This is a genomic window from Acinetobacter sp. MD2(2019) (assembly GCF_035615615.1).
Classification (GTDB): Bacteria; Pseudomonadota; Gammaproteobacteria; order Pseudomonadales; family Moraxellaceae; genus Acinetobacter.
This window is the reverse complement of the sequence record NZ_VTDU01000010.1, coordinates 1-102,005: the sequence shown is the minus strand read 5'-3', so window position 1 is coordinate 102,005 and position 102,005 is coordinate 1. Positions and strand designations below refer to the sequence as shown.

Sequence of the window (102,005 nt, the reverse complement as noted above, 5' to 3'; positions counted from 1 at the left end):
CATTTGTAGAACGTTGCCGTACTCATACCGTGTTCACGACAAAGATTCGGTACAGGCGTGCCAGATTCAGCTTGTTTTAAAATACTCATGATTAAACTGTCTGAATATTTTGATGTTTTCATAGAAAATCTCCTTGGACAAAGGTTAATCGATTTTCTACTTTTAAACTCGCTTAATTTGCGGGAGCATTACCATTCTAAATTGTCGATTCAATAGATTTAGTGTTGAAATAACTAGAAACAAAGAAATCATGATGTAGTAAAAAATTAAATTCTAAGCCAGTTTCGTACTTCTTCAACTTTTAATATAGGGAATAAATAATGTTTAAGGATTTTGAATTGACTCAAGTGTTGTATGAAAATGTTTATATACAATGTGAAATAGATATCAGTTTAATAGATGAAGAATATGGGGGAGTATATACAGGATATTTAGATGATTTATATATGTATGTTGATGCTAGACTGTTTAAAAAAAGATTATCAAAAGATGCGCACAAGCATATTAAATATTGGTTTTATGGGTCTAATAACCAGATGGAAAACTTAACCAAGTATGCTTGCCGATTACCAATTGCTTGGTTAGTATGGTCAAAATTTCTTTTAGCACATGACTATCTTCCATCAGATTTTCAACCTTTAGCCATGCAAGTTTTAGAATGGTTTGATTTAGATAGATATAATGCAGCTTATAATTTACCTGAGGAAGAATATGAAGTAATAAAGCATGATCTTCCGTTAGTAATTGATCAGTTAAAGAATTACCCAACAGATAAATTTGCCCCGCCAGTTGGTGAAAAATAATTTGCATTATCGTGACGTTGAACCTTCAAAAATTCTCCTTGACTGAGTATGGTCAGGTTCAAAGATGATTTGAAACATCTATTAATTAAGTGTTTGAAATTAATTGGTTTTAGTGTTGCGTGAGTGTTCAAGTGAATGAATGATCTAGAATTCATCCACTTAAAATGTGTATTCTTCAGTATGTCTTATTTCAATATAACGCCAGTTTTATGAAGATGATGATCTAAAATTAGCTCAATCTAAAAACTATAATTCAAACCAATATTTGAAATCAGTTGATTGCGCTGTTGAATAATCGGGCTGGCTTGAATATGGTCTGCTAACCTTAAATAAGTCACGCCTGTAAAAATTCCCCAATCTGCATTAAATTGGTGAATCCAATTCAGATTCAGCTCGGAATCTATCAGCCCACTTGAAGTGTGATAGCTTGAAAAGCCACTGGCCTCACTTTGCTGTGGCGTAACGCCATAATGTGTATTGATATAACGTGCATCCGCAGCGCGTATTGTGCCTTGTAATACCACGGTATTGTGTTTGGTCTGAAGCGGAACCACCGTTAGCGATGCTTGAAGTTGTGAACCTTGGTTGTGTGTGAGTGGTAGTGTCACTTTAACTTCTGGAATCAGCCACGGACGAATTTGCCAACCCACCGCAATTGCAGTATTTAGACTGGTTTTAATCTGCCCCAAACCTTTTAGTCGGTTTGAACCCTCTCTCCAGCTCGAGTTTTTATCATCACGTCCAAGGTCGTAACCTAAACTATGTTCTAAATACAGCCCATTACTGGCTGGTAAATCGTAGCCAATGCCTTTTTGCGTATCGACAAAAAAGGCTTTATAGCGATATTGAATAAGTGGAAGTATTTGATAATAGTCATCTTTACTTCCCGAATAACGCGGTGAATTTTGAACAACCACGCCAACTAGATTGGGAGATTGATCGGCATCTGCATCGCTTTGTTGAGTATCTTGTGCATTTGAGAGTGAGCAGAAAATTATGCTCAGTACAAAACAGTAGATTTGTGGTTGAAATTGCATTAAGTTCCTCTTCACCTGAGTTCAACAGGTTGCTATAGTTTTATCAATTTAAATAACTTTATCTGTTGTGTATCAATAGACATTCAGGAAATATTCAAGAATGTGTCAAGGCAATCAAAGTGAATAAAGAAACAGCATTAATCATTGAAGATGATCAGGATGCGGCCAGTATTCTTGAAGCATATTTAAGACGTGAAAATTTTGATGTATTGATTGCCTACGATGGTAAAAAAGGCCTAGATATGGCTTTGCGGATGAAACCGAGTATCGTCTTGCTCGATGTTATGCTACCGCTGATGAATGGCACAGAAGTTCTCTCAATGCTACGCAGAAAGACCGATATCCCTGTAATTATGCTCACAGCAATGGGTGATGCCAGCGATAAGATTGGCGCACTTCGTTATGGTGCAGACGATTATGTGGTCAAGCCATATCATCCCGGCGAGGTGATGGCACGTGTACAGGCTGTTTTGCGGCGTTTAAAGCCCGTGCGGGATAGTGCTGAAATTTTAAAATATCAAAACCTAAGTGTTGATGGTGTGGCCATGACCGCCATAATTGAAAATGAGATGACACGCCATCTTCTCGATTTAACCCCAACCGAATTTCAGTTACTGACCAGTTTGGTGCGTTCGCCACTCAAAGTATTTACCCGATTTGAACTTTTAGAAGTTTGTTCACCTGAAAGCAATGCACTTGAGCGCGTGGTCGATACACATATTTATAATTTAAGAAAAAAACTGGAAAGCGCAGGCTTGCTTGGCGTGGTGATTAATGTTCGTGGCATTGGTTATCGGTTTGCATCGCCATGAATCATACCAAGCCACACAGTTTATGGCGCTGGTTTAGCCTACGGATTCTTTCGTTGGCAATTGGTAGTATCGTGCTGATTGCACTGTGCATGTGGTTGCGCTATTACCTTTTAAATTGGTGGGTGCTCAGGCAAATGCCAGCGGCAACTCAACAAGAATTTTTATATTTACGTCATCATTCAGGGACAGATTCGCCGCGGTTTCACTATTTGGTCGATACTTGGTTTGGGCCTGCTTTTTCAGATCCTTCTATTAACTCAACCGATTGGACTTTATTGGCAATCTTGGTCATTGTGGTGATTCCTGTCATGGTGATTTTAGGCCTTCGCGCAGCACGACCTTTAGCGCTTCAATTTAGTCATCTTGCACAAGCGGCGCAGTCGGTGAGTGAAGGGCAGTTCTCCGTGGTTGCACCGCAAGAAAAAGCAGCGCCAGAGGAATTACTGCAATTAACACATGATTTTAATACGATGGCGCAGCAGTTGGCGCGCTATGAAAAAGAATTACGCCATTCGCATGTGGCGCTTGCACATGAATTACGTTCACCACTTACCGCAGCAATTGGCCGTTTACAAGGCATGCGCGATGGTGTGTTTCCGCTAGAACCGCAGCAACTAGATTTATTAATGCGGCAGATGCAGCATTTAAATCAGTTGATTGGTGACTTACATTTTTTATCCCTTGTCGATGCCAATCAATTAAGTTTGAATCTACAATCCTGTTGTTTGCATGACATTTTGGCGGAACGCATGAACTGGTTACAACCCGATTGTTTGCAATTGGACTTTGTTATTCACAATGCTATCAATCCTGTACTTTATGTCAGTGCCGATCCCTTCCGGTTGGGTCAACTCATCAGCATTTTGCTAGAAAACAGCTTGCGTTACGCTGCCGAAGGAAAAAAGATGAGCATACAAGCGACCGAAACATTTAACGAAGTGACTTTAGAATTTCGAGATTATGGCGCAGGCGTTTCGGAAGAATTTTTGCTACAAATCTTTCAGCGTTTTACTCGTGCAGAGCATTCCCGTGCGCGCCATTCGGGCGGCAGTGGTTTGGGCTTATCTATTGCCAAAGCCATTGCTGAAGCGCATCAGGGACGTTTAAGCGTGAAAAATCATCCAGAAGGTGGATTATTATTTCGTTTAAGCCTCAATAAAAATAGTGAGAAAAATAGATTTTGAGCAAGGCAATTGACAATATCTTGATAAATTATTGGATATCTCTCGATTTAGCCTTGCTGTAATAACAACATCAGATTTGAGTTGTGATCTATGTTGTTATTTTATTCCTTGGCTTGCCAAAGGCCATTTGATTTTTCCCGATTAACAAAAACACTGCGTCAAATTGGGCTATCGGTGGCGATGGTCTTACATATTAGCGCATGTTCACAACAAAAGCCTGAACCACCACAGCCACGACCAGTACAAACCATCATTGCCAAAGTGAACACCGAAACAGCGCAAACGCAATATATCGGTGAAGTTGTTGCCCATACTGACACCTTGCTGGCTTTTCGTTTGGGTGGTCGGGTACTACAAGTTCATGCTGATATTGGCGATCAGGTTAAAGCAGGTCAGGTTTTGGCCACTTTAGATGATGCAGAAAGCAAAAATCAGCTAGAGAGTCTGCGTGAAAATTGGGCCGATGCTCAAACTGCAACCCAACTCAGCAAAAGCAATTTACAAAGAATGCAGGCACTTGCCAACACTGGTGCAATTTCAGTAGCTGAATTAGATCAAGCGCAAGCCAGTTACCATTCGGCCCAAGCGAAGCAGCAAAGTTTGCTCGCCAATGTGAAAAATGCACAACAAAATTTGGGCTATAACCAACTGCTTGCCCCTGTATCTGGCGTGATTTTAAATCGTAGCGTGAATGTCGGGCAGGATATTGAAGCTGGACAACAAGCCTTTGAGATTGCATCGAATGATACCCGTGATGCGGTTATGCAAGTGGCTGAAAGTCAGCGCTTGAGTTTGCAACAGCTTAAAAATATGCGAGTTCAGCTTATTTCCGATCCAAACATTAGCGCAAAAGCCACCTTGCGTGACATCAGTCCACAAGCCAACCCCGATACACGAACATGGCGTGTACGATTATCTTTAATTGATGTACCTGCGCAAATGGCACTGGGTTCGGCTGTAAGTGTGACTACAGATGACTTTTCGGCGCCGCAAACCATCAAAATTCCTGCCTCTGCACTGACACGCGATGGGGCAAAAGCGGCGGTTTTTGTGGTTAATGCCAATCAGACCCTTATGTTGCGTGCAATACAGATTGATCATTACACCGCAGATGATATTTACGTTCGTCAAGGGCTGAATTCGGGTGATCGTGTTGTAACAGCTGGGGTGAATAAATTGATTTCAGGTGAAAAAGTCGCTTTGCAGGAGGCAAATCAATGAAATCTAACATGCCACTGCGCAGCTTTAATTTATCCGATTGGGCGATTCAGCATCAACAATTCATGATTTTTTTGATGTTGATGATTATGCTTGCCGGCGGATGGGCTTATCAACATTTATCTAGAGATGAAGACCCTTCATTTACCATAAAAACTGCGGTGGTTTCTGCACGTTGGTCGGGTGCCAATAATCAGGACATGGTAAATCTGGTTACCAATCGTTTAGAACAAAAAATTCAAGATTTACCTGATTTGGATGATGTGCAAAGTTATACCCGTTCTGGGCAAACCACTATTTTTGTGAATTTACGTGACGATACGCCGCCGAATCAGGTGCCTTTGCTATGGAATAAGCTTCGCCATCAAATGGATGATGTACGTGTGAATCTACCGCAAGATGTGCAAGGCCCCATGGTGAATGATGAATTCGATGATACTTTTGGCACCATTTATGGTTTTGTGGCCGACCGTGGTTTTTCCAATATTCAGCTGCAAGACAAGCTCGATCAAATCAAACAACGTCTGCAATCTATTCCGAATATGGGCAAAATTAGTGTGCTTGGCGTGCAAGATTCACAAATTGTTCTACGTTTTTCACCGCAGAAAATTGCCAGTTTGGGCTTAGATCTAGAGAATGTGGTGAAAGCCATTCAAGCGCAAAACAGTGTCGTCCCCATTGCTCCATTACGTACCCGTCAAGATCAGATGGAATTACAGGTTTCGGGCGCGTTTAAAAATGAAGATGATTTAAAACACCTGGTTTTACATATTGGCTCGCAATTTATTGCATTGACGGATATCGCCAATATTGCAGTTGAACGTCAATCACCACCGCAACCTGAATTTCATGTCAATGGTCAGCCGGCAATGGGGCTTGCAATCGCTATGGCCAAAGGTGGCAATATTTTAAAGTTTGGTGAAGATGTTAATCAAGCAATGCAACAGATTCAACAGCAATTGCCCGTTGGAATGGATATGGTCAAAGTTGCCGATCAGTCTCAAATTGTGCACAGCGCGGTAGGTGAATTTTTGCAAGTGTTGCTTGAAGCCTTGATGATTGTGATTGCCGTTTCATTTCTTTCTTTAGGTTTACGCCCCGGTTTTGTGGTTGCTGTTGCCATTCCATTGGTTTTGGCATTGACCTTTTTAGGCATGTATTTGACCGGCATTGGCTTACAGCGCATTTCTTTGGGTGCGCTGATTATCGCCTTAGGTTTATTGGTCGATGATGCCATGATTACGGTTGAAACGATGGTGTCCGAGCTTGAAAAAGGACAAACTCTGCGTATTGCCGCAACAACAGCATTTAAAACCACGGCTTTTCCAATGCTGACTGGCACATTAGTGATGATTTGTGGATTTATTCCGGTTGGTTTTGCTGCATCCAGTGCTGGAGAATATTGTTATTCGATGTTCGTGGTTATTTTAATTGCATTACTGAGTTCGTGGCTTGTTGCCATCTTATTTTCACCGCTGTGTGGAACGTGGATGATGCGTAAAGTGCAATTTTCGGCATCATCTCATCAACATAATAATTGGTTTTATAAAAGCTATGCGCACATTTTAGCATCGGCATTGAAGCATAAAATGCGGGCAGTGCTGCTCTCATTGGCGTTGTTAATTTTTGCCTTATTGGGCGTAACGCAACTTAAAGGCGAGTTTTTCCCGACATCAGATCGGTCTGAATTATTGGTGAGTTTAACCTTAGCGCAAAATGCAACCCAGCAAGCCACTAAAGAACAAGTGCAGCGTTTGGAGCATCTTTTACAAGGGCGTACAGAAATTGATCATTATTCAAGTTATATTGGTTCGGGCGCGGTGCGTTTTTATCTGCCAATGGATGTGCTTTTAGACAATGAAAACATTGCACAATTGGTAATTGTTGCGAAGGATTTCGAATCTCGTCAAAAATTACAGCAATGGCTACAAAAAACCATTTCGCAACAATTTCCCCAGTTGATTACGCGTATTTCGCCTTTGGAACTTGGGCCTCCTGTTGGCTGGCCGATTAAATATCGGGTCACTGGTGAAAATATGAATACAGTTAGAGCAATTGCCAGTGAACTTGCAGGGCAATTAAGTCGGCAGCCTGAAAGCCGAGAAGTGAATATGACCTCAGGAGAACCACAACGGCAGATTCATATCAATATTAATCAAATTCAAGCACGTGCCGCAGGGTTAAGTACTGAACAAATCACGTCACAACTGGCAACTATTTTTTCAGGGCAATTGGTTACACAATTACGGCAGGGGACACATTTAATTGACGTGGTGCTTAAAGCAGATGCGCAGTCTGAGCAGCAACCTGAAATTTTAAAACAGCTGAAATTAACCAACGCGACTGGCGAAAAAATTCCTTTACAACAGGTGGCTCAAATTGAATGGGGCATGGATGATCCTATTATTTGGCGCAGACAACGCCTACCATTTATTATGGTGCAAAGCGATATTGCTACGAATTTAAATGCTGAGACTGTGTCGAAAAAATTTGCCAACCAAGTCGAAAAACTGCGTGCGCATTTACCTGCTGGTTATTCCATTGAAGAAAAAGGCAGTGTTGCCGAATCAGAAAAAGGCAATGCTTCAGTATTTGCCATTTTACCCATAACGATAGTTTTGATGTTAATTTTACTGTTTATTCAATTACAGCAATTTTCTAAAGTCATACAGGCCGTTGTTATTACACCATTTGGATTAATTGGTGTGGTGATGGCAATGTTGCCAACCGCAACACCGATGGGTTTTGTGGCCTTGCTAGGCATTATTGCGCTTAGTGGCATGATTATTCGGAATGCCGTAATTTTAATTAGTGAGATCGACCGACATTTACAGCAAGGCGTTGTACTTGAACAAGCCATTAAAATGGCAGCATTGCATCGTTGTCGTCCAATTTTACTTACCGCATGTGCGGCCATATTGGGGATGATTCCAATTTCTAGGCAAGTATTTTGGGGGCCGATGGCTTATGCCATGATTGGCGGGCTGGTTGCGGCCACCATCTTCACATTAACCTTATTACCAGTGTTGATCAGTATAATGAACGATTTCGAGAAAAGATTTAAAAGATATTTGCGCCTAAAACGCTAAAATTCATCTTCTCTAAATTATATCTTTCTATCTTCTTATTATTTATAGATAAAACCCGCATCTTTGTGCGGGTTTTATCTAGGGAATTAAGAAAAAAATCTTTTTTGAATGGCAGGATTACACAGCACAATTGCAAAAATAATAATTAGAATGCCAATAATACTAAAGGTATCTGGTAGTTCATGCCAAAAAATAAAGCCCCAAATTCCGGCAAAAACAATCGCAATATAATTCATTGGGCCAATTTGTCCGGCAGGTGCGAGGCTATATGCATAAGACATAAATAATTGGCTAATATTGGCTAAAATACCGGCGGCAATTAATAAGCACAATTCGCCTTCGGTAAACACGCGCCAATGCCAATACATTGGAATTGCGGAAATAATCGTTCCAAAAATACAAAAATAAAAAACGATTCGTTCGGGTGGTTCGGTGTTGGTCAGTGCGCGAACCGTAACAAAAGCCATTGCAGACAAGAAGCATGCACCTAAACCAATAAAAGATAAGGCATTAAACATCCCTTGATCGGGTTTTGCGACAAACAATACGCCAACTAAACCAATGGCTGCAGCAAAAATCATAGATTTAGTGATGCGCTCTTTTAAGAATAACCAAGCAATTAAGGGAATAAAAATAGGCGAAGAATAACTAAACACCATGGCATTGGAGAGTTTTAAATTGGCAATGGCATAGAAAAAACCATACATTGCCGTCAGCCCGACCAGACTACGCCAAGTATGCATCCACAGTTTATTGGTTTTAACAAAGCTTAAGCCTTGTTTGAGCAGCATTGGAATAAAAATAAACAAACCAACGGCATTACGAAAGAAGACGATGGTTGCATTATCGACAGTATGAGATGCGAAACGGATGCAAACGCCCATAATAGAAAACAAAAAGGCTGAGGTCATTAAACACAACAACGCTTTGGTAACCGAGTTTTCTTGGGTTGGTGCAATACTTTGCATAATAAAAAAGTAAGAATAGGAAGACGACTATAGTCTAACAGCAATTCTCAGATTGAGTGAAAATTAGCTCAAGAAATTAGACGACTGACATGTGATAGATAAAATCAGCCATTTTTTGTGATCGAGATAAATAAAAAGCCACACTCTCTAGTTCATCTAGAAGGTGTGGCAGTTACCCATTCAAACTGATATTTTAGGTCACAGGCGCCGGGTTAAAAACCGCTAATGAGTTGTTAATGCCCCAACGGTCTGACCATGTAAGCTGCTCGCCACTGGCCACACGTAAAATCATTTTAAATAATTCCCAACCAACATCTTCAATGGTTTTTTCACCAATCGCGATATCGCCCGCGCTGATATCAATTAAGTCATACCAACGGTTTGCAATGGTGTTGCGGCTGGCCATTTTAATGACTGGAACAGCGGCCAAGCCATAAGGTGTACCACGTCCAGTGGTAAAGACTTGTACGGTAATGCCTGACGCCATTTGCTGGGTACCACAAATAAAATCGCTTGAAGGGGTCGCTGCAAAAATTAACCCTTTTTTGGTTGGCTTTTGCCCAGGAGAGAGCACCTCAACAATTGCTGAAGTTCCAGATTTAGCAATCGAACCCATGGCTTTTTCTACGATATTATTTAAGCCACCTTTTTTATTGCCCGGTGTCGTGTTGGCACTACGATCCACTTGGCCTGCAGCTAAATAGTCATCATACCATTTCATTTCACGAATTAAGTCTTGCGCGACTTCTTTAGTCGCTGCGCGAGGCGTGAGTAGGTGAATACCATCACGAACCTCAGTCACTTCAGAGAACATCACTGTTCCACCACAACGTACAATTAAGTCTGAAGCAAAACCGACAGATGGATTCGATGTCACGCCAGAAAAGGCATCACTACCACCACATTGCATACCCACCACTAAGTTTGATGCGTCGACTTCTTCGCGTTGACGTTTATTCAGTTTTTCTAAATGTTGTTTAGCCACTTCTAAAATGTGATTCACCATGCTTTCAAAGCCATTATGACGTTCATCTTGAAGTTGAATAATATCTTCGCTTGCTAACGGAATGCGTTTGTTTTCACTGCTAATATTCAGTAAACGCTCGGGTTGCATTTTTTCACAACCCAAACTGACCACCATAATTTCACCACCAAAATTGGGATTCAATGCCAAGTTGTGAATGGTGCGAATTGGGACAATCGCCGCAGGTGCATCAATTGCAACGCCGCATCCATAAAGATGGTTTAGACCAACCACGCCATCTACATTTGGATAGTTTGGTAGTAAATCGCGTTCAATAATTTTCACCACATAATCAACAATGCCTTCAACGCAGTTCACGCTGATGGTAATACCTAACACGTTTTTGGTGCCTACGCTGCCATCTTTGTTCTTATAGCCTTTAAAGGTATAACCGGTTAATGGTTCTAAAGTCGGGGCAGGGCGGGTCGCCATTTCCAGTGAGTCGAGTTCTGGCGCTGTTGGCATTTGGGTAACGGCTTCATTGACCCACGCGCCCACACTTAAGTCGATATTGGCATAACCAATAATTTCACCATAACGAACAATGGCTTCGCCTTGTTTTAGGCTTTTGAGTAGGACTTTATGTCCCTGAGGAACATCGTCGACTAAGGTGATGTTATGGTCTTCAATAAAGGTCGATTTCGCTAAACCACCTTCATTAACAACAATAGCAACATTGTCTTGTGGTTTGATTTGAATGAGAAGCGGCTTTTGCATGATTCGTCCTTGAGCTGCATGGTTCACATTGTTTTTAAGATGACAAAATGAGCCAAATTTTTACTTTTATGATGTATGACATCGTATAACATGAAGTGCGTTTTAGCAATTATTTAATTCGCAATTTCATCGCTATTTTAAATTAAATTTAAGCTTTTTTTAATTGTGGTTTTTTATGTTTTTATGTTGTTTTTAAAGCATTTATTTTAATTTTTAAAATGTGGTTATAACTATGCGTTATCAATCTCGCCTAAAGTCGTACAGGTTATACTAAAGGCAAAAATAAATGAGCAATCTGACTTATTTTTTTTAGATGAATGACTGAAGCGGCCAACAAAAAACATAGCTTTACTTAAAAATGGTGTATCCGCTCAAATGCAAAGGAAAACATGGTGTTGCTGTTTGATCTAGATGCATTTGGGCGACAAAATCATTCGTTGACTCATATTGAAGGCGACATGTGATTCAATCTTACTTGATTTGAATCACACGCAGTCATTAAAAATTTAATTGGCTTTTAAATTAGGCTGTGGGCCATTTTGCGTGCTGGCACTGTGTTTTGCAAAAATCATCACATTACGAAGTGAACCGATTGCATAGCGGTTTTGTAAGCCGTTATCTGCTTCAATTCGGACATCTTGTAATGACACATTGCGAATTGGCGATTCAGGTAAGCCGCTAATTAAACCGGCTTGCACTGCGTTTGTGGCAGTTAAACGGCGAATGCTAATATTACGCATAATTGGCGTTGTTGAGGTCACCGCTTGTTTGGCAATTGGAACAAGGAAGTTTTTATTATATCCGCCAGTCATACTGCTGTATAAAGACGTAAATACAATTGGATAGGTCACTCGATCCATTTTAATATTTTCGGCAGAAATATTTTCTATAATATTACCGCGGTCACGCGCAGATTTAATCCGAATACCATTATCTGTTCCTTGGAAATTAACATTTGAAATTTTCACATTTCGAATGCCATAAACTGTTTCACTACCAATCGATAAGCCATGACCTAAACCAATGCGCGCATGGTCAATATCAATATTTTCACTCATTCCCATTGCACCTAATGCGGTTTTGGTTAATCCCGATTTAATTGCAATATTATCATCGTCCGTTGTAATATCTACATTCGATAATCGAATGTTTTTCGATGAAACAATATCGATGCCATCGGTATTTGGCGCACTTGGTGGATTGTAAACGGAAACATTTTTAATTTTAATGTCGTTACTATTCCGAATAACCACAGTCCACATTGGTGAATTAATAAATTTCACCCCATCTATACTTGAATTTTCTACGTGGTCAAACTCGAATAACCATGGTCTTGGCATGCCGTTAGAAGGTGGCACATTCGGGAACAGTTTTTGAAATTCAGTGTAATTTCCCTGACTCAGTTGCTTTTTTAAACGTAATGCAGTTGCCCAGTCGCTTTGACCTTGTCCGTCAATCGTGCCTTCACCCATAATGCGAATATTGTGTGCATGTGACGCAAATAAAAGTGCTTCGCCAGCTTGTGCAGCATTTTGAATATATGCAGCTTTAAAGGTTTTTTGTTTATTTGCTTTTAAAACACTGTTTTTATCTAGCTTTAACGTGGTGTTGCTGGGTAAGTTGAGTGGGCCGCTGAACCATGTGCCGGCTCTTAATTGAACTACGTTATTTTGACAATGATTCAATGCATTTTGAATAATTTCTGTTGCATCCTGATTGGTCGGTTCAGGGGAACAAATATTTGCAGCATATACGCTGTGACCAATAAAAAATAATGCACTTGGGATGATAAAATTAAATTTCATGTTGAACATTCCTGTCTATGATTTAACTTATTTAAAAGCTAAAAAATATCGATAGATTTATCGATATTTAAGTCCTTAATAACAAATTGCAACCTGATATTTGAAAAATATAATTCAGTTGGCATCCTTGTTTTTTAGCAAAGATAATAAAGATTACCGTATTAAAATTAAGGTTTAATTAATTTAAAACGCAGACTTATTTATTATCATAAGACATCATATAACTGTATTTTTTAGGATTCAATATTCTATTAAAAAATATTTTTATTTTATGTGATCTATTTTTAAGTACAGTCAAATGCTTAAAATTATGATGCAGAAATGATCTTATATTGCAATTTGACTTGCCATGTCAGCTCATCATTCTGCTTTAAGTATTTCAGTCCAGGTTGATTCGGCAAATGATGCGCATTAATAGGATGACTGACTGGCTCTAAACAAAAAAATGGCTGCTTTAACGGGAGATACATAATTAAATACGCAGCATCTTGGCTGGTTAATTCGAGTTCATAGCCTAAATCGGGTTGTTGAATGCGACAGCGACCTTGCCAACCTGAAAAAGCATGATCGACTAAGCGCTCGGGTAGGGTGTGGATCGTGTTAAAGTCTAAATCGCATGGTAAATCTGCTTCATGGGTAGATAAACCTTGTTCATCACGATGCCACATCTGACCAACTTGGCTTTGAAGTTGAGTGTATTCATTGCGATAAAAAAATGGATGCCAGCCATAACCATGTAGGAATGGTCGTTCATCTAAATGTGTGAGATGAAAATTTAGCGTTAAGCAACCATCGTGTAATTGAATTTGTTGTTCGACCCGAAGATGAACAGGGGACTTACTTTCACAGACCAAACGCAGATGATGTTGATCTTGTTCAAGCACTTGCCACGCCTGTTGCCACGTGCTGCCATGCATGGCAAACGCAGAGTCTATGGTATTTGCAGGTAATTCAAACCATCCATTTGGCGTGTTTGTACCACCTTGAGCAATACGATTTGACCATGGAATCAGTGCAAATGCAGCCGATTGCCGCGCAGTTACAGTCGATTGAATGAGGTGTTCAAGCGTTAATGGGCGCAGTAAATCAAATCCATCCTCTACACGTTGCCAACGGGTGATTGCCCCACCAAGTTCGGGGGCAATGGTAAGCTTCGTGTATTGGTCTTGGAGTTGAATGAATGGCGACATTAGCGTTTCACTTGTGCTTCATGGATGCCTTGATAAGGCGTTTGAATGGCAAATACACTGCCATCAAATTCATTTGCATGTTCTGGTTTTAACGAAGTCACGAATAACGTTTTGAGGTCGCGACCACCAAAAATACATTTGCTTGGTTTACTAATCGGCAACTGATACTGCATTAATAATTCACCTTGTGGCGAAAAGCGCAGTACACAGCCTGAATCAATTGCACAAATCCAGTAGCAGCCATCGGTATCTACCGTTGCGCCATCAGGACGTCCTGAGTATTGCTGCATATCGACAAAAATACGCTGATTCGATAACTGCCCATCATCAGTGTCGTAATCAAAAGCCCAAATTTTTTGAATACTTGGATGCGAGTCGGATAAATACATGGTGCGACCATCTGGACTAAACGCCAGACCATTTGGCGTGGCAAGTCCTTCTATACGCGAATGTAATTGCTCGTTTTCAGCACAATACAGTGTCCCCACCAAACTGCCATTATTTTGGATATGCATGGAACCAATCCATGCACGACCTTGGCGATCAACACAACCATCGTTAAAACGTAAATGAGGGTGGGGGTGCTGAATTTGTTGCGTTGTTTCAATGCTCAATTCATCTTGGCGAAAGACTAATTTTGATATTTGATCTTCTTGAAACAGTTTAAAGCTGCCATCGGCATGTTGCATCAGACAACCTGCCATTTGCGGCGTATCCCAATGCTGAACGCCTGTTGTTTCATGCCAGCGATAAACTTTTTTATCGGTAATATCCACCCAATATAAGCGTTGTTCGCTTGCAGACCATGACGGACTTTCGCCCGTCATGTTGACTGCTTTAGCAATAATCTCAAACTGGGCTGACATGGCGAACATCTTCAAATGGGCCAGCTTCGGTAAATCCACCACCTTGATATTGAATGCCGGGGTCGGCAGCCGGTGGATTTTGACTTTCTACAGCTTGCGTATAAGGGTCGGCACTGTGCTGTGGCTGATAACCTAAGTGACTTGCACCAGTATTATCCCACCACGTTTTGGCATTATTCGATGCGCCAAATACCACGGTATGTCCAACATTCGCCACAGTTAAACTTTTAAAGATCAGTTGCTCTAAATCGTCATAATGTAACCATGTCGATAACATGCGTGCGTTGTTTGGTTCAGGGAATGCAGAACCAATACGAATACTCACAGTTTCAATGCCGTAACGATGCCAGTAAAAAGTCGCTAAATCTTCCCCATAAGATTTAGATAAACCGTAGTAACCATCTGGTTTACGTAAGCAATCTGTTTCTAGGGTTTCACCGCGTTGATGAAAACCAATCACATGATTTGAACTGGCAAAAATCACGCGTTTTACACCATGTTGACGTGCCGCTTCATAAATATGGTAAGTACCACAAATATTGGGGCCAAGCACATCTTCAAAAGAATGTTCGGTAGAAACACCACCAAAATGGATGATGGCATCGACACCTTCAACTAAGTCATGTACAGCTTGTTTACTAGAAAGATCACACAAGCGAATCTCTTCATTGGTATCATCTAAATCGACAATTTCGCTAATATCCGATAATCGAATGACTTGGGCATATTTTTGTAGGCGTTGGCGTAGAACTTTGCCTAAACCGCCTGCAGCACCAGTCAATAGAATTCGATGAAAATGAGTTGAAGCATGCATGATACTTTCCTTAATAATGCTAATAATGACGCGTGAATTTATTTGGCTACTTTCAGTTCAGCAAAGCTTTTTACGCTTAACCAAACCAAGATTGCTGCGAAAATATCGAAGCCTGCAAGGATAGCAAACAATGGACCATAACCAATTTGGGTTACAAGTAAACCAAACAGTAAGGTAAAGCCTGCTGCACCTAAATAACCAGACATACCGCCAATGCCTGTTGCTGTTGCCACTTCTTTTTTACCAAAAGAGTCAGAGGTAATGGAATAAAGCGCGCCAGATAAGGTTTGATGTGCAAAACCACCCACACAGAGTAATGCAATGGCTGCATAAGGGCTTGCCACAAGGCTGACACATGCAGGGCCAATCATACATAGTGAACCAAACATCATCACCACTTTACGTGAAGTTTCCATAGACACATTGAAGTGTTTAATTACAAATGGGCTGAGGTAACCACCGAGTACGCAACCTAAGTCTGCTGCTAAGAATGGTAACCAGGCAAACATAGCCACTTCTTTAATATTCATGCCACGTTGGGTCATTAAATATAAAGGAATCCAAGCATTAAAGGTTTGCCAAGCGGGTTCTGTTAAAAAACGAGCCGCTAAGATACTGTAAATATTTCGGTTTTTGAAAATATTTTTCCATGTGTTTTGTTTCGGCGCATCCGTGCTTTCTTCAACGTCTTGGAAACGCTGTTCTTGACCGTCAACAATATATTGATGTTCTTCGGTGCTGAGAGATGGGTGCTTTTGAGGGTGTTTGTAAAAAATAACCCACAAAATTGACCAAATGATCCCAATAAGCCCGACCACAACAAAGGCCATTTTCCAGCCGCCATGGAACATTGCCCAAACCACAATTGGCGGTGCAAGCATTGCCCCAAAACTTGCGCCCACGTTCATCCAACCAATGGCAACTGAACGTTCTTTGGCTGGGAACCATTCTGTGGCAGTTTTTACCCCAGCAGGTAAGCCTGCTGCTTCGGTAATTCCCAGTAAACCACGGAAGAATGCGAAACCTTGCCAAGACGTTGCCAAACTTGGCAACATACACACAATAGACCAAGCAAAAGCAAAAATTGCAAAACCGGCTTTTGTCCCCAAAAAGTCGACAATCCAACCTGCAATCGGTTGCATAAAGGCATAACAAAGCTGCCATGCGGTGACGATATAGGCATATTGTTGTGTGGAAACGTTCAGATCAACCATCATGTCTGCAGCAGATACAGACAGGGTGTTGCGTGCTAAATAGTTGGTGACTAAGCCTAGCGTAACTAAGCCGATCATCCACCAACGGAGTCCTCTTATTTTCATGATATTTTCCTTTATATCATTAGATGTATGATGTCCTATGATTAGGATATACAAATTGTATATTGAACTCAATATGATTTAATAAAAAATATGCTTAGTGGTTTTTTTATAAATAATTGTTTTATATGTTTTTTATTTTGATTGGTTTAATCTTATGTGTGCATATAAGACTATAGTCGAGTATGCTTGAAAAATTAGGAATAAAAGGGTTGCAATCACAAAATAATGAGATATGATGTCTTATAACAAGCACTTTTTCATTGAGGAAAGCAATATCATGGACGCTCTTGAACTAAAAAAAATTGTATCTGACGGTTTACTCTCATTCCCAGTTACCGACTTTGATCAAAATGGCGATTTCAACGCTAAATCGTATCAAAAACGCCTTGAATGGCTTGCTCCTTATGGCGCAAGTGCATTGTTTGCTGCCGGTGGTACAGGTGAATACTTCTCTTTAGTGGGCGAAGAATACTCACAAATTATTAAAACTGCTGTCGATACCTGTAAAGGTACAGTGCCAATTATTGCCGGTGCGGGTGGTCCAACACGTCAAGCAATTGCACATGCACAAGAAGCAGAGCGTTTAGGTGCTCACGGTATTCTATTGATGCCACACTACTTAACTGAAGGTAGTCAAGAGGGTATTATCGAACACGTACGTCAAGTGTGTGACTCTGTAGATTTTGGTGTGATCTTCTACAACCGTAGTGTGTCTAGATTGAATGTTGATTCAATTGCAAAATTAACTGAAATGTGTCCGAACCTGATCGGTTTTAAAGACAGTTCAGGTCAAATTGACATGATGACTGCGGTTACACGCACGTTTGGTGATCGTCTGTCTTACTTGGGTGGGTTACCAACCGCTGAAATTTTTGCTGCACCTTACAAAGCGTTAGGTTGTCCTGTATATTCATCTGCAGTGTTTAACTTTATGCCAAAAACGGCAATGGAGTTTTATAACGCTATTCGCAGTGAAGATCATGCAACGACTGAACGCCTCATCAAAGACTTCTTCTTGCCGTTAATTAAAATCCGTGATCGTAAATCAGGTTATGCTGTAAGTATGATCAAAGCGGGTGCAAAAATTGTAGGTCATGATGCAGGTCCAGTACGTCCGCCATTAAGTGACATGACGCCACAAGATTACCAAGATTTAGCTGAGCTTATTGCGACTTTAGGTCCACAATAAGTCCATCACTCGATAAAGGAAGGCAAAGATGAGCCAGAACAATGGTCAACAGTTTATTAATGGTTCGCGCGTTGCGACCCATGCACCTGCTTTAGAAAGTATTAATGCAACAGATTATCAACCAACAGGTTATCTGTTTAGTCAAGCGACTTTAGAAGAGGTAAACCAAGCAGCTGAAGCGGCACATCAGGCATTTTTAACTTATCAAAATACGACACAGCAGCAACGTGCCGAATTTTTAGAAGAAATTGCAGTGCAAATTGAAGCGCTTGGTCCGAAATTACAAGAAGTTGCTTCTTTAGAAACAGGCTTGCCTTTGCCACGTTTGCAAGGCGAAACTGGCCGCGTGACTGGACAGCTACGTTTGTTTGCTCAACTGCTGCGCCGTGGCGATTTTTATGGTGCGCGTATTGATACTGCATTGCCTGAGCGTAAACCTTTACCGCGTGTAGATTTGCGTCAATATAAAGTGGGTGTTGGTCCTGTAGCGGTGTTCGGTGCAAGTAACTTCCCATTGGCATTTTCTACAGCGGGTGGCGATACTGTTGCGGCGTTAGCTGCAGGTTGTCCTGTCGTGTTTAAAGCACATTCAGGTCATATGGCCACGGCTGAATTGGTTGCAGAAGCGATTGAGCAAGCTATTGTGGTTTGTGGAATGCCAAGCGGTACGTTCAACATGATTTTTGGTAGTCGTGTTGGTGCAGACTTAGTTAAGCATCCTCTGATTCAAGCGGCTGGTTTTACCGGTTCATTAGATGGTGGCATGGCATTATTTAGCCTTGCACAAAACCGCCCACAGCCAATTCCATTCTTTGCTGAAATGTCGAGTGTGAATCCTGTTGTAGTTTTACCAAATGCCTTAAAAGCACGTGGTGAAAAAATTGCACAAGATACTGTGGCATCATTCAACATGGGTTGTGGTCAGTTCTGTACCAAACCGGGTTTAATTTTAGGTGTGAAAAGCCCTGAATTTGACCAGTTTGTTGCTACACTGGTTGAAAGCACAACACAAGCTGCACCACAAGTGATGTTGAACCAAGGAACTTTAAAAAGTTATCAGCAAGGTTTAGCAGCGCTTGAAGCGGAAGCTGGTTTTGAAGTGATTGCTCAAGGTCAAGCGGCAAGCTTGGTGTCTCAAGCACAACCACATTTAATTCAAGCAGATCAAAGCGTATTACTTTCGGGTAATCCAAAATTACAGCATGAAATTTTTGGCCCTGTGTCAATTGTAATTGCGGTAGATGATCAAGCAACCTTGTTGCAAGGTATTGAAGCATTGGCAGGTCAATTGACTGCAACCATTATTATGGATGATGCAGATGCAAATGAGGCGGCACCATTATTGCAACTCTTTACCCGTAAAGCTGGCCGTGTGTTGTTTAACGGCTTCCCAACAGGGGTAGAAGTCAGCGATGCGATGGTACATGGTGGTCCATTCCCTGCAACCAGCGATGCGCGTGGTACTTCAGTTGGAACAGGAGCCATCGAGCGCTTCTTACGTCCAGTCTGCTATCAAAATACACCACAGGCGCTTTTGCCTGAGGCATTAAAAGATGGTAATCCACTGAAAATCAATCGTTTGGTAAATGGCTCTGTGTCACAGGACTAAACCTGCGTATGGTTTAAGATAAGTCCAAATGGGTTTATACGAGTGGATCGGTTTCGTATCGGTCCACTTTTTATTTAGCGAATCTATCCTTGATGTTTATTACGTTATTAGAAGCTGCCATCTATCGTCTTTAATGCTTAAAAAATCTAAGTTTCATGACGTAACTAAAATATTATAGTAAAATAAATTATTCATTTTTCTAACTTTTAATGAGTTTATTCAATGGCGTCACGTATGACAAAATCTAGATCAACAAAAAAGCTCAGTCAGGTGATTGTCGAGCAATTTATTGATAAAATTCAGTCAGGTGCACTTGCCGTTGGTGAGAAAATTCCAACAGAACTTGAATTGATTGAGCAATATGGTGTCAGTCGTTCAGTCATTCGCGAAGCGATTACAGAATTACGCTCTTTAGGTTATGTAGAAACTCGGCACGGTATTGGAACTTTTGTTAAAGAACAACCCGTGGAGCAAAGCTTTTTATTGTCTAACGCCAGTTTAGAAACCATTCACGATATTGTTTCATTATTAGAATTACGTATTAGTCTGGAGTCGGAATCGGTTTTTCTTGCCTGTGAACGTCGCAAGCAAATCCATATCGATAAAATGAAAATTGCCTTAGATGAGTTTGAATCACATATTTCATCTGACGCAAACGATGGCACAGTCAAAGCAGATTACGATTTTCATATTGCGATTGCTGAAGCCTCGAGTAATCAATATTTTGTCGATTTTTTAAAGTATTTAGGCGAAAAAATTATTCCACGTGCGCGGGTCAAATCCATTGAACGTAGTCCCGAAAACCGTGAAGAATATTTGAAGTCGGTGCATCATGACCACGTCAATATTTATAATGCGATTATTGACAAAGATGGCTTGTTGGCACGTCAAATGATGCGTGCGCATTTATCTAAAAGCATTAAAAAATTTAAACAATAATTGATCTTTTATCTTAAAAAAAACAGGAGCATGTGCACCTGTTTTTTTGTTATGTCATTTTAAATGATACATAAAATGAACATGAACGCTTAAATAGTATCTGTCTGCAATCTGGTCTTATTTTATCTTCTTCATCAGAACATTCGATTGCGCATTGAAAACCAAAAAGCCTGTGTTTATGACTTTACATTGCTTATATTATCGGTATTGTATGATGTCTTACTTGAAGATATCGTTTGGATAATAGCGTAATGAATCAAATGAAAGTGACTTGCGTTGAAAAATACGTTTTGTTAGATCAAAAATTTACTTTTGATTTTCCTGTGGAATACACCGAACATCAATATTTGACGCAGCAAGAATTTGAACAGCAAGTTCATGATCAAGATATTATTATTGTGAGCGACTTAATTGTTACCGACGCGGTACTTAAAAATAATCCAAATTTAAAATTGCTGGCATTATGTTCGACAGGTTATAACCATGTCGATTTAGTGTTAATGAAGCAGCACGATGTACGCGTATGCAACATCCGTGGGTATGCGGGCGATGCAGTTGCAGAACATGCCTTTACCTTCATGATTAATTTAATTAAGCAATTCCCTGCACAAGTGGCTGGCGTTGAGCAAAATGCTTGGGCGAAGGGCAGCAGTGGATTTTATTTGGCTGCGCCGATGCGTGAATTGCAAAATAAAACTTTGGTTATTTTAGGCAAAGGAGAAATTGGATTATCTTTGGCGAAAAAAGCACAAGCCTTTGGCATGCAGGTCATTTTTAGCGAACGCCAAGGAGCTCGTTCATGTCGTGAAGGCTATGTGCCTTTTGATGACGCATTGGCGCAAGCTGATATTTTATCGCTACACTGCGAATTAAATGCCGAAACACGCCAGTTTATTAATGCAGATGTACTTGCCAAAATGAAAGCAGGCAGCCTATTAATTAATGTGGGTCGTGGTGGTTTGGTCGATCAAGATGCGGTGATTGCTGCAATTGAGTCTGGGCATTTGGCGGGTTACGGCGCGGATGTTTTAGACCAAGAACCACCACCGGTCGATCATCCATTGGTTGTGTTACAACAAAAACATCCGAATGTGATGCTGACTGGTCATGTAGCGTGGGCAACTGACGAAGCACAGCAACGTTTATTTGATATTTTACAAAACAACGTGAATGCTTTTGTTGCAGGTCAGCCACAAAATGTAGTGGCTTAACCTAAGTTAGGTTGTGCAAGATAGCGCAATTTTCTCTGAACGGTTATGATGCTGAACATTAAAGTTACGGTAAATAGCGGATGAAAATTGTTGCAGATGAAAACCTTGCGTTTACAGACTATTTTTTTGCCGATTTGGCGGAAGTTGAAACAAAATCCGGACGGACACTCACTCAAGCAGATTTAAAACACTGCGATGTGCTGTGTGTTCGTTCGGTCACGCAAGTGAACCAAGCCTTATTAGAACATACACCAGTTGGTTTTGTGGGCAGTGCGACCATCGGCACCGACCATCTCGATTTAAATTATTTACAACAAGAAAAAATTACGTGGGCCAATGCCGCAGGCTGTAATGCACAAGCGGTTGCCGAATATGTCATTGCGGCGTTATTGCATGTTCAACCAGAACTGCTGCATGCCAATTCAAGCTTTACTTTAGGCATTGTTGGGCTAGGCAATGTTGGTCGCAGACTTGCAAAAATGGCACAGCTTTTAGGTTGGCAAGTCATTGGTTATGACCCTTTTGTGCAGCAAGATGCGATTACCCAAGTGTCTTGGTCTGAGCTATGCAAGCAAGCCCATGCCATATCTTTACACGTTCCTTTAACGCACATTGGCGAATACCCAACCTATCATTTATTCAATGCGCAGCGTTTGGCCAGCCTAGCGCCAAGCACCATTTTAATTAATAGTTCGCGTGGTGCAGTGATTGAAGAAGCTGCTTTAATTGCTGATATTTTACAAACGGGGCGTAAAGTGGTGCTAGACGTATTCGAGCATGAACCTCGCATTTCAGAAGAACTGTTAGAGCTAGTGTATTTGGTCACACCGCATATTGCTGGTTACAGTTTAGAAGGTAAGGCGCGTGGGACACAAATGATTTATCAGGCTTTATGTGAATATCTTGCAAAAAGTCCAAGCAAAGATTTTCGTACCCAACTGCCTGTGGGTGAGGATTATTTTTCTCAGTTGCCACTAAAACAAGCGCTCGCAGATCATCTCAGTCAAATTTATGATATTCGCCAAGACGATGCCAATTTACGTGCGTGTTTAAACCATGGCTTTGTGGATCAGCTATCTTTTGATGCTTTGCGCAAGCATTATCCGCTACGCCGTGAGTGGGCCGCGCATGGAGGGCCAACTGCATGATGAGCTATCAACCCAGCTGTGACTTAAATGCATTAAAAGCCCGCGCCAAGTTGTATCAGCAGATTCGGCAATTTTTTGCAAAGCGAGATGTGCTTGAAGTTGAAACGCCAATTTTGTCACAAGCAGGGGTGACCGATGTGCATTTGGCTTCTGTACAGGCGCAGCGCCATCTGCAAGGCAAAAAACAAACCCATTATTTGCAAACTTCACCTGAATTTGCCATGAAACGCTTACTTGCCAGTGGCAGTGGGCCTATTTATCAAATATGTAAAGTTTTTCGTGATGATGAACACGGACGAAAACACAACAGTGAATTTACCATGTTGGAATGGTATCGACCGAATTTTAGCTTGCAAGATTTAATGCATGAAACCGCAGATTTACTGAATCTGACTTTGGCTGAACGCTTTGGCGAGCTGCGGCCTGTAGTGCTGAGCTATAAACATGCCTTTATGGATCGTTTAGATTTAAATCCTTTACAAGCAACGCTCAAACAGCTTAAAGATGCCGCGCATCGCGTGGGGTTAAACTTAGATTTAGGTGATGATCGTTTGGGTTATATAGATTTACTGTTTTCCCATTTTGTAGAGCCGAGTTTAGGCTTTGATGCGCCAGTGTTTTTAACCGATTTTCCGCCCGAAATGGCGTCGCTTGCAAAAACCAAACAAGATGAAGATGGTGAATGGGTTGCCGCACGCTTTGAGGTGTATATTGAAGGTTTAGAACTTGCCAATGCGTACGATGAATTGGTCGATGCTGCGGTGTTACGCAGTCGTTTTGACGCAGACAATGTAGAGCGAGAAAAGCTTGGTTTACATGTTATGCCGTTGGACGAATATTTGCTGGCTGCGTTACCCAATATGCCTGCGTGTTCAGGTATTGCTTTGGGGATTGATCGTTTGTTAATGGTGGCACAACATCAGCTACAGCTTGAAAAAGTGATCACATTCCCTGCATCTATTGCATAACAACATGCGTCATATTGCGGTATGACGCATCATTTTAATTAACAATGTTCATGCCATTGTGCTTGTTGTTTAAGCAGAGCCAAAGCTTCAATGCGTCGTTGAATCAGCATCTCGCCAATATCTGGGCCTTTAATATCGCTGGGTAAATCTTGGGCTTTAATGCTACGCACGCATTCAATGGCTTTATACAAATAATTGGCTTGTGGATAAGGGCGATGCTCTAAGCCTAAACGACCTCGTGCGTCACATTGGCAAGCCTGAATAAAAGCTTCAACGCGTTCAGGTCGGCGCAGGACATCCAATCGTTGCAATAAACGCCATAACGTTCCAGCTTTGAGTTTGAGTGCTTGATGGCACTTTAAGTGTTCTTTACACACCGCTAAGGCCAACTGCTTGGTTTGCGCAGGCACTTTTAAGCGATCTGACAATGCGGTTACAGGCGCAATGCCACGTTCTTCATGCAGAATGTGTCGTGGTAAAACATCGGCAGGGGTGAGTGCTTTGCCTAAGTCGTGCACTAAAACTGCAAAGCGGACATCTAAGCTATAATTTTCTTGGCAAGCTTGACGTAACGACAATAATGTGTGAATGCCACAATCAATTTCAGGATGAAATTCAGGCCGTTGTGGTACGCCAAATAAAGCATCAATTTCAGGGAAAAGTACCTTTAAAGCATCACATTCGCGTAAAACCTTAAAGTAAACATCGGCATTTTTTTCCATTAAGGCGCGTGATGTTTCTTTCCAAATCCGTTCAGGGGTTAAGCTATTCAATTCGCCTGAATGCGCAAGGCTTCGCATCAATTCAAGCGTTTCATCGGCAATGGTAAAGCCATACTCAGAATAGCGCGCTGCAAAACGGGCAACACGTAATACACGTAAAGGATCTTCAATAAAGGCATCCGACACATGGCGTAAAACTTTGTGTTTTAAATCTTGTGTGCCGTGGTAAGGGTCGTAAATTGTGCCGTGTTCATCTTGCGCAATGGCATTAATAGTTAAGTCGCGGCGAATTAAATCTTGTTCGAGTGTAATTTCAGGTGCGGTGTAAAACTCAAAACCATGGTAGCCCACACCTTGTTTACGTTCGGTGCGTGCAAGGGCATATTCTTCTTTGGTTTCAGGATGCAAAAATACGGGAAAATCTTTTCCCACAGGTTGATAGCCTTGAGCCAATAACTGCTCAGGCGTTGCACCAACAACCACATAATCCTTTTCGTGATAGGGGTGTCCTAGCAGTTGATCTCGAACTGCTCCACCGACTAAATAAATACGCATGAAAAAACCTCTATTCTGAAGGCAATCATGCTACAGAATAGAGGTTTACACAAGCCTGTTCAGTGTGCATTTGTGCAATGTTAAGCTTGTTGTTCCTGTTGGATTTCAGCCACAGTTAATGCAGTCATATTCACCAAACGACGGGTCGTTGTGGTTGGTGTTAAAATATGTACAGGTTTTGCCGCGCCTAATAAAATAGGTCCAATGGTCACGTTATTGCCTGAAGTTGACTTTAACAAGTTAAAGGAAATATTTGCAGCGTCTAGGTTTGGCATAATTAATAAGTTTGCTGAACCTTTAAAGCGTGAATTTGGGAATGCAAATTGACGGATACCTTCGTCTAATGCTGCATCACCGTGCATTTCGCCTTCAACCGCAAGTTCAGGTGCTTGTTCTGCAAGCAAGCGATACACTTCACGCATTTTTTGCGCGCTTGGATCGAATTCATTACTACCAAAGCTTGAATGCGACAACAATGCAACACGTGGTTCAATACCGAAACGACGCACTTCTTGAGCTGCTAAAATGGTCATTTCAGCCAATTGTTGCGCCGTTGGATTGGTGTTGACATAGGTGTCGGCAATAAACAAGTTACGATCTTCAAGCATTAAGGCATTTAAAGTAAAGAACGTGTTGCGGCCTTCTTGCAAACCAATCACATTTTTAACAAAGTCTAAATGGATGTCGTAACTTGAATAGGTTCCACACAACATTCCATCGGCTTGACCAAATTTAACCAACATGCTGGCAATTAAGGTTGAGCGACGACGTGCTTCACGCTGCGCATATTCAGGAGTGACCCCTTTGCGCTGCATGATGTTGTAATATTCATCGGCAAATTTTTGATAATCAGGATGATTTTCTTGATCAACAATTTCAATATTTTGACCATTGACTAAGCGCAAGCCAAGTTTTTGAATATTGGCTTCAATAATATGGGTACGACCCACCAAAATTGGGAAGGCCAAACCTTCATCGACCACCACTTGTGCGGCACGTAACACACGAACATCTTCACCTTCTGCATAAGCAATACGTTTTGGCGCACTTTTCGCTTGGGCAAAAATGGGTTTCATCATAAAGGCAGAGTTATAAACAAATTCTGACAATTGTTGATGATACGCAGTAAAGTCGGTAATTGGACGTGTCGCAACGCCTGAATCCATGGCTGCTTTGGCAACTGCAGGGGCAATTTCTAAAATTAAACGCTGATCTAGTGGGCCCGGGATAATATAGTCACGGCCAAACGATGCCGATTTTTCGCCATACGCAGCTGCATCTGCTTCAACATGCGCCATACGCGCAATGGCATGCACACAGGCAATTTTCATTTCTTCATTGATGGTGGTTGCACCGACATCTAATGCGCCACGGAAAATATACGGGAAGCACAGCGCGTTGTTGACTTGGTTTGGATAATCCGAACGACCGGTTGCCATAATTACGTCTGGGCGAACTTCATGGGCGTGTTCAGGTAAAATTTCTGGATCTGGATTGGCAAGTGCAAAAATGATTGGATTTTCAGCCATCACTTTGACCATTTCTTTAGTCAAAATGCCTGCTGCAGAAAGACCCAAGAACATATCCGCCCCTTGCATCACTTCTGCAAGTTGCGTTTCTGGAATATCTTGTACATATTCTTTTTTCGAATCATCTAAGCCTTGACGAGACGTAGTCAGTAAACCACGAGAGTCGGCAACAATGATGTTTTCTTTTTTTGCACCTAATGCGCGAAGCAAGTTTAAGCAAGATAGGGCGGCAGCGCCTGCACCTGACGCAACAATTTTAATATCTTCAATTTTTTTGCCAGTAAGTACTAAGGCATTTAATAATGCTGAACCCACAATGATTGAAGTGCCATGTTGATCGTCATGGAACACAGGAATGTTCATACGTTCACGCAATTTACGTTCAATATAAAAACATTCAGGTGCTTTAATATCTTCTAAGTTAATACCGCCAAATGTTGGCTCTAAAGCGGCAACGATATCGACAATTTTATCTGGGTCATTTTCTGCAATTTCGATGTCAAAAACGTCAACGCCTGCAAACTTTTTAAACAGAACGCCTTTGCCTTCCATGACTGGTTTAGACGCGAGTGGGCCAATATTACCCAAACCTAAAACGGCAGTCCCGTTACTCACCACAGCCACTAAATTACCACGTGCGGTATAACGCGCTGCGGTGGATGGATCGCGAGCAATTTCTAAACACGGTTCTGCAACACCTGGAGAATAGGCAAGCGCTAAGTCGCGTTGGTTACTTAACTGTTTGCTTGGTGTGACACTAATTTTACCTGGGCGTGGAAATTCATGATAATCCAATGCTTGTTGCTTAAGAGTTTGATCGTCCATTTGCGTTCCATATACGACAGTTGATACCAGAACATAACAAGCGTCTGGCAAAAAATTTAATCGAATATAGCATTAGTTTGTGGCTTCGGACAGTTCAAAAGTGCTTAATTTTTTGTATGTATAATGGTATTTCCATAAATTATGGTGATGATGCAATTGGGCTAGAGCCATTATTATTTCCTTAGTTATGAATAAAATACCGTTTTTTAATCTATGTTTTTAGTTTTTGATTAAATGATTTATTCAGTCATTAAAACCAAATCATCAAGATTTTTTTCCTTGCTTTGCTGCGGCGTATATCATGTTGATCAATACTTATTTTGCATTATGCCAACTGTGTTTTTAAAAGAATGTGAGCATGATATTTATTTGAATTTCTTATGAATTAAACCAAATTTATAGCTTTGCAGTTGATAAAAAAATTTAACTGCAAAGCCACTAAATCTTTAAAATATGAATTTACTCTGCAATATAGTTCAAAATGGACAGTGCCACTACAGGTGCAGTTTCGGTACGCAGCACACGTTCACCAAGACACCAATTTTGAAAACCTGCATTATTGGCAAGCTCAATTTCGTTTTCACTTAAGCCACCTTCAGGGCCAATCAGTAAGGCAACCTGCTCAATTTGATTGGCAGAAAGTTTTAAGGCTTGCTTATTTGGTGCAAGCACAAGTTTGGTTGAGGGTAAGCTTTGGTTTAACCAGTCTGTTAAAGAAATAGGCGCTAAAATTTCTGGCACTTTGTTTAAGCCACATTGTTCACACGCGGCTATGGCAACACTTTGCCAGTGGTCTAATTTTTTTTGGTCGCGGTCGTATTTTAAGCGCATTTCGCAGCGTTCGCTGGTTAATAGTTGAATTTGGGCTACGCCTAATTCGGTGGCTTTTTGAATGGCATAGTCCATGCGGTCGCCTTTACTCATGACTTGACCGAGCACGGCATGAAATTTGGGCGTTTTGTCGGCAGCATGAAATGACAAAACTTTTACAAAAGCATTTTTTTTGTTAATTTCATCCAGTTCAACCACATATTCACCACCTTTGCCATTAAACAAAGTGGATTGTTGATTCAACTGCGCTCTTAACACACGTACCCAGTGATGGAACACCGTTTCGGTCAATTCTAAGCGTTCACCAACGGTTAAGGCTGCTTCTATATAAAATCGACTCATAGGGGAGAACTCGTGTTAGGGCGTAAAATCAAAGAGGGTGGATTGCCAAACGATGGCATAGTCAGGGCTATTGTAACCTGAGTTAGAGAAGTTCGTCTTTTAAAATTTAATCACTTAATGTGTATTCTATTTGGAGTCTTACAGGTTGAATTAGATCTTTGTATCAGCTTCGGTTCGAGCTAAATTTTGTCGGGAAAAATAGGAAATACCATAATCATCTGCAAAACTTGCGCAAAGTTGTTATTTAAAAAACGCTATTTGAAAAAAGAATTTGGCATATTTGGCTTTGGCTAGAACACTGGCTTATAATAGTTGCGCGTAGCTTTATTGCTTTAAAATCAAGTTTCTTCGGTCTCGCTGAATTTATTCTGAAAAATAGCATCATGAATAAAAAGGGCAGACCTAAAAAGATCTGCCCTTAAAATAACTAAAGATCAATCTTAGTACTTATACGCATCCGCTTTAAATGGCCCTTCAACTGGCACACCTAAATAATCGGCTTGAACTTGGGTTAATTGGGTGAGTACACCGCCAAAACCTGCTACCATTGCGGCTGCAACTTCTTCGTCTAGTTTTTTCGGTAACAATTCAACGCGGATTTTTGCCGCTTTTTCTGCGTCTGGAAGGTCGGCAAATTTCTCATCAAATAAATACATTTGACCTAACACTTGGTTGGCAAAAGAACCATCCATGACACGTGAAGGGTGGCCTGTAGCATTTCCTAAATTCACTAAACGACCTTCAGAAAGCAAGATTAAATAATCATTTTCATTTTCTGAACGGTACACTTGGTGAACTTGTGGTTTCACTTCAACCCATTTGTAACCACGTAAATAGTTGGTGTCAATTTCAGTGTCGAAGTGACCGATGTTACATACAACCGCACCCGATTTTAGCGTGTCTAACATGGCAGAATCACACACATGGTAGTTCCCTGTGGTGGTCACAATCATGTCGGTATTTTGAAGAAGGTCTAAATTGATGTCTTCTTTTTTACCTGTTTGTACGCCATTTTTGTATGGAGAAACCACTTCGTAGCCATCCATGCACGCTTGCATAGCACAAATTGGATCAATTTCAGACACGCGAACAATCATGCCTTCTTGACGAAGTGACTGCGCTGAACCTTTACCCACATCGCCATAACCAATCACCAACGCACGACGACCAGACAATAACATGTCTGTACCGCGTTTAATCGCATCGTTGAGGGAGTGGCGGCAACCGTATTTGTTGTCATTTTTAGATTTGGTCACTGCATCGTTGACGTTAATTGCAGGAACTTTAAGTGAACCGTCTTTCCACATTTCGAACAAACGCGCTACGCCTGTGGTGGTTTCTTCGGTAATTCCGTGAATACCTGCCAATACATTTGGATATTTTTCATGAACCAATGCGGTTAAATCACCACCATCGTCCAAAATCATGTTGGCATCCCAAGGTGTGCCATTCACATTAATTTGTTGTTCTAAACACCAGTTATATTCTTCTTCAGTTTCACCTTTCCAAGCAAAAACTGGTACGCCGCTCGCTGCAATTGCTGCTGCGGCGTGGTCTTGAGTTGAGAAAATGTTACATGACGTCCAACGAACTTCTGCGCCCAATTCAACCAAAGTTTCAATTAAAACTGCAGTTTGAATGGTCATGTGAATACAGCCGAGAATTTTCGCGCCTGCCAGTGGTTTTGCTGCCGCATAGCGTTTACGCAAACCCATTAGAGCCGGCATTTCTGCTTCAGCCAATTTAATTTCTTTACGGCCGTAATCTGCAAGTGAAATATCGGCAACTTTATAATCTGTAAATGAAGCATTAACCGCGTTCATCACGATCTCCTTTCCTTGTAAAACGATTGATCATTCAGTTCGCGGATGCCGTTGTTGATCAGGATATCTTCATTTTAAAAACCTGACCGCAGCGCCGAGCCTAGCAAATTTACCTTTATAGGCCAGTAAATTGTTGCAGCATCCCTCGACTGGCAATATTGTACTTTGAAAAGACTTTAGTGCCAATCGGCTTTTGTTTATTATCGTGCCGAATATTTTAAGGAATTTGACTATGGCAATTGAGATCCCAGATGCATTAACCCATCTTGAAGCCAATTGTGGCGTATTTGCATTGTGGATGTTATTGCAACATCATGGGGTGCACATTGAAATTGCCGATTTAGCCCAAGCTTGCCGACACGATGCAGAAGAAGGTACTTTTACTATTGCTTTAAGTTTGGCATTAAAAAAATTGGGTTTTGATGTGTCGTTTTATACAGCACCTGATCCAAATATTAGTGCCAGTGAACGTCAATGTTATGCCGATGCCAAGGCGCTGAATATTCCTATAAAAGCAGCCTTAACTTATGCCGAAATTCAGCACTCAATTGAGCAAGGTAATATGGCAATTGTCTATTACGACACCTTAGATGGCATTGGAAATCAATCTTTGGTGTATTCAATAGATGACCGCGAGATTTGTTTTTTTGACAGTTTCGAGTCGATGCCTAAACAGATTTTTGAGCAACAACGCCATGCAGAAGGCATTTGCGCGCAGGCGATTTTAATTGATGATCGAAGCTTTGTGCCGAATGCTATTCGTTCCAATTAATTGAAATGGAGTGGATCAATTAATACGTGTGATCCACTCAAATGCAGGTTTAAAAATATTTTAAAATCGCAATATGTTTATTTTGGTGTTTGAATTTTGAGAATCTCACCACCGCAGGATACAGCAAGACCATTAAAATAACGCTGATCATCCACAGTTGATAAACCTCCGAAACACCAAAATATTGCCCCTGATTTGCTCCCCAAATTTGAAATGCCATTAAATATAAAGCTTTAAGTACATAGAGGTGCAGCACATAAAAAAACATCGGCACTGAACCTAAAACAATGAGCGGACGTAGCCACGTTTTATGCTCAAATTTGTTTAATCCAAGTAAACATAAAATACCTAAACTGCCATTCCATAAAATAAAAAATAACGAAGGTGGGTATTTGGTTAAATTAAAAAAGCTCATCATACTTTGGCTGATGTTGCCTAAATGTTGCCAAGGTTGGTCGCCGTAAATATTTAGTCCGCGCATCACGAAAAAAATGCCCAATCCAGATAAAGCAAATTTAAGTAGTTTTTGATTACGTTCAAGGCAACTTATGCCATCTTTAAAGCAGGCATGTCCTAAGCAATAGCCAAGTGTAATCACCCCAATCCACGGTAAAACAGGATAGGTGGTGCGAAGGCGCAGAGAATCAGAGATTTCAATCCATCCACGATGATGCAAAACATTCCAAAATGCTTGCAGCGTTTCTGATTGAAAATGGATGTGGTCTAAAGTGTTGTGCAAAAATATAATGCCTAGTGCCAATATCCAAAGTAGTTTCTTGGATAAGCCAATAAGTAAACTTAATGCCAACATGCTAATACCAATGGCCCAAATCACTTGTAAATATAAGGCATCGGGCGGGAATTTTGCCGTCCATGCAAAATTAATGACCGTGAGTTCAAGCCCAATTAAAAATAAACCGCGTTTGAGTAAAAAGTCGCGGGTCATGTTTAAGCCGTATTTTTGTTGATACAAAAACGCCGAAAGCCCGGTAAGCAAAACAAAAACTGGCGCGCAAAGGTGGGCGAGTGAACGGCTGATAAATAAATCTGGCTCAAGTTGATCGATCTGCATGGGGTCGCTGACTTGATGATGTAAATAAAAAGTTTCACGCACATGGTCAAGCAGCATAATGAGCATGACCAAGCCACGTAAGGCATCAATTGCCTGTAAACGTTGGTTAGGAGCTGACATAATATAAAATGAATATGTGTTTTTATGTTTTGTTATACTATAACAAAATACAGTGATGTAAAAGAGAATTATTCAAATAATCTGAATAGATACAACAGGCTAAATTTGCTTTTATTTTAAACCGCATCAATGTATTCAAAACGCTTTCGTGATTTTGTCAAAGGTAGGGCTGTTTAGATGATGTATTTTACTTTTTGGTAAAATAGACTTAATCTAAATTTTAGATATTTAACGTTTAAATCAGACAAAAACACTCGGATTAATGTGTTGATATTTATAGAAATATATCTTTTAAAGTGAGACGAATCGGCATATTGTATAAACATGACATTATGAACAATTATTGAATAATAAATGCGGAGAAGAACTGTGGAAAAAATCACAGCAAAATTTAATCACATCTTAGAAACATCAGAAAATTTCGGTAAGGTTGAGCATCAACCCGATGCCAGTCGCGAAGCGGTAACTAATACCGCAGACAAAACATTTCCCAATGCCGACTATATGGGCAATTATCAGCGTAATCGCGCCGTGCCCACGCAATCGTACGCCAACAGTAAAGTCTATATTGTCGGCAGTGGCATTGCGGGATTATCTGCGGCGTATTATTTTATTCGAGATGGTGCGATTCCAGCCGAAAATATTACCTTTTTAGAGCAATTGAGTGTGGATGGTGGTTCGCTCGATGGTGCAGGCAATGCCAAAGAGGGTTATCTTATTCGTGGCGGCCGCGAAATGGACAATTCTTATGACAACATTTGGAATATTTTTCAGGATATTCCTGCCTTAGAGTTGCCTGAACCGTATAGTGTTTTAGATGAATATCGATTATTGAATGATCACGACAGTAACTATTCAAAATCTCGTTTAATTCATCAACAAGGTCAAGTTCAAGACTTTAGCCGTTTTGGTTTAAGCAAAAAAGACCAATTGGCCATGCTGAAGTTGCTGTTAAAGAAAAAAGAACAATTAGATGACATCACCATCGAACAATATTTTAGTCAAAGTTTTTTAGACAGTAATTTTTGGATGTTGTGGCGCACCATGTTTGCCTTTGAAAATTGGCATAGCGTGCTTGAATGTAAATTGTATATGCACCGCTTTTTACATGACTTAGACGGTTTACACGATTTATCTGTGGTGGTTTTCCCAAAATATAACCAATACGATACCTTTATTCGCCCGCTACGAAATGATTTGAACAAAAAAGGCGTCAAAATCCAATTAGACACTTTGGTGCAAGACTTAGAGCTAGAACAACACGGTGATGAAAAAATTGTGCGCGCCTTGTTGGTACAGCACAATGGCAAATCTGAGCGGATTGAAATTGACGCCAAAGATTTTGTAATTATCACCACTGGTTCAATGACTGAAGACACCGCCTACGGTAACAATACCACCGCAGCGATTGATTTATCCCAACCGAAAGTCAGTGGTCAAAGTGCAGGTTGGCAACTTTGGAAAAATTTAGCGGACAAAAGCCCTGTTTTTGGTCGGCCAGAAAAATTTTGTCAGGATATTTCCCGTTCGGCTTGGCAGTCAGTGACCTTAACCTGTAAGCCTTCGGCTTTTGTAGACAAGCTCAAACAATACGCGGTCAATGACCTATATTCAGGTAAAACCGTAACAGGCGGTATTATTAGTATTACCGATTCAAATTGGTTAATTAGCTTTACTTGTAACCGTCAACCGCATTTTCCAACGCAACCGAACGATGTTTTGGTGATTTGGGTTTATGCTTTGTTTATGGATAAAACCGGCAATTACATACAAAAAACCATGCCTGAATGTACCGGTAACGAAATTTTGACTGAATTGTGTTATCACTTGGGAATTTTAGACCAAGTGGATGATGTCATTGCCAATACAATTACTCGTTCAGCCTTTATGCCATATATCACCTCGATGTTTATGCCACGTGCCAAAGGTGACCGTCCAGAAGTTGTGCCGCACGGTTGCAAAAATTTAGGCTTGGTCGGACAGTTTGTTGAAACCAAAAATGATATTGTATTTACCATTGAAAGTTCTGCACGAACAGGGCGTTTAGCGGTGTATCAGTTGCTTAATTTAGACAAACAAGTGCCAGATATCGCGCCGTTACAATACGATATTCGTCAAATTTTAAAAGCAGCCAAAGCCCTCAATGATGGTGGCTCATTCCCAGGTGAATGGTTGTTAACCCATCTGTTAAAAGGAACGTATTACGAGCATATTTTGCCTGCATCTTCAAAATTGCATTCACAGCCCTTTGTATTTAAAAATGCCTTTAAGGAATTGAAGCAGTGGAAAAAGTGGTTTAAATAACTGGGTATATCTTATAAAAAAGCCTCTAAAAATAGAGGCTTTTTTATTGCTTAAGGTGAGTTATTCAATATCGGGATGTTGCTTGGCTAGGTTTTCACGTTTACCTTGCAAGGCTTCAATTTGCTGATCTAACTGTTCAATTTTTTGCTCAATATTATCGTGATATTGAACCAATAATTCTTCAGCTTCTTCCGTATCAATCGCCATAGGTTTGGCACCTTTTAGCGGTAAATTGGCTGTTTCTTTTAAATACAGCGCAGTAATAATTCCGAAAACACCACACACCATTAAGTAGTAAGCCGGCACCATAATATCGTGCGTGGTTTCAACTAAAGCAGCCGTTACCGTAGGTGTAACACCTGCAATGACCACAGAAATATTAAATGCAATGGCTAATGCACTGTAGCGAATTTCGGTTGGAAAAAGGGCGGGCAGGGTTGATGCCATCACACCAATCAGCATATTTAATGACAGCGCTAAAATAAGTAGACCACAGAAAATTAAACCAATGTTGTCGCTATCGAGTAATTTGAAGGCAGGATATGAAAACAATACCAATGCAATGCTACCGATAAACACAAAAGGGCGACGACCAATTTTATCACTTAATAGCCCGACAACTGGTTGTACAAACAGCATCCCAACCATAACGGCAATAATAATGAGTACGCCGTGATCTTCTGAATAGCCTAAGTTGTGTGAGAAATAACTTGGCAAGTAGGTAAGCAGCATGTAATAGGTTACGTTCGTACAAATTACTAAGCCGACACAAACCAGAAGGCTACGTTTATATTGGGTAATAATTTGCTTAAAGCTAATTTTTTGTGGCTTTTTAATCTGCGCTTGGTCTTCACTATGTGCTTGAAATGCTGGAGTTTCATCTAAAGAGTGACGTAAGTATAGACCAATCATACCCAGCGGGAGCGCTAAATAAAACGGAATGCGCCAACCCCATTCCATAAATGCTGCTTCACCCACAATAAAAGTAATGGCCGACACAACACCCGCACCGACCACAAAACCTAAAATTGAACCAAAGTCGAGCCAACTGCCCATAAAGCCGCGTTTACGGTCGGGCGAGTATTCCGCCACAAAAATGGCAGCGCCGGCATATTCACCGCCCACAGAAAAACCTTGGGCAATTTTCACAATCAGCAACAGCAGGGGTGCCCAAATGCCAATACTTTCATACGATGGAATCAGACCGATACCAAACGTACTCACCGACATAATAATAATGGTCATCGCCAAGACTTTTTGACGGCCGTATTTGTCGCCTAAGCGTCCAAAGAATAAACCACCTAATGGTCTGAAAATAAAAGGAATAGAGAAAGTAGCAAGCGCGGCAATCATTTGTACGCTTGGAGATGAGTGCGGGAAGAAAATTTTCCCTAACACGTAGGCAACGTAACCATAGACACCAAAATCAAACCATTCAATTGCATTGCCCAAAGCCGCCGCTTTAATGGCTTTTTTGGTTTTTTCGTAATCGACAATTGCAATATCGTCAATTTGAAGTGGTTTTGTTCTTTTTTTAAATGGGCGCATTTATAATTCCCCTAAATGCAATGTCTTCTGTTGGTTTTTGATTAATCCAAATACCGAAACAACATCGTTTACAAGTTTCTAAAATGCGATATTTAGCTAAATCATTTTCAAAAAATGAGAATAGTTCGAGATTGTAATCTACACTCTTTTTTGAAAATATATAAATATCAATGAATTATTATTTTACGATGGATTGACTGCGTGATCTGTAGCGTGATGATGAATAAAATGTATTCATTTATTTTAATTTATGTAACTTCACTAGTTTGTATGAGTTTATTTGTGTTAATGGTTGACTTGTGTATATTTTAATCAATTTAATGTTTTTTGTGAGATGTTTTTGTTTTTTACTTGGCTATGAAGATTTAAATGGTTTTTTGTTTGAATGATTTTAAGGCATAAAATATAAGCAACTTTTGAGCGTGTTCTGTATTTTTATTTAGGTGAATTATGCCAAATTTTAGTGTAGCTGTAGTTGGTGGGGCATTGATTGGGCTTGCTACGGTGGGCTATTTATATGTCAACGGACGTATTGCGGGAATCAGTGGATTAATTGCAGAGCGATTGCAATTCAAATTGATATTCAGTGGTTCTGGTTTTTGGTTTTTATGTGGACTACTTTTTGTATCATTCATCTATGGGCGATTTACTCAACCTGCAATTGTAATTCAAGATTCTCCTTTGATATTGATGATTGCTGGGCTATTGGTTGGATTCGGAACACGCTTAGGTTCTGGGTGTACCAGTGGTCATGGTATTTGTGGAATTAGTCGTTTGTCTTTCAGGTCTATTTTTGCCACGATTTTATTTATTATGACAGGAATGCTGACCGTATATGTAATCAGACATGTAATGGGAGCCATGCAATGAAAAATGGCTTCGCTTTCTTGTTTGGTTGTTTATTTGGCTTAGGGCTATTAATTTCTGGCATGTCGAATCCAGAGAAGGTTTTAAATTTTTTAGACATTTTTGGTCAATTTGATTCTAGCTTAATCTTTGTGATGGTTGGGGCAATTGCCGTTACAATTATTCCATTTCAAAAAGCGAAGCGGCATCCTAAAACGTTGTTCAATGATGATATTTCATTGCCAGAAAATAGAAAAATTGACTTGAAGTTAATTGTTGGTGCGACGATGTTTGGTGTTGGATGGGGGATTGCGGGCATTTGCCCAGCACCTGCATTAACTTTAATTGGTTTAGGATATATTCAAATTTTATATTTTATTGCCGCAATGTTGGTTGGAATGTGGCTACATCGTATTTGGTTTCGCTAATTTTTTAGCACGGTTACTCAATTAAACCAACAGACATCTAATCTATATAAGCTTTGCTATTGTTGAATATCTTTGACTTTAAATTACTATAAATATTTGTTTTTAATATATAATTTATGTTCATCAATATTATTTACAATGTTCTTAACCCTAAAAAGATGTGTAATATTTGATTTTGGCATGGATGTAAAACGCCTAATGATTTACACATATTGGCTTAAAATTGTGAGAATACAGTGATTATTTAGATTAGATTCTGATTTGAAAAGATGAATATCAATTTTTTGATTTTAATGATTGATTTGTAATGATAATTCCAAAAATAATACACATACCTCCCACGATGCTTGAATGAGAAATCGATTCATTAAGAAGGAGTGCGCCGAGCAATACTGCCGTTAATGGATTTAGCGCAATAAATGTACCTGCCTGTGTTGAACCAATGCTTTGGATTGCATCGTAATACCAAATATAAGCAAGGGCAGAACCAATTGCACCTAAGTAAATTAAGCTACTTAGAGTTTGTAAAGATATTGTTGAAAGTACCATGAGATTGATTTGACCATTCAACCCTGCATCAATGAGTAATAATGCTGTACCGATATAAATTGAATAGGTGACGGTGTGTAATGAACCAATTTCAGCCACAATTTTCTTGCTTAAAAGACTGTAACAGACCCAGCTTAACACGCAGCCAAAAATTAGCCCGTCACCTAGCCAATGGTGTGGTGCTGTAATGCTCGAATTTGAGTTTTTACTCATAATGACAACTGAGGCCCCAATTAAACATAAGCCAATTCCTAACATTTTAAATCTAGAGATTTTTTCTCGATAAAATATAAAAGAACAAATAGCCATAATTGCAGGATTAGATGCAACAATCAGTGAAGCACGAGAAGCGCTGATATATTGTAGTCCATAAAAGAAACACAGGTTATAGATATAAATTCCACAGCATCCCAGTCCTAAAAGTGTCAGTGCTTGGGAAAAATTAATTCTTTTGAAGCCAGACCCAAACAAGGCGAGAAATGCAGTTAGGCTTAAACTTGCAATTAAAAATCTCGAGCTTGATGCCAACAGTGGGGGGATATCAGCAGAAATGGAACGGCCTGCAACAAAAGTTCCTCCCCATATTGCCGCAACGACAGCTAATTTGATGTAGGTGATGTATAAAGAATTTGATGATATGAGTTGTTTGAGCATAGTTTCGTTTCAATTAGGATGAATGATGAGGCAAGCACGTTTATGCAATATTTGCCGCGCTTTGTTTTGTTGATATATTTATCTAGATGCAAAATCATATGGAAATGAGGAATTACTCATAATGAAAAAAAAATGACATTTACCCAATTAGAAATATTGAATGCTGTGGTAGAAAGACAGGGTTTTTCAACGGCAGCCGCACAATTACGTATATCTCAATCTGCGGTTTCTCATGCTATTAAAGCGTTGGAAGATGAGTTAGGTGTGACCTTGCTTAATCGTCAAGCAGGTGGTGTGGTATTAACAGATATTGGCACTTGTTTGATTCAACGCGCACGAATGATTTTGGGTTTGGCTGAAACGATGAAACAAGAAGCGGCAGATGCTCGTGGAATGAAGCTTGGTACTTTAAGTATTGGTTCATTTGGCGCAACCTCATCAATCAAATTAATTCCAAAAATTTTAGATGTTTATCGGCAGCATTATCCAAACATTGAAATTCATGTGCATGAAGGTTCAGATGAGCAAGTGCTACAATGGCTGATGGATCGAAAAATAGACATTGGTTTTGTAACTTTACCTGAAGAAAGGTTCGACACTTATCCGTTAATTGAAGATCAAATGGTGGTGTTATTACCAAAACAGCATCCTTTAAGTTTTAAGATGCATTTAGAATTAAAAGACTTGTGTCAGGATCCTTTTATTTTGACAGAAGCGGGTTCTGGTAGGTTGGTGTCAAACTTATTTTTATCTCAAAAGTTACAACCGAATATTCGTTATCGAAGCACACAATTGATGAGTACATTTGCAACAGTTACACGCGGTGAAGCAATTACTGTGATTGCCGAGTCGGCATTGCCAAATGATGTAGCATTAGATTTTATAACAAGAAGTTTAACACCCACAGTGAGGCGTTCTGTTGGATTGGCAGTAATTGATGAGCGGCAAGCTTCGCCAGCAGCAAAACGATTTATTCACCTCGCCAAAAGTATTTTTTCTATTTGAAAAATAACCATTACCGCTTGTTGTGCAGTATACGTTTCTTCGATGATTTGAACCGTACCAAGTGATTATCAGTACGGTTCAATGCGGATAGGGTTGATTAAGCCGTTACATTCACTGCTTTAGCACGGGCTTTGTGCAGTTTTTTATAGCTTTCAATTAAGCGTAAATGACGATCAAGTCCTTCAAGTTGCATATTGGTTGGGGTTAAGCCATAAAAGCGTACTGTTCCTTCGACTGAACCTATCACCGCATCCATACGCTCATTGCCAAACATGCGACGGAAGTTGGTTTCGTAATCTTCCAGTTCCATGTCATCGTCTAGCAAGACTTCTAAGACTACATTCATGCATTGATAAAATAATCCGCGTTCAACGGTGTTGGTATTATATTGCAAGAAGGTTTCTACCAATTCTTTAGCCTCTTCAAATTGCTCAAGTGCTAAATAAATCAGTAATTTTAATTCAAGAATGGTCAGTTGTCCCCAAACCGTATTGTCATCAAATTCAATGCCAATTAAGGTGGCAATTTCGGTATAGTCATCCAACTCGCATTCTTCTAAACGTTCAACCAACGCTTCAAGTTGGGCTTGATCTAAACGATGCAGATTTAAAATATCTTCACGGAAGGCGAGTGCTTTGTTGGTATTGTCCCAAATTAAATCTTCAACCAAATAAATTTCAGAATAATCTGGCACTAAAATACGACATGCCGTTGCGCCTAAATGCTGATACACCGCCATATAGGCTTCTTTGCCCATATCTTCTAAAATGCTAAATAATTCAGCCGCTTCTTCTTCGGTTGAATATTCACCATCGTTGGTGAAATCCCACTCTACAAAATCGTAATCCGATTTTGCACTAAAGAATCGCCAAGACACTAAGCCTGTTGAATCAATGAAATGTTCAACAAAGTTATTTGGTTCAGTGACTGCTTCAGATTGAAAAGTCGGCTGCGGTAAATCATTTAAGCCTTCAAAACTACGCCCTTGTAATAGTTCGGTCAGGCTGCGCTCTAATGCCACTTCAAATTTTGGATGTGCACCAAAAGAAGCAAAAATACCGCCCGTACGTGGGTTCATTAGAGTCACGCACATGACAGGGAAATCACCGCCCAAAGAGGCATCTTTGACTAAAACAGGGAAGCCTTGTTCTTCTAAACCTTGAATGCCTGCCACAATACTTGGATATTTGGCCAAAACGTCTTGTGGTACGTCAGGTAAGGCAATTTCACCTTCTAAAATTTCACGTTTCACCGCACGTTCAAAAATTTCAGATAAACATTGCACTTGCGCTTCAGCCAACGTGTTGCCGGCGCTCATGCCATTACTTAAATATAAGTTTTCAATCAGGTTCGATGGGAAATACACCACTTCTTGGTCGGATTGACGTACAAAAGGCAATGAACAAATGCCACGTTCGGTATTGCCTGAGTTGGTATCGTACAAATGCGTACCGAGTAGTTCATCCTCTGGATTATAAATTTCTAGGCAGTATTCATCTAAAATTTCTTTCGGCAACTCGCCATTTGGGCCCGGTTGAAACCATTTTTCGTCTGGATAATGCACGAACGCGGCATTGGCAATCTCTTCGCCCCAGAATTGATCGTTATAGAAGAAGTTGCAGTTTAAACGTTCAATAAATTCGCCCAAAGCCGATGCCAAAGCACTTTCTTTGGTCGAGCCTTTGCCGTTGGTAAAACACATTGGCGACTGCGCATCGCGAATATGTAAAGACCAAACATTGGGGACGATATTGCGCCAAGACGCAATTTCAATCTTCATGCCCAAGTTGGCTAAAATGCCCGACATATTGGCAATGGTTTCTTCAAGCGGTAAATCTTTACCAGCAATATATGTACTATTTTCTGAATGAGTATTAGGCATCAACAACGCTTGTGCATCGGCATCAATGCTAGAGACTTCTTCAATAACAAATTCAGGGCCTGTTTGAATGACTTTTTTAACAGTACAGCGATCAATCGAACGTAAAATGCCTTGGCGGTCTTTTTCTGAAATATCGGTTGGTAATTCAACCTGAATTTTAAAAATTTGTTTATAGCGGTTTTCAGGGTCAACAATATTGTTTTGTGACAAACGAATATTGTCGGTTGGAATATCACGAGCAGCACAATAAACTTTAACAAAATAGGCAGCGCAAAGAGCAGACGAGGCTAAGAAATAATCGAATGGGCCTGGTGCAGAACCATCCCCTTTATAACGAATCGGCTGATCGGCAATGACGCTAAAGTCATCAAACTTTGCCTCTTGTCGAAGATTGTCGAGATAATTAACCTTGATTTCCATGCGAGCACCTAAATATTCAGATATGTTGTAAGCACATCTAATTGCAAATATTGATCTATAAGCCGAATCGCAGATAAGAAATTGACTTAAAAAACAGTCACTAAAGTGATTTAGCTGTATTCACTACAACCAGCCCTGACTTTAATGGGGCTCTATTATAGAAGTATTTTTGCTAATTGATAACGTTTGTCGGTTTTTATGCGTGATTTATACAACAACTCGGCTCAAGCGTTGTTATAAAAGACGGCTTTACACGCAAATGTTGTGCTAACGGTAAAGAAGACGATTCCGATGAATCTATTTATAGCACAAAGCAAATAAGTTTCATTTACGAAAACTATAATGTGAAAATTAAACAGGTCTTTTATTTTAAAACAGTCGAAGCAGGGATAAAAATTTAAACGATATTTGGGTAGATGAAATGTAATGACATGATCGTGTGACACAAACATTTTTATGATTGATCTGCCAGCCAAAAATCCGATTGCTTTAGACACAACTATTTTAAACCAAGGCTATTTTTTAATGGAACAATAAATGACATTTAAGCAACTTGCATTGATCAGTATTTTATCGGCATCGTCAGTTTTCTCGGGGCAAGCTTTTGCAGCCGAACAGGTGCCGGCACAAGAATTTTTTGTAGGGACATGGACCAGTGAAAATCCAAGTCTCGTGCCGAGTGTGACTGAAAGTCAGGGCATTTATCGGGTACGATTAAATGCGGACGGCTCACTCATTCCTTTAAGTTCAACTCCGAGCATGAGTCCATCATGGCTGACGTTATCTAAAAATCAACAAGTGTTGTATAGCACCAATGAAGATGGTCGCGACAAAAATGGTGAAATTTCTGCTTTTCAAATTCACGCAAATGGCACTTTAAAATTATTAAATCGGGTCGATAGCCAAGGGCAGCAACCTGCACATGCCGAAGTTTCTCCAGATGAAAAGTATCTTTTAATTTCGAATTATGCTGTGAATGGTCGGGGTGCGGGCGTTGCCATATTTGCATTAAAGCAAGATGGTTCGATTGGGCCGTTAGTGCAAAAGATTGCATTTAGTCAAGGCAGTCAAGTCATTGCAAAACGCCAAGACAGTGGACATGCGCATTCGGTAACCTTTACACCCGATGGCAAAAATGTATTTTTGGCCGATTTAGGCGCAGATGTGATTCGAGCTTATGCCTATCAGCCCAATGCAAAAATGCCATTAAAAGCAATGCCTGAACAAGACTTACGTTTTTCTGCAGGCAGTGGACCACGGCATTTATTGTTCTCAAAAAATGGTGAATACGCTTATGCAACCACCGAAATGGCGGCACAAGTTACAGTATTTGCTAAAAAAGCAGGAAAGTATCAATTACTGCAACAAGAGAACTTAACCACAAAAACTGATGCAGAGGCTAAAAGTGCATCAGGTTTGATTTTTTCACCCGATGGAAAGTTTTTGTACGTAGGCAACCGTGGCAAAAGCAATGAAATTGTGGTGTATGCTGTGGATGCTACGAGTGGTCAATTAACTTTGTCAGGGCGTTACAGCAGCAGTGGTGTGGAACCACGCGCTTTTGCTTTTGACCAAACTGGCACTTATTTGTTGGTATCGAATGTTTTTAGCAATACCGTTTCTGCATTTAAACGGAACCCTGTGGATGGTTCACTAACGCCCACCCACGTTGCATTACAAATTGGGCACCCCACAGATATTAAATTTATGACGAAATAATTTAGCCATTCGTAAAATAAAAAAACCTCTCGAATGCGAGAGGTTTTTTTATTTGATTTTAGCGTTTAAGCTTCAATTGCCTGAATGGCAATTTTTTTGGCAGGATCAGTTTTGCGACGTACCGCAGGAACGGGTTCGCCGTAATATTGACGGTCGGCAAAATAACTTGAACGCACCATTGGTGCAGACCAAATGTTTCTAAAGCCGAGTTTACGCCCATGTTCAGCATAACGCTCGAACTCTTCTGGGGTCACAAAACGGTCGAGTGGGGCATGTTGTTTAGATGGCTGCAAATACTGACCAATAGTCACATAATCCACACCGTGCGCATGTAAATCATCAAGCAGTGAAATCACTTCTTCTTCTGTTTCGCCTAAACCGACCATTAAACCGCATTTGGTTGGTACATCTGGGCAATATTCTTTAAACATTTTCAGGAGTGTTAACGAGTGCTGATAGTCTGAACCCGGACGCATGGCTTTATAAAGACGCGGTACGGTTTCAATATTGTGGTTGAAAACGTCGGGTGGGCATTCAGTCATAATACGCAGTGCGACATCCATACGACCACGGAAGTCAGGCACTAAAATTTCTAATAAGGTTTTTGGACTTAAAGCGCGGGCTTCTTTAATACAGTCGACAAAATGTTGTGCACCACCATCGAGTAGGTCGTCACGGTCAACTGAGGTAATTACGGCATATTTCAAGTTTAAGTTTGAAATGGTTTCTGCCATGTGGCGTGGTTCATCGGCATCGAGTGCATTTGGACGGCCATGTGCAACATCACAAAATGGACAACGGCGGGTACAAATATCGCCCATAATCATAAAGGTTGCGGTGCCACCACCGAAGCATTCAGGCAAGTTTGGGCAGGCAGCTTCTTCACATACGGTATGTAATTTTTGAGCGCGTAACGTGGTTTTAATGCGTTGCACTTCTTCTGGTGCAGTCATTTTCACGCGAATCCAATCGGGTTTACGCGGCACTTCAACCGTAGGAATCACTTTTACAGGAATCCGAGCGACTTTTTCTGCGCCACGTAGTTTGACCCCTTGTTCAGGTTTACGGTTACTTGTCATATTCAACTTTTCCACTGTTTGACGATAAGCTATTTGAGTGCTAAGCCGACATTATAGCGAAAACTACAACTTTTAGGGATGAAAACACATTTTACAAATAAATATCGCCATAAAATATATATGTTATGGAAATACAATAAAATCACCGATATTTTGCTAAGATTTACGCTAAAATAGCACCAAAATAAATTTGAAAGGGACGTGTTGAATGCGACGCAAGAAAGAAGTCATTCGAGGGAATTTTGTGAAATATGATGCTGTTGTACTTGGCTCAGGTCCCGCGGGTGAAGGCTCAGCCATGAAACTTGCCAAATCTGGTAAGCGTGTTGCGATTGTTGAGGTGAATGAGCAACTCGGTGGTAACTGTGCGCATGTGGGGACTATTCCTAGTAAAGCGCTGCGTCAAACGGTTTCAAGTATTATCCGTTATCAGCGCGATCCAATGTTTCAAAAAGTCGGTGAATGGAAAAAATTCACCATGAAACAAGTATTAAGTCACGCACACCGTGTGATTCAACAACAAGTGGCGACCCACACCCGTTTTTACGACCGCAATCATATCGATGTTTATCACGGTCGTGCCTATGTGCAAGACAAAAATACAGTGATGGTGTTTACCCCTGAAGGCATTAAAGAAACCATTATTTTTGATGAGTTGGTGATTGCTACAGGTAGCCGTCCATATCAACCCGAAGGTTTAGACTTTAAACATCCGCGCGTGTTCGATTCAGATAAAATTTTAGATCTCGACTACAGCATTAATAAAATTATTATTTATGGTGCAGGCGTGATTGGTTGTGAATATGCCTCGATTTTTATTGGTTTAAATCATAAAGTCGATTTAATTAATACGCAGCCTAAATTACTCAGCTATTTAGACACTGAAATTTCAGATGCACTGTCTTATCACTTGCGTGAGCAAGGCGTATTAATTCGCCATAACGAACAGATTGATCATTTAGAAACATTTGACGACCACGTGGTGCTGTATTTACAAAGTGGTAAGAAAATTAAAGCCGATGCCATTTTATGGTGTAACGGCCGTTCGGGTAATACCGATGGTTTAGGCCTTGAAAATGTCGGTTTAAAACCAAATAGCCGTGGTCAATTAACCGTAAATGAAAAATACCAAACCGAAGTTGAAAATATTTATGCTGCGGGCGATGTGGTCGGTTGGCCGTCTTTAGCGTCTGCTGCCTATGACCAAGGGCGCTGTGCCGGCGCCAACATGAGTGGCGAGGAAAATGTAAAACCTGTGACCGATATTCCAACAGGGATTTATACCATTCCTGAAATTTCATCGTTCGGGAAAACCGAGCAACAATTAACCGAAGAAAAAATTCCGTATGAAGTGGGGCAATCGTCATTCCGTCATTTGGCACGCGCGCAAATTACCGGCGACACCGTGGGCGAGCTTAAAATTTTGTTCCACCGCGATACCTTAGCTATTTTAGGGATTCATTGCTTTGGGAATAATGCCGCTGAAATTATTCATATTGGCCAAGCAGTGATGCAAAGCCCGAATAACAGCATGAAGTACTTTATTGAAACTACATTTAACTACCCAACCATGGCAGAGGCCTATCGTGTTGCGGCATTAAATGGTTTAAACCGTTTGTTCTAAATTACGGTTTAGTGCGCTTAAAAAGGATGCTGATATAGCATCCTTTTTTATGTTGTGATAAAAAAGAATGATGAAAATTAATCCACTAGAATTTTAAAAAACCGAACTTGGCGTAGTTTTCGCTAATAAAACTCAAAACAGAATGTCGAATGATGTTATTAAGATGAATATTTCGCTCAAACCGCAGCATTCTGCAACGTCGCAATGGTTCGCACAATTAGAACTGGGCTTTTGTGCGCAAGATAATCGCACTATTTTAAAGCGTAGAAAACATTTTGGCCCTATACGTGTGCAAAAAATGTTGTGGCCTGAAAAAACTGGTGTTTGTCACGCCATTATTGTGCATCCGCCTGCGGGCATTGCCGGTGGCGATCATCTAAGTTTCCAAATTCATGTGGCAGAAAATGCACATGGATTGGTCACCACACCGGGGGCAGGTAAGTGGTATCAAACCAATGCCAAACAAGCGTTTCAGCACATTGATATTCAAGTTGCAAGCAACGCGATTTTTGAATGGGTGCCCCAAGAAAGCATGCTCTTTAATGGTGCATTAGCACAAAGCACCAATCACATTCATTTGGCCCAGTCGGCCAGTTTTATTGGTTGGGAAATGTTGGTGATTGGTCGGCAGTCGCGTGCAGAAAATTTTGAGATTGGCCGATATTGCAGCGACATTAAATTATGGCGAGAAAATAAATTACTGCTTGCTGATCGTTTGAGTTTTCAAGGCAATGACCGTTGGCTCAGCTCACCTTTAGGCATGAATAACTGCGCTGTGATGGGAAGCTTTTGGGGCGTAGCGCCGGAAAAATTTCGCCAATCCTTAATTTTAGAACAGCAAATTGGGTGTATTCGCGAATTAATGACGCGTATGCAAGTCCCTGTAACTTTAACCTTGTTAGAAGATGTGGTCTGCGCGCGTTATTTAGGTGATGATGCACGACAATGTCACGATGCGTTTGCAGCCATTCGTGCCAAATTACGTCGCTATTGGTTTCAATTAGACGAAGAATTTCCACGAATTTGGCGGACGTGATATTCGTCAAATCGCTTATTTTCAAAACATATAAATAGGTTATGCTGTTTTCTAGCATACATTTTGCTTAAGTTAAAACCAGACTAGATTTAGGAAAAATGCATGGAACTGAATCCTACAGAAAAAGACAAAATGTTAATTTTTACCGCAGGTCTAATTGCCGAGCGCCGTAAAGCCCGTGGTTTAAAATTAAATTATCCAGAAGCGATTGCATTTATTTCGGCAGCACTGCTTGAAGGCGCGAGAGATGGTATGAGTGTTGCAGAGCTTATGCATTATGGTACGACCTTGCTCACACGCGATGATGTGATGGATGGTATTCCCGAAATGGTTGCTGAAGTTCAAGTTGAAGCCACTTTCCCCGATGGGTCTAAATTGGTCACAGTACATCAACCGATTGTATAAAAGGAGAAGCAGATGATTCCCGGTGAAGTCATAACCCCGAATACTGATATTGAACTGAACGTTGGTCGCCAAACCTTAAAAATGAGTGTTGCGAATACAGGGGATCGTCCTATACAAATCGGATCACATTTTCATTTTGCTGAAGCCAACGATGCTTTGGCGTTTGATCGTGTTGCAGCCAAAGGCTTTCGTTTAAATATTGCCGCAGGCACAGCGGTGCGTTTTGAACCGGGACAAAGTCGTGATGTTGAGCTTGTGAGTTTAGCGGGCCATCGAGAAGTGTATGGTTTTGCCGGACGTGTGATGGGGAAGCTGGATTAATGACGATTCGCAAGATCAAAAATTCAGATGTGCAAAATGTCTTTCAATTAATTCAACCTTATGTGAAAGACTTTGCTATTAATCGAGATGGTGAAGAAAAATTTAGCTTGCCTATGATTCAGAAAATTTCTGAAATGGCTGATGTGGAATATTTTGTCAAAGAAGAACTTCAAAATATTATTGGTGTAATTGCTTATAAAAAACCTGCACACTTGCTTCATTTTTTTGTTGATCAATCTCATCAAAATAAAGGCGTCGGTCGTCAATTATGGGAATTTTTGAATCAGCAACTAAAAAATCATCAAAATATTGATAAATGGACAGTAAATTCAAGTTGTTATGCAAAACCTATTTATGAAAAATTAGGATTTATAACCACATCAGATGTGATTGAAAGTCATGGAATCCGATTTATCCAGATGGAAAAAATATTCATTCATTCATCTGGAATAGATGACTAAGAAGGTTTTTTATTATGAAAATGTCACGTCGTGCATACGCAGAAATGTTTGGCCCAACAGTGGGTGATCGTGTTCGTTTAGCCGATACCGAACTATTTATTGAAGTTGAACAAGACCTTACTACCTATGGCGAAGAAGTCAAATTTGGTGGCGGTAAAGTCATTCGAGATGGCATGGGACAATCGCAATTATTGGCAGATGAAGTTGCCGATACTGTAATTACCAATGCACTCATTATTGATTGGTGGGGCATTATTAAAGCCGATGTGGGTTTAAAAAATGGTCGCATTTGGAAAATTGGTAAAGCGGGTAATCCCGACATTCAGCCCAATGTAACTATTCCGCTGGGCGCCGCCACCGAAGTGATTGCAGGTGAAGGGCAGATTCTCACCGCAGGAGGTGTTGACACGCATATTCATTGGATTTGCCCGCAACAAGTTGAAACCGCACTTATGTCCGGCGTCACCACCATGATTGGTGGCGGTACAGGCCCAGCAGCAGGCACATCTGCAACGACTGTCACACCGGGCCCTTGGCATATCGGGACAATGCTACAGTCGATTGATGATTTACCGATGAATATTGGTTTATTGGGCAAAGGTAATTTAAGTTTACCGAATCCGCTACGCGAGCAAATTAAAGCCGGTGTGGTGGGCTTAAAACTGCATGAAGATTGGGGTTCAACGCCCGCAGCCATTGATAACTGTTTAAGTGTGGCCGATGAATTTGATGTGCAAGTCGCCATTCATACCGATACCTTAAACGAAAGTGGTTTTTTAGAAGAAACCTTAGCCGCTTTTAAAAATCGTACCATTCATACTTATCACACCGAAGGTGCGGGCGGTGGACATGCACCGGATATTTTAAAGGCGATTGGTCAAGCCAATGTTTTGCCGTCTTCGACCAACCCAACCCGTCCATATACCGTCAATACCATTGATGAACATTTGGATATGCTGATGGTCTGTCACCATTTAGACCCAGCAATTTCAGAAGATGTGGCCTTTGCCGAAAGTCGTATTCGCCGTGAAACCATTGCAGCAGAAGACATTTTGCAAGATTTAGGCGCAATTGCCATGATGTCTTCCGACTCACAAGCCATGGGGCGCGTGGGCGAAGTGATTATTCGCACTTGGCAAACTGCGCATAAAATGAAAGTGCAACGCGGTGTTTTAGCTGGTGATGCAGCCACGCATGACAACCAGCGCGTGAAGCGTTATATCGCCAAATATACCATTAATCCTGCCATTACCCACGGTATTAGCCATGAAGTGGGTTCGGTTGAAGAAGGTAAACTGGCCGATTTAGTGCTGTGGAAACCGGCATTTTTTGGCGTTAAACCATCCATGATTATTAAAGGTGGCATGATTGCGGCTGCACCCATGGGCGACATTAATGCCTCCATTCCAACGCCACAACCGGTGCATTATCGTCCAATGTTTGGGGCTTTCCCACGCGGGGTGCATCGCACGTGTATTACGTTCTTGTCAAAAGTGGCGATTGAAAATGGCGTGGCAGAACAGCTACAACTGAAAAAAATGATTAGCCCTTGTCAAAATACCCGTAATATCACCAAGGCGGATATGAAGCACAATAGCTATTGTCCAGTCATGGATGTTCATCCTGAAACCTATGAAGTCCGTGCCGATGGTGATTTGCTCACTTGTGAACCGGCTGATATTTTGCCGATGGCACAGCGTTATTTCTTGTTTTAGAATGGCATAATATATGGATATAGTTACAGCTATTGACAAGATTCTTCCTGAAATTAGTCAGGAGGAATATTTTCGTCAGTTTTATGATATTAAATGTGATGATAAATTTTATTATATTTATAAGCATGTTTCTTTTGACCAAGACTTAAAAGTATTAGATATTTTTAAAAAATGTTTGCTTAAGTTTACACCACCTAAGTTTTTTAATGATCCTTTTGATTGTGTTGCAGATATCATTTTTGAGAGTGAAGATAAAACTAATAGAAGTCTAGAAATTTCAGAAAAAATGCAATTTAATCTTGCATCAAAATTAAGTGTCACATGTTTTAATAATGATCCATTAAGTATATTAATGTGGTCACACTATGCTGATAGTCATAAAGGTTTTTTAGTCGAATTTAGGATTCCACACCCATTTATTGCGCCTGTTCCAAGTTGTCTAAATTTTTTGGCAGTCAAATATACTAATAATTTTCCTCAGGTACTTATCAATTCAAAAAATTATTTTGAAAATTTGAATGGCAATCAAATGCTTGAGCTAGTTAGCCATTTATATTTGACAAAATCAAAGGAATGGTCTTATGAGAAAGAGTTTAGAGTCTTGTCTTGGGATTACGATTCAAATAATTTTCAAACTCTTCTAAAGGCTATTCCACCGATTTGTATTTCCTCAGTAGTTTTAGGAGCAAAATTAGAGAAAGATTCGAATAACAGAAAAGAAGTAATTAAGGTTATCGAGGAATTTAATAATGAACATGACTTAGAACTAAAGTTTTATCAAGCACAATTGATGAAAAATTCTTTCAATTTATTTGTTCCTGGTCATCCAATTATTGGTCAAAGTTCAAAAACTATGAAAGATTTTCTTGCAGGATAATTTTTAGATAGAGAGTATTTTATGAAAATCTATACCCAACGTCTTGATGATATTAAAAAAAATCAGATGTTTGAAGTACTTGAGTTGAGTTTTGATACTCGTCAGAAATCACGCTTTCGTGCCACGCTTGCCAATGGAACAGATATTGGTGTCGATTTGCCACGTACAGGGATTTTGCGCAGTGGCTCATTTATTGCAACGGCAGAAGGCGATGTATTACGTATAGATGCCAAGCCTGAACATTTAATGCAAGTGACTGCGCAGCATGGCTTTGACTTATTAAAAGCTGCGTATCATTTGGGAAATCGTCATGTGCCATTGATGCTAACGCCTGCGGCAGTTTATTTTGAACCTGACCACGTGTTAGCAGAAATGATTATAGGCTTAGGGTTATTTATTGAAGAGGTCGAGCATCCATTTGAACCCGAAAGTGGTGCGTATGCGCAGCATAGCCACGATCATCGCCTCAGCCCGATTAAGGCTTTGCATCATGTCCATCACTAATGCGGGGCAGCTGTTAAAACTATTAACCCTGTCTTCGACTGCATTACCTGTCGGGGCATATTGTTATTCGCAAGGGGTTGAAAGCGCCATTCAAATGGGTCTCATCCAAGATGAACACAGCAGTAAAGGGTATTTTGAAGATGTTCTTGAATTGTTGTTATTGCGCTTTGAATTGCCGGTGTTAAAACGCTTAATTGAACATTTTGATGATGCCGAGCAGTTTACTTATTGGGCAGATTTATACAAAGCCAGCCGAGAAAGTAAAGAGCTGTTGGCTGAATCGCAGCAATTGGCATTTTCATTAAATGCATGGATAAAAGATGTGTTACAAATGCCAGTTGCGGTAAAAAAACAACACGGTTTTGTTCCAGTTTATGCCGAGCTTTGTGGGCGGTTACAACTAAATATTCAAGATGCTTTAACTGCTTATAGTTTTACGGTTTTAGAAAATCAGGTGTTGGCTGCGGTAAAAACCGTACCTTTAGGACAAATGGCGGGACAGCGCATTTTATGGCATTTACATGGTTTATTGCCCGATGCCATCGAACGAGCCATGCACATTGGTGACGATGATTTAAGCAGTGCCTTGCCGCATTACGCAATGTTAAGCATGCAACATGAAACCCAATATTCAAGATTATTCCGATCGTAATTGAACTTAAAATATAGAAAAGGAACAACTCACATGACACAACGTAGCCCTTTACGCGTAGGTATTGGCGGGCCAGTCGGTTCAGGTAAAACGGCATTAACCTTAAACTTATGTCGTGCGCTGCGTGATAAATACAATATGGCTGTGGTTACCAACGATATTTACACCAAAGAAGACTCAAACTTCTTAACTCGCAATGAAGCCATGGACCCCGAGCGCATTGTTGGGGTAGAAACTGGCGGCTGTCCACACACTGCTATTCGTGAAGATGCCTCGATTAACTTGGCTGCAATTGACGATTTATGTGAAAAGTTTGCAGGTTTAGAGCTCATTATTATTGAAAGTGGGGGGGATAATTTGGCTGCAACGTTTAGCCCTGAATTGTCAGATTTAACCCTCTATGTGATTGATGTGGGCGGTGGTGAAAAAATTCCACGTAAAGGCGGACCGGGTATTACTAAATCCGATTTACTCATTATTAATAAAACCGACCTTGCGCCAATGGTGGGTGCCAATTTGGATGTCATGGATCAAGATGCCAAACGCATGCGCGGCGAAAAACCGTTTCTTTTTTCAAATATGAAAACCGAAGATGGTTTAAGTAAAATTATTGAATTCATTGAAAAACAAGGTTTATTCAAAGCTTAAGTTTGAGGAGAGAATGATGCAAAAAATGAATCAGAAAATGCTCGTTGCATTGTTGGCAAGTATCCCGATGTTGGCAATGGCACATCCAGGGCATGAGTTTCCAGAACTGGGCTTTTTGAGTGGATTTTTTCATCCATTTACAGGCTTAGACCATATGTCTATGGCGGTGGGTTTGGGTGTTTTACTTTATAAAGCCAATCAGCGCTGGCAATTCAATGGATTACTTGGACTCGGCTTTGCGCTTATGTTCGGTTTTGCTGTTGGTACGCAGCATTGGTTAAGTGCAAATGTGGCAGAATATGGCATTGTGGCTTCATTATTATTTTTGGCTTACGGCTTATGGCGCAAACAAGAGCGCAGCTTACCAATGGCTACTGTAAGCTTAGCCGTATTTCATGGCATGGCACACGGCACAGAACTGGGTGGACACGGACATTGGGCAGCATTAATGCTCGGTATGGTCAGTGCGATGGCTATTTTATATGTGCTTGGCTTAGGTTTAGCGGCTGTATTACAACGTGTTTTACCTCAGCAAGGGCGTAAAATTGTAGCAACAATGGTGGCTGTTGTTGGATTTTTAGGTTTAGCTTAATTTTTAATTAGGTAATTTTCTATCACCGTATAAAAAGGCGCTTGGTTCACATCACCAAGCGCCAATCATATAATCATAATCGATGGCTTTATTTTCTTCACACAATCTTGCATCAATCTTCATAGTTTGAGTTTAAAAAATACAACAACTTTAAGTGCAAGAGCTTTTTTATGCGACACTTGATCAGCTATTTACTCTGCATCGTTGCGTTGAGTGGATGTATTGTTGTGACACCATCGCATGCGCATAACATTCAAAAATTTAGCTTGAGTTTGCCATTAGCCATACAAGTGAAAAATGGTTATCACGATGATGACGGGCAGGAACATCAACCGGTACGAACCCGCCGTGAGCAGTGCTTAGACGATTTTTGCCGAGATGATCGTCCCGATGAATCTGAAGATTTAACCGAATAAGACTAAATTTGTTTTTGAAACAAGCCGGCCTGTACCGTTCCTGCTTTGGTTTGTTTGATCAGTTGCCAAGAAGAAGGCAGTCCAAGTTGTTGTAAATTTTGGTTTGCCTCGACATAAATTAAACCGTTGGCTTTAATTTTTTCATCGGCCAAATGCGCCAAGCTATGCCATAAATTTAAACTGTAGGGCGGATCTAAAAACACTAAATCAAATTGTTGGGTTAAGCTGGGTAAAACAGCTTCGGCTGGTTTTAAAAATAATTTACAGTTTTGAATATTCAGTAATTTCATATTTTGCTTTAAAAAAGCGGCCTGATTGGGGTCAGGTTCAATCATCACCAGTTCGCGCGCCCCGCGAGATAATGCCTCAAATCCTAAAGCCCCCGAACCAGTACAAATATCCAAAACCACCGCATTTTGCACATCCCACATCAACCAGTTAAATAAGGTTTCCCGTACGCGGTCTGGGGTTGGGCGTAAGCCTTCTACACTGGCAAACGGTAAAACACGTCGTTTCCACTCACCGCCAATAATACGTAATTGATTTTTCATATGGATTATTCACTAATATCGGCTTGGGAAGCGCTGTTGCTTGTGGATGGGGCTGACGCGCTGCTTTGTGGCTTCGTCGCTTTCTTTTCTTTATTGACCGCAGCATTGGTTGATGGCTGTAAAATGCTTTGTCCACTCGGAAGTTGTCCCGGTTGAATGCCTGCGGTCATTAAGCTGCCTGTCACTTGGTGCACCATTGGGCGAATAGGATTATTTTTTCGTTTCACCATCCAATAGTCAAAAACAGGACGTGCTAATTGTGCCGCAGCACCACCGTGTCGACCATTTTCTAAAATGACTGCAATGGCAATTTGTGGATTATCGGCAGGGGCAAAACCAACAAATAAACCGTGGTCGAGTTGACGCTCGGTTAAAATCGATTCGTTATACTTTTTACCTTGTGCAATACTTTTCACCTGTGCGGTACCTGTTTTACCAGCAATTTGGTAAGCACTGGTGCGAATACCGCGTCCAGTTCCCGAATTAATTACATTCACCATCGCTTCACGCATTTTCAGCCAGTCGTTTTCAGTGCCGGTAAATGTGACACGACCATCGGGCGCATTACGAATAGGGAATGGTTTAGAACCCTTGGTATTGCTTAAAACGTGCGGAACAACGTGATTTCCTTGGTTAGACACAATTGAGGTTGCCATCGCCAATTGAATTGGCGTTGCAGTAAATGCACCTTGACCAATACTGACGGAAATGGTTTCACCACGTAACCATTTGCTTTTACGGGTACGCATTTTCCATTCAGGACTTGGATAAAGCCCACTACTTTCGTTCGGTAAATCAATGCCTGTTTTAGAACCAAAGCCGAATTGGCGCATCCACTCATTCATATGTTCGATGCCCATTTGACTGGCCAAAATATAGAAATAAGTGTCGCAAGATTCTTGAATGGCTTTGTTCAAATCGACAATACCATGCCCCGTTTTTTTCCAGTCACGGAATTTGTGCGAGTCGCCGGGTAAGTGGAAATAACCTGGGTCACTAATTTTGGTAGACCAGTCAATCACGCCGTAATTAATACCACCTAAACCTTCAACCGGTTTAATGGTTGAGCCGGGTGGGTAAACCCCTTGCAAGGCGCGGTTATATAACGGTTGATCGAGGTTGTCGCGCAAGCCTGAATAATCTTTACTGCTAATGCCTGAAACAAATAGGTTAGGGTTAAAGCTTGGGCTTGAAACCATCGCTAAAATTTCACCAGTATTTGGGTCCATCGCCACAATAGCGCCTCGGCGACCTGCAAGTTGTTCTGAGGCAACGGTTTGCAATCCATAATCTAACGAAAGATAAAGGTCGTTACCGCGTGCCGGATCTTTACGCCCTAAATAACGCAGCACATTACCATGCGCATCGGCTTCAACCGACTCATTTCCCGGTGTGCCGTGCAGCAAATCTTCATAGGATTTTTCCACCCCAATTTTACCAATTAGGTTGGTTCCGGCATAAACATCTTTATTAATGGTTTTTAATTCTTTATCGTTAATGCGTCCAACATAACCAATCACATGGGCAAATAATTCGCCGTAAGGGTAATAACGCGTCATTTGCGTTTCAATTTTTACCCCAGGGAACTTGTATTTCACTTCACTAAATTTGGCAATTTCGCTTTCATTTAAGTTTAATTTTAAGGTAACCCGTTCAGTTTTTTTGGCTGTTTTAATTCGGCTGTTAAAACGGTCGACATCATCTTCAGTTAAATCCAAAATTGGCATGAGCGCCTTTACCGTAGAGTCGATATCTTCAACATCGGCTTTGGTTAAGGTTGCGGTAAAAACAGGGTAGTTGTCTGCCAATAAAATGCCATTACGGTCATAAATATAGCCGCGCGCAGGGGCAAGCGGTTGTAAGCGAATTCGGTTGTTGTCAGAGGCTGTAGAGAATTCTTGATGATGAAAAATTTGCAAATACACATAACGTGCAATGAGCGCACTAAAACACAACACAACAAGCCCAATCGCAATAAAGATGCGACTGCGGAAGAGACGTTTCTCTTGCTGAACATTCTTAAGAGGAAAATGTTGCTTCATAGTCAGTTCATCAATCTATAGTTGGGCTTGAAAAGCGGATTATTTTAACTCATGCGGCCAATGAATGAAGCAGTATTTTTTATATTCTGCGTAAAAGTTGTCTGCTTAATCTGATCGCTTGCATGAGTGCATAATTTCAAACAGTTTTATTGCATGGAATCATCTTTTCAATTTAATTGCAGCAATATATTAAATTTTTGCTTAGACGTTCTGATTGTTTTTGATTTTTATCGCAGTTTTCATGGTTCTGAGCTTTAAAAATTTGCTAAGTTGATTGGCTAAAACCGCGAAATGCGACTTGAGGATTGGGCTTGAGTTGCAACAAAACTTCAGTTTGGTCGTATTTTTATATCTGCGAGTACGATTCAATCGGTTTTGAATCACCTTTCATAAATTTTGGAAGGTGATTTTTTTATGAGCATTTTTGCCAATAAATCCCAATATAAAATACAATTTTGGTATACTTCAAGATATTGTATTGGTTCAAAATAGCAAATCTTGTTGTATAAAAACCTAAAACCGAGAGCACTACATGCTGGAATATATTAGTCACTTGTGGCAAGTTTTTCTGAGTCGTCCAGACCATTGGGCGATTATCAGTATTATTCCTGTCACGGCATTTGTGACGTGGGCGCATGTGTGGATGGCACTCAAAATGGTTTTTTTCCCCATTCATTTTTGGGGCGTGCATTTAGGCAATATTCCCATTGGTTGGCAGGGCATTGTTCCGCGTAAAGCCGGTCGAATTTCAGGCATCATTACCGATAACACCTTAAAAAAAATTGGTTCACTCAGCGAATTTTTAGAAGCCATGAATCCTGAAGAAATGGCAGGAATGATTGGTGAGCAAATCAATCAAGACTTAGAAAGTTTAATTGATGAAATTATGTTAGAGCGCAATGCGGTGCTTTGGGAAAATATTCCATATTCTATTCGCCGTCGTATTTACGACCAAGGCCATAAACAACTACCGAATGTACTTGAACATTTAGTCACTGAATTAAGCAGCAATGTTGAGTCGCTTGTCGATATGCGTGAAATGGTGGTGAGCCAAATGGAAGGCGACCGGCGTTTAATGGTGCGCATGTTTTTAAAAGTGGGCCAAAAAGAAATTAATTTTATTTGGCACATTAGTGCCTTAATTGGTTGTGTATTTGGTTTATTCCAAATGGTGGTTTGGTTTTTGGTACCTTGGCATTGGACTGTTCCATTTTGGGCATCTATTTGGGGCTTACTCACCAATTGGATTGCAATTTGGATGGTGTTTAATCCCATCTACCCGCATTATGTTCGCTATCCACAGTTTTTTAGACGCACGAAAAATCATAAATTCCCATGGATTGTGCCTGTTATTCCGCGCATAGGCACGTATAATATCCAAGGGGCATTTATGAAGCGCCAAGATGAAGTGTCTGATGTGTTTGCTAAAGTAGTGACTGAAGAGTTAATTACTGTTAAAACCATTATGACTGAAATGATGTATGGTCTTCATAAAGACAAAACACGTCGTATTGTCAAACAACATGTTAATCAAATTATGGATACGCCTTTGGTTCGGACAACATTACAATTGTCTTTGGGGCCAAAAGAGTATGCTCGGTTAAAAACAGACTTGATTGACCGTTCAATTGAAATTACGATGGTGCCTGTCTGTGATCCTGCATTTAATGCAAGTCGTGCCCGTAAAATTTTTCAAATGTTTCGCGATCGTATTCGTGAATTAACACCAGATGAATTTCAAAATCTATTACGTCCCGCGTTTAAAGAGGACGAGTGGATTTTAATTATATTGGGTGGGGTGACAGGCTTTATTGCTGGTACAATACATTTGTTCGTTGCTTTTTTATAAGGCTTAACCTTTATTCGCTATTTAAAAGCTAAATAACGTTAAGACTGTTTTACTATAGATGAGGATTTATTAAATGCGCATTATTTTACTCGGACCACCTGGAGCAGGTAAAGGTACGCAAGCTCAGTTGATCTGTAAGCGCTATGATATCCCACAAATTTCAACCGGTGATATGCTCCGTGCTGCAATTCGTGAAGGTACTGAACTAGGCCTTAAAGCTAAAAGTGTCATGGATGCAGGTGGTTTGGTCTCGGATGACCTCATTATTGGTCTAGTAAAAGAGCGCATTGCACAGCCTGATTGTGTCAATGGCTGTATTTTTGATGGTTTTCCTCGTACCATTCCTCAAGCAGAGGCATTGGAAAACGAAGGTATTCATATCAATCATGTGATTGAAATTGACGTACCTGATGAAGAAATCGTACAACGTTTGTCTGGTCGTCGCCAGCATCCTGCTTCTGGTCGCGTATACCATACGGTATATAATCCACCTAAAGTAGAAGGTAAAGACGATGTGACAGGCGAAGACCTTGTGCAACGCCCAGATGACCAAGAAGCAACGATTCGTAAGCGTTTAGGTTCTTACCATAATGAAACAGAACAATTGGTTGGCTTCTATCAAGGTCGTGCGGCTTCTGGTGAAAATGCACCAAGCTATGACAAATTGAATGGTTTACGCCCAATTGATGAAGTTCAAGTTGATTTATTCAAAATTTTAGACCAATCAAAATAATTGCGTTTTAAAATTTAAACTAAAAGAGTCCTAAACCGATTTAGGGCTCTTTTTCTATGGAAACGAATATGTTAAAAATTGCGTTAATTGCTTTGGTTGTGATGAGTATTGTTTTGCTATTGGTTTTAGTGCGTCAAAGTAAACGCCTGTTGAATGATGTGCAAAGACAAAATGCAGCATTACCTAAACATCCACGTCCACGTCAGTTGCATCCAAAATTGAAACAGCAGCAAAAATAGCGCTTATTTTTTGGCACCAAATTCAAACCGTTCAGGCCAATTGCACACATCGGACACCACACATTCACCACATTTGGGTTTACGCGCAATACAACAATAACGTCCATGCAAAATCAGCCAATGGTGTGCATCTAATATAAATTCTTTGGGAATGACTTTAATTAATCGGTGTTCTACTTCTAATACATTTTTCCCCACAGCCAAACCGGTGCGGTTACCTAATCTAAAAATATGTGTATCCACCGCCATGGTGGGTTGACCAAAAGCGGTATTTAGTACCACGTTGGCGGTTTTTCGCCCTACGCCGGGTAGCGCTTCTAAATCTTTACGATTGTTGGGCACTTCACCTTGATGCTGCGCTAATAAAATTTGGCAAGTTTTAATGACATTTTCAGCTTTTGAATTATATAAGCCAATGGTTTTAATATAATTTTTTAAATTGTCTACACCTAATTCGAAAATTTGCTGTGCTGTGTTTGCAACAGGAAATAGCTTATCGGTGGCTTTGTTTACGCTAATATCGGTCGCCTGTGCAGAAAGCATGACCGCAATCAATAATTCAAACGCTGAAGAATAATTCAATTCAGTTTCAGGATGCGGACGCTGCTCACGTAAACGTTCAAAAAAGATGTGAATCTGCTTTTTGGTCATGTTTTTGCTGTGCATATTAAGCGCCTTGTAATTGTTCGAGTTCGGCTTGTAAGCTATTTAATTGCTGGCGTTTGATGAGATCATCTCGCACTGAAAGTTGTTTTTCTAATTTTTTAATTTGAGTGCGCAATTTCGCCAGATGAATCGTTGCTTTAGCATCGAGTGTAACGTTGGTCGCTTGTGCTTTTTCTGCCAATTGAATAGTGGGTACAGCATTTAAAAATTGTGAAAACTCGGCAAAAAATTCAGTATCAATTTCTGCACGAACAATTGGCCCTTTGCGTACGCTACGGCGTTGTTCTTCGCGCTGAATATGCGCGTAATAGCGATAACGTAAATCGTCTTGTTGTTCGTTTTGCTGGGTAAAATTTGGAATCGGTTTTGTGTCGGCAATTAAATCGATACAGTCCACAGGGCAAGGTGGGATGCAGAGTTCACAGCCTGTACACAAATCGGTTAACACCGTATGCATTAATTTACCGCTACCAATAATGGCGTCGACAGGGCAGGCACTAATACATTTGGTGCAGCCAATGCATTCATCTTCACGAATTATTGCTTTCATACGTTGTGGGCGACCATCTGCTTGAGTCGGCCATACACTCGCTTCTGCAATAAGTTTGGGGCGCTTGAGTAAAGTTGCCAACGCATCTGCCACAGGCTGTCCGCCCGGCACGCATTTATTGGCCTCTTCCCCTTGGGTGATTGACTTCGCATACGGCAAGCAGCCATCGCGGTGTCCACATAAACCACATTGGGTTTGAGGTAATAATGCATCAATTTGCTGGATGAGAGAAAAATTTGAACTCATTTGGCTACTAACTAAAACAAAAGGGAGAGAAAATGAAAGCACAGATATGCTAAGGCGATAGTCTACCACAAATGCAAACTGGACTTATGTTTTGCTGGTTAAATCGCCTAAAATGCAAAAAGCCAACCTATGGTCAGCTTTTTGATTAATGAATAAGAAAATTATTTTTCTACAAAGGCACGCTCAATCACGTAATCGCCCATTTCACCCATACGCGGAGATTCTTTTAAACCATGTTGGTCAAGCAATGCCGCCACATCTTTTAAGAACGATGGGCTACCACATAACATGGCGCGGTCTGTTTCAGGGTTAAAACGTGGCAAACCAATTTTTTCAAAAATTGCCCCAGTTTCAATGGCTGTAGTCACACGACCTTGGGTGTGGAAATCTTCACGGGTTACGGTTGGGTAGTACACTAATTTTTCTTTAATGCCTAATTCTTCGAAAAATTCGTTGTTTGGCAATTCATTTAAGATTAAATCTTGATAGGCTAGTTCACTGACAAAGCGTGTGCCGTGTACCACAATCACTTTTTCAAAACGCTCGTAAGTTTCTGGGTCACGAATTACCGATAAAAAGGGTGCAAGCCCTGTCCCAGAAGACAATAAATATAAATTTTTACCTGGCAATAAATCGTCTAAAACCAAAGTACCTGTTGGTTTTTTCGAAATTAAGATTTCATCGCCGACTTGAACTTTTTGTAAAATTGAAGTTAATGGGCCATCTTGTACTTTAATTGAGAAGAATTCGAGTTCTTCTTCATAATTTGCGCTAGCGATAGAATACGCACGCATTAATGGTTTGCCATTGACTTCTAGGCCGATCATGACGAATTGACCATTTTTGAAACGTAAGCTTTGGTCACGCGTGGTTTTAAAACTAAATAAAGTGTCATTCCAGTGGTGAACATCGGTGATACGTTCAACGTTAAAAGCAGCCATTCGAAAAATCTCAAGTGCGAATAATAAATTGATGGGTATTTTAATCTAAAATTATAACCTATAAACTGAATATATTTAATTGTCTTTATCAGAAATAATGATGAATGATTCGATAAGCATCCCAATTGTTGGGGTGATGCGTTCTCCCTATAAAGAAAAATTTGGTATTCCTCGGCAACCGAATCTGGTTGAAGTCGAAAGTTATATCGAAATGCAGCCACCGTACGATACTGAACACGCCTTTGAGGGTTTAAATGCCTTCAGCCATATTTGGTTGTTGTGGCAGTTTCATCAGAATAAAGCGCAAGATAAACAAGCGTTTCGTGCGCAAGTGCGTCCACCGCGTTTGGGGGGCAATGAAAAAATTGGTGTATTTGCCACGCGCAGTATGTATCGACCCGCGCCGATTGGTTTATCGGTAGTTAAATTAAAACGTATTGTGCGTGAACAAGGGCAACTGCGTGTGTATGTGGTCGGCAGTGATTTGCTCGATGCCACTCCAATTGTCGATATTAAACCTTATATTGCGTATTCTGATGCCATTTTAGATGCACAAAGTAGTTATGCCGCGCAAGCACCGGTGTTAAAAACAGTGCATTGGCAGGCGCAGGCGTTGGCACAGCAGCATGAATTTTTAGCGCAAAATCTTTTATCGCAACAACGCTTAAATGAATTAGAACAAATCCTAGCACTCGATCCGCGACCGGCGTATCAAAATGATCCCGAACGGCGATATGGCTTACGTTTTGGCGAATTTAATATTCATTTTTTTGTTCAAGAAAGTGATATTTTAATTAGCGAAATTCAATTGGAACAACGCGGAATCTAATTTTCTGTTGCTCTAAAGATTTTTTTAAGGTTAATACTTTATTTTTATCTAAATTGTAATTTTAAGCTGCTAGGCTACTGCTTCAAAATGTTTAAGGATTTTCTGAGGAAAAGGATATGACCGCAATGCACAGATTAGATCAATTCTCTTTTATGCTTGATTTAACATGGTGTGTCGACCAGTTGCTTGAAGATAAAAAAATCTCCGAGCGAGACCGTGCATTAGTGCTTGCGACACAACGCAGTCGCGCACAATTAATGTGGCATCCTTTGCAATGGATTGCGCATTTTAATTTAAAAGATTTACATTCAGCACAAGCATTAAATTTAAGAGCACTGTGCGAGTGGCTGGCAGATAAATCGGGTATGCCTTTTTTTCGTATCGATCCGCTGAAAGCCGATGTGCCATCTTTAACTGCAATTATGCCGCAAGATTTTGCATCACATAATCGTATTTTAGCCGTTGCTATTACCGATTCTGAGGTGATTGTTGGTACAGACCAACCGTTTATGAAAGATTGGTTGGGGCATTTAGAACAAAGTGTTAAACCGAAAAAAATTAAACGCGTTTTGTTAAATCCTGAACAATTTCAGCGTTATTTGGTGGAATATTATCAAGTTAGTCGTGCGGTTCATTCATCGAAAAGTGAGTTGATGGGCGATACGGCAAATGTTGAAGCTTTATTGCAATTAGGCGATTTGCAAAACCCCGATGCCAACGACCAGCATATTGTCAAATTGGTCGATTGGGTGTTCCAATTTGCCTTTGAACAAGGCGCAAGCGACATTCATTTAGAGCCACGCCGCGACAAAAGTAAGGTGCGTTTTCGTATAGATGGCGTTTTACATACCATTTATAACATGCCTACAAATACCTTAAATGCGGTGATTGCGCGGATTAAAATTTTAGGTCGAATGAACGTTGCCGAAAAACGTAAACCTCAAGACGGCAGGATTAAAACCCGTACTCCCAAAGGCGCGGAAACTGAACTGCGTTTAGCCACTATGCCGACTGCATTTGGCGAAAAAATGGTGCTGCGTATTTTTGACCCAGATGTATTGGTACGTAGTTTTTCCCAACTTGGATTTGACGAAAGCTTACTCAAAAAATGGAATGACATTACTCAAAATAGTCATGGCATTATTTTGGTGACGGGTCCAACCGGTTCGGGTAAAACCACCACTTTGTATTCATCACTGAAGCAATTGGCCACTGAGCAAGTCAATGTCTGTACCATTGAAGACCCCATCGAGATGATTGAACCGAGTTTCAACCAAATGCAGGTCAATCATAATATCGATTTAACCTTTGCCGATGGTATTCGTGCCTTAATGCGACAAGATCCAGACATTGTGATGGTAGGGGAGATTCGAGACCGAGACACCGCAGATATGGCAATTCAGGCGGCATTAACTGGACATTTGGTTTTATCTACACTCCACACCAACGATGCCCCATCGAGCTTAACGCGTTTACATGACTTAGGCGTACAACCGTTCTTATCTGCTGCGACTTTACTGGGCGTGCTAGCACAGCGTTTGGTTCGCCGTTTATGTTCAGAGTGTAAGCAAGAAGCACCAACCGATGAACATCAATGGAAGACATTAACGGCCGATTATGGCGTGGTGATGCCTGAAAAAACCTACGTTCCGGTGGGGTGTGAACATTGTCGTTCTACAGGCTATAAAGGTCGTGTCGGCCTATATGAATTTATGCCGTTAAGCTTACAGCTAAAACAATTGGTCAGCGACAATGCACCTTTGGCGCAACTGCGTCATCAGGCCAAAGTTGAAGGTGTGGAACCTTTAAGAATTGCGGGCGCACGGCAAATTTTAGCAGGAGCAACTTCTTTAGAAGAAGTTCTGCGGGTTGTTCCGTTAATTTAGTTTTTTCTAAGGTTTAACAAAAGAAAAGCAGCAATATTTTGCTGCTTTTTTCCACGTTTATTTTTATATTGAACACCAGATAGCGCGTGGATTATTTAGTTAGAATAAGACGATTATTGCGGGTTAAGCGTAAACGGTATTCTTCTCCAGCATGCATAATGCGAATTTCACGACCTAATGCAAATAAGTTATTAGAATGTAGCATAGGTAACGATTGAGTAGCTTCTGTATTACGGGTAAAAAAGTTAAAAGGTGCGTTCATGTTAGCGTTCTCCGTGGTGTGTATCTAACGAAATAAATGATAATCATTATCGAATAAAGCTGTCAATGTAAATTTTTAGAATTTATAAAAAACTTTGTAACACGTACACTATGGCAAATAAAATCAAGACAGGATTGATCGCTTGAAAGCACTAGTTGAAGTGGCAATAGGTTTAATTTTTTCACAGCGCCAAGTTTTAGTCGGTTGGCGTGAAGCCAAGCAGCACCAAGGAAATAAGTATGAATTTCCTGGTGGCAAGCTTGAGCCAGGTGAATCTGCGGTACAGGCGTGTCGCCGGGAAATTTTAGAAGAAGTGGGTGTCGATATTCAATTGTGGCATCCTTTTGAATGGATTGAACATGACTATGCCGATGTGGTTGTACGCCTGCATGTGTTTTTTGCAGTGCTTGATGCCGAGCAAGCGCAGCAGGTGAAACAACCGTGGCAGTGGTACGAACGCAAAGAATTACAGCATTTAAACTTTCCTAAAGCCAATGCGGAGATTATCGAGCGCCTATCTTGGCCGACTGATTTAAAGGTGAGTCAGCACATTGCAGAGTTAGACCACGTAGAGGCTTCAACGCTATTTTATTTTCGTCCCGAGCAATGGACGGATGCCGAAACACAGGCAGTTATGAATATGCCACCGACGAAACACGCACAACTGATTTTAAATGAAGCGCATTGGAAAACCTTCGCGCAGCCCAATTTAAAACTTGCAGCAATTCATTTAAAACATTCGCAATTGATGCAAAAAACCAAGGGAGATTTAGTGGTCGGTCAGCGTTATATCGCTGCTTGTCACAATGAAGAGAGCCTCAAGCACGCACAGTCCATTGGCTGTGAAGCCATGCTATTTAGCCCGATTCTAGCCACGCCAAGCCATCCTAATACGCAAGCTTTGGGTTGGCAGTATGCACAGCAGGTACTGCAAAATATCCATTTACCCGTATTTGCTTTAGGTGGCATGCGCCCTGAAACATTACCACAGGCGCAGCACTATGGATTTTATGGTGTTGCAGGTGTTTCAGCGTTTTAAATGCTGCTATTTACCGGCATTGGCTTGTTGTTGAATCTGTGACAATTGTGCTTGCGTGGCATTGTCTGAGCTCAGGCTTAAGCCACGCAGAGCTAATGATTTGGCTTGAGCGTACTTTTGCTGCGACAGCGCACTTTGTGCTAAGACCACATAACTTTGCGCGGCTTGCGGTGAAATTCGCTGTGCTTGTGTGGCAAAACGTTCTGCTTCAGCATACTTTTTTTGCGACAGCGCGGTTTGTGCTTTACCGATAATTTGCTTATAGGCAGGCAGTTGTGCGCCATCGTCTTGTTTTGGTGGCACTTGTTTGGGCGCAATCACGGTTGGGGAAACAGGGGTACGTTTAATTTCACCCGGATTATAAGGCGTGGTGGTCACGCCATTGACGGGTTTCTTTTCAGTTGCTTCAGATGTGGTCGATTTGGCTGTAGGCGTAGGCACTTTTTGAGTGGATAAGCTATTACAGCCAACCAATACCGTACTGATACTTAGACCTAAAATAAATTTTAAACGCATCTATTGTCTCCTAAACTTAGTTGGTGCTGTCGTAACTGCCACTTGAAATGACACGTGAAGGCGGCTGACTGTTCGAGTTACTCTCGTGAATCAGGTCTTCAATGGCATCCGGTTGAGAGGTTGCTGGGGCAGAAGCACCATTTTCTGAATCTGGATCAATTTGGTAGCCCGGTAAAGCACAGTTGGTTGAATGATTCGGTACTTGCGATGCCAATAGTGGAATATACATTGCACCCGCACAGCCTTGGGCTGAAAGGTTACCACTGGCAGAATCAATCCATTGCCATTGCACATCACTTGGTTGTTTAATATTTACCGGCTGTTGATGCAATTGCTTCATCACGCTAATCCATACCGGAAGCGCGCCAGAAGAGCCTGTTAAACCTGTCACTTTATTGTCATCGCGACCTAACCAGACCACCGTTAAATAGTTACCTGAGAAACCTGCAAACCATGAATCGCGAGTATCGTTGGTTGTTCCCGATTTACCAGCCAATTTTAAGCTAGAAGGTAAGCTACGATATGCCGCTTGTCCGGTACCAGAGTTCATGACTTGTTGTAAGCCGTAACTTAAAATATAGGCACTGGCCGGATTAATGGTTTGTTGAACATCTAAACCATAATGATCAAGGCTTTTACCATTTTGATCGACCACAGTACGAATTGCTTTGGTTGGATATTTAAAGCCACCGGTTGCAAAGTTGTTATAAATGCCAAGCACTTCCATAGGCGACATATTTACAGCGCCTAAGAACACTGAAGGATAGGCAGGAATTGGACTGGTCACACCAAATTTGCGTAGCTGATTACTAAAGGCGGGTACGCCAAACTCTTGACCCAAATGCACTGCTGCAAGGTTATACGAGTGTTCCAGCGCTTGTACCATCGGTACCATGCCATGACCACCACCGCTATAGTTTTTCGGTGTCCAACCTTTCCCGTTACTTGGAATATTAATTTCAGTATCTTGCACTAACGATGCCCAAGTGTATCGACCAGATTCAATCGCATTTAAATAAATGGCAGGTTTGAGTAACGAACCCACTTGGCGTTTTGCATCTAAAGTTCGGTTAAATCCGGTAAAGTTTTGCGTTGAACCAATTGCTGCAACCAATTCACCATTGTCTGGGCGTTGGATAAGAACTGCACCTTGCAAGTTGCTTAAAGCACGCGGATTCGATTTACTTAAATTATCTACGGTTTGCTTAAAGGCATTTTGCGCTTTGGTTTGCGCCACTGGGTCTAAGGTTGTAAAAATACGTAGCCCTTGGTTGGTTAAGTCAGAGTCTTGATATTCACTACGCAATTGGCGACGCACAATATCCATAAAGTCTGGGAAGCGAGTCGGGCCAACCGTTGGTTTTTCCACCACACCTAATGGACGCGCACTTTCTGTTTCATATTGCGCTTGCGTGATGTAGTTCATCACCAGCATGTTATGCAAAACAGTATTGCGGCGGTTGAGCGCGCCTTCTGGATTGCGCCAAGGGTTATATAAAGACGGACCTTGCACTAAGCCGACTAAATAGGCTTGTTGGGCAATATTCAGTTCACGCAGCGGTAAGCCAAAATAGAACTGCGCAGCTAAACCATAACCATTAATTGAATAATTTCCGTTTTGGCCCAAATGCACTTCATTTAAATACGCTTCTAAAATTTCATCTTTGCTGTAGTGCATTTCTAGTAACAGCGCCATTAAGGCTTCATTGGCTTTACGCTTATAGGTCTGTTCTGGCGATAAAAAGAAATTTTTAACCAATTGTTGGGTTAGGGTTGAACCACCTTGGCGTTTACCACCGGTAATATTACTCATAATGGCGCGTGCGGTACCTCGGATAGATACCCCATGATGATGATAAAAATTACGATCTTCGGTGGAAATCAATGCTTCGATTAACGGCTTTGGCACATTTTTGAGTTTAATTAAAACGCGGTCTTCATTGTGTTGTGGGTAAATACCACCAATCAATAAAGGCTCTAAACGAGTCATTCCGCTACTGTTCGGCTTGGTCGTTTGTACATTGACAATACTGTCTTGAGCGAATTGAATATTTAATACTTGCTCAGGTTCAGTGCTGTCGCCGAAGTCAAAACCGCGCGTATGCACAAACAAGGTATTACCATTCATCATAAATGTGCCGGGATGCGTGTAATTCTCGGCACGTTTATAACCAAGTAAATTTAATTCGGCTAAAAAGTCCGCTTCACTCACCGCGGCTTGGTTATACACTTCGAGTGGGCGTGCATATACTTTGGCTGGAATATCCCAGCGCTGACCTTCAAATTTGGTTCGAATCGTGTTGTCTAAACGTACTAAATAAAAACTAAACGCAAGAAAACCGCCAATAACCAAAATGGAAAAAATAAGCGCAAAAATGCTAAGACCGCGTTGTGACTTCATAAAAAGTGATAAGCTATCCGAGATAAACGGTCTAATCATGCGAAGTTTTTTTAAAATTTACAATGATTATTCGTATCCGAATGCAAAAATCTGTACAAAAATATAGATCAATCAAACGCTTTACGGGCTTTTAAAAACAACTTAATAACGTGCTATGATTGGTGCGAATCCGAACGGAGCGTTTCAACTGGTGAAAATTTCACATAAGTCTTTTCGCAATATTGGTTTAATGGGACGGCCCGATAAATCATCTGTTGTCGAAACACTGTGTCTTATTTATGACCACTTATTAAGCTTAGGTCTACATCCGATCTTTGATGTCGAAACTTCAAAACTTGTCCCTTATCAAGATTGTCAGATTGTCGGTCGCCATTTAATGGGCGAAGTAGCCGATTTGGTGGTGGTGGTCGGTGGCGATGGTTCTTTGTTACATGCCGCGCGCGCTTTGGTCAAATACAATACACCTGTCATTGGTGTGAACCGAGGACGTTTGGGGTTTTTAACCGACATTAAACCGAGCATGGTGCTGAGCAAACTAGATCAAGTCTTAAAAGGTGAGTTTCAGTTAGACAAACGCTTTTTGCTTGAAATGGAAATTCGTTCTGGCAATGATGTGTTGTATCAAGCCATTGCTTTAAACGACATTGTTTTACATTCTGGCCGTTCGGTGCATATGATTGACTTTGAACTGTCTATTGATGGTCAATTTGTGTATCGTCAACACAGCGATGGTTTAATTGTGTCTACACCCACCGGTTCAACGGCATACGCCTTGTCGGGTGGTGGGCCAATTTTACATCCAAGCATGGATGCTATTGCTTTGGTGCCCATGCATCCGCATACCTTGTCGTCACGTCCCATTATTGTGGGCGACCAAAGTGAAATTAAAATTAGCGTACAAGAAAATCGTGTCATGCCTATGGCCAGTGCCGATGGACAGCACAGCGTGGCGTTAAATGTGGGTGACGTTTTGCATATTCGCAAGCATCCTTTTAAACTCAATTTACTCCATCCACCTGGTTTTGACTTTTATATGTCTTGCCGAACCAAGTTAGGTTGGAATCAAGATTTTGAAGCTTTAACTCAGCAGGAAGAATGAGATGAGTATTGAACAAATGCTGTCTATTTTAGATGCAGATATTGTACAGCGCCTAAAAACTGCGGTTGAAATTGGTAAATGGCCGAATGGAATTGCGCTAACCCAAGAGCAGCGTGAAACCTGTATGCAAGCGGTTTTAGCGTGGGAATATAAAAACTTACCGGAAGATCAGCGTACAGGCTATATTGACCGAGGCAGCAAAAAAGACGGTGAAGAATGTGATGACGATCATCACAAACATGAACCTGAATTTACCCCGATTCGCTTCGTTTAATCGATTCAGTGTTAGAAATTACACGGGTGAGGCTTAGAGGATTCATCATGAACGCTTTAGGTTTAAGAATCATCGGCAGTTTGTTGTTATTGCTGCCCGGGTTGGCAAGTGCACAACAACCCTTGACATGTGTAATACACGCGAAGGTGATTCCAAGTCAAAAATACGGTGCACCGAAAACTGAATATACTCGCCTTAAAAATGATGGCAAACCCATGTTGCTGATTGGTGTAGATATTTTATCGAGTCGAGTTCTTGGTGGTACTAAAAATAGGCAACAGCAGCAGTATTGCCAAAGTTTGACGGGTCAGAAAAAAGATATTTATTTGTCGAGAGGGTTTGACCCCAATGACATTCAAATTCATCTGGGTGATGAATTAACCTTAAAGCATCTGCATTTATCGGCCAAACAATATCCGTTTTGGCCAGACTTTTATTATCCGCTGACAGATCAGGCTTAATATTGCATAGACTACCGCTTAATGAGTCTATGCAGTGTTTTTATGAATCAGTAGTTATGCTAAAGCTTTATTGAAGCGCGTTTGCCACAATGTTTTTGCTAAAGTCATGGCGGCATCAAAATCATTCACCACGCGCATGCTATATAACGCAATGCCCATCGTTTCAATGATGGCCATTTCACCATATTCATGTTGTTGTGTGCCTTCCCAGACCGCTTTAAATTGGTTTAAGTCTAAACTTTCTTCGGTCGCGCTGCGGTCTGCGGTGAGTTTCGGCAATTCATGTTGATACAGTTCACCATCACGAATACCACAAATTAAGGTTTTTGCATCTGGATTCCGTTCAAATTCACCCCCTTCGCCTTTAATCACCACGCTGTTTTGATAACCTAGGTGATGTGCTGCATGTTGGTGTGAGGTGCGATATGCGGGATGGAAAATCGCCTGCAAGGTGGCTTTGGCGTTAAACGGATTAATTAAACGAGCCAGTGTGTGAATCGGGGAGCGTAAGCCCATCACATTGCGTAGCGAAATTAACTCATCTAACACCGGTGAAATTGCAGCAAGTGGCAAATACGCAAAATTGTGCGCTTTGAGTTGCTGTTCTACATCGGTTTGATTTTGGCAAATTGGATAACCTAAGTAGTCGAGTACATTCTCGGTATAGACCCGATTTAGCGTATGGCCCGCCGCGCCGTGCATTACAATTTTATAGCCATGTTGCGCTAAGCTTAATGCTGCCAGTAAAAACCATGGATAATGTTTACGCTTACCCGCATAAGATGACCAATCAAGATCGACCTCTAAAGCTTGAAACGGCAACTGATCGCGAGTGGCTTGTACAAAACCTGCCAGTTCTTCAACAGATTCTTCTTTTACCCGTAATAACATTAAAAAAGCACCGAGCTGAACATCTAAAACTTCACGTTTTAAAATTAAGCTAAATGCGTTATACGCTTCATCAAAAGTCAGTGAGCGTGCGCCTGTTTTGCCTTTGCCAATAATACGAATATATTGGGCAAAAGGATGCTCAAAGTCGGCATAAAGATTACGTTTGGTGGTCATATTTGAGCAGGTTCACGGCTATACTTGAATTGAATCATACCGAATTCTCGTAGAATGAAAACTGATTTTTCGCATCAATAGTTAGTCTAGCAGCGCTTTACAGCGAATGCGGTTTGGACACGAAGCAAGTAAAATAGCTTTGGGTAAACTGGCATAAAAATTACTTAAATGTTGTTCACTCGGGTGTTGATAGACCCAAACTGTTTGCTGTGCATGACGTGCAGCAAAGCGACCAAAAAATTGTTTTTTATAGCTTGACATTTGTTGGGCTGAAACTTGGCTAGGTCCTAAACCTTCATTGCTGCCATAGCTGAGCATCAACATTGCATCTGACGATGGATGCTGTTTAAGCCAAGTACTCTGTTCTTGTACCAATTGAAACTGGTTAAACCAAATGGATGGGCTGGCAGCAATAAATTTTTGAAAGCTTTGTGGATGTTTTAGAAATAAATTCACCACAAATAATCCACCCAAAGAATGTCCATAAATGGCTTGTTGTTGAGTATTAATGGTTACTTTTTCTTGTACCACGGGTTTTAATTCTTTTTCAATGAATGTGGCAAAAGCAGCTGCGCCGCCATATTCAACCCGTGCAGCTTGTTGTTGCGCTGCAATCGGTGTTGGAGTGAAGTCAAACGCGCGTTGTTTTTTATCAAAACCCATTTCAGCATGTGGATAGCCAATTGCAACAATCACCACAGGCTGCATGTCTGCTTGTGCTTGATTGGGCTTGGCAAGAAATTGCGACATTTGCTTTGCGCTGTCAAAAATAGCATCGCCATCTAAAAGGTACAGAACCGCGAAACCTGCTTTCGGTGCTGGCTGTTCTGGAACATAGATTTGAATGGCATAATCGCGCTGATTGCTTTGAGAATGCAGAATAAATTGTTGGCTATTGGTTTTTAGCTGATCTGTTGCAGCACAGGCGACTTGCAATACAGCGCTTAAAACGCTAAGCATGCAAGCACCCAGCAAAGATTTAAATAATGAAAAAGGCATAGTGATGCTAAATAAAAGAGGTTTAATTGATAAAGATAATCATTATTAAGGATTTCGTCTATAAATAGCCCAACTTCTATTGCATCTGGAGTACCATTTTTGATTTGAATATAGTTATACTTGCGAACAATCCGTTATGTGTAAAGGGCGAACCGAACATGGTCCATGATGATCATCAAACGACTTCTTTAAGTTTAGATCAAATCCGTTCAGACATCGACAGTGTAGATCAACAGATTCAAGATTTGTTAAATCGTCGCGCACGTTTGGCTGAAGCTGTGGCAAAAGCGAAATTTGCAACGGAAGATAATCCTGTGTTCTATCGCCCTGAACGTGAAGCACAAGTATTACGCAAAGTAATGGAGCGTAATCAAGGCCCGCTATCTGACTTAACGATGGCACGTTTGTTCCGTGAAATTATGTCGGCTTGTTTGGCCTTAGAAGCACCGCAAAGTATTGCATTTTTGGGCCCTGAAGGCACATTTACCCACGCTGCTGCCTTAAAACATTTTGGTCAGGATGCGGTGGTTCGTCCAATTACCACCATTGATGAAGTGTTCCGTGAAGTTGAAGCGGGCAGTGCGCATTATGGCGTGGTGCCGGTCGAAAACTCATCTGAAGGTGTGGTGAATCATACTTTAGACTGTTTTAAACACTCTCATTTAAATGTGATTGGTGAAGTTGAGTTACGCATTCACCATCAATTTTTAATTTCAAAAAATACCCGCAAAGACAGTATTAAACAAATTTATGCGCATCAACAGGCGTTGGCACAGTGTCGCAAATGGTTAGATGCCAATTATCCTGGGGTTGAGCGTGTGCCGTTGTCGTCGAATGCTGAAGCGGCGCGCCGTATTCGTAACGAATGGCATTCCGCCGCAATTGCCTCTGACATTGCCGCGACCACGTATGGCTTAGAAGTATTACATAACAACATTGAAGATAATCCTGAAAATACCACGCGCTTTTTGGTGATTGGACGCGAAAAAATTCCCGCTAGCGGCAATGATAAAACCTCATTGTTAATTGCTGCACATGACCGTGCTGGCGCGCTGCTGGATATTTTAGAGCCTTTTGCTAAGCATCAAATTAGCTTAACCAGCATAGAAACACGTCCTGCTTTGCCAGAAAAATGGGCTTATGTATTCTTTATTGATTTAGAAGGGCATATTGACCAAGCCAACGTTGCCGCAGCGATTGAAGAAATTCGTCCAACGGTCAAAGAGTTGCGTATTTTGGGATCTTATCCTGTAGCCGTTCTTTAAAAATGCAGGATGCTTGGCAGAATTCAAGTATCCTTCTGTCGTTTAAACGCAGATCATCTAATGTTAAATTACGGTGATCTGCCGATGTGGTACAAAGCAAAAGGGTAAAAATGTCATCTCCGCTGTTTCATAAAGTTGCATTTATTGGACTAGGCCTGATTGGTTCAAGTTTGGCGCGTGTTATTCAAGCGCAAGGTTTAGCTGAACACGTTGTGGCATCCACACGTTCGAAACAAACTTTACTCGATGCACAAGCCTTAGGCCTGATTCAGCATGGTTACGCATCGCCAGAGCAAGCTGTAGTCGACGCAGATTTGGTGGTGTTGGCCTTGCCAGTGCAAGCGACTGAAAAAGTCTTGCAACTGATTCAACCATATTTAGGTGCCAACACGATTTTAACCGATGTGGGCAGCACCAAAGGCAATGTGGTCGAGGCGGCAAAGCGCGTATTTGGTGATGCTTTACCACTCGGTTTTGTACCGGGACATCCCATTGCAGGCAGCGAACATACTGGCGTACATGCCGGAAAAGTTGATTTATTCGCCAATCATAAAGTCATTTTAACGCCGTTGCCAAGCAGTGCCGATTGGGCAGTCCAAAAATTGACGTCACTATGGCAGGCGGCTCAAGCGGAAGTGATTTGTATGGATGTGCAAAAACACGATGAAGTGTTGGCGCATACCAGTCATTTACCGCATTTAATGGCGTTTAATTTGGTCGAGCAGTTGGCGAATCGTGAAGATAATTTAGATATTTTTCGTTATGCAGCCGGTGGTTTTCGCGATTTTTCGCGTATTGCTGCCTCAGACCCAAAAATGTGGCATGACATTTTCTTTGGAAACAAAACCGCTATTTTAAAAGCTGTAGATGGCTTTGAACAACAGCTTGCAACCATTCGCCAATTGATTGAAGATGATCATTCAGAACAATTAATGGGTTTACTTGAGCATGCTCAAGCAGCTCGCCAACATTTTAACCATATGCTTGCCAAAAAAACTGTATCGGAGGCAAAAACCGTGACACAGCGCTTTACTATTCAGCCACAACAACATCAATTTAAAGGAACGTTTAGTGTTCCTGGAGATAAATCGGTGTCACATCGCTCTATTATGTTTGGTGCGATTGCCGAAGGCACAACCCATGTCACTGGCTTTTTAGAAGGTGAAGATGCGCTTGCGACCTTACAAGCTTTTCGCGATATGGGCGTGGTGATTGAAGGACCTGAAAATGGTGAAGTGGTCATTCACGGTGTGGGAATGCACGGTTTAAAAGCCCCTGAAAAAGCCTTATATATGGGCAATTCAGGCACCAGTATGCGTCTGCTTTCTGGCATATTGTCGGCACAAAAGTTCGACACAGTCATGACTGGCGATGCTTCATTGTCAAAACGCCCAATGGAGCGAATTGCAAAACCATTGCGCAGCATGGGGGCACACATTCAAACCACTGGTGAAAAGGGAACACCACCGGTGAGCATTACTGGAAATCAAGTCTTAAGCGGAATTCACTACGACTTACCTATGGCCTCTGCTCAAGTTAAATCGGGTATTTTATTGGCCGGCTTATGGGCTGAAGGTGAAACATCAATTACTGAACCTGAACCTACGCGCGACCACAGTGAACGAATGTTACGTGCGTTTGGTTATGATGTGAAAACACAAGGTAACCGCATTTCACTGCAAGGTGGCGGCAAGTTGGTTGCAACCAATATTCAAGTGCCGTCTGATATTTCATCGGCTGCGTTTTTTATGGTGGGTGCGGCCATTTGTGAAAATGCCGATGTCACCTTAGAAGCTGTTGGCATTAACCCAACCCGTACTGGGGTGATTGAAATTTTAAAAGCCATGGGTGCAGACCTTGAAGTGTTGAATGAACGCATTGCCGGTGGCGAACCGATTGCAGACATTCGTATTCGTGGTACACGTACGCTTAAAGGCATCCATATGCCAGAAGACCAAGTCCCATTGGCGATTGATGAATTTCCGGCATTGTTTATTGCCGCGGCATGCGCCGAAGGGCAAACCATTTTAACGGGTGCAGCAGAACTTCGCGTGAAAGAGTCGGACCGCATTCAGGTGATGGCAGATGGCTTGTTGGCGATGGGCATTGACTGTACGCCAACTGAAGATGGCATTATTATTGAAGGAAAAGGTAAGTCCGGTGATTGGTCACCTATTTTTAAAGCGGCAGAAATTGAATCTCATCACGATCATCGTATTGCCATGAGTTTTAGTATTGCAGGTTTACGTGCAGCAGAAGAAATTAGCATTATTGGCACAGAAACCGTTGCGACCAGTTTTCCAACCTTTACCCAATTGGCAAATCAGGCTGGTTTAAGTATTTTAGTGTCTGAATAAGCCGTTTCAAAGCCAACAGATTAAACAACGCCAAGCTGAAACGCTTGGCGTTGTTGTTTTTAAACCAAAATACGCATTAAGCGAGCAGATTCTAATCTGTGCTTTAAAATACTTTGGTGTATAGTCAAAACTTGCTTTAAACGAGAATAAACCATGAATACTGCTGTTGATTTGATTCAGCTTCATCCACAAAAAGTGTGGGCGCATTTTTCAACGTTATGCCAAATTCCAAGACCATCAAAAAAAGAACAACAATTACGCCAACATTTACAAGATTGGGCGACTGCGCGTGGCTTAGAAACTTATGTTGACACGATTGGCAACTTGATTATTCGTAAGCCTGCAACACCGGGTATGGAACAGGCAACGGGCGTCATTTTGCAAGGGCATATCGACATGGTTACCCAAGCCAATCGCGGTACAGTGCATGATTTTAACAAAGACCCGATTCAACCGATTTTAAAAGATGGCTGGCTTATTGCTGAAAATACCACCTTAGGTGCCGACAATGGCATTGGTGTGGCTTTGGCTTTAGCGGTTTTAGACAGCGATGATTTGGTGCATGGCCCGATTGAAGTGCTGTTAACGGTGGATGAAGAAGCTGGCATGAGCGGTGCGCGGTATTTAGAAAAAGGCATTTTACACGGCAAATGGTTGTTTAATATCGACACCGAAGAATGGGGGCAGTTATATTTAGGCTGTGCCGGTAGCCAAGATATCGAAGTGGCTGAAAGCTTGCAATATCAACCCATTGATTCAGAGTATCACGTGGTTGAAGTGCAAGTGTTGGGTTTAAAAGGTGGTCATTCTGGGGTGGATATTCACTTAGGCCGTGGCAATGCCAATTTAATTTTGGCTCAATGTTTAGCACAGCATTTAGCGCCGTTAGGTGCAAAATTGATTGAATTTTCGGGCGGAACTGCGCGCAATGCTTTAGCCCGTGAAGCGGTGGCTAAAATTGCCATCAGCCCAGAGAAAATCACCTACTTGAACTTGTTGTTAGAGCAGACACAACAACAGTGGCAGCAAAAATTAGCAGGCATTGATGATGGCATTGTTTTAAATGCTCAAATTTTAGAAGAAACTGCAACCTGTGTGATTGACCCGAAACAACAACAAACGTGGTTAGCCGCGTTGGCGACTTGTCCTTATGGTGTTGCTCATATGAGTGATACTTTAGAAAATGTGGTTGAAACCTCAAATAATTTAGGCGTAGTTCGTTTAAATGCCAATGGCGCGAGCGCATTGTTGATGGTGCGTTCGATGGTCAATTCCGAACTGCAAGCGCATGTTGCTAAGTTGCAAGCGCATTTTACAGGTTATGGTTTAAGTTCAAACTTAACGGCATTAATTTCTGGATGGGAACCGAATCCAGAATCGGCTGCATTGCACTGTTTGCAACATGCTTACCAAAACAGTTTCCAAATTGAACCTGAGTTAAAAGTCATTCATGCAGGATTAGAGTGTGGCATTATTGCCGAGCATTATCCCGACTTACAAATGGTGTCTTTTGGGCCAGACATTCAAGGGGCGCATGCACCGGGCGAGCGAGTAAAAGTTGATACTGTGGCGCAGTGTTGGACATTACTGACCGCAGCATTGGCGTCAGTGCCAGTTGTATAGTATTCGGTTTTATCCTGAGTTGATCGACTGTGGTCAACTCGGGTTTTACTAAAATTGACCAAAACGTAAATCATCTTTTTCTATTTAAAATAAAAGCGATTCATTGCTACTGAAAAAAGTCTGAATTGATTGGAGAATGGTGTTGAAAAGGAATCTTTATATTGCCTTATTGGGCGGAAAGCACGCGCATGCCAATGTAGAAGTTCACGATGTGATTCCTGTCATTTGTACCGATATTTACGCTGCGTTTCCTTATTTAAAGCAACGCTGGTTCGGTTTGGCATCTGGGTTACATCTTGATGCATGGATGAAAATTGATGGTGTCAGCTATCAAGGAATTAATTACAAAATAGAGATTCAACCAACAGCGCCGGTAAACCAAACACTGAAACTATTTTTGGTGAATTTAGGTGCTTATCTGCCCAATCAATTTGGTGAAATACACAAATATTTAATTGTTGCCGGAAAAGATAAAGCAGATGCCAAAGTGCAGGGGAAATTGGCCATCGAACAACAATGGTTTAAGCCGCATACCGATGCAATTGTCGATGTAGACGATTGCTTAGAACTGAATATGTTTAGTCAGGATTTTATTCATTTGCTTGAAGCAGATTTTGAAGACAATATCTATAAAAATGACTATGTACTGATTAAATAGCCACTGAACAGAAAAAACATACTCGAGATTTTCTGTTCATGGCATTTTTTGAACTACTGTATGAAGGGTTGTGAGATTCAGCTAGTTGATGCACTCAAAAATGAATCCAACAAAAATGAACCTCATTCATAGCGGCTTACAGCGTTAAATATTGATTGATCACATGGCGCAGAGGCTTTAAATATCCGGTAAAAAAGTGGTTTGCACCGGGGAAAATAGTAATGGGGTGTTTTTGTGGTTTCGCCCAAATTACGACATCAGACAATAAGGTAATATCATCTTCTTCGCCATGCACAAACAACAAATCGCCGTTAATTTCAGGCGTTTCATAATGTCGTAAACCACGCACATTGGCGGTTGGTAAGCCGCATAAAATCATCTGTGTTGGTCGTTCAAGGTCGGTTAACGCTGCATAGCATTTGGCTAAAACATGTGCGCCAAAACTAAATCCACCAGCATAAAATGGCAACTGCGGGAATTGCGCGCGCAATTGTGAAATGACGGCTAAAATATCATTAGTTTCGCCAAAGCCTTCTTCATGTGGGCCTTCGGTTAAACCTGCACCTCTAAAACTTGGTCGATAAACCAAGCAACCACGTTCGGTGAGCACATTAGATAATAACATGGGAATTTTATGCTGTGCATTGCCGCCTTGTAGCGGGTGCGGATGACACACCACCGCAACCGCACGGATGTCATCTTTAGGATGGTCAACAAAAACTTCAATTTTTCCGGCAGGTCCTTGCAGGAAGATACTTTCAGGCATGGCTGTGTTCTTAAAATAAAATTGGCTTTATTTTACCGATAAATACGATTAAAAACACAAATTGGCATTCATTTAGGCGGGCTGTTATAGTGAACTGAATCAAAAAATTGGGATTATTATGCTCGCGCTTATTTCACCTGCAAAAACCTTAGATTATGAAACTGCATTACCGACCGATGAATTTACTCAGCCACGTTTTTTAACCGATTCGGCAGAATTAATTGAAGTGACACGTCAACTTTCGGCCAGTCAAATTGCAAGCTTAATGAGTGTGAGTGAAAAAATTGCCCAGTTAAATGCCGAGCGGTTCCAAGATTGGCAAGCTGAATTTAGTTTTGCCAATGCACGCCAAGCACTTTTTGCTTTTAAGGGCGATGTATATACGGGCTTAGATGCCTATCATTTGAATGTTTCAGAGATTGAATTTGCCCAAAAACACTTACGCATGTTATCGGGTTTATATGGTTTGTTGCGTCCGCTCGATTTAATGATGCCTTATCGTTTAGAAATGGGCACCAAACTTGCTAATCCACGCGGGGAAAATTTATATCGTTTTTGGGGGGATCAAATCACCCAATTAATTAACCAAGATTTAGCAGAGGCAAACAGTGAATTGCTTTTGAACTTGGCATCGGATGAATACTATAAAGCAGTCAAAGAAAGTAAAATCCAAGCGCAAATCATTAAACCTGTATTTTTAGACCAAAAAAATGGCAAATACAAAGTGATTAGTTTCTATGCCAAAAAAGCCCGTGGTTTAATGGCGCGGTTTATGATTGAACATCAGATTAAACGCGTTGAAGATTTAAAAAGCTTCCAAAGCGAAGGTTATTATTTCGATGCCGAGAATTCATCGCAGCAAGAATTGGTGTTTAAACGAGATGAACAAGCGGTTTAAGGTCAATAATGTGCAGATTTTTTGCCAATATTGGCAAGCATTGTTTGCACAGTTGTCATCGCCCACATGGTCGTTAGCGCAGCATCGGGCATGCTTAGACTTATTAGTGCAAGCATATACCGAGCCGCAACGGGCATATCATCAATGCCAGCATATTGTGGAATGTTTGCAGCAGTTTGAGTTGGTTAAAAATCACCTTAAAGATCCACTCGCCGTACAATTGGCAATTTTCTTTCATGACGTGGTGTATTGGCCGCGTTCTCAAAGCAACGAACAAGACAGTGCGACATGGATGTCTGCGCAATTAGTTAATGCATTGCCGCAAAGCCAACTAGATAAAATCGCAACTTGGATTTTAGCAACGCAGCAGCATGCGTGCGCATCTGATTCCGACCTTGCTTTTTTACTCGATATTGATTTGGCGATTCTAGCGAGTGATGCGGCACGATTTGCTGAATATGAACAACAAATTCGCCATGAATATTCTTGGGTTGATCTGGCAACATATCAGAAAAAACGTGCACAGGTATTGCATTATTTTTATCAGGCAAATCCGTTATATCAAACCCAATTTTTCCAACAACACTATGAAGCACAAGCCAAAATTAATTTAAAGCAAGCCTTGATTTCACTTAACCTAATGCTTTAAACGCTTCAATGGCTCGGACTCGACTGGTCTTTAAATCGACAATTGGCTGCGGATAGCCTAATCCTGCCTTATAACCTTTAGCATAGGGCGCGTGAATGGTTTTATCGTCTAAACTAGCCAGTTCTGGCAGCCATTGGCGTAAATACTCACCTTTAGTGTCGAACTTTTCAGATTGGCTGATTGGGTTAAAAATCCGAAAATATGGCACAGCGTCTGTGCCTGTGGAGGCAGACCATTGCCAACCGCCATTATTGGCAGCCAAATCGCCATCAATTAACTGTTGCATAAACCATTGTTCGCCTTTGCGCCAATCAATCAGTAAATTTTTGCTTAAAAACATGGCACAAATCATGCGTACGCGATTATGCATCCAGCCTGTGGCTTTAAGTTGTCGCATTCCTGCATCCACAATTGGAATGCCGGTTTGTCCATTTTTCCATGCCTCAAAATCTGCTTCATTATTGCGCCATTGCAACTGTTTGGTTTTGGCTTGAAAGGGCAGATGCTTCGAGACTTCTGGAAAATCAAACAAGATATGCTGATAAAACTCGCGCCACAATAACTCATCTAGCCAACATTGTTGTCCGGCATTTTCTGGTGAAAATTGTCCGTGTTGCTTGCCAAATAATGCTTGAAGGCATTGCCGAATCGATAACATGCCAATATTTAAATACGCCGCAAGCTGACTGGTGGCATTTAATGCAGGGAAGTCCCGCAGTTGCTGGTAATTAAAAACATCATCTGCAATGAATTGATCTAATTGCTGCTGCGCATATTTTTCACCTACTGGCCAAAGTTGTTGAACTTGAGCTGAGATATCTAAATAGCCTAAGTCTGACAGTGTTGGGATGCGACTTTGTGCATCGTCCAATGTGAAACTTAAGGCACTTTGTACTGAAATTTCAGGATAACAAGCCGGCAATTGCAGATTCAAGCGCTGATAGCAATTTTGTTTAAACGCACTAAAGACTTTATATGGCTGACCTGATTGATTACGAATGCTTGCAATTGGGAATAGCGTGCGATCTTGATGTAGATAAAAATCAATTTCATGCTGCTGTAAAGCATGCTGACAAAGGGCATCGCGTTGTTGCTCATTTACGGCAAACTCTGCATTGGCATGCACCGCTTGAATTTGAAATTGTTGGCACAGCGCGAGTAAATGCGTTGCCACGTCATTCCACAGTGGAATGGTTTGAATGACCAACGGAATGTTTAAAACATCTAATTGTTGCTTGAGCTGCTGTAATTGGCGCAAGTAAAAATCGATTTTTATAGGGGCATCATCATGTATGCGCCATTGTTCGGGCGATAACACCACATAAGCCAGACATTCAGCGTGCTGTGTGGCGTGCCAAAGCGCGGCGTGGTCAGAAATCCGTAAATCTTGTCGAAACCAAATCAGTTTTTTCATTGAAAGCAATAGCGTGATACATTTAGGGCTAAAAAATAGCATAAAAAAATGGAGCGAGATGCTCCATTTTAGATTTCAGCAAGAAATCTTAGTGGTGATGACCACCTGCGCCATGTACATGACCGTGTTCAAGTTCTTCTGCGCTTGCATCGCGAACTTCAATGATTTCAACATCAAATGTTAAATCTTGACCAGCCAATGGGAAGTTTGCATCAACAATGACGTTTTCGCCTTCAACTGCTTTAACGGTTACAATTTGCACGCCGTCATCAGTTTGAGCTTGGAATTGCATGCCCGCTTCGATGTTTTCAACACCTTGGAACATTTTTGCAGGAACTTCTTGTACTAGGTCTGGGTTGTATTCGCCATAACCTTCCGCTGCAGGAATAGTTACTTTAAATTTATCGCCTACAGTTTTGCCTTCAAGCGCTTTTTCTAAGCCAGGAATGATGTTACCTGCACCGTGCAAATATGCAAGTGGTTCGCCTTGAGATTGGTCAAGGGTTTCGCCTTCAGCATTGGTTAAAGTGTAGTGGAATGAAACCGCGTGGTTATTTGCAATAGCAGTCATGTTAAAAATCCATGTCATGTTGAGGTGACATCATCGTGTTGTAAGTGCTTTAGCAACCTAAAAATTAGATGATGAAGATCTATTGTAATTATCAATGGGGCTAAGATCAAAAAATTCAAGACAAATTTAACAATTAATCGGAAATACTGAGCAATCTATCGCTGTAGAACATTTAAAGCATGCTATAGATTCCGCTGTGAATCCTTTATTATCAGTCGAATTGGAGCGTTTCGCTAATAGGATAAAGTTTCTAACTATGATTCAAGTGTATCATTTGCAAAATTCTAGATCGCAAAGAATTCTTTGGTTGCTTGAGGAGCTTGGCTGTGATTATGAAATTGTGAATGAAGAAGAATTTTAGGTAGTTTGGGTTTTCTTTTGCTATATGCAAGCATTGTGATGTTATTGATCTTAGATTGGAGTTTTGCGGTCAGCATTCCTGAAGCAAGAGCATATAATTTATCTGGTACACGGAATATTTTAACTTTTATTTGTTTGAAATTGATCTACAAAGATCAATTTAAGCAGGATATTAAATTTAATACGCAGCTTGATCATTTAAGAAATCATAGAATAAGTATGGATGAAATAATGGCGTCACTTACGAGCAAAGTGCATTAAATATTTTTTTTAAGAATATTTACTCTCTGTGTTATTAAATAATTTAAAAAGAGTACATATCATGAAAATTAAAACCTTACTTTTATTACCCGCCAGCCTGATTTTGATTGCTGCTGGCTGTGCAGGCATTGGGCCAAATGCAACCTATTATATGGGAGTTGTCTCTTTTAATTATAATCCAACATATTCAACGTATATGGTTACATTAAATAATCATGAAATAGGGGGAGGGTATGGACGATCGATTACTACATCGTCTGTAAAAGTTGGACCACAAACGATTACTTGGAAGGATGCAAAGACAGGTGAGCGACACTTTGCAAAAAATCAAGTGATCATAAGCAAAGAACAATTAAAAGGGAGGAAGTACTTAGCTGTACATTTATATCCAGATGATACGGTAGAAATCACTACCTCTCTAAATTGGCCAATTGCAACTGAAAAGGGTGATATTTGGTATGACAAATTGGACAAGAGTAAATACTGAGGATTGATGATGGTTACAATGGGTCTTCTAAATCGAACAGTTGAAAGTAATATTGATGTTCCTAATAGATCATGTACAGCAAAGCAGGATAATTCGGTTGTGGTGCATATTTCATTTTTTTTTGATTTTGATTTTGATTTTGATTTTGATTTATGCAAGAGATCTATTAAAGAATGATTATACTCCTTATAAAAATAAGGATTTATTTTATAAGGCGATGATTAAAGGTGAGGATTTATATAATGAAGACTCAAAAAAATATATTTTATTGTAGGTGTCGCTGAGGGGGTAATAAAGTTATGAAAAATTATGTCAGGCTATCTCAATCATATTGCAAATAATAATATTATAGATGGAGCAGGTATTTATGATTAATACATTAGATCTCTTGCATAAATCATTTTTACCCAACTCTTATTTTGACTTCCATTTAAAGGAATCGGAATGGTGTTGGTTAAGAGAGTCTGACGAGTTAGCTAAAGAGCTTTGGATACTCATCAGGTAAATATAAATGAAATTTTGCTAGTCTAGAGCCTTGTATTTTGGCTTTTTAGATTTTCAGCCCAAATTTTACTTTAGGCTGAATTTTTTCTGGATATTCGGAGGTAGTATTCAACAAAAATTTTCATTTTTATCGAAATTTGAGGCTTAACCTAACGGAAAAATTTTGGCAGGAAGCACGGCATCTTTAAAGAATGGCAAAATGTGTTTAATCCAAGTCCAAAAACGCTCCCACACGCTGGCTTGTTGCAATTGAGGGTTGTTATCAATGTTTACATCTTCAACCCACTGGTTGTTTTGATAAATTTTGAGGGTCGCCAATTGCATAGTTTGGTTTAACGGTGCTGTTAATTGCTGCTGTTTGAGTTGCACTTGTAAAGTGGTTTTGGTGTCGGTGATGGGTTGTAACAGTTGCCCGTTTAATTTTAAAAAACCGCTGTTTGAATCAAAACTGCCCATATTAATGGCAACAGGTTGGTTATACAGCGAGGTTGTTATAATTTTATTCTGCTCAGGCACAATCGTGTAGCGTTTAATTTGCCCAGACAATACGGGTAGTTCTGCAATAGGTTGTTTGGCTTTAAGTACCACGTCATCGCGGGTGTAGTTGTAGGCCAAGTTCATTAACCGATGAGCAACTTCTGCACGCATGACGGGACTGGTCGTTCCCATAACCACTACAATTAAACGTCGTTCAGGTAAATCTGGGTTCATGTTTTGGCGCTTTGCGGTTAAAGCCAAGTTAAAACCTGCGGCACGAGTAAACCCAGTTTTTAAACCATCGACCGTTGGGTCTTGTGTTAATAAAATATTGGTGGCGTGATGTGCGTGATTATTCCACGAATAAATGGTTTGTTTGGAATAATATAAATAATCTGGATATTGCTGAATTAAGGCATTGCCCAATTTTGCCATATCGGCCGCCGATGAATAATGCCCATCCATCGTAATACCGGCAGGATTGGTAAAGTGCGTATCGGTCATGCCCAGTGCTTTGGCTTCTTGATTCATCATTTCGACAAAATGGGGTAAATCACCGCCAATACGCTGCGCAAGCGTTACAGCCGCATCGTTGGCAGACATCACCACCAAACCAGTCAACAATTGGTCGATGCTAATTTGTTGTCCCGGACGCAAGAACATTTGCGATTCATCGGGTTGAACTACTTTCACTACGTCATTGGCTGTCAGGATATCCGTTCGTTTCAGCTTGCCTGCTTTAATTTCTTTTAAGGTAATGTAGGCCACCATCATTTTGGTTAAAGAGGCTGGGGCGCGTTGTGCATGGCTATTAAATTCAGCAATGGTTTGACCCGACTGCGGATCGAAAATTGTCCATGCTGCGGCAGGTACAGAAGCGGGATCAATATTTAAAATAGCCGCATGCGAAATACCTGTACATAAAAAACTCAGGCTTGCACACCAAGAAATGAAACGTTTCAACGAGAATATCCTAGGGGGAAAGAAAAACACATATTCTATTCATAAGCTTAATTGAAACTTGATTGTTTAATCTTATGAACAGAATGACAGCAGTGCGCCATATTAGAGTAAAAAAGTGCTAAGCTAAAGCTCTGCATAACTTCATCAAGATTAGAATTCTGACTTATGTTGCACTATCAAATAGAGTTTGACGATTATCAACAACATTTAATTCACGTCACCTTGCGTTTTTTGGCCAATCCAACGCAGGTGCTTTGGCTGCCGACTTGGATTCCGGGCAGTTATTTGGTGCGTGAATTTGCCAAGCATATTGAAGCTGTTCGAGCTTATGATGAAGCGGGACGGGTGCTGAAAATTAGCAAATTTGAAAAAAATAAATGGCGCTTATTTAACACCGACCATGAACTGATTACGGTTGAATACGATGTCTATGCGTACGATTTATCGGTGCGGGGCAGTTATGTCGACCAAACCCGTTTATATGTGAATCCTGCCAGTGTCTGCCTTGGCTTGGCCGATCAAGAACATGCGCCGTGTGAATTAGAAGTATTTTTGCCTGAACCGCTTAAACACTTCCAGATGGCCACCGGCATGTTAGCAAAAAGTTTAGTCAAAGGGCGTTTTACCTTAAAAGCTGACAATTACATGCAGTTAATTGACAGTCCATTTGAATTGGCAGAACAAGATCGCTTCGAGTTCGATGCTGAAGGAATTGCACATGAATTTGTGATTTCAGGCAAACACAGCGCGAACTTAACTCGCCTAAAGCAGGATTTAAGCAAAATTTGCCAAACTGAAATTCAAATGTTTGGCTCTGCGCCGTTTAAAAATTATGTGTTTATGACCATGGCCACCGGCAATAGTTACGGTGGGCTTGAGCATCCAAACAGTACCAGTTTAATTACCCCACGCGATGATTTACCGCAAGCCAATGAAACTGAAGAACCTTCAGAAGGCTATCAACGCTTTTTAGGTTTATGCAGCCACGAATATTTTCATTCTTGGTTGGTGAAATTTATTCGCCCTGAAAATTTTGATCACTACGATTTACATAAAGAAAGCTACACATCTTTATTGTGGATTTTTGAAGGATTCACATCCTATTACGACGATTTAATCTTGCTGCGTAGTGGGGTGATTTCGCAAGAATCGTATTTGAAATTGCTTAAAGCACAGATTGACCGTTATTTGCAAAATCCGGGTAAAGCAGTGCAAACGGTTGCCGAATCAAGTTTTGATGCATGGATTAAGTTTTATCGCCCAGATGAAAACACCAATAACGCCGGTACCAGTTACTATAATAAAGGCTGTTTGGTTGCCTTATGTTTAGATTTAGGTTTACGTTTACGTGGTTCTAGTTTAGATGCTTTGATGCGCCGTTTATATGAAAACACGCAACAGGGCATTCAAGTGAATGAGCGTACAATTTTTGAATTATGCCAAGAACTCACAGGCGACGATTGGGTTGAACAAATCAATCACTTAATTAACACCACAGACGATTTACCGCTAGATCAGCTTTTGCCTGAATTTGGTGTGAATTATCAAATTAGCACCCCAAAAACCTTAGCTTTTGGCCTGAAACTAACGGATAAACCTGAAGGTGTTTTGGTGCAACAAGCTGTGCGTGATGGCGTAGGTGCGAATGCAGGGCTTTCCGCGCAAGATGTCATTATTGCGCTTAATGGCTTAAAAGCATCAGAAAAATTGTTGGCGCAATATGCTAAGCAACATGCTGAATTTACGGTGTTGGCTTTCCGCCGTGATGAGTTAATGCAATTTACCTTGAAGGGTGGTGAAACATCTTTACAGGCAGTTGAACTGAACGTGGTGGATGATGCGAAGCTGAAGGCTTGGCTCGATTAAAAGTTAAAAATCCCGCGATTGATCGCGGGATTTTTTATTCAAGTTTGATTTATTTGAGAAGTAAAAACTCAATACAAAAATAATGAAGCTCATTGAAAACCATATTTCGTACGAATAAAATAGTTCAGTATTGCAGATATACATGCCAATAATTGTACTCGTAAAAATATAAAATATTGAAAGTAGGTATTTTTTATCAATATAGACTTTGAATTAGTTCTTTTTATATTAAAAAAAATAAAAAATGGAGTCGATAAAATCACCATAGTTATAACTTGTGGAAAGAATAGTATTCCCATTAAACTATTATCGTATGAAATGACAGGGTATTTGTTTGAAAAAAAGATAGCGAGTAAAATCATCATAAAATGAATGAGAGTGATCAATACATCTCTTGTGACATATCGTAACATTGCTATTTCCTTCATAGGTTTTTTCTGATTAATTGGGATTTTTTTGATTACGAATCCATTGGACAATATCTTTCGGATAAAACAAGTGTTTGTGCAGAGAGCGATCATCTAAATCTAATAAGTAAACTAAAGCTGCCGCTTCAAATGCCCAATATCCAACATAAGATACTTTATTTTCCAAGTCTAAATGACTGTTAAACCAAAGTGCATTTTTATTCATTTGATACCAGTCTGCTAAGTATTCATCTAGATATTTAATCGCAGTTTCTTTGTCTTTTTTAACCAGTACATGATCAATCACATCGCACAATTTAGCATAACCTAAAGCAAATAGATTCCCTTCGTTAAATATTGGGTGGGAAGCATCATTTAACCTAAAAAATTTATTTATAATTTCATCTTCACCTGTATGACTTTCACCCTCACCATTAACCAATACATGTATTCGAGTAAATAAATCTTTTCGGTTCAATAAAAAAGCCAAACCAAGGATATTTAAAGTTTCATTTTGCGTTGCAATGACTGAAGGTTTTTTTGATTTATGAAAAATAGCCAAAGCTTCAGATTGTTTTTCATAACCGTCTATAACTTTTTCAAATAGAGAGTGCAGTTCTTCTATTGAATTACCTGCTGTATAGTTTAGATATAATAAGGCATCATAAATCCATGTAATAGACTGCCATCTTGAAGCTTCGCCACAATTATACCCATCATCCTCAAAAGCATCACTTTTTAAATATAAAGGAATGCCTTCTACATTATATTCTTTCGTTTTTAAATAATATTCTTCAGTGAGAAATAGCTGTCTGCGTTGTGCTGTAAAATCTGTCATTGCTAATTCCTTATGTTAATCATTTAATCTTGTTTCATATGACGATTTTTGGCATTTGCTTAAACAAGTCAATAGGTCTCTTACGTAGATTATATTTAAAGCAATTTCATATTATGAATTGCCACAATCAAATTTAGGCGTAATCCCATATGTTTACGCCTATTTCGATAACGTTCAGCCAGAATTTTAAAATACCTTTAGTTTAACAATATGTTCAATACAAATACGACTTTTACCAATTTCACTGTTAATTTGCTCTTGAGTTGCTTTATCAATGCATAGGACTTTGTTACTAACCCGTGATCACTGTTATCAACCCTTAATATCGCTTAATCGTGTTGCTTTTTGCAATGTTTTAAATGATGGAAAACCAAGGGTTTGAGCCTTATTACAAATAAATTTGGCGCTCCAAAGAGACTAAAAACCAACAGTGAATTGGTTGTCTTTTGATTTATATACGAGATCTCTTAATTGGCATAATAGGTTGAGTAACCATAAGGACTAATTTGTATTGGCAGCGTGTAATGATCGCTGGAACCATCAATGACAAAAACCACAGGAACTTCGGCATAAAAACTGCGTTGATTGCTTTTTCTAAACCAGTCACTGGTTTTTAAGGTCACCCGATAAAAACCTTTATCTAAGGTGGTTTTATCTTTTGGGTAGAGCGTATTGATTTGCCCTTGCGCATCTGTTTGACCTTCGCCAATTTTGACCCATTGATTATTTTGTTGCGCTTCTAGGGTGATATTTAAATCATTCACAGGTTGACCATTGCCCAAATTCGTCACTTTAACCACAATCGGTTGTTGAGCGAACAGCGCACTACTTGCGCAAAAAGCCAGACCAAAGACCGTTAATTTATACATTCGGTGTTACCTCATTTCTAAATTTAACCGTTATGTTAAGAAAATTAAGCAGTGTTGAACAATCTAAAATGTAACCACGCTTGCATGTTATCGGCAAAAGTTAGGCTTTAAGATAAAAAGCCTCATTTTTGTGATTAAAAAGCATGCAAAAAGATGCTGCATTAAAAGAGCAAATATAGTGTTATTGCTCCAACTTTACCGAAGATAAAAGTCTTGGTAGGCAGATTCATCCGAATCGAAACGAGGGTGTGAATTTTAAGCATAAACATTTCGTTTAAAATGATTTATTAGTTGACTGATATAGCGTGAAGGTCGATACTCTCAACGTTTTGTTTCAGTAAACCTGTTTTTCGGGGGCTGAGTTCTAGATCTTAGCCCTAAAAAAAATCAATCCAATGCAAGGAGCTAGATATGGCTGGTGAAAAGTCAACAATCATTTACACACTGACCGACGAGGCACCACTGTTAGCGACCTATTCGTTGCTGCCGATCATTGAGACCTTCACAAAACCTGCTGGCGTAGAGATTGTAAAAACTGATATCTCTGTTGCAGCACGTGTACTCGCAGAATTCTCAGATGTTCTTACCGATGAGCAAAAAATTTCTGATAATTTGGCCGAGCTAGGCCGTCTTACTCAAGATCCAAATACCAATATTATTAAACTTCCAAATATCAGTGCATCTGTTGGCCAATTAACGGCGTGTATTAAAGAATTACAGTCGAAAGGTTATGCCATCCCTGACTATCCTGAAAATCCAAGCACAGACGCAGAAAAAGCACTTAAAGCACGCTATGGCAAATGTTTAGGTTCTGCGGTAAACCCAGTTTTACGTGAAGGAAACTCAGACCGCCGTGCGCCTGCTGCGGTGAAAAACTTTGCAAAAAAACACCCGCATTCAATGAGCGAGTGGAAACAATGGTCACAAACGCATGTGTCACATATGGAAGAGGGCGACTTCTACCATGGCGAAAAATCATTAACGCTTGATCGCGCACGTAACGTGAAAATGGAACTGATCACAAACAGCGGCGAAGCCATTGTATTAAAGCCAAAAGTTGCGCTGCAAGATGGCGAAATTATTGACTCGATGTTTATGAGCAAAAAAGCGCTATGTGACTTCTACGAAAAAGAACTCGAAGATTGCCGTGAAGCGGGCATTTTGTTCTCGTTGCACGTGAAAGCAACCATGATGAAAGTCTCGCATCCAATTGTATTTGGTCACTGCGTTAAAATTTATTATAAAGAAGCCTTTGAAAAACACGCTAAATTGTTTGATGAACTCGGCATTAACGTCAACAACGGTATGGCGGGTCTTTACGAGAAAATCGAGACTCTACCAACCTCATTGCGTGAAGAAATTATTGAAGATTTACACGCTTGCCAAGAACACCGTCCTGCGCTTGCAATGGTCGATTCTGCAAAAGGCATTACCAACTTCCATTCGCCAAACGACATTATTGTCGATGCGTCTATGCCGGCGATGATTCGTGCTGGGGGCAAAATGTGGGGTGCAGACGGTAAGCAGTACGATGCTAAAGCCGTGATGCCAGAATCGACCTTCGCACGTATTTACCAAGAAATGATCAATTTCTGTAAATGGCATGGCAACTTCGACCCGAAAACCATGGGTACTGTGCCAAACGTGGGCTTAATGGCGCAAAAAGCAGAAGAATACGGTTCACACGACAAAACCTTCGAAATTACTCAAGCTGGTGTTGCCAATATTACCGACCTTGAAACTGGTGAAATCTTACTGTCTCAAAATGTTGAAGAAGGTGATATCTGGCGTATGTGTCAGGTGAAAGATGCACCGATTCGCGACTGGGTGAAACTTGCAGTGACGCGTGCGCGTAATTCTGGCATGCCTGCTATTTTCTGGTTAGACCCATATCGCCCACACGAAAATGAGTTAATTAAGAAAGTAGAAACGTACTTAAACGACTACGACACTGATGGTTTAGACATTCAAATTATGTCGCAAGTACGTGCGATGCGTTATACCTTAGAACGTGTGGTGCGTGGTTTAGACACCATTTCAGTGACAGGTAACATTTTACGTGATTACTTAACTGACTTGTTCCCAATTATGGAATTGGGTACTTCAGCTAAAATGTTGTCGATTGTGCCATTAATGGCTGGTGGCGGCATGTACGAAACGGGTGCAGGTGGTTCAGCGCCAAAACACGTACAGCAATTGGTTGAAGAAAACCACTTGCGTTGGGATTCTTTAGGTGAGTTCTTGGCGCTTGCGGTGTCTTTAGAAGAATTGGGTATTAAAGAAAACAACGCACGTGCAAAATTACTTGCACAAACGCTTGACCAAGCAACGGGGCAGTTGTTGGATAACAACAAATCGCCGTCACGTCGTACGGGCGAGTTAGACAACCGTGGTAGCCATTTCTATTTAGCAAAATTCTGGGCAGAAGCGTTGGCTGCACAAGACGAAGATGCTGAACTTAAAGCGAAGTTTGCACCTTTAGCACAAACTTTGGCTGCAAATGAAGAAAAAATTGTTGCTGAACTTGCACAAGTACAAGGTCAGTCGGTGGATATTGGTGGTTACTACGCCATTGATCCTACCAAAGTAAATGCGGTAATGCGTCCAAGTGAAACTTTAAATGCAGCGCTTGCAGCAATTTAAGTTTTAATTTGATGTGTTGAAAAACCGATGCTTAGGCATCGGTTTTTCATTTTGAATATATATAATTGATGCAAGAATATTTCACATATAAATTTAAATTAAATGATATGAATGTTTATAAATATAGATATGGCTCAAAACGTGATTTAGAATCATTAAAACAAGATTATTTTTATGCTCCGCACCCATCTAAGTTGAATGATCCGTGTGAAAATTCATTTGATGCAGCAAGTGTTGAAAAGACTTTAGCCCAGTTATCAATCACAAGTAGTATTTCTACAAAAGCACTCTCGGAACATTTGTCTGCTTTGCTTGTACAAATACAAAAAAATGTCGGGATTTATTCTTTAAGTAAAACTGTTCTGGATGAACTTCTTTGGTCACATTATGCAGATTCTCATACAGGTTTTTGTATTGAGTATGATTTCGAGAAATTAGGTGAACTGACTAAGTGTGCAGGTGCTTTTAATGTGATATATCAAGATTCAGTTCCTGAAATTGCAATTGATATTTTTTTTAAGAATGATGAGCAACAGGTGCATGAGTTGCTTAAGTTAACCTCTGGAACAAAATCAAAAAAATGGGCGTATGAAGATGAAATACGAATAATTATGGATCATTTTGGTCGGGTTGATTATGATTTTAGGGCTGTTAAAGCAATATATTTTGGTTTAAATATGCCGAAAACTCAGCAAGATTTGCCACAGAACAATCAAGATTTGCCTGACTATTTCTCGAAAGTTACTCAAGCGCAAGTCATGGAACTTTTGCGTGGACGAAATATCAAATATTATCAGATGGCATTAAAATCTAATTCTTATGAATTTGAATATATAGAAGTTATCGATCCTCATAAAGATGTCGACAAATATATGAATACAGTTAAATATATAGATAAATCTTGCATTGATTATTGTGGATACAGTTGGATGATTGATCCTAGCTATTTTGATAAAGTTGCGGAAATTATTCGTAGAGAGCTTTATTTCTATAAACTAAACTCAATTCATATTTCTAAAGAAAAATCTATTGAAAGAAGTGAACCAGTTATCTTTTCTGGATTCTTTAAAGCTGAGAATGATTGGATACAGGTTAAAAGATATTTTTCACTTGATGACATAGATAAAATTTATAATGATCTAAGTATATAAAAAAGCCCACTTTCATGGGCTCTAAACTTATTAAATACTAACGCCCATTACGTCCACGACCACGTGGCGCTTTAGTATTTGGGCGAGTCGTACCATTGGTTTTACGGCGCGGCTTTTCACCTTCTTCCATTTGCCAAACGCGCTTGGTGCCTGACTTTTTCGGTTTGCCATCTTTATCCTTACGAACCATCGGCTTGCCACCCGTACCGCCCGGTTTTTTCACATAAGAACGTGAACGGTAAGGTTCTGCAGCAGGCACATCTTTAAAATCTGGATAAAGTAACGGTTCAATTTCTTTGGTATCGCCGGGTAATAAACCCAATTGAACAAGGTCAATTGCACCAATACGTGTACGAATTAAACGTAAAGTTGGGAAGCCCACGCTTGATGTCATACGACGAACTTGGCGGTTACGGCCTTCGCAAATTGAAATTTCAACCCAAGAGGTTGGAATGCTGGCACGAAAACGCACGGGTGGTGTACGTTCCCACAACCATTCAGGCTCGGCTACTTTGGCCACTTTTGCTGGCAATGTAATGCCATCATTTAATTCAACGCCTTGGCGTAATTTTTCCAGTGCTTCTTCGGTAATATCACCATCGACCTGTACAAAATAGGTTTTGTATTTTTTATTGGCAGGATTGGTAATAAACTGGTTTAAACCGCCATGATCGGTTAAAAAAACCAAACCTTCAGAATCCATATCCAAACGACCGGCAATACGTAAATCGGGATCATCAACAAAGTCAGACACGGTCATGTGCGCTTCATCTTTACGGAATTGGGAGAGAACGTCATACGGTTTATTTAAAATGACAATTTTCATAACATGGACTTCTATTAATAAGCTGAAAATAGGGTGGCGAATGAGGATTGGGCGAGCATACGTGCCTCAATCAATCTGCGCAAAATGTGCGTAAATGACACAGTAAGAGATAAAAATAAAGGCGGCTATTGTCTATTAATCATAACATGGATTCAAGTATTCACCCGAGCCTGATCTGTTTTTGTCATCTCGATATCTATTCAACACAGTAATAGAATGGTAATGGGGAAATGACTGCGCAGTTAAGTAGATATACATTATTCATCTTGAGTCTGTGAGCCATTGCATTTTAATAACAGCACAACGATGATCAGGACAGTTGCTTGTATGGCACTAAAAACGCAGCTTAAATGGCTAGGACTATTAGGTATGGTTGCACCAATACTCATGGCATGCCAAACTCATCCGCTACATCTACAGCAGAATCTTCACCGTACCCAAATTATTCAAACAGAGCGTGGGGAAATTCAAGGCACTGTAAAAGACCAAACCGATCAATATTTAGGTATTCCATACGCACAAGCACCAGTGGGCGAAAATCGCTTTCGTTCGCCGCAAGTGCCGAGCGCATGGCAAGGCATCAAGCAAACCATTCAGCAAGGGCATACTTGTGTCGCCAGTGTTTCGGTGAATCCCGATGCATCGGAAGATTGTTTATATCTGAATGTCTATGTGCCTAAAAATAGCAATGTAGATGCCAAACCCAAAGCCGTGATTTTTTGGATTCATGGCGGCGCCTATGTGCTTGGAAGCACTCGAGATAATGACCCCGCGCAACTGGCCGAAAAGCAAAATGTGATTGTGGTTTCTATCAATTATCGTTTGGGTGCATTAGGATTTTTTGCACATCCTGAATTAAAAGGTACATCGGGTGAGGGTAATTTTGCCATTCAAGATCAACAAGCGGCCTTAAAATGGGTAAACCGCAATATTGCCCAATTTGGCGGTGACCCAAACAATATTACTTTAATGGGCGAGTCTGCAGGTTCAGGTAGCGTCTGTACGCATTTGGTTGCACCAAGTTCTAAGGGCTTGTTTAAGCGTGTGATTATGGAAAGTGGCAGTTGTGTCGGCATAGGTTGGTCTACGCCACAGCAAACGGCTGAACAAGGTGGATTAAGCTTTGCCAAAAACTTAGGTTGTACAGGAAATAATGATCTGAGTTGTTTACGCAAAAAATCTGCGAAACAGATTATGCAAGCCAAAGCCAGTCGTTCTGGCATTACCGGTAAAAACGGTTGGTCACCGATGATTGGTGGCGATGTACTGCCAATTTCGCCGTTACAAGCATTGAAAAATGCACAGACGGCCAAAGTGCCGATGTTGGTGGGAACCAATGCCAATGAAGGCGATTTATTTGCTATTCTATTTAGCGCAAAAACTAAAGGAGTCACGACGCGAAAGAATCTGCAAGACGGCGTTGCTGAAATGCTCAATTCACCTGAATTGGCTGAAAAAGCCATGACGATTTATCAACCAAGAATTGATAAAGATGGAACCAAACGCGCATTTTCACAAATTTTTACCGACTCGGTATTTGTATGTCCAACCACTGCCATGCTCGATTTATATCAGACACAAGCGCCGATTTATCAGTATCAGTTTGAAGACCCGAATGCGCCATTTCGGTTTAAATTGTTGAAAAAAATCTATGGATTGCGCAGTTATCACGCCAGCGAATTGCATTATGTTTTTGCGAGTCCGAATGCGTTAACGCGTGGTCAGCATTTGAATGCGCAGCAACAGACATTGTCTGATCAAATACAGCGTTATTGGGGCAATTTTGCCAAAACAGGCAATCCGAATGGTGAAGGTTTACCAACTTGGCAACCTTATCCAAATCATCAACCGTTTAATTTAAGTATTGCTGGTTTAGCGCCTGTTACGGGATTTAAAGAAAAGCACCATTGTGATTTTTGGAACAACGCATTAATCTAACCGAACATGCTAAAGTTTCTTTTAGATGAGCATTGAATAGTCAGGCTTATTAGCGAAGCAGCATCATGCCTAATAAGCCGACATTCATAGGATTGAATGATTTGGTTGAATGTATGAAATTAGAGATGATTTCATCTTAAAGTGGATAAAAGTCGCTTAAATTGCGTGTAAAGTAGTCAAAATCACTAAAAGTGATAAGCATAGCATAATAAATTCTAATAAATAGATATAAAGCCGATAAGATAACCCCATTCAGAGATTACATCATTTTTAGTTAATATAAATTGCACCCCATTAGATTCGTTCGCAGTTTGTATTGACTTGAGCAACATAGAGGAGAGAAGACTTGAATTGGCTTCTTATGATCAATATTGTTTTATTTTTAGCGCTACTTGCGTTGCTCGCACAAACGAGAAAAACTCAGTGGAGCTTAGCAAAAAAAGTATTGGCAGGTTTGCTGTTGGGTGTGGTATTTGGCCTAGGGCTGCATCTTGTTTATGGCGATGGCAATACTTTACTTAAAGAATCAATTACTTGGTTTAATATTGTGGGTAATGGCTACGTTAAGTTATTACAAATGGTTGTTATGCCGTTGGTCTTTGTCTCTATTTTAAGTGCAGTGACCAAATTGCATGAAGCATCATCTTTAGGGAAAATTAGTTTTTATAGTATTGGCACCTTGTTGGTCACTACGGCAATTTCTGCTTTAGTTGGCGTGCTGGTGGTGAACCTGTTTGGTTTAACTGCACAAGGCCTGATTCAAGGGGATGCTGAATCTGCGCGCTTAGCGGCCATTCAAACCGATTATGTGGGTAAATTAACCGATTTAACCGTGCCGCAAATTATTTTATCTTTTATTCCAACCAATCCGTTTGCAGAACTTACGGGTGCAAATCCAACCTCAATTATTAGTGTGGTTATTTTTGCAGTGTTCTTAGGTATTGCGGCTATTCACTTAATTCGTGATGATCAAGCCAAAGGGCAGCGTATTTTAAGCGCCATTCAAGTGCTACAAGCATGGGTGATGAAGTTAGTCCGTTTGGTGATGACTTTAACGCCATATGGTGTTTTTGCACTGATGACCAAAGTCGTGGCAAGTTCAAACTTGGCTGAAATTTTAAATTTAGGGGGCTTCCTTGTTGCTTCTTATTTAGGCTTGGGCATCATTTTTGTGGTTCATGCGCTTATTTTGCTTATGGTGCGGATTTCACCCGCCAAATTCTTTAAAAAAGTTGCACCTGTTTTAGCCTTTGCTTTTACCAGTCGTTCGAGTGCAGCCAGTATTCCTTTAAATATTGAAGCACAAACACGCCGTTTAGGGATTCCAGAGTCAATTGCAAGCTTTTCGGCATCTTTTGGTACTACTATCGGGCAAAATGGCTGTGCTGGTTTATATCCTGCAATGCTTGCGGTGATGGTTGCGCCAACGTTAGGTATTAATACCTTAGACCCTGTTTGGATTGCAACTTTAGTGGGGCTAGTCACTTTAAGTTCAATTGGTGTGGCAGGTGTGGGTGGCGGTGCAACATTTGCCGCGCTGATTGTTTTGCCTGCTATGGGTTTGCCGGTTACTTTGGTTGCGTTGTTGGTTTCAATTGAACCGCTGATTGACATGGGGCGGACTGCATTAAATGTAAATGGTGCAATGACCGCCGGCATGGTAACCAGTCAAATTTTAGGGCAGACAGACCATACTATATTTGAGCAAGATGAAATTCAGCTCAGCGAATAAAATCATTCAAATTTTTAATGCCAGATTTTAATCTGGCATTTTTTTTATCTGTAATGCTTATTTTTCGCAAATTGTATCTGTTTATTGCATAATCTGAGGTACAAAATAGCACTAAAATAATAGCGAGATTCAAATCATGAAAATGTATCAAGTCGATGCGTTCACACATAGCTTATTTGCAGGAAATGCTGCAGCAGTCATTGTTTTAGAAAATTGGCTCGACGATGATTTAATGCAAAAGATCGCGCTTGAAAATAACTTATCAGAAACCGCATTTGTAAAAAAAATAGATACCACCCATTTTGAAATTCGCTGGTTTACCCCAGAAGCTGAAGTTGCATTTTGTGGACACGCCACCTTGGCAAGTGCCTTTGTTTTATTTCGCGATTATACCTCGGCCCATAACATTGAATTTATGGTTAAAGATTTGGGCACCTTTTATGTCACGCAACAACCCGACCATAAAATTAGTATGAATTTTCCCATCCGCCGTGCTGAGAAACTCAATGAATATCCAGCGTTGTTGATGGAGGCATTAAGCAAACCCATTCAAGCGGTTTATGTTAATCAGCAGGCGTATATTGTCGAATATGCATCTGTAGATGACGTAATGAATGAGTCGCCTAATTTCGAGAAACTCAAATTATTGGGACAACAAGCATTGCAAACACAGCATGCTCTTTTAGATGTTGCAATTACCGCAAAAGGTGATGATGTCGACTGTGTTTCACGTTATTTTGCGCCAGCCATTGGCATTAATGAAGATCCTGTTACCGGTTCTATTCATACTGCGATTGCACCGCTTTGGGCAGAAAAATTGAATAAATCAGTGTTGACTGCCAAGCAAGGCAAAGCCAGACAGGGCACGTTATTTTGTAAAATGCTTGATCAAGAACGCATAGAAATTTCAGGTTATGCCAAGTTATATATGGTGGCGGAAATTTTTGTAGACAGCGAGTTTTAAAAGAAAAATCGCTTTAAATCCGATTTGCTTTTTAGAGCGATTCTTCGATAATAGCAAACTCTGATTGTTACGTGTGCTTGTTATGTCTGCTCTAGAAATTGTTGCTGTCATCATCAGTTTAATTGGTGTCATTCTCACCATTATGCGTAACATGTGGTGTTGGCTGTTTAATTTCATTGCATTTACCCTGTATGCATATTTGTTTTTTACTTTTAAGCTGTATGGCGAAACCATCTTACAATTATTCTTTATGGTGGTTAATTTTTATGGCTTTTATGCGTGGTTAAAAGGCAAACAGCAAGACCACGATATTTTAATTGAACCCATTCAAACCACTACCATTATTTGGCAAATGGCGTTTGCATTGGTATCGGGGTTGGCTTTTGGCTTAATCCTTAAACACTTTACCGATGCCGCTGTGCCGATTTTAGATTCGCAATTGGCTGCATTTAGCCTACTTGCAACGTATTGGACAAGCCGTAAACATATTGCAACTTGGGTGCTTTGGGTTTTTGTCGATATTATTTATGTGGCGATGTTCATCTATAAAGGTTTGTGGTTAACCGCGGGGTTGTACGCGGCATTTGTGCTGTTGGCCATGTATGGATGGTGGCAATGGCAACAGGTTAAAAACAAGCAAAAACAAGATATTTTCCTTGGTGTATAATCGCCAGTTATAAATATAAACATAGCACACCGATTTTGCCTGAAATATGGCGGATGAAATTCGGTGTTTGAATGTAGGAAAAATAAATGAAAAGAACGGGTTTTATTATATTCATTGCTTGTTTTGCCGCATTGTTAGGTTATTGGATAGAAGAAAATAACCGCTCACACTACAACAGCAGCAAAGCTCAAACAGAGCAATCGCAACAATCGAGTCGCAGTGATGCCAATCAATCAACATCGCACGCATCTCAAAACTCAGCACTATATGCGGCATATTTAAATAAACAAAGTTATGTTCAAGTCACTGGCGATGGTGTTGTCAAAGCTGTATTAAAAGACGATGAGACCGGTTCACGCCATCAAAAGTTTATCTTAGATTTACACAATGGCATGACGGTTTTGGTCGCCCACAATATTGATTTGGCACCACGTTTAGAGGGTTTGAATAAGGGCGATCAGATCGTTTTTTCTGGTGAATATGAATATAACGATAAAGGTGGAGTTGTGCATTGGACACACAAAGATCCAAGCCAGCGCCATGCCGATGGTTGGTTAAAGTGGAATGGGAAAATGTATCAATAATGTGCCGATAGCTTTAAGCAAAGCACTTGAGGGTTACAATAATTTTAAATTGTTTTTTTGGTAGTGTTTCAAAAAGTATGCTGAAATAAAAAACAGGTAAGAATTTGATACTATAGAGAAATGCTAATCACTCTACACATCAAATGTCCTACCTGCCTGAGCGACAGTATAAAGAAAAATGGCACAAAAGTAGATGGTAAACAAAATTACCAATGCAAAATATGTAAACGTCAGTTTATCGGTGATCATGCGCTCAGCTATCAAGGTTGCCATTCAGGGATCAAAACCAAAATATTACACCTGATGGTGTGAGGTAGTGGCGTTAGAGATATCGCAGAAGTCGAAAGAGTCAGAATCGGCAAGGTTTTACGTACACTGAGTCAATCTAAATATCAGCTCCAAGCACAGCAGAATTACTATGAAACCCTTGAAGTAGACGAGTTCTGGACTTTTGTCGGCAATAATCAGAATAAACAATGGTTGATATATGCCTATCATCGAGAAACAGGTGAAATCGTTGCTTATGTTTGGGGTAAACGAGATTTAGCGACTGCAAAACGGCTCAAAGCCAGATTAAGGCAGCTAGGAATACGCTATGCTCGCATATCGAGTGATTGCTGGGATAGTTTTGTTACGACCTTTAAAAAGTACAGACAATTGATTGGTAAGTTTTTCACTGTGGGTATTGAAGGAAATAATTGTCGATTGCGGCATCGGATCAGGCGAGGCTTTAGGAGAAGCTACAACTTCTCTAAAAAGCTTGAGAATCATTTCAAAGCCTTTGATTTAGTCTTTTTTTACATCAATAATGGATTCGTCTAATGCCAGCATACTTTTTGAAACACTACCAATAATTTATATACTTTTTTGGTAACTTTCTACTTGTTCAACAGCCAATTCATAACTACTCTCTAATTGGCTCTTAGTTTGATCGTCTTTACTGGACTTAATCATTTTTTTTTAACTCTGTTTTATATTCCGTATGCCCTGATTTATACATTGATAGAAGGTAGCCCCACTCACCATAAATATACTCTGGATCATTTTTAGGAGTTATTTTTAACTCTTTTTGGAAAGCCAATGCTAGTTTTTCATGACAATTTTCATATTCTTGTTTTGGTCTTTTTGCGTAAAAACTTAACTCACATTGACTTACTAATCTTGCTTTGCTGAAAGAATTTTTTAACATTCTAGTATTTAAATCATAAGCTTCTTTGTACATGGAATTAGCTAAGTAGGTAATACCCCCATTATTAATCGAATCTATAAGTAGAATATCCTAAGCCTTTATTATTGTTTAAAATTAGGTGGTCTACCATCAACTGACATATGTGGTCGTTCATGATTATAGAAGTATTGCCATGCTGTTGTATAGTTCTGAACGTCTTCAATATCTCGAAATAACTGCTGATTTAAACACTCATAACGTACTG

The 102,005-nt window shown here is 40.6% G+C and carries 90 protein-coding genes and 3 pseudogenes; 55 read left to right on the top strand and 38 right to left on the bottom strand.

What is annotated here, in order from left to right; all coding sequences use genetic code 11:
• Nucleotides 1-122 (bottom strand): transposase (locus tag I2F62_RS07410; RefSeq protein ID WP_324626190.1); only part of this gene is annotated, 122 nt, incomplete at its 3' end.
• A 198-nt stretch (nucleotides 123-320) separates the two neighbouring features.
• On the opposite strand from I2F62_RS07410, the gene I2F62_RS07405 reads away from it, so the two are divergent.
• On the top strand, nucleotides 321-803 hold the full coding sequence (locus I2F62_RS07405) for a hypothetical protein (protein ID WP_324626381.1): 483 nt from the start codon (nucleotides 321-323) through the stop codon (nucleotides 801-803).
• Nucleotides 804-1,042: 239 nt separating this feature from the next.
• On the opposite strand, the gene I2F62_RS07400 is transcribed toward I2F62_RS07405, so the two are convergent.
• The gene (locus I2F62_RS07400; protein ID WP_324626380.1) at nucleotides 1,043-1,840 is read right to left on the bottom strand and encodes a MipA/OmpV family protein; all 798 of its coding nucleotides are present in this window, start codon (nucleotides 1,838-1,840) and stop codon (nucleotides 1,043-1,045) included.
• Between the two features lie 119 nt (nucleotides 1,841-1,959).
• Here I2F62_RS07400 and I2F62_RS07395 point away from each other — a divergent pair, with 119 nt between their 5' ends.
• From I2F62_RS07395 to I2F62_RS07380, 4 genes are all read left to right on the top strand, one after another.
• Nucleotides 1,960-2,652 carry a response regulator transcription factor gene (locus I2F62_RS07395; RefSeq protein ID WP_324626379.1) on the top strand — a complete coding sequence of 231 codons (693 nt, stop codon included), beginning with the start codon at nucleotides 1,960-1,962 and terminating at the stop codon, nucleotides 2,650-2,652.
• A complete protein-coding gene (locus I2F62_RS07390) occupies nucleotides 2,649-3,836 on the top strand; it encodes a sensor histidine kinase (RefSeq protein ID WP_324626378.1) in 1,188 nt (395 codons plus the stop codon). Before I2F62_RS07395 ends, I2F62_RS07390 begins: the two co-directional genes overlap by 4 nt.
• Nucleotides 3,837-3,926: 90 nt before the next feature.
• Nucleotides 3,927-5,057 (top strand): efflux RND transporter periplasmic adaptor subunit, encoded by a 1,131-nt coding sequence (locus I2F62_RS07385; protein WP_324626377.1) that lies wholly within the window; start codon nucleotides 3,927-3,929, stop codon nucleotides 5,055-5,057.
• A complete protein-coding gene (locus I2F62_RS07380) occupies nucleotides 5,054-8,143 on the top strand; it encodes an efflux RND transporter permease subunit (RefSeq protein WP_324626376.1) in 3,090 nt (1,029 codons plus the stop codon). The genes I2F62_RS07385 and I2F62_RS07380 overlap by 4 nt, the downstream gene beginning before the upstream one ends.
• A gap of 86 nt (nucleotides 8,144-8,229) precedes the next feature.
• Here I2F62_RS07380 and I2F62_RS07375 read toward each other — a convergent pair whose 3' ends face one another.
• The 7 genes from I2F62_RS07375 to I2F62_RS07345 form a co-directional block, all read right to left on the bottom strand.
• Nucleotides 8,230-9,111 (bottom strand): DMT family transporter, encoded by an 882-nt coding sequence (locus tag I2F62_RS07375; RefSeq protein WP_324626375.1) that lies wholly within the window; start codon nucleotides 9,109-9,111, stop codon nucleotides 8,230-8,232.
• 193 nt (nucleotides 9,112-9,304) lie between these two features.
• Nucleotides 9,305-10,852 carry a galactarate dehydratase gene (gene garD / locus I2F62_RS07370; protein ID WP_324626374.1) on the bottom strand — a complete coding sequence of 516 codons (1,548 nt, stop codon included), beginning with the start codon at nucleotides 10,850-10,852 and terminating at the stop codon, nucleotides 9,305-9,307.
• Nucleotides 10,853-11,358: 506 nt separating this feature from the next.
• Nucleotides 11,359-12,657 carry a glycoside hydrolase family 28 protein gene (locus I2F62_RS07365; protein ID WP_324626373.1) on the bottom strand — a complete coding sequence of 433 codons (1,299 nt, stop codon included), beginning with the start codon at nucleotides 12,655-12,657 and terminating at the stop codon, nucleotides 11,359-11,361.
• Between the two features lie 308 nt (nucleotides 12,658-12,965).
• Complete coding sequence (locus I2F62_RS07360) at nucleotides 12,966-13,847, bottom strand: aldose 1-epimerase (protein WP_324626372.1); 882 nt, start codon at nucleotides 13,845-13,847, stop codon at nucleotides 12,966-12,968.
• Nucleotides 13,847-14,713: an SMP-30/gluconolactonase/LRE family protein gene (locus I2F62_RS07355; RefSeq protein ID WP_324626371.1), complete on the bottom strand. Its 867-nt coding sequence runs from the start codon at nucleotides 14,711-14,713 to the stop codon at nucleotides 13,847-13,849. The genes I2F62_RS07360 and I2F62_RS07355 overlap by 1 nt, the downstream gene beginning before the upstream one ends.
• Nucleotides 14,697-15,527, bottom strand: coding sequence for an NAD(P)-dependent oxidoreductase (locus tag I2F62_RS07350; protein ID WP_324626370.1), 831 nt, complete (start codon nucleotides 15,525-15,527; stop codon nucleotides 14,697-14,699). The genes I2F62_RS07355 and I2F62_RS07350 overlap by 17 nt, the downstream gene beginning before the upstream one ends.
• A 38-nt stretch (nucleotides 15,528-15,565) precedes the next feature.
• Nucleotides 15,566-16,846, bottom strand: coding sequence for an MFS transporter (locus tag I2F62_RS07345; RefSeq protein ID WP_324626369.1), 1,281 nt, complete (start codon nucleotides 16,844-16,846; stop codon nucleotides 15,566-15,568).
• A 277-nt stretch (nucleotides 16,847-17,123) separates the two neighbouring features.
• On the opposite strand from I2F62_RS07345, the gene kdgD reads away from it, so the two are divergent.
• The 6 genes from kdgD (at nucleotide 17,124) to epmA (ending at nucleotide 23,910) form a co-directional block, all read left to right on the top strand.
• Entirely contained in the window at nucleotides 17,124-18,035 is a 912-nt protein-coding gene (gene kdgD / locus I2F62_RS07340; RefSeq protein ID WP_324626368.1) for a 5-dehydro-4-deoxyglucarate dehydratase, read from the top strand.
• Nucleotides 18,036-18,063: 28 nt separating this feature from the next.
• Nucleotides 18,064-19,644, top strand: coding sequence for an aldehyde dehydrogenase (NADP(+)) (locus I2F62_RS07335; protein WP_324626367.1), 1,581 nt, complete (start codon nucleotides 18,064-18,066; stop codon nucleotides 19,642-19,644).
• 222 nt (nucleotides 19,645-19,866) lie between these two features.
• Nucleotides 19,867-20,583 (top strand): FadR/GntR family transcriptional regulator, encoded by a 717-nt coding sequence (locus tag I2F62_RS07330; RefSeq protein WP_420713739.1) that lies wholly within the window; start codon nucleotides 19,867-19,869, stop codon nucleotides 20,581-20,583.
• 251 nt (nucleotides 20,584-20,834) lie between these two features.
• On the top strand, nucleotides 20,835-21,794 hold the full coding sequence (locus tag I2F62_RS07325; protein WP_324626365.1) for an NAD(P)-dependent oxidoreductase: 960 nt from the start codon (nucleotides 20,835-20,837) through the stop codon (nucleotides 21,792-21,794).
• 80 nt (nucleotides 21,795-21,874) lie between these two features.
• Nucleotides 21,875-22,942: a 4-phosphoerythronate dehydrogenase gene (locus I2F62_RS07320; RefSeq protein ID WP_324626364.1), complete on the top strand. Its 1,068-nt coding sequence runs from the start codon at nucleotides 21,875-21,877 to the stop codon at nucleotides 22,940-22,942.
• Nucleotides 22,939-23,910: an EF-P lysine aminoacylase EpmA gene (gene epmA, locus I2F62_RS07315; RefSeq protein ID WP_324626363.1), complete on the top strand. Its 972-nt coding sequence runs from the start codon at nucleotides 22,939-22,941 to the stop codon at nucleotides 23,908-23,910. The genes I2F62_RS07320 and epmA overlap by 4 nt, the downstream gene beginning before the upstream one ends.
• Nucleotides 23,911-23,948: 38 nt before the next feature.
• Here the strand turns inward: epmA and I2F62_RS07310 are convergent, their stop codons facing one another.
• From I2F62_RS07310 to ahcY, 4 genes are all read right to left on the bottom strand, one after another.
• On the bottom strand, nucleotides 23,949-25,187 hold the full coding sequence (locus I2F62_RS07310) for a multifunctional CCA addition/repair protein (RefSeq protein WP_324626362.1): 1,239 nt from the start codon (nucleotides 25,185-25,187) through the stop codon (nucleotides 23,949-23,951).
• An 80-nt stretch (nucleotides 25,188-25,267) separates the two neighbouring features.
• Complete coding sequence (locus I2F62_RS07305) at nucleotides 25,268-27,541, bottom strand: NADP-dependent malic enzyme (protein ID WP_324626361.1); 2,274 nt, start codon at nucleotides 27,539-27,541, stop codon at nucleotides 25,268-25,270.
• A 459-nt stretch (nucleotides 27,542-28,000) separates the two neighbouring features.
• A complete protein-coding gene (locus tag I2F62_RS07300; RefSeq protein ID WP_324626360.1) occupies nucleotides 28,001-28,714 on the bottom strand; it encodes a 16S rRNA (uracil(1498)-N(3))-methyltransferase in 714 nt (237 codons plus the stop codon).
• A 440-nt stretch (nucleotides 28,715-29,154) separates the two neighbouring features.
• Nucleotides 29,155-30,537, bottom strand: a complete 1,383-nt coding sequence (gene ahcY / locus I2F62_RS07295) for an adenosylhomocysteinase (RefSeq protein ID WP_324626359.1) — start codon at nucleotides 30,535-30,537, stop codon at nucleotides 29,155-29,157.
• A gap of 232 nt (nucleotides 30,538-30,769) precedes the next feature.
• On the opposite strand from ahcY, the gene I2F62_RS07290 reads away from it, so the two are divergent.
• Nucleotides 30,770-31,309 (top strand): cysteine peptidase family C39 domain-containing protein, encoded by a 540-nt coding sequence (locus tag I2F62_RS07290; RefSeq protein ID WP_324626358.1) that lies wholly within the window; start codon nucleotides 30,770-30,772, stop codon nucleotides 31,307-31,309.
• Nucleotides 31,310-31,358: 49 nt separating this feature from the next.
• Here the strand turns inward: I2F62_RS07290 and I2F62_RS07285 are convergent, their stop codons facing one another.
• Nucleotides 31,359-32,501 (bottom strand): DUF1624 domain-containing protein, encoded by a 1,143-nt coding sequence (locus I2F62_RS07285; protein ID WP_324626357.1) that lies wholly within the window; start codon nucleotides 32,499-32,501, stop codon nucleotides 31,359-31,361.
• A gap of 369 nt (nucleotides 32,502-32,870) precedes the next feature.
• Between I2F62_RS07285 and I2F62_RS07280 the strand changes: the two genes are divergently transcribed.
• Nucleotides 32,871-34,805 (top strand): oleate hydratase, encoded by a 1,935-nt coding sequence (locus I2F62_RS07280; protein ID WP_324626356.1) that lies wholly within the window; start codon nucleotides 32,871-32,873, stop codon nucleotides 34,803-34,805.
• Nucleotides 34,806-34,865: 60 nt separating this feature from the next.
• Here I2F62_RS07280 and proP read toward each other — a convergent pair whose 3' ends face one another.
• Nucleotides 34,866-36,353, bottom strand: a complete 1,488-nt coding sequence (gene proP, locus I2F62_RS07275; protein ID WP_324626355.1) for a glycine betaine/L-proline transporter ProP — start codon at nucleotides 36,351-36,353, stop codon at nucleotides 34,866-34,868.
• A gap of 450 nt (nucleotides 36,354-36,803) precedes the next feature.
• On the opposite strand from proP, the gene I2F62_RS07270 reads away from it, so the two are divergent.
• Both I2F62_RS07270 and I2F62_RS07265 read left to right on the top strand, forming a co-directional pair.
• Nucleotides 36,804-37,223, top strand: coding sequence for a YeeE/YedE family protein (locus I2F62_RS07270; protein ID WP_324626354.1), 420 nt, complete (start codon nucleotides 36,804-36,806; stop codon nucleotides 37,221-37,223).
• The gene (locus I2F62_RS07265; protein ID WP_324626353.1) at nucleotides 37,220-37,627 is read left to right on the top strand and encodes a DUF6691 family protein; all 408 of its coding nucleotides are present in this window, start codon (nucleotides 37,220-37,222) and stop codon (nucleotides 37,625-37,627) included. Before I2F62_RS07270 ends, I2F62_RS07265 begins: the two co-directional genes overlap by 4 nt.
• 276 nt (nucleotides 37,628-37,903) lie before the next feature.
• Here I2F62_RS07265 and I2F62_RS07260 read toward each other — a convergent pair whose 3' ends face one another.
• Nucleotides 37,904-38,830 carry a DMT family transporter gene (locus tag I2F62_RS07260; protein WP_324626352.1) on the bottom strand — a complete coding sequence of 309 codons (927 nt, stop codon included), beginning with the start codon at nucleotides 38,828-38,830 and terminating at the stop codon, nucleotides 37,904-37,906.
• Between the two features lie 132 nt (nucleotides 38,831-38,962).
• Here I2F62_RS07260 and I2F62_RS07255 point away from each other — a divergent pair, with 132 nt between their 5' ends.
• Complete coding sequence (locus I2F62_RS07255; protein WP_324626351.1) at nucleotides 38,963-39,835, top strand: LysR family transcriptional regulator; 873 nt, start codon at nucleotides 38,963-38,965, stop codon at nucleotides 39,833-39,835.
• 97 nt (nucleotides 39,836-39,932) lie between these two features.
• On the opposite strand, the gene I2F62_RS07250 is transcribed toward I2F62_RS07255, so the two are convergent.
• Nucleotides 39,933-42,137, bottom strand: a complete 2,205-nt coding sequence (locus I2F62_RS07250; RefSeq protein ID WP_324626350.1) for an OsmC domain/YcaO domain-containing protein — start codon at nucleotides 42,135-42,137, stop codon at nucleotides 39,933-39,935.
• Between the two features lie 537 nt (nucleotides 42,138-42,674).
• Here I2F62_RS07250 and I2F62_RS07245 point away from each other — a divergent pair.
• Entirely contained in the window at nucleotides 42,675-43,856 is a 1,182-nt protein-coding gene (locus I2F62_RS07245; RefSeq protein WP_324626349.1) for a lactonase family protein, read from the top strand.
• Nucleotides 43,857-43,921: 65 nt separating this feature from the next.
• On the opposite strand, the gene lipA is transcribed toward I2F62_RS07245, so the two are convergent.
• On the bottom strand, nucleotides 43,922-44,935 hold the full coding sequence (gene lipA, locus I2F62_RS07240; protein WP_324626348.1) for a lipoyl synthase: 1,014 nt from the start codon (nucleotides 44,933-44,935) through the stop codon (nucleotides 43,922-43,924).
• A 208-nt stretch (nucleotides 44,936-45,143) separates the two neighbouring features.
• Here lipA and sthA point away from each other — a divergent pair, with 208 nt between their 5' ends.
• From sthA to I2F62_RS07180, 12 genes are all read left to right on the top strand, one after another.
• Nucleotides 45,144-46,559 carry a Si-specific NAD(P)(+) transhydrogenase gene (gene sthA, locus I2F62_RS07235; RefSeq protein WP_324626347.1) on the top strand — a complete coding sequence of 472 codons (1,416 nt, stop codon included), beginning with the start codon at nucleotides 45,144-45,146 and terminating at the stop codon, nucleotides 46,557-46,559.
• A 163-nt stretch (nucleotides 46,560-46,722) separates the two neighbouring features.
• A complete protein-coding gene (locus tag I2F62_RS07230) occupies nucleotides 46,723-47,595 on the top strand; it encodes an urease accessory protein UreD (RefSeq protein ID WP_324626346.1) in 873 nt (290 codons plus the stop codon).
• A gap of 102 nt (nucleotides 47,596-47,697) precedes the next feature.
• Nucleotides 47,698-48,000, top strand: a complete 303-nt coding sequence (gene ureA, locus I2F62_RS07225; RefSeq protein WP_324626345.1) for an urease subunit gamma — start codon at nucleotides 47,698-47,700, stop codon at nucleotides 47,998-48,000.
• Between the two features lie 12 nt (nucleotides 48,001-48,012).
• Nucleotides 48,013-48,321 carry an urease subunit beta gene (locus tag I2F62_RS07220; RefSeq protein ID WP_324626344.1) on the top strand — a complete coding sequence of 103 codons (309 nt, stop codon included), beginning with the start codon at nucleotides 48,013-48,015 and terminating at the stop codon, nucleotides 48,319-48,321.
• Nucleotides 48,321-48,782: a GNAT family N-acetyltransferase gene (locus I2F62_RS07215; RefSeq protein WP_324626343.1), complete on the top strand. Its 462-nt coding sequence runs from the start codon at nucleotides 48,321-48,323 to the stop codon at nucleotides 48,780-48,782. Before I2F62_RS07220 ends, I2F62_RS07215 begins: the two co-directional genes overlap by 1 nt.
• Nucleotides 48,783-48,796: 14 nt before the next feature.
• A complete protein-coding gene (gene ureC / locus I2F62_RS07210) occupies nucleotides 48,797-50,497 on the top strand; it encodes an urease subunit alpha (protein ID WP_324626342.1) in 1,701 nt (566 codons plus the stop codon).
• Between the two features lie 13 nt (nucleotides 50,498-50,510).
• The gene (locus I2F62_RS07205) at nucleotides 50,511-51,374 is read left to right on the top strand and encodes a DUF2971 domain-containing protein (protein WP_324626341.1); all 864 of its coding nucleotides are present in this window, start codon (nucleotides 50,511-50,513) and stop codon (nucleotides 51,372-51,374) included.
• 21 nt (nucleotides 51,375-51,395) lie between these two features.
• Nucleotides 51,396-51,878 carry an urease accessory protein UreE gene (gene ureE, locus I2F62_RS07200; protein WP_324626340.1) on the top strand — a complete coding sequence of 161 codons (483 nt, stop codon included), beginning with the start codon at nucleotides 51,396-51,398 and terminating at the stop codon, nucleotides 51,876-51,878.
• Nucleotides 51,865-52,530 (top strand): urease accessory protein UreF, encoded by a 666-nt coding sequence (locus I2F62_RS07195; RefSeq protein WP_324626339.1) that lies wholly within the window; start codon nucleotides 51,865-51,867, stop codon nucleotides 52,528-52,530. The genes ureE and I2F62_RS07195 overlap by 14 nt, the downstream gene beginning before the upstream one ends.
• Nucleotides 52,531-52,563: 33 nt before the next feature.
• Nucleotides 52,564-53,178, top strand: a complete 615-nt coding sequence (ureG, locus tag I2F62_RS07190; RefSeq protein ID WP_324626338.1) for an urease accessory protein UreG — start codon at nucleotides 52,564-52,566, stop codon at nucleotides 53,176-53,178.
• 16 nt (nucleotides 53,179-53,194) lie between these two features.
• Nucleotides 53,195-53,770: a HupE/UreJ family protein gene (locus tag I2F62_RS07185; RefSeq protein ID WP_420713738.1), complete on the top strand. Its 576-nt coding sequence runs from the start codon at nucleotides 53,195-53,197 to the stop codon at nucleotides 53,768-53,770.
• Between the two features lie 170 nt (nucleotides 53,771-53,940).
• The gene (locus I2F62_RS07180; protein WP_324626337.1) at nucleotides 53,941-54,186 is read left to right on the top strand and encodes a hypothetical protein; all 246 of its coding nucleotides are present in this window, start codon (nucleotides 53,941-53,943) and stop codon (nucleotides 54,184-54,186) included.
• A gap of 2 nt (nucleotides 54,187-54,188) precedes the next feature.
• On the opposite strand, the gene rsmD is transcribed toward I2F62_RS07180, so the two are convergent.
• Entirely contained in the window at nucleotides 54,189-54,737 is a 549-nt protein-coding gene (rsmD, locus tag I2F62_RS07175; RefSeq protein WP_324626336.1) for a 16S rRNA (guanine(966)-N(2))-methyltransferase RsmD, read from the bottom strand.
• A gap of 5 nt (nucleotides 54,738-54,742) precedes the next feature.
• Nucleotides 54,743-56,779 carry a penicillin-binding protein 2 gene (mrdA, locus tag I2F62_RS07170; RefSeq protein WP_324626335.1) on the bottom strand — a complete coding sequence of 679 codons (2,037 nt, stop codon included), beginning with the start codon at nucleotides 56,777-56,779 and terminating at the stop codon, nucleotides 54,743-54,745.
• A 532-nt stretch (nucleotides 56,780-57,311) separates the two neighbouring features.
• Between mrdA and I2F62_RS07165 the strand changes: the two genes are divergently transcribed.
• The 3 genes from I2F62_RS07165 (at nucleotide 57,312) to I2F62_RS07155 (ending at nucleotide 59,600) form a co-directional block, all read left to right on the top strand.
• Entirely contained in the window at nucleotides 57,312-58,628 is a 1,317-nt protein-coding gene (locus tag I2F62_RS07165; RefSeq protein ID WP_324626334.1) for a hypothetical protein, read from the top strand.
• A gap of 73 nt (nucleotides 58,629-58,701) precedes the next feature.
• Complete coding sequence (gene adk / locus I2F62_RS07160; protein ID WP_324626333.1) at nucleotides 58,702-59,361, top strand: adenylate kinase; 660 nt, start codon at nucleotides 58,702-58,704, stop codon at nucleotides 59,359-59,361.
• 68 nt (nucleotides 59,362-59,429) lie between these two features.
• The gene (locus tag I2F62_RS07155; protein ID WP_324626332.1) at nucleotides 59,430-59,600 is read left to right on the top strand and encodes a hypothetical protein; all 171 of its coding nucleotides are present in this window, start codon (nucleotides 59,430-59,432) and stop codon (nucleotides 59,598-59,600) included.
• Between the two features lie 3 nt (nucleotides 59,601-59,603).
• Here the strand turns inward: I2F62_RS07155 and nth are convergent, their stop codons facing one another.
• From nth to I2F62_RS07140, 3 genes are all read right to left on the bottom strand, one after another.
• Entirely contained in the window at nucleotides 59,604-60,266 is a 663-nt protein-coding gene (nth, locus tag I2F62_RS07150) for an endonuclease III (protein WP_324626331.1), read from the bottom strand.
• Nucleotide 60,267: 1 nt separating this feature from the next.
• A complete protein-coding gene (locus I2F62_RS07145) occupies nucleotides 60,268-61,104 on the bottom strand; it encodes an RnfABCDGE type electron transport complex subunit B (RefSeq protein ID WP_324626330.1) in 837 nt (278 codons plus the stop codon).
• Between the two features lie 119 nt (nucleotides 61,105-61,223).
• On the bottom strand, nucleotides 61,224-62,003 hold the full coding sequence (locus tag I2F62_RS07140; protein ID WP_324626329.1) for a ferredoxin--NADP reductase: 780 nt from the start codon (nucleotides 62,001-62,003) through the stop codon (nucleotides 61,224-61,226).
• A gap of 97 nt (nucleotides 62,004-62,100) precedes the next feature.
• Between I2F62_RS07140 and tsaA the strand changes: the two genes are divergently transcribed.
• A complete protein-coding gene (gene tsaA, locus I2F62_RS07135; protein ID WP_324626328.1) occupies nucleotides 62,101-62,832 on the top strand; it encodes a tRNA (N6-threonylcarbamoyladenosine(37)-N6)-methyltransferase TrmO in 732 nt (243 codons plus the stop codon).
• A gap of 116 nt (nucleotides 62,833-62,948) precedes the next feature.
• The gene (locus I2F62_RS07130; RefSeq protein WP_324626327.1) at nucleotides 62,949-64,718 is read left to right on the top strand and encodes a GspE/PulE family protein; all 1,770 of its coding nucleotides are present in this window, start codon (nucleotides 62,949-62,951) and stop codon (nucleotides 64,716-64,718) included.
• A gap of 91 nt (nucleotides 64,719-64,809) precedes the next feature.
• Here I2F62_RS07130 and hemP read toward each other — a convergent pair whose 3' ends face one another.
• A complete protein-coding gene (gene hemP / locus I2F62_RS07125; RefSeq protein ID WP_324626326.1) occupies nucleotides 64,810-64,980 on the bottom strand; it encodes a hemin uptake protein HemP in 171 nt (56 codons plus the stop codon).
• Nucleotides 64,981-65,122: 142 nt separating this feature from the next.
• Between hemP and I2F62_RS07120 the strand changes: the two genes are divergently transcribed.
• Entirely contained in the window at nucleotides 65,123-66,019 is an 897-nt protein-coding gene (locus tag I2F62_RS07120; protein WP_324626325.1) for an NUDIX domain-containing protein, read from the top strand.
• Between the two features lie 6 nt (nucleotides 66,020-66,025).
• On the opposite strand, the gene I2F62_RS07115 is transcribed toward I2F62_RS07120, so the two are convergent.
• Both I2F62_RS07115 and mrcB read right to left on the bottom strand, forming a co-directional pair.
• Nucleotides 66,026-66,535 carry a tetratricopeptide repeat protein gene (locus I2F62_RS07115; protein WP_324626324.1) on the bottom strand — a complete coding sequence of 170 codons (510 nt, stop codon included), beginning with the start codon at nucleotides 66,533-66,535 and terminating at the stop codon, nucleotides 66,026-66,028.
• Between the two features lie 16 nt (nucleotides 66,536-66,551).
• The gene (gene mrcB / locus I2F62_RS07110) at nucleotides 66,552-68,936 is read right to left on the bottom strand and encodes a penicillin-binding protein 1B (RefSeq protein WP_324626323.1); all 2,385 of its coding nucleotides are present in this window, start codon (nucleotides 68,934-68,936) and stop codon (nucleotides 66,552-66,554) included.
• Nucleotides 68,937-69,126: 190 nt separating this feature from the next.
• On the opposite strand from mrcB, the gene I2F62_RS07105 reads away from it, so the two are divergent.
• From I2F62_RS07105 to I2F62_RS07095, 3 genes are read left to right on the top strand one after another with little or no spacing between them, the layout of a single operon-like run.
• Nucleotides 69,127-70,035, top strand: coding sequence for an NAD(+) kinase (locus I2F62_RS07105; RefSeq protein WP_324626322.1), 909 nt, complete (start codon nucleotides 69,127-69,129; stop codon nucleotides 70,033-70,035).
• A 1-nt stretch (nucleotide 70,036) separates the two neighbouring features.
• Entirely contained in the window at nucleotides 70,037-70,309 is a 273-nt protein-coding gene (locus tag I2F62_RS07100) for a YeaC family protein (RefSeq protein WP_324626321.1), read from the top strand.
• A gap of 47 nt (nucleotides 70,310-70,356) precedes the next feature.
• Complete coding sequence (locus I2F62_RS07095; protein WP_324626320.1) at nucleotides 70,357-70,770, top strand: hypothetical protein; 414 nt, start codon at nucleotides 70,357-70,359, stop codon at nucleotides 70,768-70,770.
• A gap of 54 nt (nucleotides 70,771-70,824) precedes the next feature.
• Here I2F62_RS07095 and I2F62_RS07090 read toward each other — a convergent pair whose 3' ends face one another.
• Both I2F62_RS07090 and I2F62_RS07085 read right to left on the bottom strand, forming a co-directional pair.
• A complete protein-coding gene (locus I2F62_RS07090; RefSeq protein WP_324626319.1) occupies nucleotides 70,825-71,835 on the bottom strand; it encodes a glycosyl transferase family protein in 1,011 nt (336 codons plus the stop codon).
• An 81-nt stretch (nucleotides 71,836-71,916) separates the two neighbouring features.
• A complete protein-coding gene (locus I2F62_RS07085; protein WP_324626318.1) occupies nucleotides 71,917-72,795 on the bottom strand; it encodes an alpha/beta hydrolase in 879 nt (292 codons plus the stop codon).
• Nucleotides 72,796-72,992: 197 nt separating this feature from the next.
• Here I2F62_RS07085 and pheA point away from each other — a divergent pair, with 197 nt between their 5' ends.
• From pheA to I2F62_RS07065, 4 genes are all read left to right on the top strand, one after another.
• A complete protein-coding gene (gene pheA, locus I2F62_RS07080; RefSeq protein ID WP_324626317.1) occupies nucleotides 72,993-74,099 on the top strand; it encodes a prephenate dehydratase in 1,107 nt (368 codons plus the stop codon).
• 110 nt (nucleotides 74,100-74,209) lie between these two features.
• Entirely contained in the window at nucleotides 74,210-76,456 is a 2,247-nt protein-coding gene (locus I2F62_RS07075; protein ID WP_324626316.1) for a bifunctional prephenate dehydrogenase/3-phosphoshikimate 1-carboxyvinyltransferase, read from the top strand.
• A gap of 153 nt (nucleotides 76,457-76,609) precedes the next feature.
• Complete coding sequence (gene pepD, locus I2F62_RS07070) at nucleotides 76,610-78,079, top strand: beta-Ala-His dipeptidase (protein WP_324626315.1); 1,470 nt, start codon at nucleotides 76,610-76,612, stop codon at nucleotides 78,077-78,079.
• A gap of 136 nt (nucleotides 78,080-78,215) precedes the next feature.
• Nucleotides 78,216-78,737, top strand: a complete 522-nt coding sequence (locus I2F62_RS07065) for a DUF1543 domain-containing protein (RefSeq protein WP_324626314.1) — start codon at nucleotides 78,216-78,218, stop codon at nucleotides 78,735-78,737.
• A gap of 136 nt (nucleotides 78,738-78,873) precedes the next feature.
• Here I2F62_RS07065 and I2F62_RS07060 read toward each other — a convergent pair whose 3' ends face one another.
• The gene (locus I2F62_RS07060; RefSeq protein ID WP_324626313.1) at nucleotides 78,874-79,503 is read right to left on the bottom strand and encodes a hydrolase; all 630 of its coding nucleotides are present in this window, start codon (nucleotides 79,501-79,503) and stop codon (nucleotides 78,874-78,876) included.
• A gap of 118 nt (nucleotides 79,504-79,621) precedes the next feature.
• On the opposite strand from I2F62_RS07060, the gene yaaA reads away from it, so the two are divergent.
• Together yaaA and I2F62_RS07050 are read left to right on the top strand one after the other, a co-directional pair.
• A complete protein-coding gene (yaaA, locus tag I2F62_RS07055) occupies nucleotides 79,622-80,401 on the top strand; it encodes a peroxide stress protein YaaA (RefSeq protein WP_324626312.1) in 780 nt (259 codons plus the stop codon).
• Nucleotides 80,385-81,050 (top strand): metal-dependent hydrolase, encoded by a 666-nt coding sequence (locus I2F62_RS07050; RefSeq protein ID WP_324626311.1) that lies wholly within the window; start codon nucleotides 80,385-80,387, stop codon nucleotides 81,048-81,050. The genes yaaA and I2F62_RS07050 overlap by 17 nt, the downstream gene beginning before the upstream one ends.
• On the opposite strand, the gene I2F62_RS07045 is transcribed toward I2F62_RS07050, so the two are convergent.
• Together I2F62_RS07045 and I2F62_RS07040 are read right to left on the bottom strand one after the other, a co-directional pair.
• Nucleotides 81,034-82,464, bottom strand: coding sequence for a cryptochrome/photolyase family protein (locus tag I2F62_RS07045; protein ID WP_324626310.1), 1,431 nt, complete (start codon nucleotides 82,462-82,464; stop codon nucleotides 81,034-81,036). The genes I2F62_RS07050 and I2F62_RS07045 overlap by 17 nt on opposite strands.
• A gap of 88 nt (nucleotides 82,465-82,552) precedes the next feature.
• Entirely contained in the window at nucleotides 82,553-83,035 is a 483-nt protein-coding gene (locus I2F62_RS07040; protein WP_324626309.1) for a peptidylprolyl isomerase, read from the bottom strand.
• Between the two features lie 682 nt (nucleotides 83,036-83,717).
• Between I2F62_RS07040 and I2F62_RS07035 the strand changes: the two genes are divergently transcribed.
• Complete coding sequence (locus tag I2F62_RS07035) at nucleotides 83,718-84,143, top strand: hypothetical protein (RefSeq protein ID WP_324626308.1); 426 nt, start codon at nucleotides 83,718-83,720, stop codon at nucleotides 84,141-84,143.
• 403 nt (nucleotides 84,144-84,546) lie between these two features.
• Nucleotides 84,547-84,648 (top strand): annotated as a pseudogene (locus I2F62_RS07030) (IS1595 family transposase); the annotation flags it as partial.
• Nucleotides 84,649-84,791: 143 nt separating this feature from the next.
• Here I2F62_RS07030 and I2F62_RS07025 read toward each other — a convergent pair.
• The gene (locus I2F62_RS07025; RefSeq protein ID WP_324626307.1) at nucleotides 84,792-86,087 is read right to left on the bottom strand and encodes a D-alanyl-D-alanine carboxypeptidase family protein; all 1,296 of its coding nucleotides are present in this window, start codon (nucleotides 86,085-86,087) and stop codon (nucleotides 84,792-84,794) included.
• A 165-nt stretch (nucleotides 86,088-86,252) separates the two neighbouring features.
• Here I2F62_RS07025 and I2F62_RS07020 point away from each other — a divergent pair, with 165 nt between their 5' ends.
• On the top strand, nucleotides 86,253-87,953 hold the full coding sequence (locus I2F62_RS07020; RefSeq protein ID WP_324626306.1) for a M61 family peptidase: 1,701 nt from the start codon (nucleotides 86,253-86,255) through the stop codon (nucleotides 87,951-87,953).
• A gap of 441 nt (nucleotides 87,954-88,394) precedes the next feature.
• Here I2F62_RS07020 and I2F62_RS07015 read toward each other — a convergent pair whose 3' ends face one another.
• The 3 genes and pseudogenes from I2F62_RS07015 to uraH form a co-directional block, all read right to left on the bottom strand.
• The gene (locus tag I2F62_RS07015; protein WP_324626305.1) at nucleotides 88,395-89,198 is read right to left on the bottom strand and encodes a PoNe immunity protein domain-containing protein; all 804 of its coding nucleotides are present in this window, start codon (nucleotides 89,196-89,198) and stop codon (nucleotides 88,395-88,397) included.
• A 95-nt stretch (nucleotides 89,199-89,293) separates the two neighbouring features.
• Nucleotides 89,294-89,392 (bottom strand): annotated as a pseudogene (locus tag I2F62_RS07010) (IS5/IS1182 family transposase); the annotation flags it as partial.
• A gap of 273 nt (nucleotides 89,393-89,665) precedes the next feature.
• A complete protein-coding gene (gene uraH / locus I2F62_RS07005; protein ID WP_324626304.1) occupies nucleotides 89,666-90,067 on the bottom strand; it encodes a hydroxyisourate hydrolase in 402 nt (133 codons plus the stop codon).
• A gap of 411 nt (nucleotides 90,068-90,478) precedes the next feature.
• Here uraH and I2F62_RS07000 point away from each other — a divergent pair, with 411 nt between their 5' ends.
• Nucleotides 90,479-92,710, top strand: coding sequence for an NADP-dependent isocitrate dehydrogenase (locus I2F62_RS07000; RefSeq protein ID WP_324626303.1), 2,232 nt, complete (start codon nucleotides 90,479-90,481; stop codon nucleotides 92,708-92,710).
• 68 nt (nucleotides 92,711-92,778) lie between these two features.
• On the top strand, nucleotides 92,779-93,861 hold the full coding sequence (locus I2F62_RS06995; protein ID WP_324626383.1) for a DUF2971 domain-containing protein: 1,083 nt from the start codon (nucleotides 92,779-92,781) through the stop codon (nucleotides 93,859-93,861).
• 37 nt (nucleotides 93,862-93,898) lie between these two features.
• Here I2F62_RS06995 and I2F62_RS06990 read toward each other — a convergent pair whose 3' ends face one another.
• Nucleotides 93,899-94,687, bottom strand: a complete 789-nt coding sequence (locus I2F62_RS06990) for an rRNA large subunit pseudouridine synthase E (RefSeq protein ID WP_324626302.1) — start codon at nucleotides 94,685-94,687, stop codon at nucleotides 93,899-93,901.
• A 327-nt stretch (nucleotides 94,688-95,014) separates the two neighbouring features.
• Between I2F62_RS06990 and I2F62_RS06985 the strand changes: the two genes are divergently transcribed.
• The 6 genes and pseudogenes from I2F62_RS06985 (at nucleotide 95,015) to I2F62_RS06960 (ending at nucleotide 101,394) form a co-directional block, all read left to right on the top strand.
• Entirely contained in the window at nucleotides 95,015-96,625 is a 1,611-nt protein-coding gene (locus I2F62_RS06985; RefSeq protein ID WP_324626301.1) for a carboxylesterase/lipase family protein, read from the top strand.
• A gap of 346 nt (nucleotides 96,626-96,971) precedes the next feature.
• Nucleotides 96,972-98,357, top strand: a complete 1,386-nt coding sequence (locus tag I2F62_RS06980) for an L-cystine transporter (RefSeq protein ID WP_324626300.1) — start codon at nucleotides 96,972-96,974, stop codon at nucleotides 98,355-98,357.
• 136 nt (nucleotides 98,358-98,493) lie between these two features.
• Complete coding sequence (locus tag I2F62_RS06975) at nucleotides 98,494-99,321, top strand: PhzF family phenazine biosynthesis protein (RefSeq protein WP_324626299.1); 828 nt, start codon at nucleotides 98,494-98,496, stop codon at nucleotides 99,319-99,321.
• An 82-nt stretch (nucleotides 99,322-99,403) separates the two neighbouring features.
• The gene (pnuC, locus tag I2F62_RS06970; protein ID WP_324626298.1) at nucleotides 99,404-99,988 is read left to right on the top strand and encodes a nicotinamide riboside transporter PnuC; all 585 of its coding nucleotides are present in this window, start codon (nucleotides 99,404-99,406) and stop codon (nucleotides 99,986-99,988) included.
• A gap of 86 nt (nucleotides 99,989-100,074) precedes the next feature.
• Entirely contained in the window at nucleotides 100,075-100,572 is a 498-nt protein-coding gene (locus I2F62_RS06965) for a DUF3465 domain-containing protein (protein ID WP_324626297.1), read from the top strand.
• A 120-nt stretch (nucleotides 100,573-100,692) separates the two neighbouring features.
• Nucleotides 100,693-101,394, top strand: a pseudogene (locus I2F62_RS06960) (IS1 family transposase).
• A gap of 124 nt (nucleotides 101,395-101,518) precedes the next feature.
• Here I2F62_RS06960 and I2F62_RS06955 read toward each other — a convergent pair.
• Together I2F62_RS06955 and I2F62_RS06950 are read right to left on the bottom strand one after the other, a co-directional pair.
• The gene (locus I2F62_RS06955; RefSeq protein WP_324626296.1) at nucleotides 101,519-101,794 is read right to left on the bottom strand and encodes a hypothetical protein; all 276 of its coding nucleotides are present in this window, start codon (nucleotides 101,792-101,794) and stop codon (nucleotides 101,519-101,521) included.
• Between the two features lie 68 nt (nucleotides 101,795-101,862).
• The coding region (locus I2F62_RS06950) for an integrase core domain-containing protein (RefSeq protein ID WP_324626382.1) at nucleotides 101,863-102,005 on the bottom strand (143 nt) is incomplete at its 5' end.

Bases quoted from the DNA above. Each gene is read 5' to 3' on its own strand.
- I2F62_RS07215 (WP_324626343.1), top strand. From the start codon at position 48,321: ATGACGATTCGCAAGATCAAAAATTCAGATGTGCAAAATGTCTTTCAA.
- I2F62_RS07365 (WP_324626373.1), bottom strand. From the start codon at position 12,657: ATGAAATTTAATTTTATCATCCCAAGTGCATTATTTTTTATTGGTCAC.
- sthA (WP_324626347.1), top strand. From the start codon at position 45,144: ATGCGACGCAAGAAAGAAGTCATTCGAGGGAATTTTGTGAAATATGAT.
- I2F62_RS07130 (WP_324626327.1), top strand. From the start codon at position 62,949: ATGACCGCAATGCACAGATTAGATCAATTCTCTTTTATGCTTGATTTA.
- uraH (WP_324626304.1), bottom strand. From the start codon at position 90,067: ATGTATAAATTAACGGTCTTTGGTCTGGCTTTTTGCGCAAGTAGTGCG.
- epmA (WP_324626363.1), top strand. From the start codon at position 22,939: ATGATGAGCTATCAACCCAGCTGTGACTTAAATGCATTAAAAGCCCGC.
- I2F62_RS07255 (WP_324626351.1), top strand. From the start codon at position 38,963: ATGACATTTACCCAATTAGAAATATTGAATGCTGTGGTAGAAAGACAG.
- I2F62_RS07375 (WP_324626375.1), bottom strand. From the start codon at position 9,111: ATGCAAAGTATTGCACCAACCCAAGAAAACTCGGTTACCAAAGCGTTG.
- I2F62_RS07085 (WP_324626318.1), bottom strand. From the start codon at position 72,795: ATGCTTAGCGTTTTAAGCGCTGTATTGCAAGTCGCCTGTGCTGCAACA.
- I2F62_RS07155 (WP_324626332.1), top strand. From the start codon at position 59,430: ATGTTAAAAATTGCGTTAATTGCTTTGGTTGTGATGAGTATTGTTTTG.
- I2F62_RS07400 (WP_324626380.1), bottom strand. From the start codon at position 1,840: ATGCAATTTCAACCACAAATCTACTGTTTTGTACTGAGCATAATTTTC.
- I2F62_RS07285 (WP_324626357.1), bottom strand. From the start codon at position 32,501: ATGTCAGCTCCTAACCAACGTTTACAGGCAATTGATGCCTTACGTGGC.
- I2F62_RS06955 (WP_324626296.1), bottom strand. From the start codon at position 101,794: ATGTACAAAGAAGCTTATGATTTAAATACTAGAATGTTAAAAAATTCT.
- I2F62_RS07195 (WP_324626339.1), top strand. From the start codon at position 51,865: ATGTCCATCACTAATGCGGGGCAGCTGTTAAAACTATTAACCCTGTCT.
- ureC (WP_324626342.1), top strand. From the start codon at position 48,797: ATGAAAATGTCACGTCGTGCATACGCAGAAATGTTTGGCCCAACAGTG.
- I2F62_RS06965 (WP_324626297.1), top strand. From the start codon at position 100,075: ATGAAAAGAACGGGTTTTATTATATTCATTGCTTGTTTTGCCGCATTG.
- I2F62_RS07320 (WP_324626364.1), top strand. From the start codon at position 21,875: ATGAAAATTGTTGCAGATGAAAACCTTGCGTTTACAGACTATTTTTTT.
- yaaA (WP_324626312.1), top strand. From the start codon at position 79,622: ATGCTCGCGCTTATTTCACCTGCAAAAACCTTAGATTATGAAACTGCA.
- I2F62_RS07165 (WP_324626334.1), top strand. From the start codon at position 57,312: ATGCTGGAATATATTAGTCACTTGTGGCAAGTTTTTCTGAGTCGTCCA.
- lipA (WP_324626348.1), bottom strand. From the start codon at position 44,935: ATGACAAGTAACCGTAAACCTGAACAAGGGGTCAAACTACGTGGCGCA.
- pheA (WP_324626317.1), top strand. From the start codon at position 72,993: ATGGTCCATGATGATCATCAAACGACTTCTTTAAGTTTAGATCAAATC.
- I2F62_RS07060 (WP_324626313.1), bottom strand. From the start codon at position 79,503: ATGCCTGAAAGTATCTTCCTGCAAGGACCTGCCGGAAAAATTGAAGTT.
- I2F62_RS06975 (WP_324626299.1), top strand. From the start codon at position 98,494: ATGAAAATGTATCAAGTCGATGCGTTCACACATAGCTTATTTGCAGGA.
- tsaA (WP_324626328.1), top strand. From the start codon at position 62,101: ATGATGAATGATTCGATAAGCATCCCAATTGTTGGGGTGATGCGTTCT.
- ureE (WP_324626340.1), top strand. From the start codon at position 51,396: ATGAAAATCTATACCCAACGTCTTGATGATATTAAAAAAAATCAGATG.
- I2F62_RS07325 (WP_324626365.1), top strand. From the start codon at position 20,835: ATGAATCAAATGAAAGTGACTTGCGTTGAAAAATACGTTTTGTTAGAT.
- pnuC (WP_324626298.1), top strand. From the start codon at position 99,404: ATGTCTGCTCTAGAAATTGTTGCTGTCATCATCAGTTTAATTGGTGTC.
- mrdA (WP_324626335.1), bottom strand. From the start codon at position 56,779: ATGAAGCAACATTTTCCTCTTAAGAATGTTCAGCAAGAGAAACGTCTC.
- kdgD (WP_324626368.1), top strand. From the start codon at position 17,124: ATGGACGCTCTTGAACTAAAAAAAATTGTATCTGACGGTTTACTCTCA.
- nth (WP_324626331.1), bottom strand. From the start codon at position 60,266: ATGCACAGCAAAAACATGACCAAAAAGCAGATTCACATCTTTTTTGAA.
- I2F62_RS07185 (WP_420713738.1), top strand. From the start codon at position 53,195: ATGCAAAAAATGAATCAGAAAATGCTCGTTGCATTGTTGGCAAGTATC.
- I2F62_RS07345 (WP_324626369.1), bottom strand. From the start codon at position 16,846: ATGAAAATAAGAGGACTCCGTTGGTGGATGATCGGCTTAGTTACGCTA.
- ureA (WP_324626345.1), top strand. From the start codon at position 47,698: ATGGAACTGAATCCTACAGAAAAAGACAAAATGTTAATTTTTACCGCA.
- ahcY (WP_324626359.1), bottom strand. From the start codon at position 30,537: ATGAACGCGGTTAATGCTTCATTTACAGATTATAAAGTTGCCGATATT.
- I2F62_RS07300 (WP_324626360.1), bottom strand. From the start codon at position 28,714: ATGAGTCGATTTTATATAGAAGCAGCCTTAACCGTTGGTGAACGCTTA.
- I2F62_RS06985 (WP_324626301.1), top strand. From the start codon at position 95,015: ATGGCACTAAAAACGCAGCTTAAATGGCTAGGACTATTAGGTATGGTT.
- I2F62_RS07205 (WP_324626341.1), top strand. From the start codon at position 50,511: ATGGATATAGTTACAGCTATTGACAAGATTCTTCCTGAAATTAGTCAG.
- I2F62_RS07330 (WP_420713739.1), top strand. From the start codon at position 19,867: ATGGCGTCACGTATGACAAAATCTAGATCAACAAAAAAGCTCAGTCAG.
- I2F62_RS07230 (WP_324626346.1), top strand. From the start codon at position 46,723: ATGAATATTTCGCTCAAACCGCAGCATTCTGCAACGTCGCAATGGTTC.
- I2F62_RS07360 (WP_324626372.1), bottom strand. From the start codon at position 13,847: ATGTCGCCATTCATTCAACTCCAAGACCAATACACGAAGCTTACCATT.
- I2F62_RS07265 (WP_324626353.1), top strand. From the start codon at position 37,220: ATGAAAAATGGCTTCGCTTTCTTGTTTGGTTGTTTATTTGGCTTAGGG.
- I2F62_RS07180 (WP_324626337.1), top strand. From the start codon at position 53,941: ATGCGACACTTGATCAGCTATTTACTCTGCATCGTTGCGTTGAGTGGA.
- rsmD (WP_324626336.1), bottom strand. From the start codon at position 54,737: ATGAAAAATCAATTACGTATTATTGGCGGTGAGTGGAAACGACGTGTT.
- I2F62_RS07095 (WP_324626320.1), top strand. From the start codon at position 70,357: ATGAACGCTTTAGGTTTAAGAATCATCGGCAGTTTGTTGTTATTGCTG.
- hemP (WP_324626326.1), bottom strand. From the start codon at position 64,980: ATGAACGCACCTTTTAACTTTTTTACCCGTAATACAGAAGCTACTCAA.
- I2F62_RS07270 (WP_324626354.1), top strand. From the start codon at position 36,804: ATGCCAAATTTTAGTGTAGCTGTAGTTGGTGGGGCATTGATTGGGCTT.
- I2F62_RS07380 (WP_324626376.1), top strand. From the start codon at position 5,054: ATGAAATCTAACATGCCACTGCGCAGCTTTAATTTATCCGATTGGGCG.
- pepD (WP_324626315.1), top strand. From the start codon at position 76,610: ATGAATACTGCTGTTGATTTGATTCAGCTTCATCCACAAAAAGTGTGG.
- I2F62_RS07260 (WP_324626352.1), bottom strand. From the start codon at position 38,830: ATGCTCAAACAACTCATATCATCAAATTCTTTATACATCACCTACATC.
- I2F62_RS07015 (WP_324626305.1), bottom strand. From the start codon at position 89,198: ATGACAGATTTTACAGCACAACGCAGACAGCTATTTCTCACTGAAGAA.
- I2F62_RS07035 (WP_324626308.1), top strand. From the start codon at position 83,718: ATGAAAATTAAAACCTTACTTTTATTACCCGCCAGCCTGATTTTGATT.
- I2F62_RS07355 (WP_324626371.1), bottom strand. From the start codon at position 14,713: ATGTCAGCCCAGTTTGAGATTATTGCTAAAGCAGTCAACATGACGGGC.
- I2F62_RS07140 (WP_324626329.1), bottom strand. From the start codon at position 62,003: ATGGCTGCTTTTAACGTTGAACGTATCACCGATGTTCACCACTGGAAT.
- I2F62_RS07310 (WP_324626362.1), bottom strand. From the start codon at position 25,187: ATGCGTATTTATTTAGTCGGTGGAGCAGTTCGAGATCAACTGCTAGGA.
- I2F62_RS07245 (WP_324626349.1), top strand. From the start codon at position 42,675: ATGACATTTAAGCAACTTGCATTGATCAGTATTTTATCGGCATCGTCA.
- I2F62_RS07350 (WP_324626370.1), bottom strand. From the start codon at position 15,527: ATGCATGCTTCAACTCATTTTCATCGAATTCTATTGACTGGTGCTGCA.
- I2F62_RS07020 (WP_324626306.1), top strand. From the start codon at position 86,253: ATGTTGCACTATCAAATAGAGTTTGACGATTATCAACAACATTTAATT.
- I2F62_RS07385 (WP_324626377.1), top strand. From the start codon at position 3,927: ATGTTGTTATTTTATTCCTTGGCTTGCCAAAGGCCATTTGATTTTTCC.
- I2F62_RS07305 (WP_324626361.1), bottom strand. From the start codon at position 27,541: ATGGACGATCAAACTCTTAAGCAACAAGCATTGGATTATCATGAATTT.
- I2F62_RS07000 (WP_324626303.1), top strand. From the start codon at position 90,479: ATGGCTGGTGAAAAGTCAACAATCATTTACACACTGACCGACGAGGCA.
- proP (WP_324626355.1), bottom strand. From the start codon at position 36,353: ATGCGCCCATTTAAAAAAAGAACAAAACCACTTCAAATTGACGATATT.
- ureG (WP_324626338.1), top strand. From the start codon at position 52,564: ATGACACAACGTAGCCCTTTACGCGTAGGTATTGGCGGGCCAGTCGGT.
- I2F62_RS07290 (WP_324626358.1), top strand. From the start codon at position 30,770: ATGGCAATTGAGATCCCAGATGCATTAACCCATCTTGAAGCCAATTGT.
- I2F62_RS07115 (WP_324626324.1), bottom strand. From the start codon at position 66,535: ATGCGTTTAAAATTTATTTTAGGTCTAAGTATCAGTACGGTATTGGTT.
- mrcB (WP_324626323.1), bottom strand. From the start codon at position 68,936: ATGAAGTCACAACGCGGTCTTAGCATTTTTGCGCTTATTTTTTCCATT.
- I2F62_RS07405 (WP_324626381.1), top strand. From the start codon at position 321: ATGTTTAAGGATTTTGAATTGACTCAAGTGTTGTATGAAAATGTTTAT.
- garD (WP_324626374.1), bottom strand. From the start codon at position 10,852: ATGCAAAAGCCGCTTCTCATTCAAATCAAACCACAAGACAATGTTGCT.
- I2F62_RS07075 (WP_324626316.1), top strand. From the start codon at position 74,210: ATGTCATCTCCGCTGTTTCATAAAGTTGCATTTATTGGACTAGGCCTG.
- I2F62_RS07065 (WP_324626314.1), top strand. From the start codon at position 78,216: ATGGTGTTGAAAAGGAATCTTTATATTGCCTTATTGGGCGGAAAGCAC.
- I2F62_RS07100 (WP_324626321.1), top strand. From the start codon at position 70,037: ATGAGTATTGAACAAATGCTGTCTATTTTAGATGCAGATATTGTACAG.
- I2F62_RS06990 (WP_324626302.1), bottom strand. From the start codon at position 94,687: ATGAAAATTGTCATTTTAAATAAACCGTATGACGTTCTCTCCCAATTC.
- I2F62_RS06995 (WP_324626383.1), top strand. From the start codon at position 92,779: ATGCAAGAATATTTCACATATAAATTTAAATTAAATGATATGAATGTT.
- I2F62_RS07040 (WP_324626309.1), bottom strand. From the start codon at position 83,035: ATGACTGCTATTGCAAATAACCACGCGGTTTCATTCCACTACACTTTA.
- I2F62_RS07335 (WP_324626367.1), top strand. From the start codon at position 18,064: ATGAGCCAGAACAATGGTCAACAGTTTATTAATGGTTCGCGCGTTGCG.
- I2F62_RS07045 (WP_324626310.1), bottom strand. From the start codon at position 82,464: ATGAAAAAACTGATTTGGTTTCGACAAGATTTACGGATTTCTGACCAC.
- I2F62_RS07390 (WP_324626378.1), top strand. From the start codon at position 2,649: ATGAATCATACCAAGCCACACAGTTTATGGCGCTGGTTTAGCCTACGG.
- I2F62_RS07250 (WP_324626350.1), bottom strand. From the start codon at position 42,137: ATGGAAATCAAGGTTAATTATCTCGACAATCTTCGACAAGAGGCAAAG.
- I2F62_RS07090 (WP_324626319.1), bottom strand. From the start codon at position 71,835: ATGACCACCAAACGTAATCTTTATGCCGACTTTGAGCATCCTTTTGCC.
- adk (WP_324626333.1), top strand. From the start codon at position 58,702: ATGCGCATTATTTTACTCGGACCACCTGGAGCAGGTAAAGGTACGCAA.
- I2F62_RS07050 (WP_324626311.1), top strand. From the start codon at position 80,385: ATGAACAAGCGGTTTAAGGTCAATAATGTGCAGATTTTTTGCCAATAT.
- I2F62_RS07220 (WP_324626344.1), top strand. From the start codon at position 48,013: ATGATTCCCGGTGAAGTCATAACCCCGAATACTGATATTGAACTGAAC.